Source organism: Pseudonocardia sp. Ae150A_Ps1 (assembly GCF_001932315.1).
Lineage (GTDB): Bacteria > Actinomycetota > Actinomycetes > Mycobacteriales > Pseudonocardiaceae > Pseudonocardia.
Genome location: NZ_MCIJ01000001.1, coordinates 3,064,867 through 3,176,003, shown reverse-complemented (window position 1 = coordinate 3,176,003; position 111,137 = coordinate 3,064,867). Strand labels below are relative to the sequence as shown.

The following is a 111,137-nucleotide window of genomic DNA, read 5'->3' as shown; positions in this document are numbered from 1 at the left end:
ACGGTGGACGGCTCCCCGTCCGATCGGTTGTGGCCGATTGATTTTTCGGGTCGAGATCGATCTCCTGCGCCTGATCGTAGGTAGGGTCCGCGAGGCAGAGACCCACGTCACACTGATCGAGGCGCTGTCATGCCGCAAGGAGGCCGCATCACATGAAGCTCGCTCTCTACCTGCCGAACTTCCGCGACAAGGTGACGATCAAGGAGCTGACCGACCTCACCGAGCTCGCCGAGGAGCTCGACTTCGACTCGGTCTGGACGCTGGACCGGATCGTCGTCCCGGAGGCGTCCGACCACGAGGGGCTCCAGTACTCGTTCGGCATGATGGACGGGCTGCCGAACGCCCTGCCCGTGAGCTCCCGCGGCCAGTGGTTCCAGGGCTACCCGCTGATCCCGTGGCTCGCCGCGAAGACCTCGAAGGTCCGCATCGGCATGAGCATCATCGACACGCCGTTCCGTTCGCCCGGTGTCCTCGCCGCGGAGCTGTCGACGATCGACCACCTCTCGAACGGCCGGCTCAACGTCGGTGTCGGGTCCGGCTGGATGCCCGAGGAGTTCGCCGCCGCGAGCGCCGCGCACATCTTCCCGAAGCGGCACAAGCACGTGCGCGAGTCGATCGAGATCATGCAGGGCATCTGGGCCGCCGAGAACGACCACTTCGAGTACCACGGCGAGTTCGCCGACTTCGACAAGTGCGGGTTCGGAGCGAAGCCGCTCCAGCAGCCGCGTCCGCCGATCTTCATGAGCGGCCTCAAGGACCCGCTGCGCTCGGCGCGGCGGATCACGAAGTACGACCTCGACGGGTGGATCGGCATCCAGGACTCCCCGGAGGGGCTCGGGAGGTGGCGGACCGCCATCGACGAGCAGTTCGAGGAGATCGGCAGCCCGAAGCGGTCGAAGGACCTCGAGATCTGCAGCATGATCTGGACGGTCATCACCGACGAGGACACCGACCAGACCGTGAACGGCATCGCGTCGAACCTGCTCGTGGGCTCCGAGCGGCAGGTCACCGACCGGCTGAAGGCCTACAAGGAGGCCGGGATGACGATGCCGCTGATCTGGCCGCCGTTCGCCGACGTCCCGGTGTCGAAGACGCTCGACGACCTCAAGCGGATCAAGAACGACATCATGCCGAAGGTCGAGGCGTCCTGACCGATGGCCGAGCTCGAGGGTAAGCGCGTCCTCGTCACCGGGTCCGGGGCCGGGATCGGCCGGGCGATCGCGGCCCTGTTCACGGAGCGCGGCGCCCGGGTCGTGATCAGCGACATCGACGCCGAGGCGGCCGGGGAGGTAGCGGCCGAGATCGGCGCCGCCGGCGTCGCCAACTGCGACGTCACCGACGAGGCGCAGGTACAGGCGGCCGTCGCCCGAGCCGTCGAGATCCTCGGCGGGCTGGACGTCCTGGTCAACAACGCCGGGATCGAGGTGGCCTCGCCGCTGCTGCAACAGTCCACGGAGAGCTTCGACCGGATCCACGCCGTCAACGTGCGGGGGCCCTTCGTCGCGATGAAGGCGGCGATCGGGCACCTGGTCGAGTCGAAGGGCAACGTCGTCAACATCGCCTCGATCGCGGGCATCGGCGGCAGCCCGCTGCTCGGGTCGTACTGCGCGAGCAAGGCGGCGGTGATCCAGATGACCCGGGTCGCGGCGGTGGAGATGCGGCCGACGGGCGTCCGGGTCAACGCGGTCTGCCCCGGCTTCGCCGACACGGCGATGGTCGAGCGCCTGGTCCCGGACTTCGAGGCGGCGACCCAGGTCCCGTTCGGGGACCTCGTCGCCATGAAGCAGGGGCGGCTCGGCACCCCGGAGGACATCGCCGAGGTGGCGGCGTTCCTCGCGTCCGACCGGGCGCCGTGGGTCACCGGAAGCCACTACGTCCTCGACGGCGGGCTGACGGCGTCGCTGGTCTGAGATCGCACGCGTCGGCGGGCCCGCTCGCGAGCGGGCCCGCCGGCTCACGCAGGGGGAGGCTGAACGGATGACCGACATCCTCTGGAGCCCGTCGCAGGACCGGATCGAGCGCTCCGCGCTGCGCGCGTACCTGACCTGGCTGGAGGAGCGCGAGGGACGGGCGTTCGCCGACCACGACGAGTTCTGGGCCTGGTCGGTCGCCGACGTCGACCGGTTCTGGCGCTCGATCGTCGACCACTACGAGGTCGCCTTCTCGGCGCCGTGGGACCGGGTGCGGACCGCCGACCCGATGCCGCACACCCGCTGGTTCACCGGTGCCCGGCTGAACTGGGCCGAGCACGCGCTGCGCCGCGGCGCCGAGGACGACCCCGCGCTGGTGTGCGTGCAGGAGGGCGGCGGCCGGGCCCGGGAGATCGCCTTCGGCGAGCTGCGCCGGTCCGTGGCGGCCGCCGCCGGCTGGCTCCGCCGGGCCGGTGTCCGCCCGGGCGACCGGGTCTGCGCCTACCTCCCGAACACCGAGCACGCGGTCGTCGGGCTGCTCGCCACCGCCGCGGTGGGCGCGGTGTGGTCGTGCTGCTCCCCGGACTTCGGCGCGGACGGGACCATCGGGCGGCTCGCGCAGCTGGAGCCCACCGTGCTCGTCGCGGCCGACGGCTACCACTGGAACGGCAAGGAGATCGACCGCACCGACGTCGTCGCGCAGCTGCGCGAGGAGCTCCCGACCCTGCGGCACGTCGTGCACGTCCCGTACGTGTCCGATCGCCCCGCGCCCGACGGCTGCACGCCGTGGGACGAGCTGCTGGCCACCGACGCGGCGCCCGAGTTCGAGCAGGTCGAGTTCTCGCACCCGTTGTGGGTGCTGTTCACCTCGGGCACCACCGGGCTGCCGAAGGGCCTGGTGCACGGCCACGGCGGGATCACGCTCGAGGGGCTCAAGTGGTCCGGGCTGTACTGCGGGCTGCGCGCCGGCGAGCGGATGTTCGCCTACACCTCGACCGGCTGGGCGTTGTGGAACATGCAGCTGGGCGCGCTCACGCAGGGCGCGGGCGTCGTGCTGTACGAGGGCAGCCCTGGGTACCCGGCCGGCGCCGTCTGGGAGGCCGCCGCCCGCACCGGGGCCGACGTGATGCTGCTCGGTGCCGCCGTCGTCACCGCGTCGGCGAACACCGGTGTCTCACCCCGGGCCGAGCACGACCTGGGCCGGCTGCGGCACGTGATGGTCAGCGGCTCGGCCCTGCCCCCGGCCGGCTACCACTGGATCGCCGAGCACGTCAGCCCGGACGTGCGGATCGACTCCACCAGCGGTGGCACCGACATCTCCGGCTCGTTCGTCGGCGCGAACGAGTACGCGCCCGTCCGGGCGGGCCGCATCGGCGGCCGGCTCGCCGGCGTCGACTGCGCGGCCTGGGACGACGACGGCGAACCGGTCGTCGGGTCGGTCGGCGACCTCGTCGTCACGCAGCCGATGCCGTCGATGCCGGTGTACCTGTGGAACGACCCGGACGCGGTGCGCTACACCGAGTCCTACTTCGACACCTGGCCCGGCGTGTGGCGGCACGGCGACTGGGTCACGCTGCACGACGACGGCAGCGTCTCCATCCACGGCCGCTCGGACTCGACGCTCAACCGGCAGGGCGTGCGGCTGGGCACCGGCGACTTCTACGACGTCCTCGAACCGATGCCGGAGATCACCGAGGCGCTGGTGGTCGGCGTCGACCTGCCGGACGACGAGTACTGGCTGGGCCTGTTCGTCGTCCCCGCACCCGGGCGCGCGCTCGACGACGACCTCAGGCAGCAGATCGTCAGCACCCTGCGGACCCGGCTGACGCCCCGCCACGTCCCGGACGAGATCGTCGAGGCCCCTGCCGTGCCGCACACCCTGAGCGGCAAGCGGCTGGAGGTGCCGATCAAGAAGCTGCTGTCCGGCAGGCCGCTGGAGAAGGCGGCGAACATCGCCTCGGTCGACGAGCCCGACGCGCTGCGCTGGTACGCCCGGTTCGCGGCGGACCGGTCGGCGTAGCCGTGCGCCTGGGCGCGACGCTCGCGCACCTGTCCGACGCGCCCCCGCACCCGGTGGCGGAGCGGGCGCGCCGGCTGGCGGGTGCGGGGTTCCGGAGCCTGTGGGCGCCCGAGATCATCGGCCGCGGCCGGCTGGTCCCGGACCCGTTCGTCGCCCTCGCCGCCGCGGCCGCCGCCACCGACGGCGTCGAGCTGGGGACGGGGACGGTGCAGGTCCCGCTGCACCACCCCGCCGAGCTCGCGCACCGGATGCTCTCGCTGCGCGCGGTGTGCGGGGACCGGCTGTCGCTCGGCGTGAGCCCCGGCTCGACCCGGGGCGACTACGCCGCCCTGGACCGGGACCACCGGACCCGTTTCCGCGTGTTCGACGAGAACGTGGTCCGGCTCCGTGCGCTGCTCACCGCCGGGGGCGACGACCACGCCCGGCTGTCCGACCCGCCGGCCGGCCGGCCGCCGCTGCTGCTCGGCTCGTGGGGCGCGAACGTCGAGAAGGCCGCCCGGCACTTCGAGGGCTGGCTGGGGTCGGGCTCCCGCGCCACACCCGACGAGATGGTCGCGGCCCTCGGCCGTTTCCGGGCCGCCGGTGGTGGGCGTGCCGTCGCGTACGCGGTCCCCGTGCCCGCGGGGGGCGACCTCGGGCGCATCGGCGAGCACCTGCGCCGCTACGCCGACGCGGGCTTCGACGACGCCGTCGTGGTGATCGGTCCGGGCGGGCCGGACCCGGAGCGGGTGCGGGCCCTGCTGCCCTGACCCGTCCCGCCGGCCGATGAGTTCCCGGTGCCGCGCCGGTCGGAACGGCATGCGCACCCACACCCTCCGCACCGACGGCGCCGAGATCACCTACGACGTCCACGGCCCCGACCCCGCTCCCGGCGGCCCGCCGCCGCTGGTCGCGATCGGCCAGCCGATGGACGCCACCGGCTTCCGCTCGCTGGCCGCGCACCTGCCCGAGCGCACGGTCGTCGCGTACGACCCGCGCGGCCTCGGCCGCAGCACCCGCCACGACGGCCGGACCGACCACGACCCGGACGTGCAGGCCACGGACGTGCACGCCCTGATCACGGCCCTCGGCGCCGGGCCGGTGGACGTGTTCGGCAGCAGCGGCGGCGCGGTGACGGCGCTGGCGCTGGTCACGGCGTACCCGTCGGACGTCCGCGTGCTGGTCGCCCACGAGCCGCCGGTGATCTCCGTCCTGCCCGACGCGGACGAGGCCCGGCGCGCCCGCGCCGCCTGGCGCGACGCCTACGAGGCGAAGGGCTGGGGTGCCGGGATGGCCGCGTTCATCGCGATGACCAGCTGGACCGGCCCGCTCACCGACGCCTACCTCGCCGGCCCGGCCCCCGACCCGGCAGCGTTCGGGCTGCCCACCGAGGACGACGGCTCCCGGGACGACCCGCTGCTGTCCGACCAGTCCTGGGCGGTCAGCGACTTCGTCCCGGACGTCGCGGCACTGACCGCGGCGCCGACCCGCATCGTGCTCGCCATCGGCGAGGAGACCGGGGACACCTTCACGGCGCGGACCGCCCGCGGCGTCGCGGCCGCGCTCGGCAGCGAGCCGGTCATGTTCCCGAGCCATCACGGGGGCTTCGCCGGCGGCGAGTTCGGCTACCCGGGCAAGCCCGCCGAGTCCGCCGCCGTGCTGCGCGGGGTGCTCGACGGCGGCTGACGGCCCTGCCGGGCGGTCAGTCCTCCCGCTCGGCGGTCGCCTTCAGCTTCTCGAGCGTGATCGTGAGCATGTCGCGGGTGAACGCCGCGCGGTCACGCACGCCGGTGACGACCCGCCCGATGGCGACGACGGGGGCGCGGCGCAGGTCCACCCAGGACTCGGTGACCTCGCAGCCGGTGCCGGTCGGCGTGATCTCGTAGATCCACTCCGCGGCGGTGACCGGGCCGAGGCGGGTCTCGAAGGCGAACCGGCGCCCGGGCGTGGCGTCGGTGACGACGGTGGTGGTGGGCCAGCGCCGCAGCCCGCGCCGGTTGGTGCCGGCGAACCGGGCTCCGACGACCGGCCCGGTGGGGGTGCCCACCCAGCGGCCGCCGGTGTTCTCCGGGCTCCACTCGCCCATCCGGGGCAGGTCGCTGACCAGGTGGTACACCGTCTCCGGCGAGGCGGCGACGGTGGTGGTGGTGGCGCTGGCGGTGGGGGTGCGCACGGGACCTCCGGGGTCGGGTCGGCGTCGGCGTCGATGTCGGCGGACATGCGGTACCGGAGTGCAAAGCTCCGGGTCGTTACACCGTACGGGTGATTGTGGCTTGCGGTCAGCCTTGCAGGTGGGCGGGCGTCGCCGCCTGCGCCCTTCCACTGTGGAATCCGCGGAGATCTCCCGACGAGGAGCGGTTCCACCTGCGTGGATTCTCTTCACACCCGTCCTCGATTTGCATCTGAGGTGACCTTCGTCGCATCATTAACCGTCAGCGGTGACTGTAACTTGGGTCGCCGGCGGCCGGGTGCGCGTCCGCACCCAAGTGGACGGCGTCGTCGTTGACCGGGAACGGCCGGGGCGAGCACTGCCCGACCGATGCCACCTCGAGGAGGAGGAGGGGGGTATGGGTGAAACCACGAGCCGCGTGGCCCACATGCGGCGCTGCGACTCCGGGGACCGGTGGCCCGGCCAGGGCCGGCAGATGCCCCGCCGGCAGGCCGGGAAGGTCATCGACCTGCTGCTCGCCGGGCGACGCCTGCTGGACCAGACCCGCCTCCCGCACCCGGAGCACGTCATCGACTTCGGCTCGGCCCGGTCGGTCCTGCGGGCACTGTGGTCCGAGGTCATGGCCGCGCTCGGCGCGAGCGAGGGGAGCCCGTCCCGCGACCTGGTGACCCTGCTGCAGGCGATCAAGGAGCTCGACGAGCAGCTCCTGCTCGACCACCTCGCACACCAGGACCAGGCGCTCCAGCGGGTCCGTGCCGCACTCGCCCACCTCGGGGAGGCGCGGACGAGCGCGGCGCTGCTGGACACCGCCGCCGCGACGGCGTGCGGTCTCGGTTTCGACCGCTCGATCGTCTCGCGCGTCGCCGACTCGCTGTGGATCCCCGAGCGGGTCCACGTCGCGAAGGACCCGGCCTGGGCGGGGGAGATCCTGGAGCTCGGCCGTACCCACCCCCAGACCCTCGACGGTCGCCTGGTCGAGAGCGAGATGGTGCGCCGGCGCACGTCGCTGCTCGTCGACCAGGTCCAGGAGCGGCCGGGGGTCAACAAGCCGATCGCCGACGCGTCCATGTCGCGCAGCTACTGCGCGGCGCCGATCGTCGTCCACGGCGTGGTCGCGGGTTTCGTCCACGCCGACTGCTACTACCAGCAGCGCAACGTGGACCCGCTCGACCGGCAGCTCGTCACCCTCTACGCCCAGGCACTCGGCCAGGCACTCACCCGCACCATGGTCCTGGACGAGATGGACCTCGTCCGGGCCGACGTCGAGCGGCTCTCGCAGCGGATCTCCGACGCCCGCGAGGGGAACCTCGGCGACGGCTGGTGGGGACACGGCGACGGCGAGGGGGTCACCGCCGGCACGCCCCCACGGGGCGTCGAGGGGTACCTGCGGAGCGTGCCGGACGATCCCTCGCTCACCCGCCGGGAGGTCGAGGTCCTGCGGCTGATGGCCGGAGGCGACACCAACGCCCGCATCGCGACCCGCCTGGTGATCTCCGAGGGCACGGTGAAGTCGCACGTCAAGCACATCCTGCGCAAGCTCGGTGCCGCGAACCGCGCGGAGGCCGTCTCGCACTGGCTGCGCAGCGGGTACGACCGGGCGGGCCACGGTCCGTCCCGTCCCACCGCGCCCCGATGACGGAGCGGCACCCGGGCCCGGCGGCGCGGCGGGGAGCCGTCCCCGTCGTGCTGCAGGACTACCTCCGGCGGCTCGACGCCGCCGCCAGGGCGCTGCCGTCCGGCGAGCGCCAGGACCTCCGGGCCCGGGTGTGGACCGACGTCGCGGCGGCCGCAGGCCCCGCGCCCACCGGCGACCGGCTGGCCCGGGTGCTCGGTGAGCTGGGGCCGCCCGAGGGGCTGGTCCCCGCCCGGGCGGGGGGGCGGGCCGGGTGGGCTGCGGGACCCGGCGGTGGTGCACCTCCTCGGCTGCTCCCTGCTCAGCGCCGGGATCACCGGGGTGATCGGCCTCGTCCGTGTGTGGCGCGCCCCCTCGTGGCCGCGCCGCGACGCGTTCGTGGCCACCCTCGTGGTCCTGGCCGGGGCGGTCGCGCTGCCGGTACTGGCCCCGGTGCATCCGGTGCCGGGGGCCGTCCTCGGCGGGCTCGGCGCCGGCGCCCCGCTCGCGGGAGTCCTCCTCGGGGTCGTCCTCCTGCGGGCCCGCCGGCGGTAGGGGGCCGGATACCCCCCCCGAGGGGGAGGGGGAACCGCCCCCCACGGGAGGTGTGACCCCGTTCGCCGCCCACGAGACTGCTGATCCGGTGGGTCCGACCTGCACCCGGCCCGCCGACACCACCGACGACTGGTCGACTCGAAGGAGAGTTCATGACCACGCCTGGGACCCTCACCCAGTCGCCCGACGACTCCGTCGAGGTACCGCGCAGAACGACGGGTGCCGGCGGAGCGGGCGTGCTGAAGAAGGCCGCCGAACCGTTCGTCGTCGCGGGCGAGATGTGGCAGCTGATGGTCAAGGTGTTCGTCCTGGCCGTCCGGAAGCCCGTCGGGTTCTGGGGCGACACCCGCGACCAGTGCTTCGACATCCTCAAGCTCACCTGGCTGCCGATGTCGCTCGCGGCGTTCGGTTTCGGTTTCGGTGCGCCGGGCCTGACCGGCGGCGCGATCTTCTACACCTTCGGCATCCCCTACCGGCTCGGTGCGTTCTTCGAGTTCGCGTCGGTGCGCGAGTTCGCCCCGTTCATCAACGGGATGGTCGTCGCGGGCGTCGTCGGTACGGCGATCACCGCCGACCTGGGCGCCCGGCGCATCCGGGACGAGATCGACGCGATGGAGGTCCTCGGCGTCGACCCGATCCGCACGCTGGTGCTCCCGCGGGTGCTCGCCTGCACGATCATGACCGCGGTCCTGGACATCCTGGCGCTGGTCGTCGGCCTGGTCAGCGGCTACGTCGCCGCCGGCCCGATCTTCGACGCCAGCTACGCGGGCTACTACGGCTCCCTGTTCGACCTGCTCAACACGGTCGACCTGTGGGGCAGCGTCGCGAAGTGCGCGCTGTACGGCCTGATCATCGGCGTCGTCTCCTGCTACGTCGGCCTGAACGCCAAGGGCGGCCCGATGGGCGTGGGCCGGGCCGTGAACCAGTCGGTCGTCATCTGCTTCGCCGGTGTCTGGGTCATCAACTTCGTGTTCACACTGACCATGCTCGGCCTGAACCCGCAGATGAGCGTCTACAAGTGAGGAGGTGTCGGGAGACATGACACAGCTCGACGACCGCGGCTCCGGCCGCGAGCCCGAGGAGTCCGAGCTCCGGGCACCCGAGAAGCAGGGCGTCGACGTCAGCCTGGGCTCGATCGCCGGCAAGATGCGGGGCGGCCTGAACGAGGCGGGCGACATCGGCCGGTTCACCGCCGACGTCGTCCGGGGCTTCCCGGACATGTTCCGGCGCTACGTGCCCGAGGTGTTCCGCCAGGCCGGGATCCTGATCTTCAGTTCCGCGCTGATCATCTGGTTCATGATGTTCATCATGGGCGGGCAGTGCGGCCTGGAGGCCAGCTACACGCTCAAGCAGATCGGCGCCCCGCTGTACTCCGCGGTGTTCGACGCCTACTGCGGACTGCGCGAGCTCTCGCCGTACATGTGGGGCTGGATCCTCGCGGCGAAGGTCGGCTGCGGCTACGTCGCCGAGATCGGCTCCATGCGGATCTCCGACGAGATCGACGCCATGGAGGTCATGGGCATCAAGTCCAAGTCCTTCCTGGTCGGCACCCGGATCGCGGCCACCGTGATCGCGGTGCCGTTCATGTACTTCGTCGGCCTGGCGATCCTCTACCTCGCGATGTACCTGGTCACCGTGGTCAACCTCGGTGGCGTGTCACCCGGCGGGTTCCTCTACCTGTTCTGGCTGTACCAGAGCCCCTACGATATGACGGCGGCGCTGACGAAGGTGATGGTCGAGTCGATCGTCATCGTCGGTGTGGGGCTGTACTACGGCTACAACGCCAGTGGAGGCCCGGTCGGCGTCGGCCGGGCGACCGCCAAGTCCATGATCATCAATCTGGTGCTGATCTCCGCGATCGGCGCGATCGGCACCCTCGCCTTCTGGGGGCTCGACACGAACTCGCCGATCGCCAACTGACCGGCCGGGGTCCCGGCCGCACCACTCCCCGCGGCCGGGCCCCGGCATCCGTCCCGATCACCAAGCCACCCCGACGCTCCCCCGAGCAGCTCCCCCGCACGCTCCCCGGCCGGTCTCCCCACCGGCCACCCGACCGGACGGTGCTCCCCGTCGCCCGGTCCGCGCACCACGGTCGCTCCCCGCTCCACGGTGCCGTCCGCACTCCCACCCCCGGGCGCGACCACCGCGCCCACGGTCCGGGACCCCGTCCCGACCGCCCCCGAAGCACGTGACCCGCGCCGGTAGCCCCGTCACCGGTCCGCGGCAGGCAGTCCAGGAGGATCAGTGACCTCGCCGAACCAGCCCGGATACACCCCTCCGGACTCCGAGTACCCCACCCAGCAGATCCCCACCGTGCCCGGTGGGGAGACGCACGCCACCACGGCACAGGCGTCGCGCGGCCCCGGGTGGTCGACGGAGACCCGTGACTTCCGGCAGGGCGACGACCCGATCGTCCAGGTGGAGGGGCTGGCGAAGTCCTTCGGCAGCGCCGAGATCCTGAAGAACATCAACTTCAACTTCCGGCACAACGCGATCACCACGGTGCTGGGACCCTCCGGCACCGGGAAGTCGGTGCTGATCAAGCACCTCGTCGGTCTGCTGGCCCCGGACCGTGGCTCGGTCTTCGTGGACGGCCGCGACATCTGGTCGATGAGCGAGAACGAGCGCTACGACATGCGGACCCGGTTCGGCGTCTGCTGGCAGGACGGCGCCCTGTTCGGCTCGATGAACCTCTACGACAACGTCGCCTTCCCGTTGCGCAAGCACACGCGCAAGACGGAGAAGGAGGTCGAGAAGACGGTCATGACCGCCCTCGACGAGGTCGGTCTCGCCAAGGCGGCGCACAAGGCGCCGAACGAGGTGTCCGGCGGCATGAAGAAGCGCGCCGGGTTCGCCAGGGCGCTGGTGATGAACCCCGACATCGTGCTGTTCGACGAGCCCGACTCCGGTCTGGACCCGGTCCGCACGTCGCTGCTGTGCGACATCATCATGGACGTCCACAACCAGCACGGCGGGACGTACCTGCTGGTCACGCACGACATCAAGACCGCCAGGAAGGTCAGCGACTACGTCGGCCTGATCTGGAAGGGCGAGGTCGTCCACTACGGACCCGCGCACGAGGCGTTCGAGCACCAGGACCCCTTCGTCAAGCAGTTCCTGGCCGGGCAGTCCGCCGGACCGCTGGGGATGGACTGACCGATGGCCGGAATCCTCAGCAAGCTGGCCGCCGGAATGGTGGCCCTGCTCGTGATCGGCGGCGTGTTCGTGGCCGCCGGTGGCACCGCGCCGTACACGGTCACCGTGGTCCTGCCCGCCGGCAACCCGAACCTGATCCCCGACGCGCCGATCTACGTCGACGGCTTCCAGGCCGGGAAGATCGAGTCCGTCCGGCCCGAGGAGGGGCACGCGGTCGTCGAGATCTCGGTCGACGACGACCTGGCCCCCTGCACGCCGGTGCCTTCCTGCACGTGCAGTGGAAGGCCGTCGTCGGTGAGCGCCTGCTCTTCGTCGAGGACGGGCCGGCGACCAACGCCGAGATCCCCAGCGGTGGCATGGTCGAGGGCGACTTCCCGAAGCCGACCGAGGTCGCCGACGTGCTCGCCGCCCTCGACGAGCCGACCCGGGAGCGGCTGACCAGCCTCGTCGGCACCCTGCAGAACACCGTGACCGGGCACGAGCAGGACCTCAACGCCACCGTGCAGACGGCCGGTCCGGCGCTCGCGGCGGTTGGCTCGGTGCTGCGCGGCATCGGCACCGACGGTCCGGCGATCAAGAACCTGGTCACCGACCTGAACGGCACCGTCGACACCCTGGCCCGGCGCCAGCAGGACGTCGGCGCCGTGATCGACGAGCTCTCCACCAGTGCGCGGGCGACCGCCGGGGAGCGCGAGCAGCTGCGGGCGGCGCTGGCCAAGCTGCCGCCGACGCTGCGGACCGCGCAGGGGACCCTGGACAAGGTCCCGGGGGTCACCGACGAGGCGCTGCCGCTGCTGGAGGACCTCCGCCCGGCCACCGAGAAGCTGCCCGGCGTCTCCGAACAACTCGCCCCGCTGCTGGCCGACCTGCGCCCGCTGGTCGCCGACCTCAAGCCGACGCTCGAGGCGGCGTCCACGCTGCTGGACCGGACCCCCGGCCTGCTGGACTCGTCGCACCGCTCCCTGCCGGGCCTGGCCGAGCTCGCCGGCGGCTACGCCCCGGTGCTCGAGACCCTGCGGCCCTACACCCCCGAGGTCACCGGATTCCTCACCACGTGGGGCTCGGCCGGCCAGAACTACGACGCGAACGGCCGCTACATGCGCATCTTCGCCCAGGCCGGCACCGCCCCGCCGACCGTCTACCCGCCGGGGGTGACCCCGCCGGGCATCGTCCCCGAGGTCGCCCCCGCCCCGGGCAGGCCGACGACACCTCCGGCAACGGGGACAGCGCGCAGACCCCGCTGCTCCCGCAGCTGGGCGACGCGAGCGGGGAGGGGCCGCGATGACCCTCGGATTCTCCCGCCTGCGGATCCTGGTGATCGCGACCGTCGCGATCGTGGCCGGCACCGGTGCGGCGGCCGGCATCGGGAACTCCGAGGACGGCCGCATCCTGATCACCGAGTTCGCCGACGTGAGCCCGATCCTGGCCGGACAGCAGGTCAAGATCAACGGGGTCACGGTCGGCGAGGTCGGGGAGCCGCAGTTCGACCCGGTGCGCAAGGTCGCCCAGGTCCCGCTGCGGGTGGACGCCCGGGCCATGCCGGTCCACACCGACGCCACCGTCCGGGGCGCCCCCGTGTCGCTGCTCGGTGAGCGGTTCCTCGACCTGAGGACCGGCGACCCGGCGGCCCCCGAGCTGCCGATGGACGGTGTGATCGGGGTCGACCGGACCGGTCAGGAGGAGGACCTCCAGAACATCCTCGACACCCTGGACGACCCGACGGCCGGTTCGCTCGCGGCACTGGTCACCACGCTCGGGCAGGGCACCGCGAACAACGGCGAGAACGTGCAGAAGACGCTCGCCGCGCTCGGCCCGGCGATGACCGACACCGACCAGCTGGTGTCGGTGCTGGCCGACCAGAACGAGCTGCTCGGCCGGGTCGTCGACCAGGTGGAGCCGGTCACCGGCGCGCTCGCCGTCGACGAGGGCAGGCGGCTCGACGGCCTGGTCGCCTCGACGACGTCGCTGCTGGGCACCACGGCCGCCCGCGACGCGCAGCTGCGCGGCACGCTGCAGGAGCTGCCCGGCACCCTCGCGGCCGCCCGGGCCACGCTCGGCGAGCTCGCCGGCACCGCGCAGTCGACCTCGGTGACGCTGGGGAACCCTGCGCCCGACCACCGACAACCTGGTGCAGATCAGCGAGGAGCTGCACCGCTTCGCCGACTCGGCGGACCCCGCGCTCGCCTCGGCGGACCCGGTCCTCGACCGGGCGAGCGAGCTGCTCGACCAGGCGCAGCCCGTCGCCGCGCAGCTGCGGGCCGCAGGCCCTGACCTGCAGCGCACGGTGGACGGTGCCGAACCGATCGTCCGGGACCTGAACGGGAACCTGGGCAACGTCCTCGGCTTCATCCGCAACTGGGCGCTCACCACGAACGAGAAGGACGGCCTCTCGCACTACTTCCGGGCCAGCTACGTGGCGAACCCGGACGCGGTGAGCGGGTTCGTCCCCGGCGGCCTGCCGGACCTGGCACCCGCGCCGGGCCCGGACCCGTCGCCGAACCCGCAGGTGAACGAGCCCGCGCCGAGCGGGCCGGGTCCGGGCACGGCGGCCCAGCCGGGCCAGGACTCGAACACCCTGCTGCAGAGCCAGCCCACCCCCGAGAGCAGCGCAACCGGGCTCTCGCCCGAGCAGGAGCAGGGCGCGCTCGGAACCCTCCTGGGAGGCCAGTGATGGCGAGTGCCAAGCCCGCGCGCGGAGCGCGCTTCCGCTCCGGGGTGATCGGCCTGCTGATCTTCGTGGCGGCCGGCTTCTCCCTCTACGTGGCGCTGACCGCGCAGAAGGGGCTGCCCTTCGCCCAGCACGAGTTCCGCACCGCGGCGATCACCGACACCGGTGACCTCGCGGTCGGCAACGACGTCCGGATCGGGCAGGTCCGGGTCGGGCGGGTCGACGCGATCGACCTGGCCGACGGTGTGCCGCAGGTCCGGATGCAGCTCGACGACGGCGAGACCTCGGTCTACCGGGACGGCTCGGCCGCCGTGACCGGCCGGTCCGGCCTTGGTCAGCAGTACCTGGACCTGGACTCGGGCACCCCGCAGGCCGGTGAGCTCGGCGAGGACGAGGTCCTCCCGGAGAGCCGTTCCCGCGGGGCGGTCCAGCTGCTGGACCTGGCCGAGGTCTTCGACCCGGCCACCCAGGACGCGACCCGGTCGTCGTTGCAGCAGCTCGGCAACGGTGCCGCCGGGCACGGCCAGGACCTCCAGGACGTCGCGAAGGCCGGGCCCGAGATCCTGCCCGACCTCGGCACGACCGCCCGGTCGCTGTCGCTGGACGGAGGCCGCGACCTGACGACGATGCTCCGGTCCCTGGAGAGCCTGAGCTCCCGGTTCTCCGGGCGCGAGCAGGAGATCTCGTCGCTGGTCGGGCAGCTCGACACCACGTTCGCCGCGATTGACGCCGACCGGGGCGAGGCACTCGGCGGTGCGCTCGACATCGCTCCGGAGGCGCTGCCCACCGCCCGCAAGGCGCTCGAGGACCTGCAGCAGCCGCTGGCGTCGACGAACTCGGCGATGACCCAGCTGCAGCCCGGCGCGCGGTCGCTCGGCGACGCCACCCCGGACCTGCGGGGCGTGCTCACCGAGGCCCCGCGGCCGCTGGACAAGCTGCCCGGTGTCTCAGAGTCCGCCGAGCCCGCACTCGGTTCGCTGACCCCTGCGGTGGAGGACGCCCGCCCGGTCGCCCCCAAGGTGACCCAGGCCGTCGGCTTCGCGAACACCCCGCTGCAGGTGCTGGCGCCCTACTCGCCGGAGATCTCGCAGTGGTTCACCAGCGCGAGCTTCGCCCTGTCCGACGGCGACGCCGCCGGCCACCACCTGCGGTTCACCCTGCTCCCGCGGACCGAGAGCCTGACCGGCGCCGCAGGCGTCGAGGACCCGCTGCGCAGCGGCGACCCGTACCCGGCTCCGGGCGAGACGCCCGGCCAGGCCTCGCAGGGGATCCTCCCCGCCCCCGGCGAGTCCAACGCACGTCCGGAGGAGCAGCCCGACGCCGGTGACAGCGCGTCCGAGGGCGGCGGCTTCGGCGGACTCCTCGGAGGCAACTGATGAGTGACCGGACTTCCACGCCGCGCGTGCGGCGCCGCCTCCCGCTCTGGGTGGCCGCGCTGGCCGTGATCGGGCTGATGGTCGTGTCCCTGGCGGGCGGCCTGCTCAAGCCGCAGATCAGCACGCTGCTGATGCGGCTCACTGGGGCGGAGACCCGGGAGATGCATTTCAGCGCCAACCAGTTCCTCTTCGACGACGTCAGCAAGGTCAAGGTCGCCGGGGTGGACTCCGGCGTCGTCGAGTCGGTCCGGCCCGCCGACGACGGCGGGGCGATCGTGACCGTCGTCGTCGACGACGAGGTCACCGGCACCGTGGGCGACCAGCCCTCGGCCCGGCTGCGACCCACGACCCTGCTGTCCGGCCTATTCTACATCGAGGTCGTCCCCGGCGGGGACCGCAGCACGGAGTGGACCGAGCAGATCCCGCTGGACCGCACGCGGCTGCCCACCGAGCTCGACGACGTCGCCGAGCGCCTCCAGCCGGACGCGCTGGCCGGCGCCCGCACCGCGATCACGCAGTTCGACGAGACGCTCGGCGCCGCGGGCGGCAACGACGCGCTGCACGAGCTCCTCGCGGCCGCCCCCGGGACCCTCGGCCCGGGAGCCGGGGTGATCGAGTCGCTGCGCGGCACCGATCCGGAGACCGACCTGAACCAGGTCGTCCGGGGCCTGCAGGCGACCACCGGAACGCTGAACCGGGAACCCGGCCAGCTGGACGGGATCGTCGCGGACCTGCAGGACACCACCCGGGTCCTGGCCGACACCTCACCGGCGATGGCGGACACGATCCGCAGGCTCCCCGGTGTCCTCGACACCACCGACGCCGGGCTGCAGCGACTGGACGTCAGCCTGGACAAGGTCGCCGGGACCGCCGGTCCGGCGCGGCCCGCCGTGCAGGAGCTCGACCGGCTGCTCGGCCGGGTCGAGCCGGTGCTCGCCGACGCCCGCCCCCTGGTCTCGGACCTGCGCGGCGCGCTGGCCGACACCCGGCCGCTGGTGGAGGGCCTGATCCCGGCCAGTGAGGGCGCCACCCGCGTGTTCGACGACCTCCCGGCACCGCTGGAGCGGCTGAACGGGCCGGTCCTCGACTCGCTGAACACCCCGTTCGTCGGCCAGGGGCCGTTCGACGCGGTCGACAACCGGGGCGTCCCGCTGAAGGACGAACTGGGCCACATGTTCAGCGGCCTGAACAAGGCCGGTGCCTATGTGGACCCGAACGGGCACGCCGTCGCCTTCCACCCCGGACCGGGCCTCGGCTCGGTCCCGGCGGTCGGCAACGTGAGCCTCGAGAACATGTACCAGCAGCTCTTCCACGGGACGGGTGGTCGGTGATGGCCGCGGAGCACTCGGCGGAGACGGAGTCGGCGGGCGGGTTCGGTGCCCGCGTCCGCAGCGGTCTCGACCGCGTCCGGAACGAGCCCGGGCTGGGCCGCAACGTCCTGGCGCTGCTCGTGGTCATGACCATGGGCCTGGTCTGCGGCGGCTACATCCTGTCGCAGCAGCGGTTCGTCCCCCCGTGGGCGAACGAGACGATGGCCTACGCGACCTTCTCCGAGGCACCCGCGCTCGCGCCGGGCCGCGGTCAGGAGGTCCGGATGTCCGGCGTCCCGGTCGGCGACATCCGCTCCGCGGAGCTGTCGCCGGAGGGCGACGCGCTCGTCCTGATGGCGATCGACCGGAACGACTACGACGGCCCGATCCACGACGACGCGACCGTCGTCCTGCGGCCGAAGAGCCCGCTCAACGAGATGTACATCGAGATGGACCCGGGCACGCCCGCCGGCGAGCCGGTCGAGCAGTACGGCGTCCTCCCGGTGGCGAACGCGAAGCCGCCGGTGCAGGTCGACGCAGCCCTGGCCCACCTGGACGACAACGCGCTGGGCGCGGTGCAGAGCCTGCTGGAGGCGTCCGACGTCGCACTGGCCACGGCGCCGCAGGACCTGCCTGCCGGCGCACGGGCCACCACCGACGTGGTGAACCGGCTCAAGCCGGTCGTCGACCAGCTCGACCGGCGGCGGGACAACCTGGCGCGGCTGGTGACGTCGATCGGACAGCTGTCCACCGCGGTGGGCGGCGACGAGAAGCGGCTCACCGACCTGGCGAACTCGCTGTCGACCACGCTGAAGACGGTGTCGGCACAGAGCGACGCGTTGCGCGACAGCCTGAACGAGCTCCCCGGGGTCGTGGACAACCTGGGAGCGGCGACCGGCAACGTCCAGCAGCTGTCCGACCAGCTGGACCCGACGCTGGACAACGTCCGGGCCGCGTCCGAGGAGCTGCCGTCGGCGCTGGACCGGCTGAACGGCACCGTCGACACGCTGGACACGACGATCGACAAGGCCCGGCCGGTGGCGCAGAAGCTGCAGCCGGTCGCGGCGGACCTGCGGCCGTTCGTGAACGACCTGAACGCGACGCTGCCGGACCTGCAGGCGGTCTCCGGCCGGCTCGACCCGGTGACGGCGGGCCTCGAGCAGTACCTGCCCGACCTGAACGCGTTCGTCTACCAGACGTCGTCGGTGACCAGCCTGCGCGACGCCAACGGCGGGATCCTGCGCGGCCTGCTGCAGGTCGGCCCGACCGTCATCCCCGCACCCGGAGCCGACGAGCTCACCCCGACCCCCCGATAGGAGGTGACTCCACGATGAAGATCCCCCACTCCGCGCTGCCGGCGATCCGGACGACGATCCTGCTCGCCTTCACCGCCGCGTCGGCGTTCGTGTTCCTGTTCTTCTGGACCTCCGTCGGTGGCTACGTCCCGGGCTACACGCAGGACGAGTACCGCACCACGTTCGACGTGGACCAGGTCAACAACCTGGTGCCCCAGTCGGACGTGACGCTCAACGGGGTCAAGGTGGGGAAGGTCCTGACCATCGAGGCGACCCCCGAGGGGCGCGCCGAGGTGGTCATGAACCTGACCGACGAGAACGCGGTGCCGCTGCACGAGGGCGTGACCGGCCGGATCAACGCCAAGACCCTCGTCGAGGAGACCTACGTGTCCCTCACCGACGGCGCCGGGGCCGAGCTCCCCGCGGACTCCCGGCTCCCGGACGGTGCCGTCGAGCCCCCAGTGCTCCTGGACGACCTGATCCGCACGTTGCCCGAGGACCGGCGGGTGGCGCTGTCGTCGACCCTGCAGTCGCTCGGGTCGGCCACCCGGGACACCCAGGCCGGCGTCTCCGGCGCGCTCGACGGCCTCGGGCAGCTGGGCCGGGAGGGCGGCACGGCGCTCGACGCGCTCGCCGCCCAGTCGAAGGACCTGGAGCAGCTGTCCACGAACACCGCCGCGGTGCTCGCCGCGCTGGACATCCAGCGCGGCCGGATCGCCGACCTGGTGACCGATGCGAACATGGTCACCGAGGTCACCGCGGGCAGCCGCACGGACCTGGAGAACACCATCCGGGAGCTCCCGCCGACGCTGGCCGCGGCGAACGACGCCGGCGACGACCTGTCCCGGCTCGCCGGCGGGCTCGCCCCGGTGGCGGAGAACCTGGACCGGGCGGCGCCGTCGCTGAACGCGGCCCTGAACGAGCTGCCGCAGACGACGGCCGACCTGCGCGGGCTGCTGCCGGCGCTGGACCGGACGCTGGACAAGGCGCCGCCGACGCTGGACCGGGTCCCCGTCCTGTCCGACGACCTGCAGCGGCTGCTGCCGGACGCCGACCGGGCCCTGACCCAGCTCAACCCGATGCTGGAGTACCTGAAGCCGTACGGCGGCGACCTCTACCAGTTCTTCACCAGCTTCGGCTGGACGGTCTCGCGCGGCGACGCGAACGGCACCCTGCTCCGGGTGATGCCGGTGTTCCACGCCCAGTCGTTCAAGGGCAACCCGGTCCCGTTGAACGAGGTCCCGCCGCTGGACGACAACAACCCGTACCCGCGGCCCGGCACCCAGGAGAACCCCGAGGACGACGCCCCGCCGCCGCAGGTGGCGGACCCGGGACCGGCCGACCGGCGGCCGGCGCCCGGACCGGCGCCGACCGCCGGGCCGCAGCCCGAGGGCGACGCGGCGCGCGGCGACGCACCGCCGGCCGACGCACCGGCCGACGACTCCGGCGGCGGTGGACTGCTGTCCGGGCTGGGAGGCCGATGAGCGTGTTCCGTCGTCTCCGTCCGACCCTCGAGGGGCGCAGGGCCGCGTTCGCGGCCGTGCGCCCCTCGGGGCGTTCCTGGTCCGCGCTGCTCCTCGCACTCGTCGTGGCCGCGCTGACGGTCGTCGGTGTGTCCAGGGTGGAGGTCGAGACCGGCGTCGAGTCGTTCCTGCCGTCGTCGGACCCGTCGGTGCAGCGCTACGAGGAGCTCGCCCGGTCCTTCGGCGGTGACCCGATCGTCGTGCTGCTCCGTGCTCCGGAGCGGGCCGGCCTGCTCGACCGCGAGGTCCTGCCGCAGGTGCTCGGGGCCGAGGGCGAGCTCTCCCGGCTGGGGGACGTGGCGTCGGTGTACGGGCCGGCGACCACGCTCAACCAGATGGCGTCGCAGTCGCAGAAGCTGCTCGCCGAGCTGACCGGCCGCCGGGACGGCCTGCAGCGCGCCGCCTCGATCACGGCCGAGCAGCGCGGTGAGGACCCGGCCGCGGCCGGCCGCGCCGCGACCGACGCCTTCGACGCCCGCTACGGCCCGCTGATCGTGCAGGGCCTGCCGGTGGGGCTGCCGACCCTGCGCAACCAGCGCTTCGTCGAGAACGCGGTCTTCAACGACGCCGGCGCGCCCCGCCCGCAGTGGCGGTACGTGGTGCCGGACGAGCGGTCGCTGGCGATCCTCGTCCGCCCGCGGGAGGGCCTGGACCAGGCCGGGACCGAGCGGCTGGTGGCCGAGGTCCGCGACACCGTCTCGGCGGCGGGGCTGCCCGCCGAGGCGACCGTGTCCGGCGTCCCCGCCATCACCGCCTCGCTCGGCTCGGCGGTCGACGCCGAGGCACCGGTGATCGGCGCGGTCGCGGTCGGCGCGATCGGGCTCTGCCTGTTCCTGGTGCCCTGGACCCGGCGGCGACGGCGGCGACGGCGGCTGGTCCCGCTGGCGGTGACCCTCACCGCGACCGCGGCGACCCTCGCCGTCCTCGGGTGGGCGGGACGACCGGTCTCGCTCGGCGTCGTCGCCTTCCTCCCGGTGCTGGTCGGGCTGGGCAGCTACTACCCGACCTACTTCGCCCGGGGCGCCCGGCCGCGGACGGTCGCGGTCGTCGCGGCCGGGACGGCAGCCGGGTTCGGGGCCCTGGGGCTCTCACCGCTGCCGTTCGTCCGGGACCTCGGGCTCACGCTCGCCCTCGGCGTCGCGTTCGCGGTGGCGGTCGGCTGGTTCGTCTACCGGCCCGGCGGGTGGGTCGGCCCGGACGTCGCGCCGGAGCCGGGCCCCGGCGCCGCGCCGGACCGTGTGCCCGGGCCGGACCCCGCCCCGGCCCGGCCGCCGCGCCGGGCGCGGACCGCGGTCGTCGCGGCCGTGCTGCTCGCCGTCGCCGGCTGGGCGACGCTGCCGCTGCTCCCGTTGCAGACCAGCGTGGACGCGCTGTCGGAGGGCCTGCCCGCGGTCTCCGACGCGAGTGAGGTCGAGCGGGTTCTCGGTTCCGGTGGCGAGCTCGCCGTCGTCCTGCGCACCGCGGACGGCCCGGCGGGCGAACAGGCCGACGTCCTCACCCCGGAGGCGTGGGAATGGATGACCCGGGCCCAGCAGGAGATCGTCCGCGGTCACGGCGACGAGGCACGGCCCGCGCTGTCGGCGCCGTCGCTGCTGTCGTTCCTCGGGCCGACCCCCACCCCGGAGCAGATCCGGGCCGGGGTGCGGCTGCTGCCGCCGTACCTCACCGGGGCGGTGCTCCGGTCCGACGGCGACATGGCGGTGCTGTCGTTCGGCGTCCGGCTCGACGACCTGGACCGGCTGCGCGACCTCACCGGCGCGATCACGGCCGGGCTGCCACCGGCACCGCCCGGGTTCGTCGCCGAGGTCTCCGGCCTGCCCGCCGTCGCCGTGCAGGGCTACGAGCTGGTCTCGGCGGACCGCTACCTCGCCGGTACCGCCGGGCTCGTGGCGGCGGGGCTCGTCCTGGCCGTCGGGCTCCGGCACCGGCGCGACGCCGGACGTGCGGTGCTCGCCGCCGTCCTCGCCACCGGGGCCAACCTGCTCCTGCTGTGGGTGACCGGCACCCCGCTGAACCCGCTGACCGTGGCGCTGGGCTCGCTGACCGCGGCCGTCGGCTGCGAGTTCACCGTCATGACCGCCGCCGCGGTCCGCACGCGCGACCCCCGGCTGCGGACCGCGGTGACCCTGGCCGCCCTCACCTCGGGTACCGGGTTCGCCGTGCTGGCGCTGTCCGATCTCGCCGTCATGCGCGAGTTCGGCCTGCTGCTGGCCCTGTCCGTCCTGCTGTCCTACCTGGCCGCACGGCTCGTGGTGCGGGCGTTCCCGCCCGCCGGGGCCCCGGCCGGACCCCCTCCCCGGAGTACCTCCTCCGGTGAGCAGCCCGTTGGAGTGATGTGATGCGTGTCAAGTCCACACTGGCGTGGACCGCCGGAGAAGCCCTGCACGCCGCGCGGTCGACGTGGCCGGGGCGGATCGTCGCCGCCGTGCTCGTCCTGGCGGTCGTCGCCGGCGTCGGCGGAGGTCTCTGGTGGCAGTCCCGGCAGGTGCCCGACGGCGCCGCCCTCGCCGTCGGCGAACGGGTCGTCACCGTCCCCGAGCTCGACGAGCGGGTGCAGACCCTGCGCGCCCTCTACGGCGTCGAGCTGCCCACCGACGATCCGGCGAGGATGGACGGCTTCCGGCGGGACGCGGCCAAGGCCGTCGCGGTGAGCATGGTGCTGGAGGACCGCGCCGCCGAGCTGGGCGTCGGGGTCGCCGACGCCAAGGTGCGCCAGACCCTCGACCAGTACGTCACCCAGCAGCTCGGGCCCGGGCCGTCCGCGCGGGACGAGTTCGTGACCGTGCTCGGCAACGTCGGCACCTCGGAGGACAAGGTCCTCGGCGAGATCCGCCAGCAGATGGCGGTCGGTGAGCTGTTCAACCGGGTCACCGAGGGCGTCACCACCTCCGACGACGACCTGCGGGCCGCCTTCCCGCAGTACGCGCAGCGGCTGGGGAAGCCGGAGTCCCGCGAGCTCGCCAACATCGTCGTGACCAACAAGGAGGCGGCCGACCGGGTCGCCGCCGAGCTGCGCGGCGGCGGCGACTTCGCGGCGGCCGCCCGGGCGAACAGCATCGACAACGCCACCCGTGACGCCGGTGGCGCGATGGGCACGGTGAGCGCGGAACAGCTCCAGCCGGAGTACGCGAAGGCCGCGTTCGGGGTCCCGTCCGGGCAGGTGTTCGGGCCGGTGCAGAACCAGTTCGGCTGGAACGTCGGCCGGGTCGGCGCGGTCACCCCGGGCGTCCCGGCGGAGTTCGACCAGGTGAAGGACAAGCTCCGCCAGCTCGTCGACTTCGACCGGAGGCTCGCGGCCTGGGGGGAGTGGATGACGGACTCGCTGTCCGGCGGGGACGTTCGCTACGCCGACGACTACCGGCCCGTGGACCCGGACTCGGCACCGACCGGCGGCACCCCCGGCCTGCCGCCGGGGGCCCCGAACACGGTTCCGCCCGCCCCGGGCGGTGGTGGGTGAGCGTCGTCCTGGCCTTCGCCGGGGTCGGCGTCCTGCTCGTCCTCATGGGGTGGGCGGGGCGCCGGAACTCGGTGCGCCTCGGCGCGGTGCCCGGGATGCCGCCCGCCCACGAGTCGCACCGGATCCGGGTGATCCACCGCGGCGCGACGACCTGCCTCGCGGTGGGGGTCGCCTTCGTCGTCGTCGGGATCATCGCCCCGCTGCTCTGAGCTACGGCGCCACGGCCGCGGCCCGCACCGGCTCGCCGTTCGGGTTCACCGGGAACCAGGTGCCGCCGAACGCTTCGACGCCCTGGCCGGCGATCGTGCCGGGCGCGGTGTCCCCGGCGAACCGGTGCAGCGCGTGCCCGGCGTACGCGACCTGCTCGGCGCCGTCCGGGGCGACGACGGTGCCGAGCCGGTCGACGCGCAGCGGGTTGAGCGTGCCGTCGGCGGGATGCGGGACGCCCTCGGCGACGTAGGCGGGCCACTGTGCGGCGCACTCGCCGGTGCAGGGCCCGCCGCCGGGCACCCGGGCGTAGAGCACCCGGCCCGCGCCGTCGGTGAGGACCGCACCCGCCTCGGTGGTGGCGACCGCGACGGTCGTGTCGGCGCCGGTGAGGGTGAAGGCCTGCTCGCCGGTGTGCGGGGCGGTCGAGGAGCATCCGGCGAGTGTCAGGACGGCGGCCGCGGCGAGCAGCGCGGCACGGGATCCGGTACGGCGGTGGCGGGGGACGGGCACGGGGGTCCTCTCGGGAGCGGTGGTGGGCTCAGCGGGTGAGCAGCAGGAACAGGCAGTACGAGGTGACGACCGCGATCAGCAGCAGTGCCGGCACCACCGTGCGGGGATCCAGCTCGATCGTCCGGGACCGCTTCCGGCCGCCGTCCAGTTCGGCCCGGGTGGCGTCCGGGTCGGGGGGCCCGAGCAGGTCGGACAGCCGGAACCGCCGGTCGAACTCGTCGGCGTCGTGCACCCCGCGCAGCAGCTCCGACGGCGGCCCGGCGGCCACGATCCGCCCGTGGCACAGGATCGCGACGGTGTCGGCCAGCGCGCGGGCCAGCTCGACGTCGTGCGTGGTGACCAGGACGGTGGCCCCGGACCGCTCGTGCTGCTCGCGGACCGCGGCGACGACGGTGGCGGCGTACGCGGCGTCCAGCCCGGTCTCCAGCTCGTCGAGCACCAGGACCGGCGCCCCGACGGCGAGGGTGCGGGCGATCGCGAGCCGCTTGCGGCCGTGCGCCGGCAGCTCGCCGGGCAGCGCGTCGGCCCGGTCGTGCAGCCCCATCTCGCGGAGCCGGTGCATCGCGATCCGTTCGACGCGGCCGGGGTCCAGGCCGCGGCCGTCGAGCGCGTACGTGACGTTCTCGTAGGCGCTCAGCGATCCGAACAGGCTCGACTCGAACACCGACGACCCGCCGAAGAGGACGCTCATGCCGCGGCGGATCCGGCGCAGCTCGGCCTCGCCCGCCGTCCAGACGTCGGCGCCCGCCACCGTCACGGTGCCGCGGCCCGGCGCGACCAGCCCGGCCAGGTGCCGGACCAGGGTCGTCTTCCCGGCCCCGGACGGTCCCATCACGACGGTCACCGTGCCGGGGTCGAGGCTCAGGCCGAGCCGGAACAGCACGGGGGTCTCGTCGAGCATCGTCGTGACGTCCCGGAACTCGACGGCGGGGCCGGCGGGATCCGGACGTCGGCCCGGCAACGGCGCGCCCGGCCGGTGCGCGTCCGGCATGGGAACAGTGGACCCGCCGCGGGCCGGGGGCGCACGTCTCCCGGGGGTGGTGGTTCCGCCCCCGTAGTGGGTGTCTCCGGGCCGGAGGGGTCGGCCCCGGCGCGCGGCCGTCCTACTCTGCGCGCCATGACCGAGACGCGGGAGCCCGTGCCGTCGACGATGCCGTGGGCGCTGGTGGTCTCGGCGTCGGCGTGGATGCTGACGGCGGTGCTGCTGCTGGTGGCGTGGGCCGGCCTCCGGCCGGACCCCACGGTCGACGAGGAGACCGCGAGCACCCTCGGCGGCGACCTCGGGACCGACGTCGCCGGGATCGGCTCCGCCGCGCCGTTCCCGACGTTCCTCCTGGTCGTCGTGGCCGCCCTGCTGGCGGTCGCCGGTGCCGCCCTGGCGCTGCGGTACCGCGCGGCCCGTCACCCGGCGGTGGTCCTCGCCGTTGTCTCGGTGGTGCTGCTCGCGGTCGCGGCCCGCTGGGAGACCGTCCCGGCGATGCTCCTGCTGGTGGTGGGGACGATCCCGCTGCTGCTGCCGTCGGCCGTGCGGCAGATGTGCTGAGGAGGCACGTCATGACGGTCCCGGGATTCGACTGGTTCTCCGACCGGGTGGACTGGGTCAGCCTCGTCCGCGGCTCCTCGCTGGCGTTCAGCGTGCTCGTGATCGGCGGCCTCGCCGCGCCGCTGGGCTCGCGGGTCCCGGTGATCGGTCCGGCGTGGCTGATCGTCACCGCGATCTGCGCGTTCGTGCTGGCCGGCTACCGGATCGGCGACGCGGTCGATCCCCGCGTGCACGGGGCCGGCGCCGCCGTCGTGGGGTACGTGCTGGTGCTGCCGCTGGTCGTGCTCGGCACCGGCGGCCTCGACCCGGCCCAGCTCGTCCTCACCCTGCTCACCGCCGTGATCATGGGTGGGCTCGCCGGGCACCTCGCCGGGCGCAACCGCGACCGCCGCGCGGCGTGAGCGCGCTTCCCCGGTAGGGGAGAGGGAACCACCCCGGAGGAGCGATTCGGCCCGCGTCCGGGGCGGACACGATCGGTGCTCCCGTCCGTTCTCGAGGGAGAGAGCAGCAGCCGTGTTCCCAGGCACCCATGCGCGCACCCGGCCCGACCACCCGGCCGTCGTCCAGCCCGAGTCGGGCCGCACCGTCACCTACGCCGAGCTGGACGACCGCTCCCGGCGGCTCGCGCACGTGCTGCGTGTGACCGGGCTGCGCCGCGGCGACCACGTCGCGTTCGTCTCGGACAACGCGCCCGAGGTCTTCGACGTCTACTGGGCGGCACTGCGGTCCGGCCTGTACGTCACCGGGATCAACCACCACCTGAGCGCGGACGAGGCCGCCTACATCGCGACCGACTGCGGGGCGCGGGTCCTGTTCACCTCCGCCGGCACCGGGGACCTCGCCGTGGCGATGGCCTCCCGGACCCCGGGCGTCGAGCGCCGGATCGCCTTCGGCGGCGCCGTCGAGGGTCACGAGGACCTGGACGACGCCCTGGCACAGGCACCGGACGGTCCGCTGCCCGACCAGCCGCGCGGCGCCGACATGCTCTACTCCTCGGGCACCACCGGCCGGCCGAAGGGGATCAAGCCCGCGCTGCCGGACATCCAGGTCGACGAGCCGGGCGACCTCTACACGGCCGTCTTCGGGCCGATGTACGGGTTCGGCGAGGACACCGTCTACTACTCCCCGGCGCCGGTCTACCACGCCGCGCCGCTGCGGTTCGGCGGCATCGTGCACGCACTCGGCGGCACCGTCGTCATGGCGCGGCGGTTCGGGGCCGAGACCGCGCTGGAGCACCTCCAGCGGTACCGGGTGACCCACGGGCAGTTCGTGCCGACGATGTTCGTCCGGATGCTCAAGCTCGACGACGAGGTCCGCGCGTCCTTCGACGTGACGTCCCTGCGGGTCGCGGTGCACGCGGCCGCGCCGTGCCCGGTCGACGTCAAGCAGAAGATGATCGACTGGTGGGGCCCGGTCCTGCACGAGTACTACTCGTCGACCGAGGGCAACGGCGTCACCTTCATCGACTCCGAGACCTGGCGGACCAGGCCCGGGTCGGTCGGGAGGGCGGGCCTGGGGATCATCCGGATCTGCGACGACGACGGCGCGGAGCTGCCCGCCGGTGAGGTCGGCACCGTCTACTTCGAACGGGAGACACCGGCGTTCGAGTACCACAACGCCCCGGAGAAGACCCGCGAGGGACGGCACCCGGCGCACGAGAACTGGTCCACCACCGGTGACGTCGGCTACCTGGACGCCGACGGCTATCTGTTCCTCACCGACCGCAAGGCATTCATGATCATCTCCGGCGGGGTGAACATCTACCCGCAGGAGGTCGAGGACGTCCTCACGCTGCACCCGAAGGTCTACGACGTCGCCGTCGTCGGGATCCCGGACCCGGAGATGGGCGAGCAGGTCAAGGCCGTCGTGCAGCTCCCGCAAGGGGTCGAGGGGTCACCGGCGCTCGAGGCCGAGCTGCTGGGGTTCGTGCGCGAACGGATCGCCCACTACAAGGCACCGCGCAGCGTCGACTTCACCGCCGAGCTGCCGCGCAGCGCCACCGGGAAGCTCGTCAAGGGCGAGCTGCGCCGCCGCTACACCGAGCCCGCACCCACCGCCGGCTGATCACCCTCCGTGCGCCCGATGGGAGCACGAACCCACCCCCCCGGGAGCGATGCCCCGCAGGTGGCGCCCCGGACAGCATCTGTGCCACCGAACCCTGCTCAACGAGGAGACCGACAATGGGCTATTTCGCCGACAGCGCCGAGGTCGACACCTACATCGGCGGAGTGTTCCGCGCAGCCGACGGGCACGCCGAGTCCGGCCCGAAGATGCGCGCCGCGGACCTCAACCTCCGCGTGCTCTACACCGACCCGGACACCGAGATGTGGGTCAAGATGCACGAGCCCGCGATGGAGGTGCACACCGGCGCCGACGAGGACAAGGCCGACATCACGCTGATGATGCGTGCCGACACCGGCGACAAGTTCTGGCGCGGTGAGTACAACCTCGCCGTCGGTCTGGCCAAGGGCGAGGTCAAGGCCAAGGGCCCGGTCAACAAGATCCTGAAGCTGGTCCCGCTGACCAAGCCACTGTTCCCGATGTACCGCGAGCTGGTCGCCGAGAAGGACGCCTCCGCGAACGCCTGACGGCCGACCCCGAGCAGAGGAAAGGACGCCCACACAGATGGCGACCATGAAGGCGGTCGTGCTCCGCGAGCCGCACAAGATCGAGGTCATGGAGGTCCCGAAGCCGGAGATCACCGACCCCGGTGACGTGCTGATGCGGGTCGACCTCACCGCGATCTGCGGGACCGACCTGCACCCGTACGAGGGCCGCATCGTGATCGAGGACGACGTCGTCCTCGGCCACGAGTTCCTCGGCACCGTCGAGGCCGTCGGCTCCGGCGTCGGCCTGATCTCCGAGGGCGACCGGGCCGTCGCGTCCTGCGTCGTGAGCTGCGGGAGCTGCTACAACTGTCGCCGCAACCGTCCCGGCCAGTGCTTCGGCACCATGATCTTCGGCCTCGGCGTGACCTTCGGCAGCCTGTCCGGCGGCCAGGCCGAGTACGTGATCGTGCCGAACGCCGACCGCACGCTGCGCACGCTCACCGACGAGGGCGAGGGCACCGACGAGGACAAGCTCTTCGTCGGCGACATCATGGCCACCGGCTACGAGGCCGTCCGCAGGTTCATCCAGCCCGGCGACACCGTCGCCGTGGTCGGTGCGGGCCCGGTCGGGCTGTGCGCCGCCATGGCGGCCGACGTCCTCGGCGCCGCGCAGACCGTCGTCGTCGACAAGGTCCCGGCGCGGCTCAAGGAGGCCGAGGCGATCGGGGCGATCCCGGTGAACGCGGACGAGACCGACCCCGCCGACGCCGTGCAGGACCTCACCGACTGGCGCGGGGCGGACGTCGTGATCGACGCCGTCGGCCACCCGTCGGCGCTGCTCTCGGCCTGCTCCCTGGTGCGCTCCGGCGGCGCCATCTCGATCCCCGGCGTCTACACCGAGGACTCGATCGAGCTGCCCTTCGGTGACCTCTACCTCAAGGGCGTCACCATCGCCCAGGGCGTCGCGAACATCACCAACCACATGGACGAGACGCTCGCGCTGATCGCGGCCGGCAAGCTCGACCCGAGCCGGTTCATCTCGCACCGGATGCCGATGTCGCAGGCGACCGAGGCGTACCGGATGTTCGAGGAGCGCGAGGCCACCAAGATCGTTCTGGATCCCACCTCGTGACCGCCGGGACGACCGTCCGCCACTTCCCGATGCGGATCGGTGGCAAGGACGTCGACAGCGACGACCGGCTCGAGATCCGCGACCCGCAGAACGACGAGCTGGTCGCCACCGCGGCCTCGGGCGGCGCGTCGGCGATCGACGCCGCCGTCGACGCCGGCCGGGCCGCCTTCGACGACGGCAGCTGGTCGCGGGCCACGGCCGCGCACCGCGCGTCGGTCCTGCGTGCGATCGCGGACAGGCTCGGTGAGCGGCTCGACGAGATCGTCGAGCTGGAGATCATGGCCAACGGCGCCACCGTGCGCCAGGCCACCGGCTTCCACGTCGGTTACTGCGCGCCGCACCTGGAGTACTTCGCGGGCCTGGCGGAGCGCTACGAGTTCGAGACGCCCATGCCGCGGGCGACGTTCCCGGTGCTCGGCCAGTCGACGCTCCGCAGGGAGCCGATCGGCGTGGTCGGAGCGATCGCACCGTGGAACTTCCCGCTGCTGCTCTCGCTCTGGAAGTTCGCCCCGGCCCTGGCCGTCGGCAACTCGGTGGTGCTCAAGCCGGACGAGAAGACGCCCCTGTCCGCGCTGGAGTTCGCGCGGATCGCGGAGGAGTGCGGACTGCCGCCGGGCGTGTTCAACGTCGTCCCGGGACCCGGCCCGGACGCCGGGGCGCGGCTGGCGTCGCACCCGGGCATCGGGAAGATCGGGTTCACCGGGTTCACCGGGTTCACCGGGTTCACCGGGTTCACCGGGTTCACCGGGTTCACCGGGTTCACCGGGTCCACCGGGTTCACCGGGTTCACCGGGTCCACCGACGTCGGCCGCGAGATCATGCGGCTGGCCTCGGGCACCGTGAAGCCGGTGACCCTGGAGCTCGGCGGCAAGTCGCCGGCCCTCGTCCTCGACGACGCCGACCTCGACGTCGCCGTCGACGGCGTGCTCTACGGCTGCATGCTCTACTCCGGCCAGGTCTGCGAGTCGATGACCCGGTTGCTGCTGCCGGACTCGCTGCACGACGAGTTCGTGGAGCGGATGGTCGCCCGCGCGTCGACGATCCGGCTCGGGGACACCCGGGACTGGGAGACCGACATGGGCCCCGTCGTCTCGGCGACGCAGAAGGACCGCATCCTCGAGCTCATCGCTTCCGGCAGGGACGAGGGCGCCACCGCCGTCCTGGGCGGTGGCGAGGCCCACGTCGAGGGCTACGAGGGCGGGTACTGGATCGAGCCGACGATCTTCACCGGGGTCCGCAACGACATGCGGATCGCCCGCGAGGAGATCTTCGGCCCGGTGCTGTCGGTGATCCGCTACGGCTCCGAGGCCGAGGGCGTCGCCCTGGCGAACGACACCCAGTACGGCCTCGCGTCGTCGGTGTGGAGCCGGGACAACTCCCGCGCGCTGGACGTGGCGGAGAAGATCCAGGCCGGCTCGGTGTGGATCAACGACGCGCACCAGATCAACTGCGAGGTGCCCTTCGGCGGGTACAAGCAGAGCGGCGTCGGGCGCGAGCTCGGCCCGCGTGCGCTGGACCCCTACGTCGAGGAGAAGAACGTCCACCTCGACCTGTCGGGCAGCCGGGACGCCCGGCCGTACGACGTGCTGCTCAGCCACGCCGACGACTGAGCAGCCGGCCCCGGGCGCGCGCTCTGCTCCGCGCACGGGGGCCCGGGATCCGGCCCGGCGGGCAGCCCCCACCGGGCCGGAGCCCCGTATCACCCGCGCACTCTCCCGTTGGGGGCACGACGTCGCCCACCGGGGGAGATGTCGCCGCCCGCCCTTTCTCGCACACTCGTTCGTGACCGTGCGTCACCAGTAGTCGGCCTCGCCGCAGGCGCACGACCGCCGCCGAGGCCCCCAGGAGGACCGATGACCGCCACCTTCGACGCCACCGACTTCGAGTCCGAGATGTACGACCCGGACGAGGTCGAGATGATCCCGGCGACCGGCGAGCGGAAGCCCGGCCACTACCCGGTCGACATCTCCACCAAGGCGTTCTGGAACCAGACCTCCGAGCAGCGCGAGGAGTCCTTCGCGGTCCTACGCCGCGAGCAGCCGGTCTCCTGGCAGCGCCCCGTCGACGACGCCGTCACCCCGGACCCGGACGACCCGGGCTACTGGGCGGTCGTGAAGCACGCCGACATCGTGAGGGTCAGCCGGGACAACGACACCTTCATCTCCGGCCAGGGCGTGCTGTTCGACCTGCTGCCGCCGATCTTCCTCGAGCTGACCCAGTCGTTCCTGGCGATGGACAACCCGAAGCACGACCAGCTGCGCAAGCTGGTGGCCTCGGCGTTCACGCCGAAGCAGATCAAGAGCATCGAGGACAAGATCACGCTGGCGGCGAAGGAGATCGTCGACGGCTTCGCGTCGGAGCCGTCCGGCGAGATCGACTTCGTGACCCGCTGCGCGAAGCTGCTCCCGACCCGGATCTTCTGCGACATCATGGGCATCCCGGAGCACCTGCGGGAGGCCACGGAGAAGAATGCCGCGGACATCGTCGCCTGGGCCGACGACGAGGTGCTGGCCGGCAGGCAGGCCGACGAGGTGCAGATCCAGGCGGCCACCAACCTGCACGACATCGCGACCGAGCTGATCGAGCTCAAGCGGGCCGAGCCGTCCGACGACCTCGTCACCTCGCTGATCGACGCCGAGGTCGACGGCCGCACGCTCGACGACTTCGAGATCGGGTCGTTCTTCGTGCTGATGGCCGTCGCGGGCACCGACACCACGCGGCACACCGCCAGCCTCACCGTCCGGGCGATGACCCACTTCCCGGAGCAGCGGCAGTGGCTCATGGAGGACTACGAGGGCCGGATCGGCAACTCCATCGAGGAGTTCATCCGCTACGCCTGCCCGGTGATGACCTTCCGCCGCACGGCGGTGAAGGAGACCGAGCTCGGCGGGCACACCGTCATCCCCGGCGACAAGGTCGTCCTGTTCTACCCGTCCGGCTGCATGGACGAGGACGTCTTCGACTCCCCGGGGACGTTCGACCTGTCGCGCGCGAACGCGAGGGACCACACCGGTTTCGGCGGCGGCGGGGTGCACTTCTGCCTCGGCAACCAGCTCGCCAAGTCGATGCTGCGGGCTCTGTTCCGCGAGCTGCTGACCCGGATCCCGGAGTTCGAGGCCGGCGAGCCGGAGCTGCTGGGCACCAACTTCATGCGCGGTGTGAAGCGCATGCCGTTCCGATTCACCCCGGAGAAGTGAGCGTCATGGGTCTGCGTATCGAGCTCGACGAGAGCAGGTGCAGCGGTCTCGGGCTGTGCGAGGCGGAAGCGCCCGAGCTGTTCGAGGTCAAGGACGACGGGTCGCTGGCGGTGCTCGACGCGACGCCGTCGGCGGAGCACCGCCAGGCCTGCGAGGCCGCCGTCGCATCCTGCCCGACCGAGGCCCTCCTCCTCGTCGAGGGCTGACCGTCCCGTAAGGAGATCCTGCGTGTCCGTGCACCATCTCGTCGTCGTGGGCGCCTCGCTGGCCGGGATCCGGGCCGTCGAGGCGGCACGCCGGTCCGGCCACGACGGGCCGGTCACGCTGGTCGGCGCGGAGCGGCACCTGCCCTACGACCGTCCGCCGCTGTCCAAGGCGTTCCTCGACGCCGGCGACGACGGCCCGGCCGATCCGCGGTTCCGCACCGAGGACCACCTGCGCGACGAGCTCGGGGTGGAGCTGCGGCTCGGGCACCCGGCCACGTCGCTGGACATCGGGGCGCGGCTGGTCGGCCTCGGTGGCGGGTCCGAGCTCGGCTACGACGCGCTGGTCGTCGCCACCGGGGGTGCCGCACGGACGCTCCCCGGCACCGGCGGTGTCGCGGGCGTCCACCCGCTGCGCACCTGGGACGACGCGCTGGCCGTGCGCGCGGCGCTCGACGACGGGGCGCGCACCGTCGTGATCGGCGCCGGGTTCATCGGCTCCGAGGTCGCCAGCTCGGCCCGCAAGCGCGGGCTGTCCGCGACGATCGTCGAGACCCTGCCGGTGCCGCTGGTCCGCTCGGTCGGCGAGGACATGGGCCGGGCCTGCGCGGAGCTGCACCGCGCGGGCGGTACCGACCTGCGCTGCGGCGAGACCGTGGACGGCCTGGAGACCGACGGCGGCCGGGTGACGGGCGTCCGGCTCGGTTCCGGCGAGGTGCTCCCGGCCGACCTGGTCGTCGTCGGTGTCGGCGTGGCGCCGTGCACCGGCTGGCTGGAGGGCTCCGGTGTCGCGCTGCACGAGCGGGACGGCGGCGTTGTCGCCGACGCGACCCTGCGCGCCGCCGACGGCGTCTGGGCGGCCGGCGACGTCGTCCACTTCCCGAACCACCTGTTCGACGGCGAGGTCATGCGGCTCGAACACTGGACCACCGCAGCCGAGCAGGGCGCACTCGCGGCGAAGAACGCCCTCGACCCGGCGAACGCGACGGAGCTCGGGACCGTCCCCTACTTCTGGTCCGACTGGTACTCCAGCCGGATCCAGTTCGTCGGGCGACCGGCCGCCGACGAGATCCGCGTCGTGTCGGCCGAGCTGGACGACGACCGCTTCCTGGCGCTGTACCGGCGCGGCGACCGGCTGGTCGGGACGATCACGATCGACCGGCCGGCCCAGATCATGAAGTACAAGCGGCTGATCTCGAAGCGGGCGAGCTGGACCGAGGCACTGGAGTTCGCCGGCGTGTCCTGACCCGGCCGGTCAGCCGTCGACGTCGAGCATCCGCCGGGCGAGCCGCTTCCAGCGCTCCACGTGCGGGTCGGTCTCCGGGTCGCGCGGGCTCACCGCATAGGTGAGCGCGACCCCGCGCATGCTGGTGAACAGCAGCTCCCGGAAGTCGTCGAACGCGGCGTGGCTGGAGAGCGCCGGCCCGAACATCGTCGCGATCACGTGGGTCAGGGCGACGCCGAGGCGGCGCTCCTCGGGCAGCAGCTCGGCGCGGACGTCCTCGTTGGTACGGGCCACGGTCCACAGCTCCATCGCGGCCCAGAAGTACGGCTGCCGGAAGGTCTCCCAGAGCAGCTCGACGGCCCGGTCGACACGGTCACCGCCCGTCGTGCGGCCGTACTCGGAGTCGCCCACCCACCGTTCCATCTCGGCGACCCGCTCGACCGCCAGGTACTGGGCTGCGGCGATGAGGAGCGTGTCCCGGTTCGGGAAGTGGTGGAGCAGGCGGCCGCGGGACACCCCGGCCCGCTGCTGGATCGTCACGGTCGTGACCCGGGAGTACCCGTTCTCGTGGAGCTCCCGCAGGGCGGCGTCGAGGATGAGGGTCCTGCTGTTCGCCGACCGCTCCCCCTGGGTCCGCCTGCCACGCGGCCGGGGCGCACCGGCCGGGCCGGTGCCGGGTACTGCCGCCATGGGGCCAGCGTAATCCTCGGGCCACGGGCTCAGCCGGTGACGTCGCGGCCGATCAGCCGTCGCGCGACGATCCACTGCTGGAGCTCGTTGGCCCCCTCGAAGATCTCGAGGATCTTCGCGTCGCGGTACATCTCCTCGAGCCGGTAGGACTCCCCGCTCTCCGAGACCTGACGGGCGAACCCGACGGCACCGTGGATCTGGACGGCGTCGCGCACCAGGTCGTTCGCCAGCCGCGTGCCGTAGGCCTTCGCCATCGCGGCCTCCGGCTCGGCGGAGCGGTCGCCGCGGTCCAGCAGCACCGCTGCCTTCTGGTAGAGGCTGCGGGCGCACTCGATCTCGGTGGCACGCCCGGCCATCTGGAACTGCCAGTGCTGCATCGCGCCGAGCGGGCCCCCGAAGACCTGCCGGGTGCGCAGCCGCTCGACCGACAGGTCGAGCGCGGCCTGGGCGAGGCCGACACCGGCGGCACCGATCCCGATCCGGCCGCGGACCAGCGCGGACAACGCGACGCCGAGCCCGTCGCCCGGGGTGCCGAGCAGGTTCTCCCGCGGCACGTGGACCTCGTCGAACACGATGTCCGCGGTGATCTGCCCGCGGTGCCCCATCTTCAGGTCGGGGGTGCCGATCCGGACCCCCGGCGAGGACAGGTCGACGAGCAGCATGTGCGCCCGCCCGGTGTCCGCCGCCCGGACCAGCACCGACACCCATCCGGCGACGACGCTGTTGGTGATCCACCGCTTCCGGCCCGACACGACGTAGCCGTCTGCCGACTCCTCGGCGACGGTCTGCATCCGCTCGGCCGTCAGGTCCGAGCTGGTCTCGGGCTCGGTGGTCGCGAAGGAGAACGCCGTACGCCCGGACACGAGCTCGGGGACCAGCCGTTCCCGCAGCTCGTCGGAGGCGTGGACGAGGGTCTGCGGGACGAGGATGCACTGGCCGTCGTACACCCCCGCCATCGACGACGAGTGGTACGCGATCTCCTCGGTGACCGTGCAGGTCCCGAGCATCGGGTACTCGAGGCCCCGCCCGAAGTCGGCGCCGAACGGGACCGCGAACATCCCCTCCTCCGCCAGGCCGCGGAACGCCTCCCAGGGGAAGGACTCCGCCGACTCCTCCCGGGTGCCGATCTCGCGGGCGAACGGGACGAGCCGCTTCTCGACCGCGGCCCGGGCCTCGTCACGGAGCTCGACCGTCTCCCGCGGGAGGAAGACGTCGTGGGTCATGCGGTCCTGCGTGCGGGGGACGGGCGCCGTCATCGGGATCCTTCACCGGTCGGGGACGAACGGACCGAGGGTGGACGATCGTGGGGCGCCGGGCCAGCATCCGATCCGTTGGGGGGAGGACTTCACCCCCTACGCCGGGTGGTCCATCGCCGCCAGCACCCCCGCCAGCTCCGCCACGTCGTGGACCGTGACGGCGGGCGCCGGCCCGTCGGGGTCGAGGGAGTGCCCGGGCCGGACCAGCCGGACGGTGCGGATCCCGGCCTCGACCGCCCCGCGGACGTCGCGGGCCGAGCTGGCGACGTGGACGAACCCGTCGCCGAGCAGGTCGCGTGCGCGCAGGTAGACGGCGGGCGCCGGCTTGTAGGCGCCCAGCCGCTCCGAGGTGAGGACGACGCCGGGGTCGACGAGCGGGTGCGCCCGGGTGGTGAGTGCGAGCGCGTCGTCGACGTTGGACAGGATCCCGATCCGCGCGTGCTCCGCGACGGCGGGCAGCCCGTCCGCCACGTCCGGCCACAGTGGCCAGCCGGCGACGCCGCGCTGCACCCGGTCGATGTCGGCGTCCGGGTCCGCCGTGAGGCCGAGCCCGGTGTAGGCCCCCGCCAGGGCGTCCCGGGACAGCGTCCGGAAGCTCGTCCAGCCCGCGCTCGTGTCGACCCGCTTCTGGCCGGCCTTGTTGTGCCGGTCCCACTCGTCGTAGAGCTCCTGGCCGGTGACGGTCCAGTCCCGCTCACCGGCGATCTCCGCGAAGGCACCGGACCCGCCGCGCCGCGAGTCGGTCAACGCACTGAACAGGTCGAACGTCACGATCATCGGAACTCCCGTCGCCGCGGCCGGCCCCCAGTGTGACCCGGGACGATCAGCCGTCGTCACCCGCCACGACGACGACGTGCAGGGTGCGCGGCCCGTGCACCCCCTCCACCCGGTCCAGCTCGATGTCGCTGGTGGCGCTCGGCCCGCTGATCCAGGTGTGCGGGCGGGCGGGGTCCAGCGCGGCGACGCCCTCCGGTACCCCCGGCACGACCTGGTCGGCCCGGACCACGCAGACGTGCAGGTCCGGGACCAGGGTGGCGGCGCGCCTGCCCTGGCCGGGGCCGTGGTCGAGGATGATCGTGCCGGTCTCGGCGATCCCGATCGCCGCCGTCGACAGCACGCCGTCGCAACGGTCCAGCTCGGACACCCCGACGTCCGGCCCGTCGGTGACGACCTCGACGTCGGCGGGGACCAGCCCGGCGGGGAAGCCGGGCGGGACGAGGATCCGCAACCGTCCGCCCCCGGCCAGCGGGGAGCGCCCGGCGAGCGCACCCGCCACGAGCCCGGCGGCGGTCGCGGGCGTCGCGCGCTCCACGACGGCCCGGTAGTCCGCGACCTGCTCGGCGAACAGGTCGACGACGTCGGCGTGGGACCGGTCCCGGGCCGGGGCCGGCCGGACGATCGGGACGTCGACGTCCGGCGCGGTGTCCGGCACGTCGGCCAGCGCCCGGCGGGCCTTCTGCAGGATCGCGTCGCGCGCACTCATCGCCGGTCCCCGTTCCCGCCGTCGTTCCCGTTCGCGTTGCCGGCGCCGCCGTCGTCGCGGTGCCCGCCGTCGGTCCGTTCCCACCACTGCCGGAACGACTCCGCGGCGGGGACGGGGACGTCGCGGGAGTCGGACCAGGCGCCCGCCGGCCCGCCGGGGATCGCGCTGAGCACGTTGCGTCCGCCCGGTGCCGTCCGCCCGATCCTGGCGGCGAGCCGGCCGCCCCAGCCGGCCGCCTTCTCCGCCGCACCGGTCCGGGCCGACGACGACAGCGTCCACGACGCGGCCTTCATCGCCATGTCCTGCACCGACGGGACCCGCGACGCCTGCTGGTGGGCCTCGACGACCTCGCTGCGGAGGTGCACCAGGACCTCCGGGATGTCGATCCGCACCGGGCAGACCTCGAAGCACGCCCCGCACAGGCTGGAGGCGTACGGCAGCGAGTTGGTCTGCGGGTCCGAGCCGACCCCGCGGAGCTGGGGCGTGAGGATCGCGCCGATCGGTCCGGGGTAGACCGAGCCGTACGCGTGCCCACCGGTGCGCTCGTAGACCGGGCAGACGTTCAGGCAGGCCGAGCACCGGATGCAGCGCAGCGCCTGGCGCCCGGTGGGATCGGCCAGGACGTCGGTGCGGCCGTTGTCGAGCAGGACCACGTGCACCTCCTGCGGACCGTCGCCGGGGGTGACCCCGGTCCACGTCGAGGTGTAGGGGTTCATCCGCTCCCCGGTCGACGAGCGCGGCAGCAGCTGCAGCATCACGTCGAGGTCGGCGAAGGTCGGCAGGACCTTCTCGATCCCGACCACCGAGACGAGCACCTCGGGCAGGGTCAGGCACATCCGCCCGTTGCCCTCGGACTCCACGACGGTCAGCGTCCCGGTCTCGGCGACGGCGAAGTTCGCCCCGGACACCGCCACCTTCGCCCGCAGGAACTTCTCCCGCAGGTGGGCGCGGGCCGCCGCGGCCAGCTGCTTCGGCTCGTCGGTGAGGTCGGCCGGTGCGGGACGGCCCGCCCGGCCCATCTCGCGCAGGAAGATCTCGCGGATCTCGGCGCGGTTGCGGTGGATGGCGGGCACCAGGATGTGGCTGGGCAGGTCGTCGCCGAGCTGGACGATCAGCTCGGCGAGGTCGGTCTCCCAGGCGTGGATCCCGGCAGCCTCCAGGGCGTCGTTGAGCTCGATCTCCTGGGTGGCCATCGACTTGACCTTGACGACCTCGTCGGTCTCGTGCCGCCGGGCGATGTCGACGACGATCGCGTTGGCCTCGGCGGCGTCGCGGGCCCAGTGCACGGTCGCCCTGGCCGCGGTCAGGGAGCGTTCGAGCTGCTCGAGGTAGCCGGGGAGGTGCCGCAGCACCCGGTTCTTGATCGCCTCACCGGCCAGCCGCAGCTGCTCCCACTCGTCGACCTCGCCCACGACGCCGCCGCGCTTGGTGCGGATGGTGGCCGTGGCGTGGGCGAGGTTGCGGCGCAGCTGGGAGTCCTTCAGCGCGGACCGCGCCGCGGTGGGGAACGCCGGTGTGCCGAGGAAGGTGCCGCTCATCGGACCGTCTCCTGTTCCCGCGGGGCCGTGCCCGCCTCGGGTGTGGCGCTGCCGACGCTCGTCGGATCGGCCGCCCGCTCGGCGCGGCCGGTGATCACCGGTTCGGTCGAGGCGAGGATCTCGGCCAGGTGCATCACCCGCACCCCCGAGCGCTGCCGGGACAGCAGCCCGCCGATGTGCATCAGGCACGAGTTGTCCCCGGCGACGAGCACCTCGGCGCCGGTCTCCCGCACGTGGCGGGCCTTGTCGTTGCCCATCGCGATCGAGGTCTCCGCGTTCTTCACCGCGAACGTCCCGCCGAACCCGCAGCACTCGGCGTCGCCCGGCAGGTCGAGCAGAGTGAGCCCGCGGACCGCACGGAGCAGCCGGGCCGGCCGGTCGCCGACGCCGAGCATGCGCAGCGAGTGGCAGGTCGGGTGGTAGGTGACCCGGTGCGGGAAGTAGGCACCGACGTCGGTCGTCCCGAGGACGTCGACGAGGTACTCGGTCAGCTCGTAGGTCGGCGGGGCGTTCTCGACCCCGCGGACCAGGCCAGGGTCGCCGGACCGCTCCGCGACCATGCCGTGCTGGTGGCGGACCGACCCGGCGCAGGACCCGGACGGGGCGATGATCGCGTCGCAGCCGGCGAAGGCGTCGAGGTGGTTGCGGACGAGCGGGACCGCGTCGGCGACGTAGCCGGTGTTGACCATCGGTTGTCCGCAGCAGGTCTGTGCGGCCGGGAACTCGACCTCGACGCCGAGCCTGCGGAGCAGGGTCACGACGGCCTTGCCGGTGTCCGGGAACAGGGCGTCGTTGAGGCAGGTGACCATCAGGCCGACGCGTGGCATGGGTGCCTCCGGCGATGTGGTGGTTGAGGCTGTGGTCCGACCAAGCTAGCGTCTTGGTCGGACCACAGGCAAGCGGTGCCCGCGCCACGGCCTCCCCGCCGGGGAGCCCGCGCGGCCCGTGGAGACGAAGGAGGCCCGGCCGTGCGGCAGAACGTGCTGGCGATCGGCGACCGTGCACCGTCCGTCGCGGAGGAGGTGTGGGTGGCCGACACCGCGACCGTCGTCGGATCGGTGACCGTGGGCGCCGGGACCGGCGTCTACTACGGGGCCGTACTGCGGGCCGACACCGAGACGGTGACGATCGGTGCGGGCAGCAACGTCCAGGACAGCGCCACCGTCCACGCCGACCCTGGGTCCCCGGCCCGGATCGGCGACGGGGTGTCGGTCGGCCACGGTGCGGTGCTGCACGGCTGCACCGTCGGGGACGACTGCCTGGTCGGCATGAACGCCACCGTGCTCAACGGTGCGGTCGTCGGCGCCGAGTCGCTGGTCGCGGCGAACGCGCTGGTCCCGGAGGGGATGGAGGTCCCGCCCCGCTCCCTGGTGGCCGGTGTGCCTGCGAAGGTCCGGCGCAGCCTGCGCGACGAGGAGCTGGAGCACATCCGGCGCAACGCGGAGGTCTACCGCGAGCTCACCGTGCGGCACCGCGACGCGCAGCTGCTCGCGACCGGGGCGGATCCGCGCTGACGGGCACGCCCGTGCGGGACAGGAACGCCGGAAGCATCGGAAGCGTCGGAAGGGGAGGTGCCGTGTCATCGGGAACCGGCGGGCGGACCGCCACCTACGAGATGGTGCTGACCCACATCGAGCAGGGACTGACGTCGGGTGCGCTGCGGCCTGGGGACCGGCTCCCCGCCGAGCGCGAGCTCGCGGGCACCCTGGGCGCCAGCCGCACGGCGGTGCGCGAGGCGCTCCGCGTGCTGCAGGCCCAGGGGGTGATCCGCTCCCAGGTCGGGACCGGCGACGGTTCCGGCACCGTGATCGTCCCGGCGCCGGCGCGGGCGCTCGGCCGGGTGCTCCAGCTCCATCTCGCCGTCGACTCGTTCCCGGTCGACGACGTCACCGAGGCCCGGGTGATGCTCGAACGGTTCTCGGCCGGGCTGGCCGCGTCCCGGCGGACCGCCAACGACCTGCTGGTGATGACGGCGGAGCTCGACGCGATGGACGCCGACCTCGATCCCGAGGCGTTCAGCGACGCCGACATCGCCTTCCACGTCCTCATCGCGGGATCGGCCGGGAACCGGCTGGTCAACGAGCTGACGGTGGCGATCCGGGAGTCCGTCCGCGGGGTGCTGCTGGACGCCATGCACGAGCGGGTGGACTGGCCGTCCCTGCGGGATCGGCTGCGCGGGGAGCACCGCGCGATCCACGCGGCGCTCCTGGCGGGCGACGGCGGCCGTGCCGCGGACCTGATGGAGGAGCACATCCGCGCGTTCCACGGCGTGCTCCCGCCGGCCGGGCCCCGGTAGCCAGGGCGCCCGGCCCGGCAGCCCGGTCAGGTCCCGGCGACGACGCGGTCCCGGTCGGCGAACAGCCGCGGCGCGACGGCCCCGGACCCGGCCGTGACCAGGGCGATGCCGACGAGCAGCAGGGCGGGCAGGGTCTACGTCCCGCTGCCGACGGCGAGCAGCGCCGTCGCACCGAGCGGCACGAACCTGGAGACGACGCCGGCGAGGTTCGACGACAGCGCCACCCCCGAGTACCGCAGGTGCGGCGGGAACAGCTCGGTGAGCAGCGCCCCGGACACTGCGTACGGGATCGAGAGCAGGGCCGTGGCCAGCGTGACCCCCGCGATCACCGCGGCGGGCGCCCCCGTGTCGATCAGCCAGAACGCCGGGAACGCGGTGAGCGCCGACGCGACACCGCCCGCGACCGTCACCCGCCAGGCACCGAACCGCTCCGCGAGCCGCCCGCCGAGGATCACGACGCCGATCTCCACCACGGCGGCGACCAGGGTCGCGCCGAGCATGAGCGAGCGCGGCAGTCCCAGCTGCGACGTCCCGTAGCTGATGATGAAGGTGGTGATCAGGTAGAAGCCGCCGACGCCGAGGAACGCGGTGCCCGCGCCGACCGCGAGCTGCGGCCAGGCCCGCACCAGCACCTCGCGGACCGGGGAGGATGCACGCTCGTCCTCGGCCAGCAGTTGCTCGAACAGCGGCGACTCCTCGACCCGGCGGCGCAGCCACAGCGCGATCGCGAGCAGCGGGAACGCCGCGAGGAACGGCAGCCGCCAGCCCCAGGAGTCGAAGCTGTCCGGCGGCAGCTGCGCCACGGCGAGGAACGCACCGGACGACAGCAGCGTCCCGACCGGCGCCCCGATCTGCGGCATCGCCGCGTACCGGCCACGCCGCTCCGGCGGGGCGTGCTCGACCGCCAGGGTGACCGCGCCGCCCCACTCCCCGCCGACCGCCACGCCCTGCAGCAGCCGGAACAGCGTGAGCAGCAGCGGTGCGGCGATGCCGATGGTCGCGAAGGACGGCAGCAGGCCGATCAGGCCGGTCACGGTCCCGATCATCGTGACGGTGATGATCAGGCAGCGCTTGCGGCCGATCCGGTCACCGAGATGCCCGAAGATCACCGCGCCGAGCGGGCGGGCCGCGAACCCGACGGCGAACGAGGCGAACGCGGCCAGGGTGGAGACGACGACGTCGTCGGTGGCGAAGTAGAGCCGGTTGAAGACCAGCGCGGCCGCGGTCCCGTAGAGGAAGAAGTCGTACCACTCCAGCGCGGTGCCGACGAACGCGACCTTGCGGGCGTCGGCGTCGGTCACCGTCGCGCGTCCCTGTCCCCGGTCCCCGGCCATGCTGCCTCCGCAGGTCGTCGTGTGGGTCGTGCCAGCATCGACGGCGTAGCGGCCGGGCGGAACTCCCGATCGTCGCGTCCTGACGGCGTCGGGCTGTGCAGGTGCACAACGAAACCGGGCCGTCATCTCCGCGGCCGGTGCCTGTGCGAGTGCACAGCCGCCGTCGTCGAACCGGGGGCGGCGGTCCGATGACCGGCCCCGTGGACGCGTGCTGCGATGGGCGCATGACCACCGGCGGCGGTTTCCTGGACGACTTCGCGACCCTGTCGGCCTTCGGCGCGACCGAGCGGGGCGGGGTGCACCGCGAGGCCGCGTCGGACGCCGACGAGGCGCAGCGCGCGTGGTTCGAGCGGTGGCTGACCGGGCACGGCCTGACCGTCCGGTACGACGAGGTGGGCAACCAGTTCGGGCTGCTGGAGCTCGTCCCGGGCGCCCCGTGGGTGCTGGCCGGGTCGCACCTGGACAGCCAGCCCCGGGGCGGGCGGTTCGACGGCGCGTACGGCGTGCTGGCCGCCGCGTACGCGGTGCTCGACCGGGCCGGCGCGGGCGGTGCCGTGCACAACCTCGCCGTCGTCAACTGGTTCAACGAGGAGGGGTCGCGGTTCACGCCGAGCATGTTCGGCAGCGCCGTGTTCACCGGCCTGCTCGATCCCGCCGCGGCGCTCGACACCCGGGACCCGGCCGGGGTCCGGGTCGGCGACCGGCTGGCCGAGATGGGCCACACCGGCACCGGTGCCCCGGTGCTCGCCGACGTCGCCGCCTACGCCGAGATCCACATCGAGCAGGGCCGGGAGCTGGACGGGACCGGCACGACGGTCGGCCTGGTCGCCGACACCTGGGCGGCCCGCAAGTACGACCTCCGCGTGGTCGGGGACCAGTCGCACACCGGGTCCACGCCCATGCCCGACCGGCGCGACGCCCTGCTCGGGGCCGCGCAGCTCGTGGTGCTCGCCCGCACCCTGTCCGACGAGCTGGGCACCGAGGGGGCGCCGCTGCACACGTCGGTGTCCCGGATGGCCGTCGAGCCGAACAGCCCGGTGACCGTGGCCCGCGAGGTCACGCTCAACCTCGACCTGCGCAGCCCCGACGAGGCCCTGCTCGCCCGCGCCGACGCGCTGCTGCACGAGCGGGTCCCGGGTATCGAGGAGTCCGCGCGGGTCGGGGTCGAGATCGCCGGCTCGCACGGCTGGGGTGTCCGGCCGTTCCCGGCCGACGGTGTCGAGCTGGCCCGCCGCGCGGCCGACGAGCTCGGGCTGTCGCACCGTCCGATGTCGACCGTGGCCGGGCACGACTCGGTCAACCTCAACGGTCACGTGCCGACGGTGATGCTGTTCGTGCCGAGCGTGGAGGGGATCAGCCACAACGAGCGCGAGCTGACCTGCGACGACGACCTCCTCGCCGGCGTCGCGCTGCTGACCGGGGTCGTGCGCCGGCTCGCCGCCGGGGAGATCACCGGACGCTGACCTGGCACGCTGGTGCGCGTGGACTCCGACGCGGCCTGGGCGCGGACCGTGGCGCGGCTGCGCAGGCGGGTGCCGGAGCTGGCGTCCGCGTTCCTGGCCCGGCTCGACGCCGAGGGGCGCTACGACGACCAGCCCGTCACCCGGGAGGACCTGCGGGAGACCGCCGAGGCATCGCTCGCGCTGCTGGTCGACCAGCTCGGCCGCGGCGACGGCCGGATCGATCTCGGGGACCTGCCCGACCGGCTGGGTCGCCGGCGCGCCCGCCAGGGAGTGGACCTCGACGACCTGGTCCGTGCCGTCCGGCTCGACTTCCCGGTGCTCTGGTCGGCCCTGCTGGAACAGGCCGAGGACGCGGCGGCACTCGCCCCGCGGGCCGACCTGCTCTGGGCGGTCGTCGACGCCTACGCGCGCGAGGTGCACTTCGCCTTCCTCGGCGAGCGGGCACTCCTGGCCGAGCAGCAGCGCGACGAGCAGCGGCACCTGCTCGACCTGCTGTTCGGCGCGGGGCCCGCCGACGAGTACCGCGACGCCCGGCTCGCCACCGGCCTCGGCGTGTCCGAGGACGGGGCGTTCGTGGTGTGCGCCGCGCTGGCCGACCACGCGGCGACCCTGCGCGGCCGGGCCGCCCGCGCGGCCGGTGTGCACCTGCGCGACGTCGAGTTCGGCGTCGTCGCGTTCTGGGCGAGCGGAGCGCCCGGGGCCGGGCGGCTGCGCGACCGGCTCACCGGGGGCATCGCCTGCGTCGTCGACGACGGTGTCGCGGGCCTCGCGGCGGTGCCCGGCGCGGCCGCGGCGCTGGTGCGGATGGCGCGGCTGCTCCCGCCGGACGTGGCCCGCCCGCGCGAGCCGCGCGACGTGTGGCCGCTGGTGGCCCGCCGCGCCCTCGACGAGCACGACGGGCTGGCCGGGCGGCTGCTGTCCGGGCTCGACGGCGCCCGCGAGGACGAGGCGGTGCTCCTGCGCGCGACCGCGCACGCCTACCTGGACTCGGGGAGCGTGTCCGAGGCCGCCGGGGTCCTCTACTGCCACCGCAACACGGTGCTGAACCGGCTCCGCCGGTTCGCGCAGCTCACCGGCCTGGACCTGACCCGGCCGCGGGACGCGGCGCTCGCCGTCGTCCTACTGGGGTGAGGGCGGGGGCCGGACCGCGCCGACCAGGCGGAGCGCGAACTCCACCTGCTGCCAGGCCACCTCGTTCTCGGTGGGCCCGGAGTCCTCCCGGAACCACACCGCGACCCCCATCCCGAGGTCGAGGATCGCGTACGACGCGAGCCGCGGGTCGGTCACCCGGAACGCGCCGCGGTCGGTGCCGTCGGCGACCAGGGACCGGAAGCGCCGCTCGTACTCCGTGCGCAGCCCGACGACCTCGGAGCGGCGGGGCTCGACGAGGCTGCGCAGCTCCCGGGTCCCGACGAACGCCTCGCGCCGGTGCCGGGCGTGGAAGCGGACGTGCGCGTCGACCGCCCGGCGCAGGCGCTCCACCGGATCGTCCACACCGGACACGGCCGTGTCGTGCTCGCGGAGCAGCGCGGTCATCGTCTCCTCGATCACCGACGCGAGCAGGTCCTGCTTGGAGCTGACGTGCTTGTAGAGGCTGGGGCCGCGCATGCCCACGGCCGCGCCGATGTCGGCCATCGTCGTCGCCTCGTAGCCACGGACGGCGAACTGCTCCAGCGCCGCCGCCCGGATCTCCGCCTCCCGCACGGCTCCCAGTGTATAGCCCGGATGTGACGTGGGTCGGCACCTACTTGCGCAGAGCTGCGACGATGGTGGCTAATAACCATTAGCCAATCATCATCAGGAGGAGACATGGCCGTCGACTTCACCCTCGACCCCCAGGTGGCCGAGCTCGCCGAGCGCACGTCCCGGTTCGTCCGGGAGACGGTGATCCCGGTCGAGGAGGCGCACGACGGCGTCGTCCCGTCCGAGGACGTCCGCCGCGAGCTGCAGGACGGGGCCCGCGCCGCCGGGGTCTTCGCGCCGCACGCGGCCGTCGAGTTCGGCGGGCACGGGCTGGACATGCGCGCCCGCGCCGCGGTGTTCGAGGAGGCCGGCTACTCGCTGCTCGGCCCGCTCGCGCTGAACATCGCCGCCCCCGACGAGGGCAACGTCCACATGCTCGAGCAGATCGCCACCGAGGACCAGAAGGTCCGCTACCTGGCCCCGCTGGCCGCCGGCGACGTCCGCTCCTGCTTCGCCATGACCGAGCCCGCGCCCGGCGCAGGCTCCGGCCCGGACGCGCTCGCCACCGTCGCCACCCGGGTCGACGGCGGCTGGCGGATCGACGGGCACAAGTGGTTCATCACCGGTGCCGACGGCGCGGCGTTCGCCATCGTCATGGCCCGCACCGCCGGCGTCCCCGGCGAGCGCGGCGGGGCGACGATGTTCCTGGTCGACGCGTCCAACCCGGGGATGAAGATCGGCAGGCACATCCCGACGCTGGACGAGTCGCTCTACGGCGGCCACCTCGAGGTCGAGTTCTCCGACTGCCGGGTCGGCGACGACGCCGTGCTCGGCGAGGTCGACCAGGGCTACCGCTACGCCCAGGTCCGGCTCGGCCCGGCCCGGATGACGCACTGCATGCGCTGGCTGGGTCTCGCCCGCCGGGCTCAGGACATCGCCGTCGCCCGGGCCGCGGACCGGAAGCTGTTCGGGTCCCGGCTGGCCGACCTGGGCATGGCGCAGGCGATGGTCGCGGACAACGAGATCGACCTGCACGCCTCGCGCGGCCTGATCCTGCGGGCCTGCTGGGAGCTGGACCAGGGGCGCAGTGCCGGGATGGAGGTGTCGATCGCGAAGACCTTCACCGCGGAGGCCGTGTGGCGGGTCGTCGACCGGTCGCTGCAGCTCTGCGGCTCGCTCGGGGTCTCGGGGGACATCCCGCTCGGGCGGTTCCTGCGCGAGGTGCGCCCGTTCCGGATCTACGACGGCCCGTCGGAGACCCACCGCTGGTCGATCGCCAAGCGCGTCGTGGGGCGGGCGACCCGATGAGCCCCGACGGTCTCGACCTCCACGCGCTCGACGGCTTCCTGAAGGAGCACGTCGACGGCTACCGCGGCGGCGTCACCGCGGAGCTGGTCTCCGGCGGCCGGTCCAACCTGACCTACCGGGTCACCGACGGCGAGTCGGTCTGGATGCTCCGCCGCCCGCCGCTGGGGAACCTCACCCCGTCGGCGCACGACATGGGCCGCGAGTACCGGTTCGTCGCCGCCCTCGCCGGGTCCGGGGTGCCGGTCGCCCCGGCCGTCGCACTGGCCGACGAGTCGGTGATCGGCGTGCCGTTCGCCCTCACCGGATTCGTCGACGGCGTCGTGGTCCGCAGCGAGGACGACCTCGACGCGTACACCGACGGGCAGGTCCGTGACACCGCGTTCGCGCTGGTCGACACGCTCGCGGCGCTGCACGCGGTGGACGCGACCACCGGGGCGGTGTCCGGGCTCGGGAAGCCGGCCGGGTACCTGCGCCGCCAGGTCGACCGCTGGTACTCGCAGTGGGAACGGGTGAAGACCCGCGAGCTCGGCGACGTCGAGGCCCTCTACGCCCGGCTGGACGCGATCTGCCCGGCCGAGAGCGACGCCGCCGTCGTGCACGGCGACTACCGCATCGACAACGCGATCCTCGATCCCGCCGACCCGACCCGGATCCGGGCGCTCGTCGACTGGGAGATGGCGACCCTCGGCGACCCGCTCGCCGACCTCGCGCTGCACACGGCCTACGGCGATCCGGTCTTCGCGCCGGTGCTGGCCGGGTCGGCGGCGTCGACGAGCGCCCGCATGCCGGGTGCCGACGAGCTGGTCGAGCGCTACGTCGCCACCTCCGGGCGGGAGCCTCGGGACTGGTCGTTCCACCGGGGCCTCGCCTACTTCAAGATCGCGGTGATCGCGGAGGGCATCCACGAGCGGCACGTCCGTGGGGACACCCGGGGCGACGGCTTCGCGACCGTCGGGGAGGCCACCGCGCCCCTCGCAGCCGCAGGCCTGACGGCCGCGACCACCTGACCGCCCCGCGCCCACCGCTCCCGCCGGCTCCCACCGGACCCGCCGAAGCAGGACCGGGCCCGGCTCTCACCGGACCCGCCGGCTCTCACCGGACCCGCCGGCGCTCACGTGTTCTGTGGTCGCTCGCGCGGTCGGGTGAGCGACGACCGAACAGGTGAGCATCGCCGGAACAGGTGAGCGCGGGGTCGGTCGGAGGCTGTGAGGCTGCCGGCGCTCACGGGATCCGGGCCGCGGCTCGCGGGCCTGCCGGTGCTCACCGGATCCGGTGGCCTCGGCGGGATCGGTCGGCGTCCACGGGCCTCCCGGCGCTCACTGTTTCCGGTGGCGCTCGCCTGTTGTGTCGTTGCTCGTGCGATCGGGTGAGCATTGCCGGAACAGGTGAGCGGGGGACTGGCCGGTGTCTGCGGGCGTGCTGGTGCTCACGGGATCCGGGGCGCGGCGCTCACGAGTCCTGCCGGCGCTCACTGTTTCCGGTGGCGCTCGCCTGTTCTGTCGTCGCTCGCGCGATTGGGTGAGCGATGCCGGAACAGGTGAGCGCGGGGATTCCTCGGAGTCCGCGGGCCTGCCCGGTGCTCACCGCTTCCGGTGGTGCTGCCCGGACCCGGTGGCGCTCGCCGGATCTGCCGGCGCTCACGAGTCCTGCCGATGCACACCAGATCCGGTGGCCTTGACGGGATCCGCCGGCGCCCACGGATCCTGCCGGCGCTCGCCGTTTCCGGTGGCGCTCGCCTGCTGTGTCGTCGCTCGCGCGATCGGGTGAGCACCGACAGAACAGGTGAGCGTCCTTGGCTCCGGGGAGGCGGGGTGGTTGAGGCGTGCGGTGACCGGGGTGCGGGGGCGGTGGGTCAGGCGGCCAGGCGGTCGACGCGGCCGGGGCGCGGGCCGATCCGGCCTGCGCCGCCGGGGACGTCCAGGGCGGCGACCGCGTCCATCTCGTCGCCGGTCAGGGCGAAGCCTGCCAGGTCCCGGTTCTCCGTGATCCGCTCCGGGGTGTCGGACTTCGGCACCGCGACGGTCCCCCGCTGCAGGTGCCAGCGCAGCACCACCCGGGCCGGGGTGACGCCGTGCCGGTCGGCGATCGCCCGCAGGGCGGGCCCGCCGAGGACCGCGCCGCGGCCGAGCGGGCTCCACGCGCCGGTGACGATGCCGAGCGCCGCGTGCACCGCGTGCAGGTCCCGCTGCTGGTGGTGCGGGTGCAGTTCGACCTGATTGACCGCCGGCGTCGTCCCGCCGAGGCCGCGCAGCCGGCGCAGGTGCGACGGCCGGAAGTTCGAGACCCCGATCGCGCGGGCCGCGCCGTCGGCGAGCAGCTGCTCCATCGCGTCCCAGGTGCGCAGGCACGGCTCCAGCTCGTCGTTCGGCCAGTGCACGAGCAGCAGGTCGACGTGGTCCAGGCCGAGCCGGTCGAGGCTCTCGTGCGCGGAGCGGATCGCGTCGGCCCGGTCGCGGCCGACGTTCCACACCGTGCCGGTCACGAACAGCTCGGACCGGGACAGGCCGGATCCGGCGAGCGCGGCCCCCACCGCCGTCTCGTTGCCGTAGACCGCGGCGGTGTCGATGCTGCGGTAGCCGCGCGCGAGCGCCTCGGTCACCGCGGCGCGGGCGTCCCGGGACTCGTACACGCCGAAGCCGAGGCGCGGCATCGTGGTGCCGTTGTTCAGGGTGATGGTGGCGTCCGGGTGCACCGGGGTCCTCTCGTCGTCGCACGGCGACGGCGGTGTCGCGGACTCGTCCTGGGTCAACGGGCCCGGCCGGCCCCCGCGTTCCCGGTCGTGGGCCGCCTCACCGGTGGTCCGGGTCTCCTCCACCGGCGGCGCGCTCGTCGATCCGGGCCCGGATGCCCTCGTCGGAGCAGAACCCGCGCCGGGTGCGCTTCAGGCACAGCAGGCCGACCAGCCGTCCGGCCTCGACGACGGCGAGCCGGCGCCGCCCGGTGGCGGTCATCGTGTCCCAGGCCGTCCGCAGGTCCGCCGACGGCGCGACGACGCGCCCGGCCAGCGTCCCGGACGGCGCGGCGGGTGCGGCGGGGTCGGCGTCGTCGAGATCGGCCCGCTCGACCACGGAGAGCAGCACGCCGTCGTCGACGACCAGCAGGGCGTGCACCTTGGGGTTGCCGAAGAAGGTGTGCGCGTCCGCGACGGTGGTCGCCGGGCCGCACGTCTTGGGGAAGGTGTGCATGGCAGCACCGACGGAGGCGTCGACCAGGGTGTCCATCGCGCTCCTTCCGTCCGTCGCCTCAGGTGTACCCGGGACGGGCCCGCACCGCACCCCCGCGTCGGTCACTCCGGGCGGAACACCGCGAGCGCATTCGCCAGCATCGCGTAGTAGCCGGTCAGCCACACCAGCGCGGCCAGGGTGTCGCGGCCCAGTACCTGCAGGGCCGTCGTGTACCGGTCGTCGTCGAGGTCGCGGGTGTCGAGCACCGTGCGGACGACGTCGAGGCCGGTCCGCTCGGCGTCGTCGAGCCCGTCCGGGACGACGCCGTCGAGCAACGCCTGCAGCTGGCCGCCCGACAGCCCGGTCTCCCGGCCCAGGCCCTCGTGCGACGCCCACTCGAAGGCGCTGCCGTGGTGCACGGCGACGGCGAGGACGGCGATCTCCCGCAGCCGCGGCGGGAGGTCGTCGTCGAAGCGGAGGGCCGCGCCGACCTGCTGGACGGCGTCACCGATCCGCGGCGAGAACAGCATCGGCCCGAACGGACCGAGCAGCCGCTCCCGGTCGTCGACCAGCGGGACCCGGGCCTGGGACCGGCGCGGGCCGGTCGCGATGCGGGCGTGCAGGGCGGCCCGCTCGTCGTCGAGGTCCGCGGGGTGCAGCGGCGCGGTCCGCGGCGGCCCGGACGGCCGGGGGCGGCCGCGCAGGTCGCCGGCGGGTCCCGCCGTGCGGGGGTCCGGGGTCACGGGATCGGTGCTCACACCGACGGACCCTACGATCGCGGGCGTGTCCCCGAGTCCCGATCCCGTGCCCGAGGGGTTCCTGCCCTTCACCGAGGTCGCGCTGGACCGGGCCGGGGAGCGGATGCCGGGCATCGACCGGTCCGCGATGGCGATGGTGCTGATGCTGCACCGGGTCGCCTCCGCGATCGTCTACGACCTGGAGTCGACCGTGCACCGCCCGGCGGGCTGGAGCTGGTCGGCGTTCCGCCTGCTGTTCGCGCTGTGGGTGGCCGGGGCACAGGAGGCGGGGCGCTGCGCGGAGCTGGCCGGGATGAGCCGGGCGGCGGTGTCCGCGCTGGCCAAGACGCTGGAGGCGGGCGGTCTGGTGGAACGCACCGGGGACCCGCGGGACCGCCGGACGGTGGTGCTCGGCCTGACCGCGGAGGGCACCGCGCGGCTGGAGGAGACGTTCGGCGCGCACAACCGGCGCGAGGCGGACTGGGCCGGGCTGCTCACCCCCGAGGAGCTCGCGACGCTGAACGGGCTGCTGGCCAAGCTGGCGGCCGCGGCGCAGGAGCAGGACTGGGTCCGGCGCCGCTGACCCTGGTGTTCACGGGTCCGGCGCCGTACCGTGGCCGATGCTCAAAGGTTTGATGATCTCCGTTCAGTGTCGTCCCGGAGGGTCCCCGCCATGGCCAAGCCGTTCGCCTCGTCCGCCGACACCGCGGCCAAGGAGCAGACCCTCGAGGTGCTCGCCGACGGCGTCTACGCCCTGACCGCCGAGGGCGACCCGAACATCGGCGCGATCGAGGGCGAGGACTTCCTGGTCTGCTTCGAGGCCCTCGCGACCCCGGTGGCCGCCCGGAAGTGGCTGGAGCGGCTGCGGGAGCACACCCGCAAACCGGTCCGCTACCTGGTGCTCTCACACTACCACGCGGTCCGCGTGCTGGGGGCGAGCGCGTTCGACGCGGAGACGATCGTCGCCCACGAGACCACCGCGGCACTCGTCGCGGAGCGGGGTCTGGAGGACTGGGAGTCGGAGTTCGCCCGGATGCCGCGGCTGGCCGAGTCCGCCGACTCGGTCCCCGGGCTGACCTGGCCGACGCTCACCTTCGCCGACCGCCTCACCATCGACCTGGGCGGCGACCGCGGCGAGCTCGTGCTCGCCCACCACGGGCGCGGGCACACCGAGGGCGACATCACCGCCTGGCTGCCCCGGCAGCGGATCCTGTTCGCCGGTGACCTCGTCGAGGCCCAGGCCGCGCTCTACACCGGCGACGCGTTCCACCGGGAGTGGGCGGCGGGCACGCTGGACGCGGTGGCGGCGCTCGGCGCCGAGCAGCTCGTCGGCGGGCGCGGCGCGGTGAGCCGCGGCCGGTCCGAGGTCGACGCCGCGATCGCCCAGACCCGGCACTTCCTGCAGGTCATGATCGACGAGGTCGGCGCGGTGCAGCGGCGCGGAGGCACGCTCCGGCAGGCGTTCGAGGCCACCCACGCCGCCCTCGTCGACGACTACGGGCACTGGCCGATCTTCGAGCACTGCCTGCCCTTCGACGTCTCCCGGCTCTGGGACGAGCTCGCCGGGATCGAGCGTCCGGTGATCTGGACGGCCGAACGCGACCGGGAGGTCTGGGCGCAGCTGCAGGAGTCCTGACCGTGTGGCGGCACGAGCCTGTCGTCGTGGTCGGTGCGGGTCCGGTCGGCCAGACGACGGCGCTGCTGCTCGCCCGCTGGGGTGTCCCGTCGGTCGTGCTGGACCGGCGGCCCGGGCGCGACGCCGTCGGCTCCCGGGCGATCTGCCAGCACCGCGACGTCCTCGACGTGTGGGAGTCGGTCGGGGCGGGCCGCCGGATCGCCGACGCCGGCGTCACCTGGACCACCGCACGGACCTACCACCGCGGGCGCGAGCTGTTCGCCCAGACCTTCAGCTCCCCCGGACGGTCGCCCTTCCCGCCGTTCGTCAACGTGTCGCAGTGCCGCACCGAGCAGGAGCTCGACCGCTGCATCGCCGCGGAACCCCTGGTCGACGTGCGGTGGGACGCGCCCGTCACCGCGGTCACGCAGACCGCGGACGGGGTCGCGGTCCGCGCGGGCGGTGCGGAGGTCCGCGGCTCGTACGCCGTCGTGTGCGCGGGGGCCCGCAGCGACGATCTGCGCCGGCAGCTCGGGGTGTCCTTCGACGGCCACAGCTTCGACGACCGCTTCCTGATCTGCGACGTGCGCGCCGACCTGCCGCACCGGGCCGACGAGCGGCACTTCCACTTCGACCCGGAGTGGAACCCCGGCCGCCAGGTGCTCGTGCACCCGTGCCCCGACTCGACGTTCCGCATCGACTGGCAGGTCCCGGCCGGGTACGACCTCGCCGCCGAGACCGCCTCCGGCGCGCTCGACGCCCGCATCCGGCAGGTCGTGGGCGACGTCCCGTACGAGCTGGTGTGGTCGTCGGTGTACCGCTTCCACTCGCGCGTCGCGGACCGGATGCGGTGCGGCCGGGTGCTGCTGGCCGGGGACGCCGCGCACCTGGTGTCGCCGTTCGGGGCGCGCGGGTTGAACTCCGGGGTCGCCGACGCCGAGAACGCCGCCTGGAAGATCGCCTGGGCGGGGTTCGGCCGGGCGCCCGCGGAGCTGCTGGAGAGCTACCACGACGAGCGGCACGCCGCGGCCGTCGAGAACGTCGCGGTGACGACGGCGACGATGGACTTCCTCGTCCCACCCGATCCCGGCCGGGCCCGGCACCGCGCCGACGTGCTGGCCCGGGCCGCGACCGATCCGGAGGCCCGCGCGCTCGTCGACTCCGGACGGCTGTCCGAGCCGTTCTGGTACGTCGGCTCGCCGCTGACCACCGCGGACCGCTCCCGCCCGTTCGCCGGACGCCCGCCGCGCGGGCAGGTGCCGCCCGCCGGCCCGGGGATCCTGGTCCCCGACGCCCCGGTGACCCTGCCCGACGGCACGACGACGCGGCTGCGCGCGCTGGCCCGGGACGGGTTCCTGCTGCTCACCGCGCCCGGCGCCGACACCGGAGCCGCCACGGCGGCAGCTGCCGCCGCACCCGGCCCGGCCACGACCCTGCCGATCACACCGGCGTCACCACCGTCGGGCAGCACACTGCGGCCCGCCGCAGGGCCGGAACGTGCATCCCGGCCGGGGGCCGCGGGGGAGCACGCCGACCTCACCGGTGTGCTCGGTGCCCGGCCCGGCGAGGTGTGGGTCGTCCGCCCGGACGCGCACGTCGCCGCCGTCCTCCACCGGCCGACCCGCGACGACCTCGCGGCCGCACTCGCCCGCGCCACCGCGCGGGCCGCCCCCTCAGGAGAGGAGCACTCCGATGGCGTACTACCGCAGCGTCGGTGACGTCCCGCCGAAGCGGCACACCCAGCACCGCCGGCCCGACGGGGGCCTGTATGCGGAGGAGTTGATGGGGGAGGAGGGGTTCTCCTCGGACTCGTCGTTGCTCTATCACCGCGGGGTGCCCTCGGCGATCGTGGACGCGTCGCCGTGGGAGCTGCCCGACCAGTCGTTGAGCGAGAACCGGCCCCTGGTCCCGCGGCACCTGCGGTTGCACTCGCTGGGCGCGCAGGACTGGAAGGCGGTGGACGCGGTGACGGGGCGGCGGCTGGTGCTGGGCAACGCCGACGTGCGGATCTGCTATGTCGTCGCCGGTGAGGCGAGTCCGCTGTATCGCAATGCGGTGGGCGACGAGTGCGTCTACGTCGAGTCGGGTGCGGCGGTGGTGGAGACGGTGTTCGGCACGCTGCGGGCCGGCGCGGGGGACTACGTGGTACTCCCGCGGGCGACGACGCACCGGTGGGTCCCGGAGGGATCCGAGCCGCTGCGGCTGTACGCGATCGAGGCGAGTTCGCACATCGCGCCGCCGAAGCGGTATCTGTCGCGGTTCGGGCAGTTGCTGGAGCATGCGCCGTACTGCGAGCGGGATCTGCACGGCCCGGTGGAGCCGTTGCTGGTCGAGGGCACCGATGTGGAGGTGCTGGTCAAGCACCGCGGGGGCGGGTCCGGGATCACCGGGACCCGGTACGTGGTGCCGGATCACCCGTTCGACGTGGTCGGGTGGGACGGGTGTCTGTATCCGTACACGTTCGACGTGGCCGATTTCGAGCCGGTGACGGGGCGGGTGCATCAGCCGCCGCCGGTGCATCAGGTGTTCGAGGGCGGGAACTTCGTGGTGTGCAATTTCGTGCCGCGTAAGGTCGACTATCACCCGTTGGCGGTGCCGGTGCTGTACTACCACTCCAATGTGGATTCCGATGAGGTGATGTTCTACTGCGGCGGGGACTACGAGGCGCGGAAGGGTTCGGGGATCGGGCTGGGGTCGGTCTCGTTGCATCCGGGTGGGCACAGCCACGGTCCGCAGCCGGGTGCGGTGGAGCGGGCGTTGGGGGCGGAGTTCTTCGACGAGTTGGCGGTCATGGTCGATACGTTCCGTCCGCTGGCGCTGGGTGAGGGTGGGATCGCGGCGGAGGACCCGGGTTACGCCTGGACCTGGGCCGGTCGCGGGCCGCCGTCGTGACGCCGGTCTCCTGGGCGATCCGGCCAGCAGTCGGCCGCCGCATCCTCGTGGATCTGGCCGGATCGACCAGCTCGTGATGGGCCGGTTGCGCAGGTAGGGCCGCCGGGAGTGTCCTCGTTGCACATCAGCGACGAGTGAGACGAGGCGTGGCATGGCTCTGCCGGAGTGGGACGGCGAACTGACCTCGGTGCGGCACGACCCGGAGACGGGGGGCGTGGTTCGTGATCGGGGTGCACTCCACGCGGCTCGGCCCGGCCTCCGGCGGCACCCGCGCGATGGTCTACGCCGATGTCGACGCCGCCGTCGCCGACGCCCGCCGGCTCGCCGGCGCGATGACGCTGAAGATGGCCGCCGCCGGGCTGCCGATGGGTGGCGGCAAGTCGGTGATCGCCCTGCCCGCCCCGCGCGCGTCGCTCGGGGACGCCGGCTGGCGCCGGATCCTGGAGCTCCACGCGGCCAACCTGAACCTGCTCGGCGGCAACTACACGACCGGCCCGGACGTCGGCACCGGCTCCGCCGACATGGACACCCTGCGGGCGCTGACCCCGCACGCCTTCGGCCGCTCCGTCGCCGCGGGCGGCCCCGGGTCCAGCGCCCCGACGACGGCGCTCGGCGTGTTCGCCGCCGTCACCGCCGCGGTCGACGAGGCGGGCCTGGACGGGCTCGACGGGCTGCGCGTGCTCGTCCAGGGCCTCGGCGCCGTCGGCGCGGACGTGGCCCGGCTCGCCGCCGACGCCGGCGCGAAGCTGATCGTCACCGACGTCGACCCGGACCGCTGCGCCGCCGCGGCGGACGCGTTCGGCGCCGAGGTGATCGGCACCGCCGACGTGCTGACCCGCGAGTGCGACGTGCTCGTCCCGTGCGCGACCGGCGGGCTCCTGTCCACCGCGACCGCGGCCACGGTGCCGCGCGCGGTCGTCGCCGGTGCGGCGAACAACCTGCTCGCCGACGACGGCGCCGCCGAGGTGCTGCGCCGCCGCGGCATCACCTACGCGCCCGACTTCGTCGCGAACGCGGGCGGCGCGATCCACCTGGTCGGCCGCGAGGTCCTCGGCTGGGGCGCCGAGCGGGTCGCCGAGCGCACCCGGGCGATCGGCGACACCCTCGCCGCCGTCTTCACCGACGCCCGCGAGCACGGCGTCACCACCGTCGCGGCGGCCGAGCGGGTCGCCGCACGCACCCTGTCGAACGGCATCGAGGGAGTACAGCGATGAACATCCTCACCGACTCCGAGAAGCTCGCCGAGCTCGACGCCGAGTCGCTGCACCGCCTCGTCGGCCTGGTCGAGCACGACGCGGCCCGCGACCCGTTCCCCGTCACCGGCTGGGACGCCGTCGTCTGGGCCGTCGGCAACGCCACCCAGGCCGCGCTGCTGTACCAGGCCGTCTACGGCATGGAGCTCGTCGCCTACTCGGGCCCGGAGACCGGCAACCGCGACCACCACGCCTACGTGCTGCGCTCCGGCGCCGTCCGCTTCGAGCTGCGCGGCGCCGTCGACCCGGACAGCCCCGTCGCCGACCACCACCGCGTCCACGGCGACGGGATCGTCGACATCGCGCTCGAGGTCCCCGACGTCGACCGCTGCATCGCCCACGCCCGCGCCCAGGGCGCGACCGTCCTGGCCGAGCCGCACGACGCGACCGACGAGCACGGCACCGTGCGGACCGCCGCGATCGCCACCTACGGCGACACCCGGCACACGCTGGTCGACCGCAGCCGCTACACCGGCCCGTACCTGCCTGGCTATGTCGCCCGCAGCTCCACGGCGGTCCGCCCCGACGGGGCACCGAAGCGGCTCTTCCAGGCCCTCGACCACGTCGTCGGGAACGTCGAGCTCGGCCGGATGGACGAGTGGGTGGAGTTCTACCGCCGGATCATGGGCTTCACGAACATGGCGGAGTTCGTCGGCGACGACATCGCCACCGAGTACTCCGCGCTGATGAGCAAGGTCGTCGCCAGCGGCAACCACCGGGTCAAGTTCCCGCTGAACGAGCCCTCGCCGGGCCGGCGGAGGTCGCAGATCGACGAGTACCTCGACTTCCACCGCGGCCCCGGCGCCCAGCACCTCGCGCTGGCGACCAACGACATCCTCACCACCGTCGACGTGCTGCGGGCCCGGGGCGTCGAGTTCCTCGCCACCCCCGCGGCCTACTACGAGGACCCGGAGCTGCGGGCCCGGATCGGGGAGGTCCGCGTCCCGATCTCCGAGCTCCAGTCGCGCGGGATCCTGGTCGACCGCGACGAGGACGGCTACCTGCTGCAGATCTTCACCAAGCCGGTCGGGGACCGGCCCACGGTGTTCTTCGAGCTCATCGAGCGGCACGGCTCGCTCGGCTTCGGCAAGGACAACTTCAAGGCACTCTTCGAGGCGATCGAGCGCGAGCAGGAGCGCCGCGGGAACGTCTGACGTCAGTCCTGGATCCGGCGCCACGGCCGGTCGGCCTCCAGCGCGAAGGCCAGCTCCAGCAGGGTGCGCTCGTCGCCGAGCGCCGTCGACAGGTGCACCCCGACCGGCAGCCCGTTGCCGGCGGCGCCGCCGGGCAGCGAGATCGCCGGGGCGCCGGCGACGTTGCACAGCGGGGTGAACGCGACGTAGTCGAGCAGCCGGGCCCGCAGGTCGTCGAACGGGACGCGCGGGCTGAGCCACCCGATCTCCGGAGGCGTGTGGGCGAGCACCGGAGACAGCAGCACGTCGTGCCGGGTGAACAGCTCGGCGTAGGTCCGCTCGACGCGGCGCAGCCGGTGCAGGAACACCGGGGTGCGGGCCATGACGTGCCGGTAGTGGTCGGCGAGGCCGTGGGTGAGGGCGTCGAGCCGGTCCGGGTCGAACGTGCGCCCGTGCAGCCAGCGCCCGCCGGTGACCACGGAGAACGCGAGCAGCCCCCAGTAGTCGAGGAAGTCGTCGACGAACCGCTGCCCGACCCCGGTCGTCGTCCCCGAGACCTCGTGGCCCTGCTTGCCGAGCAGCTCGGCGACCTCGGCGAGGCGGGTGCGGGTGTCCTCGTCGACGGTCGCGCCGGTCGGGGAGTCGAGCACCAGGCCGATCCGCAGCCGTCGCCGGGCGGGGCCCTCGACCAGCCCGACCGGGGGCAGCGAGGGGTTGCGACGGTGCCGGTCGGCCGCGGCGAGGAAGGTGGCGGTGTCACGCACCGAGCGGGAGACGACGCCGTCGGTGACCAGGTCGATCGGCATCCGCGCGCCGTTCGCGCTCTGGGCGATCCGCCCCCGCGACGGCTTGAGCCCGACCAGCCCGCAGGCCGCGGCCGGGATCCGGATGGACCCGCCGCCGTCGTTGGCGTGGGCGATCGGCACCACGCCCGCGGCGACCAGGGCGGCCGACCCGCCCGACGACGCCCCGGCCGAGTAGCGCGGGTCCCACGGGTTGCGGGTGGGCTCGGCGTCGGCGAACTCGGTGGAGGCGTTCAGCCCGTACTCGGGCATCCGGCTCACCCCGACGGCGTCCAGGCCGGTCGCCAGCAGCTGCCGGGTGACCTCGGAGTGCTCGCGGGAGGGCGTCGCCGTGTAGGCGGTCGTCCCGTTCGTCGACGGCCAGCCGCGGACCTCGGTGTTGTCCTTGACCAGCGTCGGGACGCCCGCGAGCGGCCCTCCCGCGGAGCCCGTCACCGGCTCGGCGGTCCGGTCCAGCGCCAGGCCGTGCAGCTCCGGTTCCACCCGCGCCACCCGTGCGGCGACGGCGGCGCGGAGCTCGGCCGGGGAGACCTCGCCGCGGCGGACGCGGTCGGCCAGGCCCACCGCGTCGTCGTCGCCCAGCGCGTCGTCGGAGAACGCGTGCACCCGTCGGCTCATGCCCTCAGATCATGCTCGCCGGGGTGGGGACGGTGGAGCGGACCCGCCGCGGGGCCCCGCGTCCGGGCGACCGGGGCGCGGGAGTCAGCCGTCCCAACCGCAGATCTCGCCGGTGGCGGCATTGCGGGTCGGCTCGCTGGGGTCGGACGGGATCTCGGTGCCGTGCGGGCAGGGCTTCAGTCCGTGCGCACCGACGGTGCCGTCGTACGTCACTCCGCGCCCGGTCGCCGGATCGGTGCACGGGTAGCCCTCGGACGGCTGGTCGATCGAGCCCCCGGTGCAGTCGGTCGGCGCAGCCCACGTCTCCTCGACAGCCGAGGTGGTCGGCGTGGAGGTCCCGGCCGCGGACGTCTCCCCGGTGTCCTCGATCCACGGGCCGGCGATCGACAACAGCCCGGCGCCCGTGCCGGCGCCGAGCGAGGACCAGCCGAACTCGACGTCGGTACCGTCCGCGGACCACGTGTACGTGGTTCCGTCGTGGACGGGGGTGGTCCGCAGCGCGGCGAGAACGTCGTTCCGGATCGCTGCGTTGGCCAGGTGTTGCTCAGTGGCGATCCAGTCGTCCGACCCGGCGGCGGAGTACGCGGCGTGGACAGGATCGAGGTCACCGGCGTCCATGGCCGTGTAGACGATTCGGACCGACTTCGCGATGTCGGCTGGGAGTGGCGTGCCGTCGCCGTCGACGAGAACCGGCCCGGGGACCGCTTGTGCCGGGGTCGCCACCGGATCGGCCGGCACGGACACCGGCGTCGCGATCGGTACGACGGAGCGGCGGCCCGTCTCGTAGGCCAGCACAGCGGTCGACCCCAATAGGGCGACGAGGACCGCCATCGCGGCCACGACTCGGAGCCCGAGATGCGGGACCGTGGGCCGGGCGTGCCGTGCCGCGGCAGGACGGGACCAGGCGGGGTGGTGTTGCGGAACGCTCACGACGGCTCCCGACGGGTGTGGACGACTGGTCCTTCCGTCGCATCGGGGCTCGCCCGTGTGAACGCACCCGAGGCGGGATCCCCAGGATTGTGGAGCGGGTCAGCGGACGCGGACCCGCTGCTTCGACGACGTCATCCGGGTGACCGCGACCCGCCCGAGCACCAGCGCGATCCCGACGGCGAGCCCGCCGACGAGCAGCAGCCAGGGGCGGGACTCCAGGTCGGCGGCCAGCCGGTCCCCGGCCGCGTACCCGATCCCGACCAGGACCGCGGTCCGCGCGGCCGCCAGCGGCACGATCCAGGTGAGGAACCGCCGGTACCCGACGTTCGCGAGGCCGGCGGCGAGGTAGGCGGGGATCGCGCCGATGTCGACGAGCTTCGCGCCGAGCACGATCCGCGGCAGGTGGGTGCGGACCTCGCGGGTGAGCGCCGCGCGGCGGGCGTCGGTCAGCCCGAGCCGGGTGAGCACGCGTGCGACGCGCGGCCGCTCGCCGTGCCGGCCGAGCGCGTAGAGCACCGTGTCGCCGAGGACGTCGGCGGCGAGGGCGGCCACCCACACGCCCCACCAGGGCAGCTGCCCGGCCCCGGCCAGTGCCGCCGCGGCGCCCGTGACGACCGGGCCCTCGAGGAAGGCGCCGATGGCGATCACGAGGAGTGACCGGACGGGTGCAGCCGGGACGGCGGCCAGCAGTGCGGCCACGGCGTCCGTCAGCCCGGTCACTCGAGACCTCCGATCAGGTGCGTTCCGATCATGGTGCCCTGTCCGGTCGGGCGCCCGGACGCCGCCCCGCTCCACGGGGCCCGCGTCCTGGCACGCCGTCGCCGTCACCAGGTGTGACGTCCGGGAGGCCGCCGGGGTTCCCGACAGGCCGACACGATCGGGTCACGTTCCCCGCGCAACGGTCCCGACGCGCCGCGCGGCGAGCGGGCATGCTGGGGACGTGGTCTGGATCCAGCTGCTCCTCGCAGCGCTCGTCCTCGCCGGTGGCGTCGCGCTGCTGACCGTCGGCGCGCTGGTCACCGGCGGGATCGTCGCCCTGCTCGGCGGGGTGTGGGTGGGCTCCTGCGTGCGCCGGCTCTGACCGGGCCGCTGCTCAGCGGGGCAGCGCGATCCCGTAGCGCTGGACGCGGCGGTACGCCGTCGCCCGGCTGATCCCGAGCGTCTCGGCGGCCCGGGTGACGCTCATGCCGTGCTCGGTCAGGCAGCGCACGAGCTCGTCGCGCTCCAGGGACTCGATCTTCGTGAGCGACCCGGAGCGGGTGGCCAGCAGCTCCGGCGGGAGGTGCCGCACGTCGACGACGGTGCTGCGCGCTGCCGCGTCGCGGACCGTCCGGCGGAGCTGCTCGACGTTCCCCGGCCAGGAGTAGGTGCGCAGCGCACGGGCGGCGGCGTCGGTGAAGGTCACGCCGTCGCGGACGAGGTGGCGGGCGAGCGGCATGACGTCCTCGCCGCGGTGGCGCAGCGCCGGGACCTCCACGACGACGTCGAGCAGCCGGGCCAGCGGATCGGGCACCCCGTCGACGGTGCCCGCGGTCAGGCTCAGCGCCGCGTGCGGCAGCGACCGGACCAGCGCCGCCAGCCGGGTCGCGACGGGGCCGGGCAGCTCGTGCACCCGGCCCGCGATCACCGCGGTGTCCGGTTTCCCCAGCTCCGGGGACCACAGCGACAGCCAGGACACGGCGTCCGCGGCGGCCGGCGGGCGGGCGTGCAGCACCCGGTGCCGTGGCCGCACCGAGCGCAGCGCCGTGGCGAGGAGAGCCGCCTTGCCCGCGCCGGGCTCACCGACGACACCGACCCGGGCGCCGTCACGCAGGGCGGTCGCGGCCTCGGCGACCGCGTGCTGCCAGTTCTCCGACAGCCCGGCGACGGCTCCGGCCGACGCCTGCGGGGCGACCCGGAACACCTCGCCGCGCGGTGCGGGCCGGGGGCTGGCGCCCCGGCCGCGGGCCAGCATCAGCGCCGAGGTCTGCCCGGCGGCGGTGCGGGCCAGGGCGAGGAGGAGCTGGTCCGAGCGCTGCGACCAGGTGGTGAGGTTGATCGAGCCGAGCAGGTCGCCGTCCACCGGGTCGAGGACGGGTGCGGCGGCGCACGTGTAGCCCCACAGGCCGGTGCAGTAGTGCTCGTCGCCGCGCACCAGCGACGGGACCCGGTCGGCCAGGGCGAGACCGAGCCCGTTGGTGCCCGCCTCCCGCTCGCCGAACGCGAAACCGGGTGCCAGATAGGTCTGGTCGAGCGCGCGGATCAGCGCCTGCTCGTCGCACAGCCGGGAGACGACGATGCCGTCGGCGTCGGTCAGCATCAGGCTGATCGGCTCCCCGGGGAGCCCCTCGTGGAGCCCGGCGAGCACCTCGCTGCCGCAGCGTGCGAACAGCGAGTCGTCGTCGACCCCGCCGGTGAAGGCCGGGCTGACGGCCTCGGTCGGCGCGCCGTAGGTCTCGCTGCGAGTCCAGGACGCCGAGATGCGTGCGGGGGCCAGGGCCTGCGCCATCACGTACCTCCTCGTACGGCCTGCTGTCGGTCACGCTGTCACAAGCTGTACTCCCGTGCGTCACCGTCTCGTCTCAGGTTGAGACGGCGATCACGCCAACCGGCTCTGTGCCGTTCCTACCGTCGGCCCACGACGCGGGACCCCACCGGCCCGCGCCAGTCGCGGGGTGCCCACCACCTCGCCGCGACCCGAGAGGACGACGATGTACTCGAAGAACGGTGAGTCCTACTTCATCGTGGACGCCCACGTGGCGCTGTGGGACGCGCGCCCGGAGAACCAGCGCAACATCCACGGCAAGCAGTTCATCGACTGCTTCTACGACTACCACCGCAACCTCAGCCCGGAGTCCGAGGTCTGGTCCTACGAGGACTACCTCTACCAGGGCGGCGACCGGCTGATGAAGGACCTGTTCGACGACGGCCACGTCGACCACGCGATCTTCCAGCCCGCCCACCTGGGCGAGTTCTACAACAACGGGTTCGGCCAGACCGAGGAGGCGTTCGCCCTCGCGCAGGCGCACCCGGACAAGCTGACCTACAACCACAACTGGGACCCGCGCAACGGCGAACAGGGCCTGCGGCAGCTCCGGGAGGACGCGAAGCGCTTCGGTCTGAAGGGCGCGAAGCTCTACACCGCGGAGTGGCACGGCGAGTCCCGCGGCTGGAAGCTCGACGACTACTGGTCGTACAAGTACCTGGAGACGGCCCAGGAACTGGGCGTCCGCAACATCCACATCCACAAGGGCCCGACGATCCGCCCGCTGGACCGCGACGCGTTCGACGTCGCCGACGTGGACAAGGTCGCCACCGACTTCACCGAGATGAACTTCGTCATCGAGCACTGCGGCCTGCCGCGGCTCGAGGACTTCTGCTGGATCGCCACCCAGGAGCCGAACGTGCACGCCGGCCTGGCCGTCGCGATCCCCTTCATGCACACCCGGCCGAAGTACTTCGCGCAGATCATCGGCGAGCTCCTGTACTGGCTCGACGAGAACCGCATCCAGTTCTCCAGCGACTACGCGATCTGGACCCCGCGCTGGCTGGTCGAGCGGTTCGTCGACTTCCAGATCCCCGAGGAGCTGAGCGAGTACGCGCCGCTGACCACCGACCAGAAGAAGAAGATCCTCGGGCTGAACGCGGCCGCGATGTACGACATCCCGGTCCCGGCCGAGCTGCAGCTCCCCATCGAGGAGCCGCAGGCCGTGGCGGTGGCCTGATGAGCGCCCCCGCCCTGACCCGGCCCGGGACGCGCCGTGACGAGGCGTGGCACGCGCTGGACGCCGTCGTCGACCCGGAGCTCGACGAGCCGATCACCGACCTGGAGTTCGTCCGATCCCTGGAGGTCGACGGCGACCGGGTCGTGGTGCACCTGCGGCTCCCGACGGCGTTCTGCGCCCCGAACTTCGCCTACCTGATGTGCTCGGACGCGAAGGACGTGCTCGCCGACCTGGACTGGACCGGCGAGGTCGTGGTGGAGCTCGACGACCACCACGACTCCGACTTGATCAACGCCGGGTTGGCCGCGGACGCCGGGTACCGCGGCACGTTCCGGCACGAGGCCGACTCCGACCTCGACGAGCTGCGGGCCACCTTCCAGCGGAAGGCACACGCCGCCGCGATGGAGCGGTCGCTGACCGGGCTGTTGCGCGCCGACCCGGACCGGACGCCCGAGTCGCTCTTCGGTGTGACCCTCGGCGACCTGCCGGACGGCCCCGTCACCGAGGCACTGCTGCGGCGGCGGGCGACCGTCGGGCTCGGGACGGACCCGGCGCTGCCGGTGCTCGTCGGGCACGACGGCGTCCCGTACCCGGCCGAGCAGGTCCCGCTGAAGCTGCGGATGGCCCGCTCGCAGCGCATCTCGATCGAGGGCAACGCGCACTTCTGCCGGGGCCTGCTGCGCACCCGGTACCCGGAGTCCACCGCACCGAAGGAGTACGAGACGTGAAGGCTGTCCAGGTCGTCGGGTACCACCGACCGCTGGAGATGACGGAGGTCCCGGTACCGGAGGTCGCCGGGCCGCACGACGTGATCGTCAAGATCGGCGGCGCCGGGGTCTGCCGGACCGACCTGCACGTCCTCGAAGGGCAGTGGGCGGAGAAGTCGCAGGTCACGCTGCCGTACACGATCGGCCACGAGAACGCGGGCTGGGTGTCGGCGGTCGGCTCGGCCGTGACGAACGTGGCCGAGGGCGACACCGTGATCGTGCACCCGCTCGCCACCTGCGGGCTGTGCCGGGCCTGCCGGTCCGGCGACGACGTCCACTGCACGGCCTCGGACTTCCCGGGCATCGACACCCACGGCGGCTACGCCGAGTACCTGCGCACCTCGGCTCGCTCGGTGGTGAAGCTGGACCCGTCGCTGCAGCCGGCCGACGTCGCCGCGCTCGCCGACGCCGGGCTGACGGCGTACCACGCGGCGGCCAAGGCGTCCCGGCGGCTGGGACCGCGCGACACCTGCGTGGTGATCGGCGCCGGCGGGCTCGGGCACATCGGGATCCAGGTGCTCAAGGCGCTGACGCCGGCCCGTCTCGTCGTGCTCGACCGGAACCCGGACGCGCTCAAGCTGGCCCAGTCGATCGGCGCGGACACCGGGATCGTCGCCGACGGGTCGCACGTCGACGAGGTGCTGTCGCTGACCGGCGGCGACGGCGCCGAGTCCGTGATCGACTTCGTGGGTGAGGGGGGCTCGACCTCCGAGGGCCTGCGGATGACGAAGCGGGCCGGGGACTACCACGTCGTCGGCTACGGCGAGAACGTCGACGTGCCGACGATCGACCTGGTCTCGGCCGAGGTGAACGTGATCGGCAACCTGGTCGGGTCGTACAACGACCTGCAGGACCTCATGGCGCTCGCCGCCCGCGGGCTGGTCACGCTGCACACCACGCAGTACGCCCTCGACGACTTCCAGGCGGCGATCGACGACCTCGACGCCGGCCGGGTCCGGGGCCGGGCGATCCTCGTCCCCTGACCACCGGGCCGTGACCCACGGTCGTCCGGCGTGCCGTCGGAGGACCGTGGGTCGGGGTGCTGCCGGTATCAGTGTGCGGCGGCGTACGGCACCGGGGCGGGCAGCTTCGCGTCCTCCCGGACGCGGGTCGCGAACCGGTCGATCGAGGCCAGCGCGGCCGCCACGTCGTCGGCGAGCACCTCGAACGGCATCGAGTGGATCGTCTCGCCCTCGGCCGACGCGGCCCGCGCCACGGCCCGGACGGACTCGGCGTCGTCGGACCGGATGCCGACCTCGGCCAGTGTGGTCGGCAGGCCCACCGAGGTCGTGAACTCGATGAATTCGCGCAGGTCGGCCGGGTCCGCCCCCTCCAGGACGAGCTGTGCCACCGACCCGAGGTTGACCTTCTGGCCGTGCGCGAGGCCGTGCGTCGCGGGCACCGCGGTCAGGCCGTTGTGGATCGCGTGGGCGGCGGCGAGCCCGCCGGACTCGAATCCGAGCCCGGACAGCAGGGTGTTCGCCTCGATCACCTTCTCGACCGCGGGCGTCACCTGGTGGTCGCGGACGGCGTCGACCGCGGGCAGCGCGTTCTCCCAGAGCACGTCCCAGCTGAGCTTCGCCAGCGCCGTGCCGGTCACCGTCGGCAGGCCGCCCGCCATCGTGTTCGAGCCCGAGCGCGACGTCGCGCGGGCCTCGAGCCAGGTCGCCAGCGCGTCCCCGACGCCCGCGATCAGGAACTCGGCGGGCGCGTTCGCCACCACCTGCGAGTCGACCAGGACGAGATCGGGGTTGCGCGGGAAGAAGCGGTACTCGTCGAACTCGCCGTCCTCGGTGTAGATCACCGAGAGGGCGCTGCACGGAGCGTCGGTCGAGGCCACGGTCGGCGCGTTCGCCCACCGGATGCCGGCCAGGTACCCGGCGGCCTTGACCGTGTCGATCGTGCTGCCACCGCCGACGGCGACGACGACGTCGGCGCCCGCGTCCTGGATCTCGCCGACCAGGCGGTCCACCGCGGCCGCGCTCGGCGCGCCGCTGAACGGGCGACGGTCGACCGGGAGCCCGGCCGCCTTGAGAGAGGTCTCGACGTCGTGACCGACGAACCCCCACACCATGTCGTCAGCCACCAGCAGCGGCTGCGACCCGAGCGGAGCGAGGTACTCGCCGAGGCGGTGGATGGCCCCGCTGCCCTGCACGTACCGGCCAGGGCTGATCATCGTGCGCATCGTCCGGTCCATGGTTCTCCTTCCACCGCGGGTGTCTCCCGTGGTGGCACCGCACGGTAGGCCTCGAGGTCCGGGTGGGCAGCCGCCGTTCATCTCAGCCTGAGACGCCCCGTTCGCCGAGGCGCCCCAGCACCGCGGCCGAGACGCGGGCGAGCGCGTCGACGTCGCCGGCGGGCAGGGCGTCGAACACCAGCTCCCGCACGGTCTCGACGTGCCCGGGGGCCGACCGCTCGATCGCGTCCCGCCCCTCGGCGGTGAGCACGACGATGTTGCCGCGGCCGTCGTCGTCGCACTCCTCGCGGGTGATGAGGCCGCGCTTCTGCATCCGGGACAGGTGGTGCGACAGCCTGCTCTTCTCCCACTCCAGCAGCGTCGCGAGCTCCAGGACCCGGCACCGCTCGTCCGGGCGGTCGGTCAGCGCGACGAGCACGTCGAAGTCGGAGAGGGAGAGCCCGGAGTCGGCCTGCAACCGCCGGTGGAGCTCGGCCTGCAGCCGGGACTGCATCCGGAGGTAGGTCCGCCAGGTCGTCTGTTCGTGCTCGTCCAGCCACCGTGTCACGGGGACCACGGTACCGGAATAGTTGACGCATCATCTATGTTGGCGCAGGATGTAGATGACGGATCAACCAACGGGCCGTCGACGAGCAGAGGGAGCAGTCGTGCAGTTCGGAGTCTTCACGGTCAGCGACGTCACGCCGGACCCGACGACGGGCCGCACGCCGACCGAGGCGCAGCGGATCAAGGACGTCGTCACCATCGCGCGGCACGCGGAGGAGGTCGGGCTCGACGTCTTCGCGCTCGGCGAGCACCACAACCCGCCGTTCTTCTCGTCGTCGCCGACGACCACGCTCGCGCACATCGCCGCCCTGACCGAGCGGTTGCAGCTGTCCACGTCCACGACGCTGATCACCACCAACGACCCGGTGAAGATCGCCGAGGACTACGCGATGCTGCAGCACCTGGCCGACGGCCGGGTCGACCTCATGCTCGGCCGCGGCAACACCGGCCCGGTCTACCCCTGGTTCGGGCAGGACATTCGGCAGGGACTGAACCTGGCCGTCGAGAACTACGCGCTGCTGCGGAAGCTCTGGGACACCGAGGTCGTCGACTGGGAGGGCCGGTTCCGCACCCCGCTCCAGGGCTTCACCTCGACCCCGCGCCCGCTCGACGGCGTCGCGCCGTTCGTGTGGCACGGGTCGATCCGCAGCCCCGAGATCGCGGAGCAGGCCGCCTACTACGGCGACGGCTTCTTCCACAACCACATCTTCTGGCCGGCCGAGCACACCCGGCGGATGGTCGAGTTCTACCGCAAGCGCTGGGAGCACCACGGCCACGGACCGGCCGAGAAGGCGGTCGTCGGGCTCGGCGGCCAGGTGTTCATGCGGAAGAACTCGCAGGACGCGGTGGACGAGTTCCGGCCGTACTTCGACAACGCCCCGGTCTACGGGCACGGGCCCTCGCTGGAGGACTTCACCCGGCAGACGCCGCTGACCGTCGGCAGCCCGCAGCAGGTGATCGAGCGGACCCTCGGGTTCCGTGACTACGTCGGCGACTACCAGCGCCAGCTGTTCCTGGTCGACCACGCGGGCCTGCCGCTGAAGACCGTGCTGGAGCAGCTCGACATCCTCGGCGAGGAGGTCGTCCCGGTGCTCCGGAAGGAGTTCGACGCGCTGCGCCCGGCCGGTGTGCCGGACGCGCCGACCCACGCGTCCCTGGTCGCCGCCCGGGACGCCGGCACGGAGCAGGAGGCCGCCTGACGGCCCCGCAGGACCGGCCGGGCGGACGGCCGACGCCGTCGCCACCCGCCCGGCGGTCGCGCGGACCGACGAGTTCGACGACGTTCCCGACCTCACCGCACTGCTGAAGGGATGACGACCATGAGCACCGACACCACCGCCCTCGACGCCGAGCGCGACCGGATCCGCGAGTCCCACCTGAAGCCGCAGGCCGAGCGACCGGCCTCGACCGCCCGCGGCCTGCACCACACCGCGCTCGTGTCGAGCGACGTCGAGCGGACCGTGCGCTTCTACCAGGACGTCCTCGGGTTCCCGCTCACCGAGCTGATCGAGAACCGGGACTACCCGGGCTCGTCGCACTTCTTCTTCGACATCGGCAACGGGAACCTGCTGGCGTTCTTCGACTTCCCGGGTCTCGACGTCGGGCCCTACGCCGAGGTGCTCGGCGGGCTGCACCACATTGCGATCAGCGTGGAGCCCTCCGTCTGGGGCTCGATCGTCGCCCGGCTCAGCGAGGCCGGCGTCGAGCACGAGGTGCACTCCGGCGTCTCGGTGTACTTCCGGGACCCCGACGGCGCCCGGGTCGAGCTGATCGCCGACCCGCTGGGGGAGATGTACGGCCACCACGTGCTGTGACCGGCGGGGCTACCGCCGGACGCTGACGTGCACGTGGTCGTAGTGCCCGCCGGTGGCGTCCTCGGGGTCGTAGACCCCGCCGCCGTTGTACGGCCGGCCCCAGTTCTCCCGGCCCTCGCCGGAGTCGCCGGTCCCGCGGTACCAGATCCGGCCCTGCCAGATCACGTACCGGACCCGCAGCTCGGAGGCGTTGTCGCGGAGCCAGTTCGCGACGGCCCAGCCGTCGTCGAGGTCCTGGCCCGCCGGGAAGTCGCCGTAGGCGGCGGGGAAGAAGTCGCAGGCCCGCCCACCCGGGTGGTCGCTCGACGGGTTCCACGCGTGCTCGGACCAGCAGGTCACCGCCCGCACCGGTGCGTCCGGACCGGGCTCGCCGAACCGCTGCACCGTCGCGTCGTGCAGGCGCAGCGCGGTCGGGGTGAGGCAGCCCGACGTCGTCGGGTCGTCCTCCGAGCACTGCTCGGGAGGCGGCGGGTCGAGCATCTCCCACACGTCGCCGGTGGTGATGCCGCGGCTCGCGGCGAACCACACGAGGCCGCTGCCGAGCAGGGCGAGCACGAGGAGCACGCCCAGCACGGGGGCGACGCGGGTCTTCACGGGGTGGATCGTCCGTTCCGTCGGAGTCGGTCCCAGCGTACGGCGATGAGTACCGTCCGCGCCGACGGTCACGACCGCGACACCGCCGCCGCACACCCCGGGAGCCACCATGACCATCGCCGTGACGACCGACCTGCTCGACCGGCCCGGCGCGCGCATCGCGTTCGACGTCCGCGGCTCCGGGCCGCTCCTCGCACTCGTCGGCTCGCCGATGGGCGCGGACGGGTTCGCCGCGCTCGCCGACCGGATGGCCGCCGACCACACCGTGCTGACCCTCGACCAGCGCGGCACCGGTCGCAGCACGGCCGAGGACCCGGGCGCCGACTCGCCGGTCCCGCTGCGTGCGGCGGACCTGGCCGCACTGGTCGAGCACGTCGGGCGGGGCCCGGCGACGCTGCTCGGATCCAGCGGCGGTGCCGTCGTGTCGCTCGCGCTGGCCCAGGAACGGCCGGACCTGGTCACCGCCGTGGTCGCGCACGAGCCGCCGCTGGAGGAGCTGCTGCCCGACGTCGAGGCCCGCCGCGCCTCCACCGAGCGGACGGTCCGTGCCTACACCGAGGAGGGCCCCGCCGCGGCCTGGGCCCTGTTCCTCGCCGCGGTGGGCCTCCCCGCCGGCCCGCCGGAGGACCGTCCCGGCGGCGGCACCGGACTGCCCACCGCCGACGCCGCCGCTCCCGACCCGGACCGGACGGCCGCCGACGAACGGCACTTCTTCCTGCACGAGATGCGCGAGACGGTGCGCTGGGCACCGGACCTCGACGTGCTGCGTGGGCGCCGGGTCGCGGTCGGCATCGGCCTGACCTCCGACGGGCAGCTCTGCGACCTCACCTCCCGCGCGCTGGCGGCCGGGCTGGGATCGGACCCCGAGCGGTTCCCGGGTGGGCACGTCGGGTTCATGGAGGACCCGGGCGGGTTCGAGACGAGGCTGCGGGAGGTCCTGGCCGCGCTCTGACGGGCCGTTCGGCCGCGGGTGGTCCCGCCCGCGGCCGGGATCACCCGCCGAGCGTCGACTCGGCCGTCTCCCGTCCGGTCCCCGACAGCCCCGCCAGGCCGACGGCGCGGCCGGTGACGGCGAGCAGGAGGTCCGCCGCCGGCCCGTGCAGCTCCAGCGGACCGTCCCCGGCCGTCCAGTCCAGGTCGGTCGCGGCGAAGCGGACCGTCCGCAGCCGCCGTCGCACCCCGTAGAGCGGGCTGGACCAGGCGAACGTCAGCGCCGGGGCCAGCAGGCGCCGCGGCACCGGGTGGGTGCGGCCGAGCGGGCGCAGCGCGTCCTGGCCGTGCACGAGGAGATCGACGTAGGGGTCCCAGCGGTTGCTCAGCGGCAGCCGGTAGGTCGACGTCGCGCTCTCCCGCAACAGCTCCACCAGCTCGGCCGGGCCGTGGCGGGCGGCGCGGGCCTGGGTGCGGACGTCCTCGCCGCCGTCCGGTCCGCCGTGCCGCACCGCCGAGGCGATCCAGGCCCAGGTGTGCGGGAAGCCCGACTGCGAGACGTGGGCGACGACCTCGTGCACGGACCAGCCCGCGCACAGCGAGGGGGCGCCCCACTCGTCGCCGGTCAGGGTGGACAGGTCGTCGGCGAGGGCGATGCGTTCCTCGGCGATCGCGGAACGCAGCTCGTCCTGCGGGACGGTGCGGGGGTCGGTGCTCATACCGCTGTCGACCGGTGCCCCGGCCCGGACTCATCGGCCGGACCCGCCGGTCCGGCCTGGGACCTCGGCGGATCAGCCGCCGAAGGGCGACCCGCCGAACAGGGGCGACGAGCCCAGCGCCTCGCGCAGCTCCAGCCAGCTCAGCACCCCGTAGACCACCCCGGCCAGGAAGACCAGGCAGGACAGCGACACCAGCACGTAGGTGACGACCCGGAGGACGGTGAGGGCGGCCGGGTCCTTGGCGACCGTCGCCGCCGGTGCGGCCCCGCCTCCCCGGTCCTCGGTCGCCGGCCGGACCTGGCCCGGCGCCTGCGCGGGTCCGGACCGGCCGCCCGCGGCCTCCGCGGCCCCGGTGGGGCCGAAGCGCACCGCGGCTGCCTCGGCGACGGTCGACGGCCGCCGCCCGCCCTCGGCCGGGGCGCGCTGCGCGGGGACGGCGGCCGCGACCGTCCGGCCCTCGTCGTCGCGGTCGGCGACGGCCGTGGTCCCCGGGGTGCCGTAGGGGTCCGTCGCCCCGCCGGCCCGGTACCCGGGGTGGGTGCTCCCGTACCCGGGGTCGGCGGGCTCCGCCGCCCCGGACGGCGCGTGGGTGGGGGCGGGGGCCCCGGTGGGCGTGTCGAGCGGGCCGGCGGCGGAGGCCGTGTAGGGCGGGCCGCCGTCGATGGCGGTGCCGCCGCGCGAGGCGGAGTCGCCGTACTCGCCGTAGCCGGGGCGCCCCCCGTACCCGTACCCCTGCCCGTCGTCCGTCGCGGACCCGTCGTACCCGGAACCGGCGGTGTACCCGGTGGGCATCCCGTACCCGGCGGTCTCGTCGTAGGCCGGTGCCCGGCCCGGGGCCGGGGTGCCCTGGACGGGGGCGCCGTAGCCGTCGTAGCGCGCCGGTGCGGCGTACCCGCCCTCGTCCCGGGCCGGGGCCGTGCCGTACCCCGCCGGGTCGTCGATCACCGGCTGCGGGCCGGTGCCGCCGTAGAGGTCCTGGACCTCACCGGCCGGTGGCGTGCGGTCCACCGGCCGCGACGCCCGCAGGTCCGGGTAGCCGCCACCGTCCTCGTACCCGCCCTGGTAGGAGTTCTCCGGGAAGTCCCCGTCACGGCCGTGCCGCGCGCGGGGGGACGGCCGGGGGCCGCCGGAGTCGCCCCCTCCGCGCGGGGCGGGGCTGGGCCGGGACTGCTGCGGGCCGGTCATGGCGGACCTCCGGGCTTCGGTACGGCGGTTCAGCGAGCGGTGGCTCCCGCATGCTGCCGTCACCCTTACCGCCGTACACACCCGATGCGTTAGCCCCAGCGGCCCACAGTCACCTGGTCCGGTGAGCGGAAATCATCGGGTGTACACGCCGGTCGGCTCTGCGTGGTATCCCTTCGCCCCGACGGCGTCGGCGAGCGGGCTGCGTGGCGCGTGACCGTCACGGACCCGGCCGGCGACGGCCGCGGCGTCCCACACGGGGGACCAGCCGAGCTCGGCGACCGCCCGCGCCGGCGAGTAGACCCGGTCGACGGCCGGGACCGCCCACCCGCGCTCGCGCAGCAGCGCGTCCACCTCCGGCGCACGGCGGGCCAGCACCGCGGCCGGATCGGTCCCCAGCCCGGCGAGGTCGTCCCGCGTGAAGGGCGACGGCGCGCTGACTACGAAGCGGGCGAACCCGAGCTCCGGTGCCCGCCGCGCCGCAGCCAGGTGCGCGGACACCACGTCGGCGACGTCCACCCGGCGGTGACAGAACTCGACCAGCTTGAGTGCCGTGTCGTCGAAGCCGGCCCGGACGTCGTCGCGGTCGTCGGCCTCCGGGAAGAACCGCGACGTCCGCAGCACCACGACCGGCAGCCCCGGGTCCAGCGCGGCCAGCTCGCACAGCTCCTCGGCGGCGGTCTTCGTCGCGCCGTAGACGTTGCGCACCCGCGGGACGACGGCCTCGTCGATCCAGGTCGCCGGCCCGCCGGGGGACGGTGCCAGGGCCCGCCCGAACGCGCTGGTGGAGGACGTGAACACCACCCCGCGCACTCCGGCGGCGGCCGACTCCTCGAGCACCGCGAGGGTGCCGGACACGTTGGTGTCCACGAAGTCCTGCCTGCTGTGCGAGCCGACGTGCGGCTTGTGCAGCGTCGCGGTGTGCAGGACGTGCGTGACGCCGGTCAGCGCCCCGCGGACCGCGTCGCGGTCGGTCAGTGACGCGACGACGTCGGTCCACGGCGAGGGCCGCAGGTCCAGCCCGGTGACGGCGATCCCGTCGCCGCGCAGGACGCGGACCAGCGCCTCGCCGAGGTGTCCGGAACTGCCGGTGACGAGGAAGCGCTCCACACCGGACATCCTCCGCGATCAGGCAAGCAGGTTCCGCAGCTCGCCGACCGCCACCCGCAGCTCGCGGGCGAACGCGTGCATCCCGTCGGCCTGGTCCGCCGGTGTGGACAGGTGCACGTGGAACCGGTCCGGGAGCAGCACGTACGCCACGCCGATGCACCGCGAGCTCGTGGAGCCGAAGCCGAAGAACCGCACGTTCTCCGACGGCGTCGAGCTGGTCGACAGCCAGTCGTCGCGCATGATCGTCCAGCCGGGGGACGCGAAGACCTCCATCGGGCCGGTCGCCCCGAGCTCCGCGCCGCGGCGTCGCTGGATCCACTCCAGCTCCCACAGGTGCTGCTCGGGGGCGTCGCCCTGCTGGCACTGCTTCGCGCGCGCCCCGTGCGCCTCCGCGGCGAGACGGAACGCGGCCCGCCGGTCGTCGCCGGAGGCCTGCGGGTCCTGCATCGCGTCGACGAAGGCGACCATCTCGGGGGTGATCACCCGCATCGCCTCGGTGCGCCCGCGGCGGAACTGCCGGGTGGCGATCGACTCGTAGGTGGCGCCGGTGACGCCCTTCGCCCGGCGGTGGGCGACCTGGTAGGCGGCCTGCACGAAGGCGTCCGGCGAGCACTTCAGCGCCTTCGCGTCTTGCGCGCCGAAGTCGTCGAAGGCGACGAGCGTGGTCGCGGTGGCACCGAGGAAGGCGGCGAAGTCGTCGTGCGCGCGGCGGACGGTGGCGCGCAGGTCGTCGTCGAGGACGAACGTCAGCTCGGAGTGGGCGGGCGGGCCCTGCTCCCGCGCACCGGCACGGGCGGCGTGGGTCTCGACCGGGTCGGCGAACATCGCGTTCACCAGGGTCAGGACCGTCGTGCCGTCCAGCTCGCAGTGCTCGATGTTCACCCCGGCGGTGCCGTCGGCGAGCACGACGACCGACAGCGCCTTGTCGAACCACCGGTTGCCGGAGTCCCCGGCCAGCAGGGTCCTGGCGGCCGCGGTGTCGTCCGCCGGGACGTCGTCGTCGAGGCAGATCGCGAACAGCGCCCGCTCCACGAGATCGACGGCCTCGGCGTTGGCCGGGTCGAGCCCGGCCAGCCGGTCCCGGACGCCCGCCCACTCGGGGCGGGCCAGCGTGGTCAGCGAGCCGACCGCCTCGTCGAGCCCGGCGCGGCCGGGGTACGAGTCCCGGATCGCGCGCAGCCCGTCCGCGATCTCGGGGACGGTGTGCAGGTCGCCGCCGGGGCCGAACACGTCGAGCCGGTGGATCCGCCCCCGGCTGAACACGACGACGTGCCGCTCGGCCGACGGGCCCGGCCACGCGTCGGTGTGGGGGCTGCGGACGGTGTCCTGCGGGTCCCCGGGGATCCGGGTCGTGGAGAAGACGTGCCGGCTCTGGTCCATCGACTGTGGCACGCCGCGCGCGGTCAGCGGCGGGAACGTCCCGGCGTCCAGGTCGGCCTTGTGCCCGATCGCGGCCGTCGCGAGCTCGGCGGCCCGCTCGCACGGGTCGGCCGAGCCCGGTCCGAACTGGAAGAAGAAGTTCGCGTTGAGCGCGATCCGGTCCCGGCGGCCCAGGTAACGCGACGGCCAGAACTCGTCGAGCCAACTGTGCGCGGACGCGTCGAACCGCTCCAGGTCGGCCTGCAGCACCTCGGCGGTACCGCCCGGGACGAGCAGCTCCCGCGCGGCGGCCTCGGTGCGGGCGTACTCGTCCGGGGTGAGCAGCGGCGCGCACCACTCCAGAAACCGGTCCACCGAGGCGGCGAGCGTGGGCAGCGGCACCTTCGGCAGGTCGTCGTCGGCGGCGAAGGTCGTGGGCTGGGTCACGGCCTTCAGTCCATCAGCCCGTCGACGCGCACGCTTCGCTGCCCCCCGTGTTCGGGCAGTGTCCGGCCGAACAGCTGCCGGGTCCGCACGGCGCTGCCGACCACCCCCGGCCGCGCGCTGTAGGAGAAGATCGCCGTGTGGCGTGCGGTGCCGCCCCGCACCTCGGTGACCCGGTGCAGCGAGTAGCGGCCCCGGAACAGCTGCAGGTCCCCGGCGCGCAGCTCCAGCCGGCGGACGCGGTCACCGCCGTCACCCGCGAGCACCGCGGCCACGTCGGCGGTGTTCTCCGCGCCGTCGGACCGGATGTCCGGGCAGTACTCGAACACCCCGCCGGCCTCCGGCGCCCGGGTGAGCAGGCTGATCGCGATCTCGTTGGTGTCGAAGTGCCAGGGGTGCGACCGGCCCTCGCCGACGACGTTGAGGCAGAGCCCGGCCAGCGGGTCGGCCAGCTCGTGCAGCTCCGGGACGCCCACGCAGGCGGCCAGGAAGGCCCGGAACGCCGGCACCGGGTAGAGCCGGTGGATCACCTGGTCGTCCGGGATCCGGTCCCGTGCGACGAAGGCGTTCCCGCGCTCCAGCGGGACCCGGGCCGGGTGCTCGGCGGGCAGGTCCGGATCGGGCTCGGTGTTGTAGACGTTCACGACCTGGGACTCGTGGTGCGCCCGCGGGGCGATCTCCTCGCCCTCGCGGCGCAGCCGGTCCCGCCAGGCCGCCCGGACGAACCCGGGCAGGACCGCGCAGCCGTCCGCGGCGAGGTGGTCCCGCGCGGTCCGCACGGCGGCGTCCCAGCCGTCGGATCCGGGTTCGTGCAGCGGGTACCGGTCGAGATCGACCGGTTCGAGGGCCTGCGGGACGGCGAGTACCGACGGCTGCACGGATCAGCTCCTTCGCGCCGGGCGGCACCGGCGCCGCCCTCGATGACCGTGTCGATTCCTGCCGATCCAAACCGGGACCGGGGGCCGGTGTCCACGGATGGTGACCGAACGGTCAGTCCCGGTCACCCGTTCCCGCCGCGGAACTCCGGGCCGTGTCGGTCGTTGACCATGACGGGTGTCCGGACGGGCGCCCGATCGCGAGCGAGGAGGCGGCGATGGGTGCACTCAGCCCCACCCACTGGTTGATCGTGCTGGCTGTGCTGGTGCTGCTGTTCGGTGCCAAGAAGCTCCCGGAGATGGCCCGGTCGGTGGGCCGGTCGTCCCGGATCCTGAAGAGCGAGATGCGCGAGCTGCGGGCCGACGAGCCGGCCGACGGCAGCGGCCGGGCGGCCGCCGACCTCGAGAGCGGGAGCGCGACGCCGACCGGCGAGACCCGCGGCTGAGCCCCCGATGACGGTGCTCGTCACCGGCGCCAGCCGTGGCGTCGGTGCCGCCACCGCCCGTCTGCTGGCCGGGCGCGGCCACGACGTGCTGGTCGGGCACCGGTCGTCCCCGGAGGACGCGGCGGCGGTGGTCGCCGACTGCCGCGCCGCGGGCGTGGAGGCGCGAGCCGTCGCCGCGGACGTCACCCGCACCGAGGGCGTCGAGCGGCTGTTCGACGAGGCAGCCGGCATGCCCACCCGGCTGACCGGGGTCGTCGTGAACGCCGGTGGTGCGCCGTCCCGGCAGCGCCTGGAGGACATGAGCGACGCGCGCATCGACGGCGTCCTCGCGCTCAACCTGCGTGCCCCGCTGCTCTGCTCGCGGGAGGCGGTGCACCGCATGTCCACCCGCTACGGCGGGCACGGCGGTGTGCTGGTGCACGTGACGTCCCGGGCGGCGGTGCTCGGCTCCCCGGACGAGTGGAACGACTACGCCGCGGCGAAGGCCGGCGTCGAGTCGCTGGTGGTGGGCCTGGCGAAGGAGGTCGCGGCGGACGGCGTCCGGGTCCCCGCGGTGCGGCCGGGCCTGCTCGACACCGACTTCCACGCCCGGGCCGGCGAGCCCGGCCGGGTGGACCGGATGGCGCCGCAGATCCCGATGGGGCGGGCCGGGCGGCCGGAGGAGGTCGCGACGGCGATCGCGTGGCTGCTCTCGGACGAGGCCGGCTACGTCACCGGTGCGGTGCTCGACGTCAGCGGCGGACGCTGAGGGGACCACGCCCGGGCGGGGGACCCGGGCGTGAGGTCAGGGAGCGGACCGTCAGGAGGTCCGGACCGTGCGCCCGGTCCAGGTGCGCCGCCGCTGCGGCCGCCGGCCGGCGTCGGTCGCCTCGGCGCAGAGCAGGCAACCCGACCCGGGCGGTGAGGCCAGCGAGGCTGGGAGCACGACGTGCCCGCAGACGGCCGTGCACTGCCCCGAGTCCGCGGTCAGGGAGTCGGTCAGCACCGCGTGCGGGACCACGTGACTGTGCCCGTCGCGGGCGCACGTGACGGTGACGCCCGGCTCGGCGGCCGGCGTCGACGACGGCACCGGTCGTGTACTGACGGGTGGTACCGGCACGGTGGCTCCTCCGGGCGTCGTTCGGCGGAGATCCCATCCTCGCCCCGCAGCCGTGCAGATGCAAGTGCATCCGCACGAACGGCCGAATGCGACGGGACTTCGTCGCGGAGCGTGGCGAGCGCCACGGGAGTGCCCGGATCGGCCGGTGACGGCCGTGTCCCGGACGCGGGCCGGGAGCCCCGGATCCGGCCTCCTCGCTGGGCGGACACCCGTTCCGGCGGCCGTACGGGACAGTGTGACGCCGGTCATGCGGCGGTGCGCCGGAGGCCGCCCGCGTACCCGTCAGAACCTGCATCCGGCCCGCCGGACCGTTAATCTCGTTCGACATGATCGCTCCCGAGCAGGCCGAGCCTCGGGCGTCCGCGTCGTCGTCCGGGAACGAGACGACCGCCGACGCCGAGGGTGACCATTCGTACGAGATCGTGGCACCGGTCGCGGCCGACGGGGTCGACATGGCGCGGCTCGCCGTCGAGTCGCAGACGCTGGACGCCAACTCCCGCTACGCCTACGTGCTCTGGTGCCACGACTTCGCGCGTACCTCGGTGATCGCCCGCCGGGACGACGGCCGCGCCGTCGGCTACGTCACCGGCTACCTGCGCCCGCAGGCCCCCACCACCCTGTTCATCTGGCAGGTGTGCGTGGACCCGGTCGCGCGCGGGGCCGGTCTCGCGGGCCGCATGCTCGGCGCGGTCTGGGACCAGGCGTTCGACGCCGCGGGGGTGGACCGGATGGACACGACCATCACCCCGGACAACGAGTCGTCCATCCGGCTGTTCAGCTCCTTCGCCAGACGACACGGAACGTCGATCGAGCGGGAGGACCTCTTCGGTCCGGACCTGCTCGGCGACGAGCACGAGCCGGAGCACCTCTACCGCATCGGCCCGATCGCAGCAGACAAAGGTGGCAAGTAAATGACCGTTTTCGAGGATCTCGAGTCCCAGGTCCGGAGCTACTGCCGTAACTGGCCGGTCGTCTTCGACACGGCCAAGGGCAGCCGGCTCACCGACGTCGACGGGAACTCCTACCTCGACTTCTTCGGCGGCGCCGGTGCGCTCAACTACGGGCACAACCCCGAGGCACTGAAGAAGCCGCTGCTCGACTACCTCGCGAGCGACGGCATCACCCACGGTCTGGACATGTACACCCGGGCCAAGGGCGAGTTCCTGAACACCTTCCAGGACGTCGTCCTCGCCCCGCGCGGGCTGGAGTACAAGGTCCAGTTCCCCGGGCCGACGGGCGCCAACGCCGTGGAGTCCGCGCTGAAGCTGGCGCGCAAGATCTCCGGCAGGGAAGCGCTCATCAACTTCACCAACGCGTTCCACGGCATGACGCTGGGCGCGCTGTCGGTGACGGGCAACTCGATGAAGCGCGGTGGCGCCGGCATCCCGCTGGTCCACTCGACGCCGATGCCGTTCGACAACTACTTCGACGGCAAGATGCCCGACTTCCTGTGGTTCGAGAAGGTCCTCGACGACACCGGGTCCAGCCTCAACGAGCCGGCCGCCGTGATCGTCGAGACCGTGCAGGGCGAGGGCGGGCTCAACCCGGCGCGCATCGAGTGGCTGCAGGGTCTGCGCGACCTGTGCACCCGCAAGGGCATCCTGATGATCGTCGACGACGTGCAGATGGGCTGTGGCCGGACCGGCCCGTTCTTCTCCTTCGAGATCGCGGGCATCCAGCCCGACATCGTCACCATCTCGAAGTCCATCTCCGGCTACGGCCTGCCGATGGCGCTCGTGCTGATCAAGCCCGAGTACGACCAGTGGGGCCCCGGCGAGCACAACGGCACCTTCCGCGGCAACAACCCCGCCTTCGTGACGGCCACCCACACCCTGCGGAACTGGTGGACCGACGACACGCTCGAGAAGGACACGATCCGCAAGGGCCAGAAGATCGAAGAGGGCTTCAACAAGATCATCGGCGACAACCGGGGCACTGAGATGTTCGCCAAGGGCCGCGGCCTGGCGCGCGGTATCCAGTTCGAGGAGGAGGGCCTGGCGGAGAAGATCGCCGGGAAGGCCTTCGAGCACCGGCTGCTGCTGGAGACCGCGGGCCCGAACGACGAGGTCCTCAAGCTGCTGCCGCCCCTGACCACCACCGACGACGAGATCGACGAGGGTCTTGGGATCATCGGCGAGTCCGTCCGAACCGTCATCGGGAGCTGATAGTCACATGATCGTCCGTACGTTGAACGAGATCACCGACACCGAGCGCGACGTCAAGTCCGAGAACGGGCAGTGGCGCAGCAAGCGCATCGTGCTGGCCAACGACAAGGTGGGGTTCTCGGTCCACGAGACCACCCTCGAGGCCGGGACGATCAACGACTTCTGGTACGCCAACCACATCGAGGCCGTCTTCATCACCCAGGGTGAGGGCGAGCTCTACGACAAGGACAACGACGTCACGTACCAGCTGGCGCCGGGCTCGATCTACGTGCTGAGCGGGAACGAGAAGCACCAGCTCCGCCCGAAGACCCAGATCAAGTGCGTCTGCGTCTTCAACCCGCCGGTCACCGGCCGGGAGGTCCACGACGAGAACGGCGTGTACCCGCTGGTCGTCGAGGACTGAGGCACCGCCGGGCGACCGGCGCAGGCCGATCCACCACGAGGGACGTTTCCGCTGTACGACAGCGGGAACGTCCCTCGTGGTCTAGATACAGGCCGCACCCGTGGAAAGGACGAGCAACACCGCAAGGAGGAACGCCCGTGACTGCTGTTGCCGGGAGTACCCACCTCGACCAGCTCACCGGGACCGGGGACCGCTACCCCACCCGGGTGTCGAACACCCCCGCGTTCATCGACCGTGCCGAGCCGACCGTGTGGGGCGACCACGCGGGTGCCGGGATGTTCGGGGCACAGGAGCTCGGCGCGCACGAGCGCGACGGCTTCACGCAGGTCCCGGGCCTGCTCACCGCCGACGAGATCGCCGAGTACCAGGCGGAGCTCGACCGGCTCGCGAACGACCCCTCGGTGCGCGCCGACGAGCGGTGCGTGATCGAGAAGTCGTCCGACGAGGTCCGTTCGATCTTCGAGGTGCACCGCATCTCCGAGGCGATCGGCCGGCTGGTCCGTGACGAGCGCGTGCTGTCCCGCGCGCGCCAGATCCTCGGCTCCGACGTGTACGTGCACCAGAGCCGGATCAACTACAAGCCCGGCCTCGGCGGCGGAGGCTTCTACTGGCGCTCCGACTTCGAGACCTGGCACGCCGAGGACGGCATGCCCGGCCCGCGCGCGGTCAGCTGCTCGATCTCGCTGACCGACAACCACGCGTTCAACGGCTGCCTGATGATCATGCCGGGATCGCACCGGACGTTCGTGTCCTGCGTCGGTGAGACGCCGGAGGACAACCACCTCTCGTCGCTCAAGGAGCAGGAGATCGGTACGCCGGCCGCCGGCTCGATCTCGAAGCTGTCCGACCGGCACGGCATCGCGATGATGACCGGTGACGCCGGAGGGGCGACCTTCTTCGACTCCAACTGCATGCACGGCTCCGGGGACAACATCACCCCGTACCCGCGCTCGAACATCTTCCTGGTGTTCAACAGCGTCGAGAACACCTGCGTGGAGCCCTTCTCCGCTCCGAACCCGCGGCCCGGGCACATCGGCGCGCGCGACTTCACCCCGGTGCGCTGACCCGGGTCACGCACCCGCGCTTACCACCACAAGCTTCTCGTTGACGGCGGCGCCCGTCCCGCGATCCGGGGCGGGCGCCGGCGCCGTTCCGGGCCGGCCTCAGACGCCGTGCGGGCTGCCGGTCCCGGGCAGCGGCCCGAGGGTCGGCCGCTTCGGCAGGTAGCCGTCGCCGATCCGCTCGCCGCGCAGGCGCCTGCGGACCCACGGCATCACGTGGTGGGTGAGCCAGTGCAGGTCCTCGGCCTGCCGGGCCCGCCACGGCACCGGTGCGCCCTCGGGCTCGGGCCACGGGGCACGCCAGTCGGCCCCGACCGGTTCGCCCAGCGCCTCCAGCATCCGCCAGGCCACCCGCTCGTGCGCGTGCGGCACCAGGTGCAGCCGGTCCGGGCCCCACGCCCGCGGGTCGGCCAGCACGTCCATCGCCCAGAGGTCGACGACCCGGCAGCCGTGCCGCTCGGCCGAGGCCCGCATCAGCTCGTTGTAGCAGGCGATCCGGCCGCGCAGCCTGCGGATGAAGGGGTGCATCCGGCGCAGGTCGAACCCGGTGAAGATCAGCACCTCGGCGCCGGTCGCGACCAGCCGGGCCAGCGCGGCGTCGAACCGGGCGGCGAGGTCGTCGGTGTCGCAGCTCCAGCCGATGATGTCGTTGCCGCCGGCGCAGAAGGTGATCAGATCGGGGCGCAGCTGCTCGGCGACGGGGATCTGCTCGGCGACGATCTCGTCGAGGACCTTCCCGCGGACGGCGAGATTGGCGTACCCGAAGCCCGGGTACCGGGCCGCGAGCGTCTCGGCGACCCGGTCGGCCCAGCCGCGTGGCGAGCCGTCCTCGGTGAGGTCGTCGAGCCCCTCGGTGAAGCTGTCGCCGATCGCGACGTAGCTCCGGTGCCGCATGTGCACCGCCCCCCTTCGGCCTGGTCCGTGCGTGCTCCCTGCCCGTTGTTCAGCGGACGGACGTCCCGCGTTACTCCGATGATCACCCTTTCCGGTGGTGCGCGCCAACCCGTTCCGTCGACCGCCGGGGCTTGGTAGGGCACCCTTACCGTTGTGACGCACGATCCCGCCCCTCGCTCCGCCTCCCGTCAGGACCCGGGGCTGGCCGAGCTGCTCGGCGGCCGGGCCGGCGCCGTCGACGCCTCGGTGCCGGTGGTCGCCTTCGTCCTGGCGTGGCTGGTGGCGGGCTGGGCCGGGTCGGCGTTCCCGATCAACTGGGGTGCCGGGGCCGCGGTCGTGGCGGGTGCCGGGACGGCGCTGTGGCGGCTGCGGCAGGGCCGCAAGCCGCGTGCGGTGCTGTTCGGGCTGGCCGGCGTCGTCCTCGCGGCCGGGATCGCGCTGGCGACCGGTCGGGCGTCGGACTTCTTCCTGGTCCAGATCGTGTCGAACGCGGGCAGCGCGCTGGCCTGGGCGATCTCGACCGTCGTGCGCTGGCCGCTGCTCGGGGTGATCGTCGGCGGGCTGCTGGGGCAGCGGACCCGCTGGCGGCGTGACCCGGACCTGCTCCGTGGCTACCAGCGGGCGTCGTGGGCGTGGGTGTTCCAGTACGTCGTGCGGCTGGCCGTGTTCCTGCCGCTGTGGGCGGCCGACCAGGTCCTGCTGCTGGGGCTCGCCCGGACGATCGTGAGCCCCGTCCTCGTCGGACTGAGCGTGCTCGTGTCGTGGCCGTTGCTGCGTACGGCGCTGCCACGCGATCACCCGGGCATCCGTCACCCCCGGGTGACGGGTGCTGACCCGGGGTCACGCTAGAATCGTGATCTTACCGTGACTTTCACGCCGTCGTGTGAAGGTCCGCACATCTGGTGATCGTCCGGTGCGTTCCGTCGTGCCCGGACGTTCTCACCCGTGGAGCTCGCCCCGCCGACGATCGTGCAAGGAGCCATGCCTCACCAGCGCCCCCCGGAGCCCGGCTCCGGTGACGCCCCCCGTGGCGCCGCCGGCCCGTCCCGCCCCGCACCCCAGTACCCGTCCGGACGTCCCGTCGCGGCACCCGACTCGCCCCGCGTCCCGCACCAGCAGCGGCGCACGGCGCCGTCCCGCCCGCCGCACGGCGGGCCGCCCGGTGCACCCCCGGCCGGCGGCCCGCGGCCGACCCGTGTGGTCCCCGGGCCCGGTGCCCCGGCCGGCACACCGCCCGGCGGGCACCCGCGTACCCGCGCGCTGCCCCCCGACGGCCCCGGTGACCTGCGGGCCGCGAGCGGGCCGGGCGGCCCGAACGGTCCGGTCGGCGGCGGTCCGGGCGGTGGCGGCCCGGGTGGCGGCTCCGGCGGTTCCGGCGACCGCGGTGGCTCCCCCGACCAGACGGCGACGCTGAAGGCGGACCTGAGCCCGACGAAGATCGCCGCCGGCGCGGGGGCCGCGATCGTCACGGCGATCCTCGGGTCGTTCCTCGGTGCGATCGGGACGGTCCTGGGTGCGGCGCTCGGCTCGATCATCTCGACGCTCGCGACGACCCTGTTCACCCGCTCGCTCGAGGTGAGCCGGGACAAGGCCATCGAGATCAAGAACAAGGCGGCCGCCAAGAAAGGCAAGGGCGTCGCCGAGGGCACGGTCGTGGCGGCGGGTCAGTCGTCCGGGCGCGGGGTCGCCGGCCCCACCGGCGAGGAGACCGTGCTGCTCGACCCGTCGCAGGCGCCGGCCCAGCCGTCGCGCTCCGCGGGGCACGGGCGCTGGCGCCGGGTCCGTCTCACCCGGCGGACGGTGATCGTCTCCGCGGTGCTCGGGGTCCTGACCTTCGCGGTGTCGATGTTCCTGATCACTGGGATCGAGGTCGTGAAGGGATCGTCGCTGGCGGGCAACAGCTCCAGCACCTCGGTCGGGAGCGTGGTGACCGGCCCCGCCCCGGCACCGGAGACCGACGACGGCAGTGGCTCCACCGACTCGTCGGACTCGGCGACGAGCACGTCGGAGTCCGCGACGAGCACCTCGGAGTCGTCGAGCAGCACCAGCAGCACCGAGTCGTCGCAGGACGAGCAGGGCGGCACGGAGCAGCAGGACGGCTCGGGCAGCAGCGGGAACCCGCTGCAGGACGGGCTCAGCCGGGTGCTGCCGACCCAGCAGCCCGACTCCGGGTCGGGCGGGTCCGACCGGTCCGGACAGTCCGGTCAGGGCAGCGGGGGCGCGGCTCCGTCCAACTGAGCCGCTCCGGCACCGCAGCGCACGGCCCCGGTGGGCGATCGGCCCATCGGGGCCGCCGTACGTCCGGGGCTCAGCGGGGCAGCCGGGCCCGCAGCCGGGCCGCGGCGGCGCGCGGGTCGTCGGCCTGCGTGATCGCCCGGACGACGACGATCCGGTCCGCCCCAGCGTCGAGCACCGCGTCGAGCCGCTCCTCGTCGATCCCGCCGATCGCGAACCAGGGCCGTGCCGGGGCACGGCCCGCGACCTCGCGGACCAGGTCGAGGCCGGGTGCCGGCCGTCCGGGCTTCGTGGGGGTCGGCCAGCACGGGCCCGCGCAGAAGTAGTCCACGCCGTCCTCACCGGCCGCGGCGAGCGTCTCGTCCGCGCTGTGCGAGGAGCGGCCGACGAGCACGTCGTCGCCGACGACGCGGCGGGCCCAGTGCACGGGCAGGTCGTCCTGCCCCAGGTGCAGCACGTCGGCGCCGGCGGCCAGCGCGACGTCGGCCCGGTCGTTCACGGCGAGCAGCGCGCCGTGCCGGCGGTAGGCGTCGGCGAGCACCTCCAGGGCGGCGAGCTCCGCCCGGGCCTCCAGCGGGCCGTCGTCGCCGCCCTTGTCCCGGAGCTGGACGACGTCGACCCCGCCGGCGAGGGCGGCGTCGGCGAACTCGGCCAGGTCGCCGCGCTCGGTGCGGGCGTCGGTGCACAGGTACAGCCGCGCGTCCTGCAGGCGGGCGAGCCGCCGGGCGCGGGGATCGGTGTCGGACACGGACCGCACGCTACGGCGTAGCCTGGGGACTCGTACGACCGAGAACCACGGGAGCCCGGCGATCGGGCTGAGAGGGGACCAGGCGCGGTCCCGACCGTCGAACCTGATCCGGGTCATGCCGGCGCAGGGAGCGAGGTGGCAGATCCATGACCGTCCGACTGGCCGTCGCGGGTGCCGGGGCGATCGGGCTCGCGGTGGCCCGCGAGGCCGCGCGCGCCGGTCACCGCGTCACCGTGTTCGACCCGGCCCCGGCCTCCGGGGCGTCCTGGGTGGCCGGGGGGATGCTGGCCCCCGTCACCGAGGCGTGGCCCGGCGAGGAGGACCTGCTGGAGCTGGGGCTGGACTCGGTCGCCCGCTGGCCCGGCTTCGCCGCCGAGCTGTCCGCCGACGCGGGCGCCGACGCCGGGCTGCACCCGGAGGGCACCGTCGTGGTGGCGACCGGCTCCGGTGACCGCGACGAGCTGCACGCCCTCGCCGGTCACCTCGACTCGCTCGGCAGGCCGGTGCAGCGGCTGACCGGGCGCGAGCTGCGCCGGCTCGAACCGGCGATCGGCCCGGACGTCCGGGGCGGCCTCTCGGTGCCGGGGGACCCCTCGGTGGACAACCGGCTGCTGCTGGCGGCGCTGCGCGCCGCGTGCGAGCGCGGCGGGGTGCGGATCGACGAGCGCGCGGTGGAGTCCGTGCGCGACGACGGCACCGCCGTGACCGGGGTCCGGCTCACCGACGGGACCGAGGTCGGGGCGGACGTCGTCGTGGTCGCGGCGGGCGCGCACTCGTCGTCGCTGCACCCGTCGCTGGCGGGCCTGGTCCGCCCGGTCAAGGGCGAGATCCTGCGGCTCACCCGCCGGTCCGGGGCGCTGCCGCCGCCGTCCCGGACGGTGCGGGCACTCGTCGACGGACGTCCGGTGTACGCCGTGCCGCGCGTGGTACCCGGTCACGGGGACCTGGTGATCGGCGCGACGACGTCGGAGAACGGGTTCGACACGGCCGTCACCGTCGGCGGGGTCCGAGACCTGCTCCGCGACGCGGAGCGGATCCTGCCCGGGATCGCCGAGTACGAGCTGACCGAGACGGCGGCCGGGCTGCGCCCGGGGAGCCGGGACAACCTGCCGCTGATCGGCCGCACCGGGCCGGACGGCCTGGTCGCGGCCACCGGCCACGGCCGGAACGGCATGCTGCTCGTCCCGGTCGCGGTGGCCGCGGTGGCCGCGGTGCTGCGGGGCGACGACGTGCCCGCCGCCGCCCGCGCGGCGGACCCGCGCCGGTTCGCACCGGCCGCGGCGGAGAGGAGCTGACGATGCGCATCGTGCTGAACGGCGAGGAGCGCGAGATCGACGACGGCGCGGACCTCGTCCGCCTGCTCGCCGACGCCGGCATGCCCGAGCGGGGCATCGCCGTCGCCGTCGACGGGGAGGTGGTGCCGCGCGCCGCGCGGGCCGGGTTCGTCCCGGCCGAGGGTGCGCGGATCGAGGTGCTGACCGCCGTGCAGGGAGGATGACGATGGACAAGCTCGCGTTCGGGGACCACCTGTTCGACTCCCGGTTGATCACCGGCACCGGCGGTGCCGCCAACCTGGAGATCCTGGAGCGGGCGCTGGTCGCGTCCGGCACCGAGCTGACGACGGTGGCGCTGCGCCGCGTCGACGTCGAGGGCGGGACCGGGCTGCTGGACCTGCTGCGCAGGCTCGGGATCCGGTTGCTGCCCAACACCGCGGGGTGCCGGACCGCGGCCGAGGCGGTCCTGACGGCGCGGATGGCCCGCGAGGCGCTGGAGACCGACCTGGTGAAGCTGGAGGTCGTCGCCGACGAGCGGACCCTGCTCCCGGACCCGGTCGAGCTCCTCGACGCCGCCGAGCAGCTCGTCGACGACGGCTTCACGGTGCTGCCCTACACCAACGACGACCCGGTGCTCGCCCGCAAGCTGGAGCAGGCCGGCTGCGCGGCCGTCATGCCGCTGGGCTCGCCGATCGGCACCGGACTGGGCATCCGGAACCCGCACAACATCGAGATGATCGTCGCGGAGGCCGGTGTGCCGGTGGTGCTCGACGCGGGCATCGGCACGGCGTCCGAGGCCGCGCAGGCGATGGAGCTGGGGTGCGACGCCGTCCTGCTCGCCACCGCCGTCACCCGCGCCGCGGATCCGGAGCGGATGGCGCGGGCCATGCGGCGGGGCGTCGAGGCCGGGTGGGACGCCCGGCACGCCGGGCGGATCCCGCGCCGGTACTGGGCGCAGGCAAGCAGCCCGTGAGTGGAAAAGTCGGTCCGGGCCGCACTAACCACTCACGAGCCGGAGGCCCAACGCCTCCAGCTCCAGCCCGGCCAGCCGCCGCACGACGTCCGGGTCCCCGGCCCGCCAGGCGGCCGCCGGGTCCGGGGCGATCCGGGTCAGCCGGGCCACCGGCACGCGGGTGAGGGCGCGGACCGCGAGCAGGTCCGGTGCCGTGTGCCGGGCGGCGACCGCGGCTCCGGCCCGGCGGGCGTAGCGCAGCCGCAGCGGCAGCCAGCCGAGCAGCACCGGGAGCAGCAGCACCAGCGGGACCACGACCAGCGACCCGGTGGCGAGCGTTCCGACGGTCTCGCCGTACTGCCGTCCGGCCGAGGCCAGGTCCGCGCCCGCGCCCGAGGCCGGCTCGAACGCACGGGCGAGATCGGGACCGACGAACGGGACCGCCGACACCGCGCCGGAGACCCCGGCGAACGCGTCGGAGACCCGGCCGCCCGCCGCGACCAGCGACTCGCCGGGCCCCTCCAGGGCCCGGAGCCCGTCGTGCACCGCGACACCCGCCACCAGCGCGAGCACCACCCACAGCACTGCGACGACGTCGGCGACGACCTGTCGCGCCAGCCGGTCGGGACGTTCCGCGTACCACCGCATCGGACCTGTGTACCGGTCCCGGAATCCGATCGCCGTGCGGGTGCGCACCTGCTGGGGTGGGGGCATGGACCGATCGCTGACCGTCAACCGCGCCTCCTGGGACGACCGTGCCCCGCTGCACGCCGAGAGCCCGGACTACCGGGTCGACCAGCTGGTCGGCGATCCGGAGGCGCTCTCCGGCGTCGTCCGGTTCGACCGGGACCGGCTGGGTGACCTCACCGGCCTGCGCGTTGTGCACCTGCAGTGCCATCTCGGGACGGACACGCTGTCGCTGCACCGCCTGGGTGCCCGGGTGACCGGGCTGGACTTCTCGCCTGCGTCGCTGGAGCACGCCCGGTCGATCGCCGCCCGGGCCGGCGCCGAGATCGACTACGTCGAGGCCGACGTGCAGCGGGCCGACGAGGTGCTGCCCCGGCACGCGTTCGACGTCGTCTACACCGGGATCGGCGCGCTGTGCTGGCTGCCGAGCATCGAGCGGTGGGCCGCTGTCGTCGCGGCGCTGCTGGCGCCGGGCGGGCGGCTGCTCGTCCGGGACATGCACCCGCTGCTCGGTGCGCTCGACGAGCACGACCTGTCCCTGCGGTACCCGTACTTCGAGACGGCCGAGCCGGTCGTGTCCGAGGAGGACACGAGCTACGTGCCGACGTCGCGCCCGCTGTCCGCCACCGTCACGCACTCCTGGAACCACGGCATCGGCGAGATCGTCACCGCACTGCTGGGGCAGGGGCTGACGGTCACCGCGCTCGCCGAGCACGCCAGCGTGCCGTGGGAGGCGCTGCCGGGCCGGATGGCCGAGGGCGACGACGGCGAGTGGCGCGTCACCGGGGACGGTCCGGCCCTGCCGCTGAGCGTCACCGTGCAGGCGGTCGCGCCCTGAGCGTCTGCCGCCCGCGGTTCAGAGCAGGCCGAGCTTCGTCGCGGCGTAGACGGCCTCGGCGCGGCGGGACACCATCAGCTTGCGCATGAGGTTCCCGACGTGGAACTTCACCGTGGTCTCGGAGATGAATAGCTCGGCGCCGATGGCCCGGTTGGACAGCCCGCGCGCCAGGAGCCGCAGCACGTCCAGCTCGCGGTCGGTTAGCCGCTCGCGGTCGGGCATCCCGCCGGACAGCGAGCGCACCATCGCCGAGGCGGAGCGGGCGTCGAACGCGCTCTCGCCGCGCGACACCGCCCGGATCGCCCGCACCAGCTCGGTGGTGTCGACGTCCTTCACGACGTAGCCGCGGGCCCCGGCCTGCACCGACTCGACGACGAGGCGGTCCTCGGCGAACGTGGTCAGCACGAGCACCCCGATCCCCGGGTGGTCCGCGCAGAGCTTGCGGCACACCTCCAGGCCGTCGGTCTGCGGGCCGGACGCCAGCTTCAGGTCCAGCAGCACGACCTGCGGGCGCCCCGCCGCGACGGCGGCGAACGCCTCCGGGGCACTGCCCGCCTCGCCGACGACGCGCAGGTCGTCCTCGCGCTCCAGGACGGCGCGGAGGCCCTGGCGCATGATCGAGTGGTCGTCGACCAGCACGATCCGGATCGGACGGGTCGAGGGCAGGTCGCGCCGGGGGGTCCCACCGGCGTGTGCGGGCGCCGGCGGGGTCCGCAGTGGTCCGCTCACGAGATCTCCTTCACCGGCGTCCCGAGCGGGACGTCCACCTGGACCTGCAGGCCGCCGATCCGGGACCGGCGGAAGCGCAGGGCCCCACCCATCTCCCGGGCCCGGGCGTCCATGTTGACCAGCCCGCGGTGCTCACCGGAGGGGCCGCGGACCGACGCCGCACGCAGCGTGCGGCGGATCTGGTCGGGGGAGGCGCCGCCGTCGTCGGACACCGACAGGCGGATCCGGTCCGCCTGGTACGCCAGCCGGACCACCGCCCGCGACGCCGACGCGTGCATCGCCGTGTTGAACAACGCCTCGCCGGCGATCCGGAACAGCGACTGCTCGTGCTCGTGCTGCAGCGGGACCGGGGTGCCGCCGATGGTCACCTCGACGCGCAGCTCGTCGGGCATGTGCACGGTGGACAGCTGCCGCAGCATCGACGGCAGATCCTTGTCGCCGTGGTCGTCGTCGTTCAGGGCGTAGATCGCCGAGCGCAGCTGCTCCACCGCGCGCCGGGTGAGGTCCTTCGCGGTGTCGAGGTGCTGCAGCAGGTTCGGGTCGGCGATCTCCGAGCGGCACAGCTCGATGTGCATCCCGGCCGACAGCGCGTACTGGGTGACGCTGTCGTGCAGCTCGCGGGCGATCCGGTGCCGCTCGTTGTCGAGCACCTCGCGCTGGCGGGCCGCGCCCAGTGCCTGCTGGGTGGCCATCAGCTCGTCGTTGCGGGTCCGCAGGTCCTCGGCCTGGGCGGCGGTGCGGGCGTGCAGGGCCTCGGACCGTTCGAGCAGCGCGCAGTTCTGCAGGGCCGACGCGGTCTGGCCGGCGAGGATCCGCAGCACCGAGTGGTCGGTGTCGTCGATGTCGTGGTCCGGCGGGGTCCAGGCGGCGAACCCGCCGACGGTGCGGCCGTTCAGCCGGATCGGGACGTGCAGGTGGGAGCGTTCGTCGTTGCCGCGGTGGGCGGCGGACTCGTGGGCGATCCCGTCCCCGGACCGGAGCAGCGCGACGTGCCGGCGCACCTTGTCCGGCACCAGCCGGAGGTCCGCCCACTCGACGCCGTCCGGGCCCAGCACGACGTGCCGGGGTGTCGCGTCGGGCAGCTCGCCGTCGACCAGCCCGAGGATCACCCAGTCCGCGGAGAGGTGGTCGGCGGCGGCGTCGGCGACCGCACGGACCAGCGCCTCGGAGCCCTCCATGGTCCGCACCAGGGCCGCGGAGATCCGGTCGAGCGCGAGGATGACCCGCTTGAGCCGCTCGGCGTTGACCCGGTACTCCGGGTAGAACGACGGCTTGCCGGTCCGCAGGCCGGTCAGCTGGTCGAGGTCCGGGCGGCTCCCGAAGCCGTTGGTCGACGGCGCGGGCGTGCGGCGGCTCGGGAACCGGGCGGCGGCCGTCACCGTCGGGGCCTCAGAGTGCTTCCCGGAACAGATCCTCGATCTGCTCCACCGTTGCGGTGCGCGGGTTGGTGGTCAGGCAGGCGTCGCCGAGGGTGAGCCGGGGGAGGCGGGGCACGTCCGAGTCGCGGACCCCGATCGCCGCGAGCCCGGTGGGGACGCCGACCTCGTCGGCGAGCTTGCGGACCTCGGTCGCGACCATGTCGACGGCCTCGTCGCCGGGCATGCCGGGCCGTGCGGGCAGCCCATCGCCTGGGCGATCGGGACGAACCGCGTCGGGTCGTCGGCGCCGTTGAAGCGGATGACGTGCGGCAGCAGCACCCCGTTGATCAGCCCGTGCGGCAGGTCGAGCATCCCGCCGACCTGGTGGCTCATCGCGTGCGTGGCACCGAGGATCGCGTTGGTGAAGGCCAGCCCGGCCTCCAGCGCGGCCTGGGCCATCGCGGTGCGCGGGCCGTCGTCGGTGCGGCGGATCATCGTCGTCGGCAGGTTGGTGTGGACGAGTGCGACCGCGTGCAGCGCGTGGGTGTCGGTCAGCGGGCCGTGCGCCAGCGACACGAAGGCCTCGATGCCGTGGGTGAGCGCGTCCAGGCCGGTGGCGGCGTTCAACCAGTCCGGCATGGTCACGAGCAGCCGCGGGTCGATCACCGAGACGTCCGGGACGAGGGCCCGCCCCATGATCGTGATCTTGGTGAGTCGCTCGGTGTCGGTGATGATGCAGAACTGCGAGACGTCGGCCCCGGTGCCCGAGGTCGACGGCACCATGACCAGCGGCGGGATCGGGTTGGAGATCCGGTCGATGCCCTCGTAGTCGAGGATCGTGCCGCCGTTCGCGGCGAGCAGCGCGACCCCCTTCGCGGCGTCGATCACCGACCCGCCGCCGACGCCGATCACCACGTCGCAGCCGGAGCTCTCGTAGCGCTCGAACCCGGCCTGGATCTCGTGGTCCTTCGGGTTCGGGGTGATCTCGTTCCACAGCTGCGGACGCAGACCCGCGGCCCGCAGGTGCCGCAGCAGCTCGGCGGGCCAGCCCGCCTCGGTCACCCCCGGGTCGGTGACGACGAACGGCCTGCGGGCGCCCAGGCGGACCGCGGCGTGCGCCGTCTCCCCGAGCGAGTCGGGACCGAAGACGATCTCCGGTGCGTGGAACTTGGACAGCCGCGGCCTGCTCTCCCGTGGGCAGTCGGCCGCGCGCACGGTGTAGCCGGTCCCGGAACCGTCGCCCGGGCGTGCCTGGTCGCCGTCGAGCACCAGGACCGCGTCCCGGTGCACGGATCCGGATGATCCGGTGAGGACCACGCTGCCCTCCTCCGCTCCGTCGTGGTCGGGCCGCCGCCCGGTTCGGGACACGGCTCCGTCACGAGCGTGTGGCCCACGGTACAGCCCGCGGGCCACCCACGATCGGCAGGCGGACGAAGATCCGCTGGTCGCGGGCGGGCAGGCGGCCTCCCCGAAAGCGGAGGGCTCAGGAGGCGTGGATGGGGCCCTCCCGCTCGGCGAGCGGGATCCCCTCGCCGCCCCAGTGCTGGGCGATCATCTCCGCCGCGATCGACACCGCGGTCTCCTCCGGGGTGCGGGCACCCAGGTCGAGACCGATCGGCGACGACATCCGTCCGATCTCGGCCTCGGTGAGGCCGCGCTCGCGGAGCCGGTCGATCCGGTCGTCGTGGGTGCGGCGGGAGCCCATCGCCCCGATGTAGCCGACCTCCGGCAGCCGCAGCGCGACCTCCAGCAGGGGCACGTCGAACTTCGGGTCGTGGGTGAGCACGCACAGCGCGGTCCGCTGGTCGATCCGCCCCGCGTCGGCCTCGGCCTGCAGGTAGCGGTGCGGCCACTCGACGACGACCTCGTTCGCCCCCGGGAACCGGCTGGCGGTCGCGAAGACCGGGCGCGCGTCGCACACGGTCACCCGGGAGCCGAGGAAGCCGCCCATCCGGGCCACCGCGGCCGCGAAGTCGATCGCGCCGAACACGATCATCCGGGGCGGCGGGGCGAAGGACTCGACGAACACCTGGAGGCCCTCGCCGCGCCGCTCGCCGTGCACCCCGTAGGTCAGGGTCGCGTTGCGGCCGGAGTCGAGCAGGCCGCGGACGTCGTCGCGGACGGCGTCGTCGATCCGGTCCGAGCCCGTGCCGCCCTCCGTCCGGTCCGGCCACACGACCAGGCGCGAGCCGAGCAGCTCGGACGGGCCCGCGACGACGGTCGCGACCGCCACCGGGTCCTCGGCGCGGATCGCGTCGGCGATCCGGCCGAGCTGGTCGTAGGTCTCGGGGGTCACCTTCTCGACGAAGACGTCCAGGATCCCGCCGCAGGTGAGGCCGACGGCGAACGCGTCGTCGTCGGACACCCCGTAGCGCTGCAGCACCGGGCGCTCGTCGGACAACACCTGCTGGCCGAGCTCGTAGACGGCGCCCTCGACGCAGCCGCCCGACACCGAGCCGACGGCCTCGCCACCCGGTCCGACCAGCATCGACGCGCCGGGCTGGCGCGGAGCGGACCGGAAGGTGCCGACCACCGTGGCCAGCGCGGCCGGCTGCCCGTTCTTCCACCAGCCCTCGAGCTGGTCGATCACGTCACGCATCTCGCACCACCTTCAGCAGCTTCTCCAGCGTGTCCAGGCTGTGCCCGGCCAGCAAGTCGTCCAAGTGCGGCAGGGCCGCGACTATTCCGCCCTGGACGGGGGCGTAGCCGTCCTTGCCGGCGTGCGGGTTCACCCAGATCAGCCGGTGGGCCAGCCGGGACAGCTGCTCCACCTGCTCGCCCAGCAGTTCCGTGCCGCCGCGTTCCCAGCCGTCGGAGAAGACCACGACGACGGCGCGGCGGGCGGCCCCACGGCGCCCCCACCGGTCGACGAACGCCTTCAGCACCTCGCCGAGACGCGTTCCCCCGGACCAGTCGGGAATCGCCTTCCCGGCCGCACCGAGTGCTCTTTCCGGATCACGCAGACGCAATTCCCGGGTGATTCTCGTCAAACGCGTGCCGAGGGTGAACGCCTCCACCGAACGCGGCGAGCGTCGCACGAAGACGTGCGCGAACCGCATCAGCGCGTCGGCGTACGGCTCCATCGAGCCGGAGACGTCGATCAGCAGGACGACCTTGCGCGGGCGCCGGGACGAGTCCCGCCGCCGGATCGTGGACAGCTCGCCCTGGTTGCGCAGCGCGGTGCGCAGCGTGCGCTGCGGGTCGGCCGTGCCGCGCCGGTGCGGCCGCCGTCGCCGCGACGCCCGGGTCGGGGGCTCCGGCCGCAGCAGCGTCATCAGCCTGCGGAGGTGCTCCCGCTCGGCCGGGCTGAGCTCGCCGAGGTCGCGGCTGCGCAGCACCTCGGTGCCGGTGGCGGCGGCCTTGATCTGCGGGCCGTCGTCGTCGGTGTCGTCCTCGCCGGCACCCTCCCGGCCGGGGACGAGCGCGGCGAGCCGCGGCGGGGCGGGCGGGCGCTCGTCGCGGTTCGTGGCCCGGCGGCCCTCCGACGGCTCGAACCAGGAGGGGAAGGCCAGGTCGTAGCGGACGACGTCGTCCGGGTCGCCACACAGCGTCAACCGGCCCGCCCAGTACGCCTGCTCCCGGTCGGTGACGTCGAGGGTGTCCAGGGCCTGCAGGAACGCGGTCACCCGGTCCTGGGTCACGGGTACGCCGGCGGCACGCAGCACCTCGGTGAAGCCGACGAGTCCCGTCAGCAGCTCGTCGGTGGGGGGCGGGGCGGTCACGGCGTCAGGAGGCGAGCAGGGAGTCGAGCTGCTTGTGCACCCGGTCGGCGTCCTCGCGGTACTTGAGGACCGCGCCGAGGGTGCGGGCGGCGGTCTCCGGGTCCAGGTGGCGGGCACCGACCAGCTGCAGCGCACGGGCCCAGTCCAGGGTCTCGGCCACGCCCGGCGGCTTGATCAGGTCGGAGTGCCGCAGCTTCTGCACCGCGCGCGCGACGGACGCGGCGAGCCGCTCCGGCACGTCGGGCAGCCTGCTGTGCAGGATCTCGATCTCCCGCTCGATCGTCGGGTGCTCGAGCCAGAGGTAGAGGCAGCGGCGCTTGAGGGCGTCGTGCACCTCGCGGGTCCGGTTGGAGGTGAGGACGACGATCGGCGGCGTCTGCGCGCGCACCTCCCCGACCTCGGGGATGGTGACGGCGTGCTCGGTGAGGACTTCCAGCAGGAAGGCCTCGAACTCGTCGTCGGCGCGGTCGATCTCGTCGATGAGCAGCACCGACGGGCTGGTGCGCAGCGCGCGCAGGATCGGCCGGTCCAGCAGGAAGCGCTCGTCGTAGAGGGAGGACTCGACCGCGTCGGCGTCGAGGTCCCCGCCGGTCGCCTCCAGGGTGCGCAGGTGCAGCAGCTGCCGGGGGAAGTCCCAGTCGTACAGGGCCTGACCGGCGTCGATGCCGTCGTGGCACTGGAGCCGGATCAGCGGTGCGCCGAGGGTCTCGGCGAGGGCCTGCGCCAGGGCGGTCTTGCCGGTGCCCGGCTCGCCCTCGCAGAACAGCGGGCGGTTCATCTGCATGGCCAGGTAGGCCGCCGTGGCGAGGCCGTCGTCGGCCAGGTACCCGGTGCCACGCAGCGCGGTGGCGAGGTCGGCCGGGCTCCCTGGCGCCGGACGGGCGGGGTGCCCCGGCGCGCCGGCGGGTGCGGAGTCGTTCACCGAACCAGCATGCCGGAAGGGACGCGGCAGCGGCCACAGCAGGCGGCCCCGGCCGCACCCTCCGGAGGGTGTGCGCCCATCCCCGTACAGACGAACGAGCGGCCCGGAAGGTTCGGTTTGCTTCCACACCTGAAATATTCACAGTCGCGAGATAGGTCCGTGATGTGACGTCCTTGACCAGTGCATTTAGGATTGATCTGATAATTACAACGGTGTCACCGTGATTCCGCTCACCGGCCCGATGTTTGACGGATTCTTTTCGCCCGTTCACTGTTCCGCCTCGGCCGGTCCGACCGGAGCGGCCAGCTGAACGAGCCAACATCCGGGCCCGCCGCGCCGAACCACCCCCGTCCTGCGGCAGTCCGGTCCGTCGAGGAATACAGAACGGGACGGGGACGAGAGAGAACACTTCCGCGGGCGTCATGGACGTCGCTCCCCGGTCCCGATCGACGCTCCGCGACGAACGGCGGGCACACCTGTGCCCGGGGACCCAGCGCGGACGTGCGACCGATCGGGCCGGCGCGGTGGGAGCGAAGCACAATGTCTCAGGGACCCAAGGGCCGAAGTCTCCTGCGCGTCGCCGCGGCGGGAATCGTCGCGGTCGGCGCGACGGCTGCGATCGCCGGCACCGCCAACGCCGCCCCGGACAACGTCTGGGACCAGCTCGCGCAGTGCGAGAGCGGTGGCGACTGGTCGATCAACACGGGTAACGGGTACCACGGCGGCCTGCAGTTCTCGCCCACCACCTGGAGCGCCTACGGCGGTCAGGGGTCGGCGGCGAACGCGAGCCGCTCCGAGCAGATCGCCGTCGCCGAGAAGGTGCTGGCGGCGCAGGGCTGGGGCGCCTGGCCCTCCTGCTCCAAGAAGCTGGGCATCACCGGCCACTCGGCCGACACGGGCAAGCGGGTCAAGGCCTCGGCCCCCGCCGCGCCGGCCGCCCCGAAGAAGGCCGCGAAGGCCGCGGGCGGTGGCTACACCGTCAAGTCCGGCGACACCCTCGGGAAGATCGCCGCGGCGCACGGCACCTCGGTCGCGAAGCTGGCCTCGCTGAACGGCATCTCGAACGTGAACGCCATCGGTGTCGGGCAGAGCCTGAACCTGGGCTGATCCCCGTCCGCCCGGACCGCCATCCGGACGGACGTGACGGGGCGCGCGGTGTCCCCAGCACCCGCCCCGGCGGACGACGGCCCGGACCCACCCCTCGGGGGTGCGGTCCGGGCCGTTCCCGTCTCTCAGGCCGAGTTGACCCACTCGTCGGTGCCGTCGGTGAACCGCTGGTGCTTCCACACCGGGAGCAGCCGCTTGACCTCGTCGACCAGCTCGGCGCACGCGCCGAACGCCTGCCCGCGGTGCTCCGCGGCCACCGCGCAGGCCAGCGCGACCTCGCCGATGTCCAGCGGACCGATCCGGTGGCTCACCGCCAGCGCGCGCACCCCGTCGCTGCGGGCGGCCACCTGCTCGGCCACCTCCGCGACGATCCGGCCCGCGGTCGGGTGGGCGCTGTACTCCAGGCCGTTCACCGACCGGCCGCCGTCGTGGTCGCGGACCACCCCGGCGAAGGTGACGACGGCGCCGGCCGCGGCGTGCTCGACGAGCCGGGCGTGCTCGTCCACGTCCAGTGGCTCCTCGCCGACCGCGGCCCGCAGGACCGTGGGGTGCTCGCTCATCGGTGGTCCCCTCCGTGCAGCTGGTCGACGGCGTGGTCGAGGACGCCCCCCAGGACGCCCAGGCCGTCCTTCACCCCGCCCGGCGACCCGGGCAGGTTCACGATCAGCGTCCGGCCCGCCACGCCGGCCACCCCACGGGACAGGACGGCCGTGGGCACCTGGGCCTCGCCGGCCCGGCGCACCGCGTCGGCCAGCCCGGGCACCTCGTGGTCCAGCACCGCGCGCGTCACCTCCGGGGTGGCGTCGGTGGGGGAGATCCCGGTCCCGCCGGTGGTGATCACGACGTCCACGCCGTCCGCGACGGCGGCACGCAGCGCCTCGCCGACCGGCTCGCCGTCCGGGACGACGACGGGGTCGGGCGTCGCGTAGCCGCGCTCGCGCAGCCAGCCGGTGATCAGCGGGCCGCCGCGGTCGGTGTAGACCCCTGCCGCGGCCCGGTTCGACGCCGTGACGACCCGGGCGGTGCGGGTGTCGCGGTCCGCTCCGGCGTCCGCGCTCACGACCGGTCCTCCGGGCGGGTCCACTGCCCGGTCTTCCCGCCGTCCTTGCGCTCGACCCGCACCGCGTCGAGCACCGCGGCCGGGTCGACCGCCTTGATCATGTCGTGCAGGGTCAGCCCCGCGACGGTGACGGCGGTGAGCGCCTCCATCTCCACCCCGGTGCGGTCGGTGGTCCGGACCTCGGCCCGGATCGCGATCCGCCCGGCGTCGCCCTCGGTGTCGGGCTCGAGATCGACGGTGACGCCGCTGATCGCGATCGGGTGACAGAGGGGGACGAGGTCCGGGGTCCGTTTGGCACCCATGATCCCGGCGATCCGGGCGGTCGCCAGCGCGTCACCCTTCGGCAGCCCGTCGGCGCGGAGCAGGCCCACGACCTCGGCGGTGGTGCGCACGACACCCGTCGCGACCGCGGCCCGGCGGCCCGGCTGCTTGTCCGAGACGTCCACCATGCGGGCGGCGCCTGCCTCGTCGACGTGGCTGAGCTCGCTACTCACGGCGCCGACCCTATACGCCGGGGGTGTGCACGCGGAGTGGCCGCAGACGTTGGTCCGGATGGTCGTAAATTGTGATCTGTATCACGTTTGTGGAACCGAACACAGAGTTTTCTCGAGCGTATCCGCTTCGTGATCGGCGGGAATGACCAGCGGAAACCGTTTATTCGATCTTGATGTGCCCGGAACGTCCGACGCCACGCCGTGTCGCCGTCGACTTTCCCGTCGCCCTGACGTGACCTACCTTCGATCCCGGCCCGACCGACTCCCCCAATGCGGACGGGCTCCGGTACCGCAGCGCTCCCTGTCCGGCGGTTACCGGCCCCCGAGGTACTTCGTGGGACAGGGCCGACCGCGATGCGGATCGGTGGCCACTCCCCGGCCACCGGACCGCGCGCCCACTCCCCGGGCGCACTGGTCGGACGGCGCCACGCGGGAGACCTGCCATGGCTCGATACCGCGGTAAGCATCGCAAACCCAGCACCGCCGGACGCACGATCGCCCGGACCGCCGTCGCCGGCGCCGTCCTCGGAGCCCCCATGCTCGCGATCGTCCCGGCGAACGCCGCCACCGACTCCACCTGGGACGAGCTCGCGCACTGCGAGAGCACCGGGAACTGGGCGGCCAACACCGGCAACGGCTTCTCCGGTGGTCTGCAGTTCACCCCGTCCACCTGGAAGGCCTTCGGCGGCGGCGAGTACGCGTCCGCGGCGCACCAGGCGACCCGTACCGAGCAGATCGCCGTCGCGGAGAAGGTGCTGGCGGAGCAGGGCTGGAACGCCTGGCCGTCGTGCTCCAAGAAGACCGGCGCCTCCGGCTCCTCGACCCCGCGCACGGTCGAGCGCGACTCCGGCTCGCAGGCCCCCACGCGCACCAAGCTGAGCGCCCCGGCGGCCGCGCCGTCCGGCAACACCTACACGGTGAAGTCCGGCGACACCCTCGGCAAGATCGCCGCGGCGCACGGTGTCGGGGACTGGAAGAACCTGCGCGCCAAGAACCCGGGCCTCGGCGCCGGGCAGATGATCCACCCGGGCCAGGTCGTCAACGTCTGATCAGGCCCACCCGGGCTCCCGCCACGTGTGCCCCGGTCCCTTCCCACGGGACCGGGGCACACGTCTGCGTCCGGGGCGCCGGTCGGCCCGGGCCGACCCGTCTCAGGTGGACCCGGCGAGCTTCCGGAGCTGGGCGGGGGTGTCGACGTCGTCCGGCTCGGCGACGTCACCGCACTCGACCAGCTCGAGATCGGTGCTGCCGGACAGGTAGTCCCGGGCCCCGGCGTCGCCCGCGGCGCTGCCCACGACGCCGGACCAGTGGTCGCGGCCGAGCAGCACCGGGTGCCCCGGCACGCCGTCGTACGCGGCGCGGCGCAGCGACGAGTGCGTCGCGCCCGCGCTGACCCGCGCGATGGCCTCCGGCCCGACCCCGGGCAGGTCCACCAGGTGCACGAGCGCGGCGCCCGTCCCGGGCAGGTGGGTCAGCGCGTCCAGCCCGCGGCGCAGCGACGCGCCCATGCCCTCGTCCCAGTCCTCCGCGACGACGACGCCCACGTCGCTGCCGCTGGTACCGAGCCCCGCGCTGCGCAGGACGTCGGTGACGTCGTCGGAGCGCGCACCGAGCACCACGGTGACGGGCCCGCAGCCACCCGCCTGCAGGGCCTTCACCGCACGCACCGCGAGAGGCTCACCGTGCAGGCGGACCAGCGCCTTCGGTGTGCCCATGCGACGGCCCGCGCCACCGGCGAGCAGCAGTCCCGCGACCACGGTCAGCGGTTGATCTCGGTGACCGGGTGCTCGTAGGGCACGCTGTCGACCGGGAACTCGACGTCACCGAACGGGGACATGTTCCCCTGCACCGGGCCCATGAGCTCGGTGAGCGGGTGCTCGCCGTCCGGCAGGTGCGGCCAGCTCGGGTCGATCCGGTCGGTGTCCAGGGGCTTCGCGGCCATCGGTTCCTCCAGCGTCGGGTGTCCGGCGGGGCCGGGGCGGTGTCACCCGTCAGTATCCCGGACGGCGCTCGTCCTGTCCGCCCCGGTGCGTCCCGGACCACCCGACTACCCTGGTGGTGGTGCAGACGTCGCTGGTCGAGTGGTTGCGCGCGCAGGACGACGGGTTCCTCGCCGCGCTCCTGCGTACGCGTCCGGACCTCGCCGTCCCCCCGCCGTCGGATCTGACGGTGCTGGCGACCCGGGCCTCCATCCGGGCCTCGGTGCAGCGCACCTGCGAGGAACTCGGCACGGTCCCGCTGACCGTGCTCGAGGCACTGGTCCTCGCCGGTGCCGGCCGGTCCCCGGTGGACGGTTCGACGGCCGCGCACGGCCCCCGCTGGTGGCTGGGCCCCGACGTCGACGAGGCGACCTTCCGGGAGGGCCTGGGGCCGCTGCGGGCCCGGGCACTGGTCTGGGGCCCGGACGACGCGCTGTCGGCCGTCCCGGCGGCCGCGGAGGCCGTCGGGCCCTGGCCGGGCGGGCTCGGCGGCGAGGCCGCGGGTCCCCCGGCGACGTCCGAACTGGACACGCTGCTGGCAGGCGTGACCGACGAGGAGCGCCGCGTGCTCGACGTCCTCGCGGCCGGACCGCCGATCGGCCGCTCGCGCGGCGCGACGGGGAGCTCCGGCCCGGTCGGCTCGCTGGTCACCAAGGGGCTCCTGGTGCGCCGGGACGCCGAGACCGTCGAGCTGCCGCGCCAGGTGGCCGTCGCGCTGCGCGGTGACCGCCCGATGGGCCGGCTCGAGGTCTCCCGGCCGGACGTCACGGTGCGCGAGCGTGATCCGGCCACGGTGGACGGCACCGGCGCCGGCGCGGCCATGGAGTTCCTGCGCCGGGTGGACCTGGTGCTGGAGTACCTGGGAGCTGAGGCCCCCGGTGTGCTGCGCTCCGGCGGGTTCGGGGTGCGGGAGCTTCGCCGCGCGGCGAAGGAGGCCGACACCGACGAGGGCACGGCCGCCCTGATCCTCGAGATCCTGCTCGGCGCCGACCTGATCGGCGACACCGAGTCGGTGAACCCCGAGTGGCTGCCCACCCCCGAGGCCGACGTGTGGGCCGCCGCCCCCGAGGAGTCGCGCTGGGCGGTCCTCGCCCGGACCTGGCTGGAGCTGCTGCGGCTGCCCGGCGTCGTCGGCCGCCGCGACGAGGCCGGCAAGCCGATCGGCGCGCTGTCCGACGGCCCGCGCCGCCCACCCGCCCCGAAGGACCGGCGCCGGATCCTCCAGACGCTCGCGGACCTGCCCGACGGGAGCGCCGTCGGCTCCGCCGACGACCTCGCGCGGGTGCTGGCGTGGGCGGCCCCGCGCCGCGGGGGCCGGCTGCGCGACGAGATGGTCACCTGGACGGTCGCCGAGGCGACGACCGTCGGTGTGGTCGCCCTCGATGCCGTCACCACCGCCGGGCGGGTCCTGCTCGACCCGGCGACCCGGGACGCACGGCACCCGACCGCGGTGGCCGCGGCGCTGCACGCGGCGCTGCCCGCACCGGTCGAGGAGATCCTCCTGCAGGCCGACCTCACCGCCGTCGCCCCGGGCCGGCTGTCGGCCGACCTGGCACACGAGCTGGCGACCCTCGCCGACGTCGAGTCCGCGGGCGGGGCGACCGTGTACCGGTTCACCGAGCGGAGCCTGCGCCGCGCGCTCGACACCGGGCGCACCGCCGAGGACGTGCGGGCCTTCCTCGAGGCCCGCTCGCGGACCCCGGTGCCGCAGACGCTGACCTACCTGGTCGACGACGTCGCCCGCCGGCACGGGCGGCTGCGTGGCGGCGCCGTGGCCGCCTTCCTGCGATCCGACGACGAGGTGCTGCTCTCCGAGGTGCTCGCGCACGAGGCGGCGGCCGAGCTGGGTCTGCGCCGGATCGCGCCGACGGTCGTGGTCAGCTCGCTGCCGCTGGCCGAGGTGCTCGACGGGCTCCGTGCCGCCGGGTTCAGCCCCGCCGCCGAGGACGCCGGCGGTGCGGTGCTCGATCTCGCGGGGAAGGGCAGGCGGGCCGAGTCGCGCCGCCGCGGGGGCAACGCCCGCACCGGCGGGGTCGTGCACGACGGCCCGTCGGACCGGGCGGACGAGATCGTGGAACGCCTGCGGGCCGGGGACGCACTGGCCGGGGTCCGGCGCAGCGTGGCGGGGCGGCGGGAGTCGACCGGGTCGACCGGCGACCTGGCGTCGCTGCAGTCGGCGGTCCGCGAGGGTCGGACGGTGTGGATCGGCTACGTCGACGCGCACGGCGTGGCCGGCGACCGGGTGCTGGCGCCGACCTCGGTGGGCGGTGGCGTCGTCGAGGGCCGCGATGCCCTCGACGGCGAGCTCCGCCGGATCCAGCTGCACCGGATCACGTCGATCGCCCCGGTGGAGGAGTCCGGCGTGGCCGGGGCCCGGTCCTAGCGGGCCCCGGCGGCCATCCGCTGGTGCATGGCGTGCTGCACCAGCGCGATGAGCGTCTCCTTGGTCGACTGCCGGTGGCGGGCGTCGCACACCACCATCGGGACGGCCGGGTCGATCGACATGGCCTCGCGGACGTCCTCGAGGCCGTGCTGCAGGTGACCGTCGAAGGCGTTCACACCCACCACGTAGGGCAGGTTGCGGTCCTCGAAGAAGTCGATCGCGGCGAACGAGTCGGCCAGCCGGCGGGTGTCGACCAGGACGACGGCGCCGATCGCGCCGCGGACCAGGTCGTCCCACATGAACCAGAAGCGTTGCTGGCCGGGCGTGCCGAACAGGTAGAGCACCAGGTCGGAGTCCAGCGAGACGCGGCCGAAGTCCATCGCGACCGTCGTCGAGCGCTTGTTGGGGGTGGCGGAGAGGTCGTCGTGCGACGAGCTCGCCTCGGTCATCACGGCCTCGGTGGTCAGCGGCATGATCTCCGAGACCGACCCGACGAACGTGGTCTTGCCGACGCCGAATCCGCCGGCCACGACGATCTTGGCCGACATCGTGGCCGTGCGGGCCGGGCCGGCAGCGGGTTGGGGCGGCTGTGGCCTAGAGCCGACGGAGTCCACTCAACACCCTTTCCATCAGCGCGAGGTCCGGCATGTCGCCGGGGGTGCTCGCGGTCTGGTGAACGGTCACCGTGCCGCTCGAGGCCATGTCCCCGAGCAGCACCCGGGCCACGCCCAGGGGGAGCGACAGCAGCGCCGCGACCTCCGCGACCGAGCGGGTCTGCTCGAGCAGGAGGTCGGCGACGGAGCGGTGCTCCATCGGCAGTCGTTCCAGCTGGCTGCGGGCCCGGTTGCTGACCGAGACCAGGGTCTCGACGGCCAGCTCGTAGCCCGACTTCGTCCGGCCGCGCGTCCACGCGTAGGGCCGCACGAAGGCGGCCCCGCCCGCGGCCGGAGGGGGCGGCGCCGCTGCCGCGGGAGTCGTCGGGGGTTGTGGGGGCTGCTGGTGTGCGGCCTCCGCCTCGGCCCGGGTCGGAGGGAGCCCGTAGGCGGCCGAACCGGCGATCGGACCCGTCATCTCGGCCGGAGCCGGTGGCGGGACCTGCTGCCGGTCGTCCGTGGCGGGTGCGCCCTGGTCGTCGTCGGACCGGTTGCGACCCCACCGCCGCTTCTTCGGCTTGCGCCTCGAGTCCAGGCTGAACCCGTTCATCACGTCCGCGAACGTGGGCTCGGGGCCCGAGTCGCCCGGGTTCTGGGTCATCGGATCTCACCCGCTCTGGTCGATCCTCGGATGGGGTGCATGACGGTATCGTCTCCGGCTGCCTGCTCGGTGGAGCTGGTCGCTCAGGGCCCGAAGGATCCCTGGAGCTCCGCGCGGAGCTCCGGCGTGAGCAGCTGGCCGACCCGGTCGACCAGCAGCGTCATCTCGTACCCGACGAGGCCGATGTCGCAGCTCGGCGACGCGAGCACGGCCAGGCACGAGCCGTCGCTGATGGACATGAGCAGGACGATCCCGCGGTCCATCTCGACGACGGTCTGCACGACGCCCCCGGCGTCGAAGCAGCGTGCCGCGCCCTGGGTCAGGCTGACGAGGCCGGACGCGACCGCGGCCAGCTGGTCGGCGCGGTCCCGGGGGAGCCGGTCCGACGCGGTCAGCAGCAGCCCGTCGGCCGACACCACGATCGCGTGTGCGACGCCAGGGACGCGCTCGGCGAAGTTGGTGACCAGCCAGCCGAAACGGCTCTGACTGGGCTGTGCCTGCGGTGCCCTCACTGGTTCTCCTCGGGGTCGGACGGGTTCGGTCGGTCACCGGACGGCTCGGGGGTGCCGTCGGTGCTGGTCGTGCGCCGGGCGCCGGAGGCGCTCTCCCGGCCCTGGCGCACACCCTGCTGGTAGCTGGCCAGTCGGCCGCGGACGCTCTCGGCGTCGCGCGGCTCCCCGGCCGGCGGGGGGCTGAGCACGGTGGATCCTGCCGCACTGCCCGGGAGCAGGCGCGCGCGCGGGCGCCGCTTGGGCAGACCGGCCGTGGTCAGATCGTCCGGACGGTCACCCTCGTCCCCGTCGCCGACCTCGCGGGCCTGCCGCCACGCGTCGTCGGCGGGAGAGGCGAACCCCTGGTCGGGCCCCGCCTCCGCGGGGTCCGCGGTGAGTTGCTCGGCCGGTGCGGCGGTGGCCCGCCCGGACTGTGCGGCGGGGCCGCCCGCCTGGGCGGGCGTGCCGTCCTGCCAGCGGACCGGCACCGAGCGGTTGGACCGGAACCAGGCCGACGCGATGTCGTCGAAGATCGGCGTGGTCTGGCCCATGTCGAACTCGTCGCCGTGCCCTCGGGCCGACTCGACGGCACCGGGACGGCGGAGCTGCCCGCGGTCGCCCTCGACGGGCACCTTCGGTGCGAAGAGCTCCTCCTGGCCGCCGCCGGTCGCACCGGGCTGTGCCGGTCCGGCCGTGGCGTCACGGGCGGGCACCTGCCGCTTCGGGAGCGCGGGCGCGGCGCCCGGCTGCGCGGCCCCGTTCGCGCCGCCCGGAGCGGTGGCCGGAGCGCCCGTGGCGGGTGTGCCGGCGGCGCCCTGGCCCTGTGCACGCTGCGGCAGTGCGGGGCCCTGCGGACCGGGGGCGGGCCGCCGGGTCGGCAGCGGCGACGGGGCGCCGCCCGGTCCGCGGCCACCCGGCATCACCGGACGCCCGCCGGCACCGGGTCCGGCGCCGTTGGTCCGGGAGGCGGGCGGGCCGCCCATCGGCTCGCGCCCGGCGGGCCGCACGGTCGGGATGGCGGCCGTCGAGGTGTCCTCCTCGGCCGTGTCGCCGCCGTCGGGACCGTCCTCGGCGCCGTCCTCGGTGGCGCCGGCGCCGGTCGTGCGGTCGCCGGTCGCCGGGCTCCCGGTCGCGGCGTCGTCGGACGCGCGGTCGTCGGCCGTGGCGTCGTCGTCGCCCGTGTCGTCGGTCGCGGTGTCCGGGGCCGAGAGGGCCTCGGCCGCGCCGCTCCCGCGGGCGGGGTCCTCGGCGTCGTCGGTGGTGTCCGGCCCGTCGGGGTCGGCCGTACCGGCGCCGGAGACGGCGGCGCCGGTCGCCGCGGCACCCGCGACGGCGGCCGCCCCGGTGACACCGGTGGCGGTCCCGCCGTCGGAGTCCGCGGGGTCCGTGTCGGTACCGCTCGGGTCGGCCCCGGTGGCCCCTGCCGGTCCGGTCCCGGAGGGGAGGGGACCGGTGGTGCCGGTGGCGGCGTCCGCGGCACCGGCGGCCAGGGCCGCGTCGGCTCCGAGCGGTGCGTCGTCGTCGGCCTCGGGCTCGGTGGCGTCCGTGGCGTCCGCCTCCGGGGCCGAGGTCCCGGGTCCCTCCGTCCCGTCGTCGCCGGGATCGTCGTCGGCCGTGCCGGTCCGGTCGGCCGCGGGCGGCGGGCCGTCCCCGGTCGCCGCGTCCATCACGACGGTGTCGTCGAGGTCCCGCTCGGCGGGCGGGCCCTGGCGCCCGTCCCCGGTGCCGGAGCGTGCGGCCGCACCGGCCGCGGCCGCCCCGGCGATCCCGAGCGCGGCGGCCGTACCGGCACCCGGGTGGGCCCGGTCGTCGTCGCCGGCGTCGCCGTCGCCGTCGCCGGAGAGCTCACCGGTGGTGTCGTCGCCGGGCTCACGTCCGGCGGGCCCGCGGCCGCCCCGGAAGGCGTCCGGGCCGCGCGGCGGACCGCCGGCACCCGGCGCCGGGCCGGGCTCCGGCGTCGTGCCGGCGCCGGTCTCGGTGGCGGGGGTGAAGACGTCGGAGGGCGAGCGCTCCTCGCGGCCGGCGCCGTCGTGGGACGGGGCGAACGCCTGCAGTCCGCCCGGGGCCGACCCGTTCGCCGCCGTTCCCTGACCGTCGGGCGCCTCCTCGGACGGCGCGTTGCGACGCAGGGACGACCCGGGCTTGCGGGTCGGCAGCGCGGACGACGAGCCGTTGCGGGCGCCACCGCTCACGGCGGCGCCGGTCTCGAAGGTGGGCGTCAGCGGACCGTCGGAGCCGGCCACCATCGAGGGCAGCGAGCCACCCCGGCCGGATCCGTTGATCGCGACCGCGGGTGCCGGGGCGTCACCGGACGGACCGGCGGGGGGCTCCGGCGGCGCGGGGGCCTGCGGCTCCGGGGGCAGCGGGGGTGCGCCCCGCTCCGGGCCGGCCGGACCGCCGTCGCGGCGCTGCTCGGGCAGCTGGGCGGAGGGCACCAGGTGCGGCGGGACCGTCACCGAGGCGCTCAGGCCGCCGGAGCCGCCGCCCGCGGTACCGGACAGGCGGATCCCGACCCGGTGCCGCGCGGCCAGGCGGCCGACCACGAACAGGCCCATCCGGCGGGAGGCCGAGACATCGACCTCGGCCGGGCCGGACAGCCGCTGGTTCGCGTCGACGAGCTCGGAGTCCGTCATGCCGACACCGCGGTCGGAGATCTCGACCAGCAGCGACTCGTCCGCCGTGCGGGTCGTGGACATGACGACCTGCGAGTCCGGCGGGGAGAAGTTGGTCGCGTTGTCCAGCAGCTCGGCCAGCAGGTGGACGAGGTCGTTCGCGGCGCGGCCGGCGATCGTCGCGTTCGGCGGGGTCTGCACGACGACCCGCTGGTACTGCTCGACCTCGGACACCGCGGCCCGCAGCACGTCGACCACCTGGACGGGTGCGACGTTCCGCTTGGCGAGGTCGGTGCCCGCGAGCACCAGCAGGTTCTCGCTGTTGCGTCGCATACGGGTCGCGAGGTGGTCGAGCTGGAACAGGTTGGACAGCTGGTCCGGGTCCTGCTCGTTGCTCTCCAGCTGCTCGATCAGCTGCAGCTGACGCTCGACCAGCGCCTGCGAGCGCCGGGACAGGTTGACGAACATGCTGTTGACGTTCTGCTGCAGCGCGGCCTGGTCGGCGGCGAGACGGATCGCCTGGCCGTGCACCGCGTCGAACGCGCGCGCCACCTCGCCGATCTCGTCCCGGCTGTCCAGCGGCACCGGCTCGACCAGTGCGTTCGGGGCCTGGCCAGCCTGCATCGACTGGACCGCCGCGGGCAGCCTGCGCTCCGCGACCTCCAGCGCCGAGCTGCGCAGCAGGCGCAGCGAGCGGACCATCTGCCTGCCGAGCAGCAGGATGATGCCACCAGTCAGCAGCAGGGTCAGCATCAGCAGCACCGAGTTCAGGCCCGCGGTGTTGCCGGCCTCCTCGGCGGCGGCGGCCCGGCCGTCCACGAACGCCTGCTCGGCGGCCTGCGTCGACCGATCGACCGCCTGCGCCGAGCGGTCGACCGCCGCGTTCCAGGCGGCCGGGTCGATCGGCAGCGCCGCACCGGGGGGCGCGGCGAGGGCCTGGTCGCGCAGGGCGTTGCGCTCCGCGTTGGCCGGGTCCGCGGCGAAGTCGCCGAAGGTCTCCGTCTGCTCGGGGGTCAGCGACGAAGCGAAGTCGCCCGCGGCGGACTGGAACGCCGCCTCGGCGCCGGTCACCTGGGCCCGCTGGGCCTCGTCGAGCTGGCCGCCCGCGATCGCGCCGTTGATCACGGTGCGCTCGAGCTCGACCGCCTCCCGGGCGTCGGCGCCGGAGCCGAGTGCGGTGGTCAGACCGGCGGTCTCCGCGGTCTGCAGCCGCCCGACGAGTGCCCGGTCCAGGCCGAGCGTCCGCTGGACGACCGAGGTGTAGCGGGTGCTGACGTCGGTGGCCGGCGTCGGCCCGTCCGCGACCTGGGACCGGATGACGGGCAGCTGCCCCAGCGTCGTCTCGGCCTGCCGGCGGGCGGTGGCCAGCTGCGGGGCCTGCTCCTCGGCGGCGTCGAGCTGGTCGGTCGTGGTGCGCAGCGCGTCGTCGGTCGCGGCCTGCGCGGAGTCGACGGCGGCCCGGTCACCCAGCCGGTTCCCGGCGAGGAAGGTGACAGCGGTGTCGCGCTCGGCCTGCAGCGCCCCCGTCAGCGTCTCGATCTGACGGTGCACGTCGACCAGGCCGCTGCCGCGGCCCAGTTCCTCGGCCACGTTGGCCTGGTCGACGACCCGGATGGCGCCGATGCTCAGGGCGAGCACGGTCGGGACCAGGCCCACGACCGCCAGCTTGGCGACGAGGCTCCAGTTCCGCGGGTCGAGTCGCTCCGAGAGGGTGCTCGGGCGTTCCGCGCTGGTCACGGTGGTCACGGCGAGGTCTCCCTGTCGGTCTCCGGTCCGGGCACGGGTGACGCTCCCGGGTGTTCCCGGCGGTCGGCGGGCGGGAGACCCGGCCGTGTGGCGTCGAGGAGGGGGAGCATCAGGTGGTCCGGTGCGCCTTTCGGGTCACGACGGGACCCGCTCGACCACTACCGGTCCGACACGGGGCGGCGGTTGCCGCGTCCCGGGGGAGTCGGGCGGATATGATCGCGCTGGGTCTCGTCTGTGCGTGACGGACGGCTCAGGAGTCTAGCCCCCGGAGCGCCCCTGTCCCGAGTGGCGTAGCGACGGTTGCTCCCCGGTCACGTGATGTGACACACGTCGACCGCTCGTCTCCGTTCGTCGCCCGGCGGACCCGTGAAGCTCGGCAATCCGGCGTCGAAAGGATTCGCTCCGTGACCGACGGTCCACTGATCGTGCAATCCGACAAGACACTCCTGTTGGAGGTCGACCACTCCGACGCAGAGCAGGCGCGGGCCTCGATCGCGCCCTTCGCGGAGCTCGAGCGCGCCCCCGAGCACGTCCACACCTACCGGGTCACCCCGCTCGCCCTGTGGAACGCGCGCGCGGCCGGGCACGACGCCGAGCAGGTCGTCGACGCGCTGGTCCGGTGGTCCCGGTACCCGGTGCCGCAGCCGCTGCTCGTGGACGTGGTCGACACGATGGGCCGCTACGGGCGGCTGCAGCTGTCGAACCACCCGGCCCACGGTCTGGTGCTGACCGCGTTCGACCGCGCGGTGCTGGAGGAGATCCTCCGGCAGAAGAAGATCTCCCCGATGCTCGGCGCGCGGATCGACGACGACACCGTCGTCGTCCACCCGTCGGAGCGCGGGCGGCTGAAGCAGGCACTGCTCAAGGTCGGCTGGCCCGCCGAGGACCTCGCGGGCTACGTCGACGGCGAGGCTCACCCGATCGAGCTGGAGCAGGACGGCTGGTCGCTGCGCGACTACCAGCAGCAGGCCGTCGACGGCTTCTGGGACGGCGGCTCCGGCGTCGTCGTGCTCCCCTGCGGTGCCGGCAAGACGCTGGTCGGCGCGGCCGCGATGGCCAAGGCCGGCGCCACCACGCTGATCCTGGTGACCAACACCGTCTCCGGCAGGCAGTGGAAGCGCGAGCTGATCGCGCGGACGTCGCTGACCGAGGAGGAGATCGGCGAGTACTCGGGCGAGCGCAAGGAGATCCGCCCGGTCACCATCGCCACGTACCAGGTCGTCACCCGCCGGACCAAGGGCGAGTACAAGCACCTGGAGCTGTTCGACTCCCGGGACTGGGGCCTGGTCGTCTACGACGAGGTGCACCTGCTCCCCGCCCCCGTGTTCCGGATGACGGCCGACCTCCAGTCCTGGCGCCGGCTCGGCCTGACCGCCACCCTGGTCCGCGAGGACGGCCGGGAGGGCGACGTCTTCTCGCTGATCGGGCCCAAGCGCTTCGACGCCCCCTGGCGGGACATCGAGGCCCAGGGCTGGATCGCCCCGGCCGAGTGCGTCGAGGTGCGGGTGACCCTCACCGACGCCGAACGCATGGCGTACGCCACGGCCGACGCCGAGGAGCGCTACCGGACGGCGTCGACCGCGCACACGAAGCTGAACGTCGTGCAGGCGGTCCTCGACCGGCACAAGGGCGAGCAGACCCTGGTCATCGGGGCCTACCTGGAGCAGCTGGAGGCGCTCGGGGAGAAGCTCGACGCCCCGGTCATCCAGGGCTCCACCCGGAACAAGGAGCGGGAGCGGCTGTTCGACCTGTTCCGCCGGGGCGAGCTCGACCGTCTCGTCGTCTCGAAGGTCGCGAACTTCTCGATCGACCTGCCCGAGGCGACGATCGCGGTGCAGGTCAGCGGGACCTTCGGGTCCCGCCAGGAGGAGGCACAGCGGCTCGGTCGGCTGCTGCGCCCCAAGGCCGACGGCCGTCAGGCGCACTTCTACTCGGTGGTCTCGCGCGACACCGTGGACACCGACTACGCCGCGCACCGGCAGCGGTTCCTCGCCGAGCAGGGCTACGCCTACCGGATCGTCGACGCCGACGACCTCCTCGGGCCCGCGCTGCCCGACGCCGGGTAGCCCCGGGGCGACCGGGCCGTCCGCCGTCACCTGATCCAGCGATGATCCCCCTCGGGGGGTGCGCGGCGGGCAGACTGGTGCGCGCCCCGACGGCCCGGGACGGGAGGGGACGCATGACGACCGCCCTGTGGATCCTCGCCGGCCTGGTGCTGTGGGCGCTCGTCGGGCTGGGCGTCGCGTTCCTGCTGGGCCGCGTCGTCCGCATGCGGGACCGGCAGGTGCCGGACCCGCCGGACCGTCCCGGTGCCCCGCCCGCGCCGCCGCCGGGCCCGCCGCGGCAGCGTGGCCCCGCGGAGCGGCCCCGGGGCGAGGACGGCTGACCCCGAACCACCCCCGGTGCGGTTCGGGGTGGTTCTCCGGGGCGATCCCGAGTCC

Annotated in this window: 110 protein-coding genes, 1 pseudogene and 1 riboswitch; of the genes and pseudogenes, 64 read left to right on the top strand and 47 right to left on the bottom strand. The window is 74.0% G+C overall.

The features are described 5' to 3' along the window. Positions 1–152 precede the first annotated feature (152 nt). The 5 genes from Ae150APs1_RS14665 to Ae150APs1_RS14645 all read left to right on the top strand — a co-directional run bounded on the left by Ae150APs1_RS14665 (position 153) and on the right by Ae150APs1_RS14645 (position 5,595). The gene (locus Ae150APs1_RS14665; RefSeq protein ID WP_075298179.1) at positions 153–1,151 is read left to right on the top strand and encodes an LLM class flavin-dependent oxidoreductase; all 999 of its coding nucleotides are present in this window, start codon (positions 153–155) and stop codon (positions 1,149–1,151) included. 3 nt (positions 1,152–1,154) lie between these two features. Continuing rightward, positions 1,155–1,910 carry a glucose 1-dehydrogenase gene (locus Ae150APs1_RS14660; protein ID WP_075298177.1) on the top strand — a complete coding sequence of 252 codons (756 nt, stop codon included), beginning with the start codon at positions 1,155–1,157 and terminating at the stop codon, positions 1,908–1,910. 67 nt (positions 1,911–1,977) lie between these two features. Then, positions 1,978–3,930 (top strand): acetoacetate--CoA ligase, encoded by a 1,953-nt coding sequence (locus Ae150APs1_RS14655; RefSeq protein ID WP_075298175.1) that lies wholly within the window; start codon positions 1,978–1,980, stop codon positions 3,928–3,930. 2 nt (positions 3,931–3,932) lie between these two features. Next, positions 3,933–4,679, top strand: coding sequence for an LLM class flavin-dependent oxidoreductase (locus tag Ae150APs1_RS14650; protein WP_075298173.1), 747 nt, complete (start codon positions 3,933–3,935; stop codon positions 4,677–4,679). 49 nt (positions 4,680–4,728) lie between these two features. Next, a complete protein-coding gene (locus tag Ae150APs1_RS14645) occupies positions 4,729–5,595 on the top strand; it encodes an alpha/beta hydrolase (RefSeq protein ID WP_075298171.1) in 867 nt (288 codons plus the stop codon). Between the two features lie 16 nt (positions 5,596–5,611). On the opposite strand, the gene Ae150APs1_RS14640 is transcribed toward Ae150APs1_RS14645, so the two are convergent. After that, complete coding sequence (locus tag Ae150APs1_RS14640) at positions 5,612–6,082, bottom strand: SRPBCC family protein (RefSeq protein WP_075298169.1); 471 nt, start codon at positions 6,080–6,082, stop codon at positions 5,612–5,614. A gap of 394 nt (positions 6,083–6,476) precedes the next feature. Between Ae150APs1_RS14640 and Ae150APs1_RS33605 the strand changes: the two genes are divergently transcribed. From Ae150APs1_RS33605 to Ae150APs1_RS14615, 5 genes are all read left to right on the top strand, one after another. Next, the gene (locus Ae150APs1_RS33605; protein ID WP_139316918.1) at positions 6,477–7,715 is read left to right on the top strand and encodes a LuxR C-terminal-related transcriptional regulator; all 1,239 of its coding nucleotides are present in this window, start codon (positions 6,477–6,479) and stop codon (positions 7,713–7,715) included. A gap of 270 nt (positions 7,716–7,985) precedes the next feature. Next, the gene (locus Ae150APs1_RS14630) at positions 7,986–8,246 is read left to right on the top strand and encodes a hypothetical protein (RefSeq protein WP_075298166.1); all 261 of its coding nucleotides are present in this window, start codon (positions 7,986–7,988) and stop codon (positions 8,244–8,246) included. Positions 8,247–8,398: 152 nt separating this feature from the next. Then, positions 8,399–9,268 carry an ABC transporter permease gene (locus Ae150APs1_RS14625; RefSeq protein ID WP_238591915.1) on the top strand — a complete coding sequence of 290 codons (870 nt, stop codon included), beginning with the start codon at positions 8,399–8,401 and terminating at the stop codon, positions 9,266–9,268. A gap of 16 nt (positions 9,269–9,284) precedes the next feature. Beyond that, positions 9,285–10,166 carry an ABC transporter permease gene (locus tag Ae150APs1_RS14620; RefSeq protein WP_075298164.1) on the top strand — a complete coding sequence of 294 codons (882 nt, stop codon included), beginning with the start codon at positions 9,285–9,287 and terminating at the stop codon, positions 10,164–10,166. 489 nt (positions 10,167–10,655) lie between these two features. Next, positions 10,656–11,402: an ATP-binding cassette domain-containing protein gene (locus Ae150APs1_RS14615; protein ID WP_227012848.1), complete on the top strand. Its 747-nt coding sequence runs from the start codon at positions 10,656–10,658 to the stop codon at positions 11,400–11,402. A 152-nt stretch (positions 11,403–11,554) separates the two neighbouring features. Here the strand turns inward: Ae150APs1_RS14615 and Ae150APs1_RS32070 are convergent, their stop codons facing one another. Next, positions 11,555–12,358, bottom strand: a complete 804-nt coding sequence (locus Ae150APs1_RS32070; RefSeq protein ID WP_075298162.1) for a hypothetical protein — start codon at positions 12,356–12,358, stop codon at positions 11,555–11,557. Between the two features lie 325 nt (positions 12,359–12,683). Here Ae150APs1_RS32070 and Ae150APs1_RS14605 point away from each other — a divergent pair, with 325 nt between their 5' ends. Genes Ae150APs1_RS14605 through Ae150APs1_RS14570 form a run of 9 tightly spaced genes read left to right on the top strand, consistent with a single transcriptional unit; the run spans position 12,684 to position 23,240 of the window. Next, positions 12,684–13,673: an MlaD family protein gene (locus Ae150APs1_RS14605; protein ID WP_083703819.1), complete on the top strand. Its 990-nt coding sequence runs from the start codon at positions 12,684–12,686 to the stop codon at positions 13,671–13,673. Positions 13,674–13,686: 13 nt separating this feature from the next. Beyond that, positions 13,687–14,073, top strand: coding sequence for a hypothetical protein (locus Ae150APs1_RS32065; protein ID WP_139320365.1), 387 nt, complete (start codon positions 13,687–13,689; stop codon positions 14,071–14,073). Next, the gene (locus Ae150APs1_RS14600; protein WP_139316917.1) at positions 14,073–15,446 is read left to right on the top strand and encodes an MlaD family protein; all 1,374 of its coding nucleotides are present in this window, start codon (positions 14,073–14,075) and stop codon (positions 15,444–15,446) included. Before Ae150APs1_RS32065 ends, Ae150APs1_RS14600 begins: the two co-directional genes overlap by 1 nt. Then, positions 15,446–16,777 (top strand): MlaD family protein, encoded by a 1,332-nt coding sequence (locus Ae150APs1_RS14595; RefSeq protein ID WP_075298160.1) that lies wholly within the window; start codon positions 15,446–15,448, stop codon positions 16,775–16,777. The genes Ae150APs1_RS14600 and Ae150APs1_RS14595 overlap by 1 nt, the downstream gene beginning before the upstream one ends. Next, positions 16,777–18,072, top strand: a complete 1,296-nt coding sequence (locus Ae150APs1_RS14590; protein WP_075298158.1) for an MlaD family protein — start codon at positions 16,777–16,779, stop codon at positions 18,070–18,072. The genes Ae150APs1_RS14595 and Ae150APs1_RS14590 overlap by 1 nt, the downstream gene beginning before the upstream one ends. 14 nt (positions 18,073–18,086) lie before the next feature. Beyond that, positions 18,087–19,535 (top strand): MlaD family protein, encoded by a 1,449-nt coding sequence (locus Ae150APs1_RS14585; protein ID WP_075298156.1) that lies wholly within the window; start codon positions 18,087–18,089, stop codon positions 19,533–19,535. Further along, entirely contained in the window at positions 19,532–21,913 is a 2,382-nt protein-coding gene (locus tag Ae150APs1_RS14580) for an RND transporter (RefSeq protein WP_139316916.1), read from the top strand. Before Ae150APs1_RS14585 ends, Ae150APs1_RS14580 begins: the two co-directional genes overlap by 4 nt. Next, positions 21,913–23,031 (top strand): peptidyl-prolyl cis-trans isomerase, encoded by a 1,119-nt coding sequence (locus Ae150APs1_RS14575; protein ID WP_139316915.1) that lies wholly within the window; start codon positions 21,913–21,915, stop codon positions 23,029–23,031. Before Ae150APs1_RS14580 ends, Ae150APs1_RS14575 begins: the two co-directional genes overlap by 1 nt. Then, positions 23,028–23,240: a hypothetical protein gene (locus tag Ae150APs1_RS14570; RefSeq protein ID WP_075298154.1), complete on the top strand. Its 213-nt coding sequence runs from the start codon at positions 23,028–23,030 to the stop codon at positions 23,238–23,240. The genes Ae150APs1_RS14575 and Ae150APs1_RS14570 overlap by 4 nt, the downstream gene beginning before the upstream one ends. A 1-nt stretch (position 23,241) precedes the next feature. On the opposite strand, the gene Ae150APs1_RS14565 is transcribed toward Ae150APs1_RS14570, so the two are convergent. Together Ae150APs1_RS14565 and Ae150APs1_RS14560 are read right to left on the bottom strand one after the other, a co-directional pair. Beyond that, a complete protein-coding gene (locus Ae150APs1_RS14565) occupies positions 23,242–23,751 on the bottom strand; it encodes a hypothetical protein (RefSeq protein ID WP_075298152.1) in 510 nt (169 codons plus the stop codon). A 28-nt stretch (positions 23,752–23,779) separates the two neighbouring features. Further along, entirely contained in the window at positions 23,780–24,742 is a 963-nt protein-coding gene (locus Ae150APs1_RS14560) for an ATP-binding cassette domain-containing protein (protein ID WP_075298150.1), read from the bottom strand. Between the two features lie 126 nt (positions 24,743–24,868). On the opposite strand from Ae150APs1_RS14560, the gene Ae150APs1_RS14555 reads away from it, so the two are divergent. The 9 genes from Ae150APs1_RS14555 (at position 24,869) to Ae150APs1_RS14515 (ending at position 33,621) form a co-directional block, all read left to right on the top strand. Next, positions 24,869–25,294 (top strand): hypothetical protein, encoded by a 426-nt coding sequence (locus Ae150APs1_RS14555; protein ID WP_075298148.1) that lies wholly within the window; start codon positions 24,869–24,871, stop codon positions 25,292–25,294. 11 nt (positions 25,295–25,305) lie between these two features. After that, positions 25,306–25,695 (top strand): hypothetical protein, encoded by a 390-nt coding sequence (locus tag Ae150APs1_RS14550; protein WP_060574629.1) that lies wholly within the window; start codon positions 25,306–25,308, stop codon positions 25,693–25,695. Between the two features lie 112 nt (positions 25,696–25,807). Next, positions 25,808–27,358, top strand: coding sequence for an acyl-CoA synthetase (locus Ae150APs1_RS14545; RefSeq protein WP_075298146.1), 1,551 nt, complete (start codon positions 25,808–25,810; stop codon positions 27,356–27,358). A 116-nt stretch (positions 27,359–27,474) separates the two neighbouring features. Then, a complete protein-coding gene (locus Ae150APs1_RS14540; RefSeq protein WP_060574631.1) occupies positions 27,475–27,882 on the top strand; it encodes an SCP2 sterol-binding domain-containing protein in 408 nt (135 codons plus the stop codon). Positions 27,883–27,919: 37 nt separating this feature from the next. Next, positions 27,920–28,975: an alcohol dehydrogenase catalytic domain-containing protein gene (locus Ae150APs1_RS14535; RefSeq protein ID WP_083680134.1), complete on the top strand. Its 1,056-nt coding sequence runs from the start codon at positions 27,920–27,922 to the stop codon at positions 28,973–28,975. After that, positions 28,972–30,585 (top strand): aldehyde dehydrogenase family protein, encoded by a 1,614-nt coding sequence (locus Ae150APs1_RS14530; RefSeq protein WP_249266343.1) that lies wholly within the window; start codon positions 28,972–28,974, stop codon positions 30,583–30,585. The genes Ae150APs1_RS14535 and Ae150APs1_RS14530 overlap by 4 nt, the downstream gene beginning before the upstream one ends. A 243-nt stretch (positions 30,586–30,828) precedes the next feature. Next, positions 30,829–32,172, top strand: a complete 1,344-nt coding sequence (locus Ae150APs1_RS14525; protein ID WP_139317623.1) for a cytochrome P450 — start codon at positions 30,829–30,831, stop codon at positions 32,170–32,172. 11 nt (positions 32,173–32,183) lie between these two features. Beyond that, entirely contained in the window at positions 32,184–32,378 is a 195-nt protein-coding gene (locus tag Ae150APs1_RS14520) for a ferredoxin (RefSeq protein ID WP_075302104.1), read from the top strand. A gap of 22 nt (positions 32,379–32,400) precedes the next feature. After that, a complete protein-coding gene (locus Ae150APs1_RS14515) occupies positions 32,401–33,621 on the top strand; it encodes an FAD-dependent oxidoreductase (RefSeq protein ID WP_075298144.1) in 1,221 nt (406 codons plus the stop codon). A 9-nt stretch (positions 33,622–33,630) separates the two neighbouring features. Here the strand turns inward: Ae150APs1_RS14515 and Ae150APs1_RS14510 are convergent, their stop codons facing one another. From Ae150APs1_RS14510 to Ae150APs1_RS14485, 6 genes are all read right to left on the bottom strand, one after another. Then, on the bottom strand, positions 33,631–34,290 hold the full coding sequence (locus Ae150APs1_RS14510; protein WP_060574634.1) for a TetR/AcrR family transcriptional regulator: 660 nt from the start codon (positions 34,288–34,290) through the stop codon (positions 33,631–33,633). Positions 34,291–34,319: 29 nt separating this feature from the next. After that, positions 34,320–35,546: an acyl-CoA dehydrogenase family protein gene (locus Ae150APs1_RS14505; protein ID WP_075298142.1), complete on the bottom strand. Its 1,227-nt coding sequence runs from the start codon at positions 35,544–35,546 to the stop codon at positions 34,320–34,322. 96 nt (positions 35,547–35,642) lie between these two features. After that, positions 35,643–36,323 carry an HAD family hydrolase gene (locus Ae150APs1_RS14500; RefSeq protein WP_075298140.1) on the bottom strand — a complete coding sequence of 227 codons (681 nt, stop codon included), beginning with the start codon at positions 36,321–36,323 and terminating at the stop codon, positions 35,643–35,645. A 46-nt stretch (positions 36,324–36,369) separates the two neighbouring features. Continuing rightward, positions 36,370–37,029, bottom strand: coding sequence for an LUD domain-containing protein (locus Ae150APs1_RS14495; RefSeq protein ID WP_075298138.1), 660 nt, complete (start codon positions 37,027–37,029; stop codon positions 36,370–36,372). Continuing rightward, on the bottom strand, positions 37,026–38,567 hold the full coding sequence (locus Ae150APs1_RS14490; RefSeq protein WP_075298136.1) for a lactate utilization protein B: 1,542 nt from the start codon (positions 38,565–38,567) through the stop codon (positions 37,026–37,028). Before Ae150APs1_RS14490 ends, Ae150APs1_RS14495 begins: the two co-directional genes overlap by 4 nt. After that, complete coding sequence (locus Ae150APs1_RS14485; protein ID WP_010240890.1) at positions 38,564–39,394, bottom strand: (Fe-S)-binding protein; 831 nt, start codon at positions 39,392–39,394, stop codon at positions 38,564–38,566. The genes Ae150APs1_RS14490 and Ae150APs1_RS14485 overlap by 4 nt, the downstream gene beginning before the upstream one ends. A 141-nt stretch (positions 39,395–39,535) precedes the next feature. Here Ae150APs1_RS14485 and Ae150APs1_RS14480 point away from each other — a divergent pair, with 141 nt between their 5' ends. Together Ae150APs1_RS14480 and Ae150APs1_RS14475 are read left to right on the top strand one after the other, a co-directional pair. After that, positions 39,536–40,081: a gamma carbonic anhydrase family protein gene (locus tag Ae150APs1_RS14480; protein WP_010240892.1), complete on the top strand. Its 546-nt coding sequence runs from the start codon at positions 39,536–39,538 to the stop codon at positions 40,079–40,081. Positions 40,082–40,143: 62 nt separating this feature from the next. Next, entirely contained in the window at positions 40,144–40,863 is a 720-nt protein-coding gene (locus Ae150APs1_RS14475; RefSeq protein WP_075298134.1) for a FadR/GntR family transcriptional regulator, read from the top strand. 134 nt (positions 40,864–40,997) lie between these two features. On the opposite strand, the gene Ae150APs1_RS14470 is transcribed toward Ae150APs1_RS14475, so the two are convergent. Further along, positions 40,998–42,197 carry an MFS transporter gene (locus Ae150APs1_RS14470; RefSeq protein ID WP_139316913.1) on the bottom strand — a complete coding sequence of 400 codons (1,200 nt, stop codon included), beginning with the start codon at positions 42,195–42,197 and terminating at the stop codon, positions 40,998–41,000. Positions 42,198–42,421: 224 nt separating this feature from the next. Here Ae150APs1_RS14470 and Ae150APs1_RS14465 point away from each other — a divergent pair, with 224 nt between their 5' ends. Together Ae150APs1_RS14465 and Ae150APs1_RS14460 are read left to right on the top strand one after the other, a co-directional pair. Next, complete coding sequence (locus tag Ae150APs1_RS14465) at positions 42,422–43,660, top strand: M20 family metallo-hydrolase (protein ID WP_083680133.1); 1,239 nt, start codon at positions 42,422–42,424, stop codon at positions 43,658–43,660. 18 nt (positions 43,661–43,678) lie between these two features. Beyond that, positions 43,679–44,791, top strand: a complete 1,113-nt coding sequence (locus tag Ae150APs1_RS14460; RefSeq protein WP_075298130.1) for a helix-turn-helix domain-containing protein — start codon at positions 43,679–43,681, stop codon at positions 44,789–44,791. Here Ae150APs1_RS14460 and Ae150APs1_RS14455 read toward each other — a convergent pair. Continuing rightward, complete coding sequence (locus tag Ae150APs1_RS14455) at positions 44,780–45,364, bottom strand: TetR/AcrR family transcriptional regulator (RefSeq protein ID WP_060574640.1); 585 nt, start codon at positions 45,362–45,364, stop codon at positions 44,780–44,782. The two genes, Ae150APs1_RS14460 and Ae150APs1_RS14455, sit on opposite strands and share 12 nt — an antisense overlap. A gap of 105 nt (positions 45,365–45,469) precedes the next feature. Here Ae150APs1_RS14455 and Ae150APs1_RS14450 point away from each other — a divergent pair, with 105 nt between their 5' ends. Together Ae150APs1_RS14450 and Ae150APs1_RS14445 are read left to right on the top strand one after the other, a co-directional pair. Then, positions 45,470–46,651, top strand: a complete 1,182-nt coding sequence (locus Ae150APs1_RS14450; protein WP_075298128.1) for an acyl-CoA dehydrogenase family protein — start codon at positions 45,470–45,472, stop codon at positions 46,649–46,651. After that, positions 46,648–47,658 (top strand): phosphotransferase family protein, encoded by a 1,011-nt coding sequence (locus tag Ae150APs1_RS14445; RefSeq protein WP_075298126.1) that lies wholly within the window; start codon positions 46,648–46,650, stop codon positions 47,656–47,658. Before Ae150APs1_RS14450 ends, Ae150APs1_RS14445 begins: the two co-directional genes overlap by 4 nt. A gap of 845 nt (positions 47,659–48,503) precedes the next feature. Here the strand turns inward: Ae150APs1_RS14445 and Ae150APs1_RS14440 are convergent. The 3 genes from Ae150APs1_RS14440 to Ae150APs1_RS14430 form a co-directional block, all read right to left on the bottom strand. Continuing rightward, positions 48,504–49,301: an aldo/keto reductase gene (locus Ae150APs1_RS14440; protein WP_075302103.1), complete on the bottom strand. Its 798-nt coding sequence runs from the start codon at positions 49,299–49,301 to the stop codon at positions 48,504–48,506. A 139-nt stretch (positions 49,302–49,440) separates the two neighbouring features. Beyond that, positions 49,441–49,872: a CBS domain-containing protein gene (locus Ae150APs1_RS14435; RefSeq protein ID WP_060574643.1), complete on the bottom strand. Its 432-nt coding sequence runs from the start codon at positions 49,870–49,872 to the stop codon at positions 49,441–49,443. Positions 49,873–49,937: 65 nt separating this feature from the next. Beyond that, positions 49,938–50,573 (bottom strand): carboxymuconolactone decarboxylase family protein, encoded by a 636-nt coding sequence (locus Ae150APs1_RS14430; protein WP_139323985.1) that lies wholly within the window; start codon positions 50,571–50,573, stop codon positions 49,938–49,940. A 25-nt stretch (positions 50,574–50,598) separates the two neighbouring features. Between Ae150APs1_RS14430 and Ae150APs1_RS14425 the strand changes: the two genes are divergently transcribed. The 6 genes from Ae150APs1_RS14425 (at position 50,599) to hppD (ending at position 57,466) form a co-directional block, all read left to right on the top strand. Next, entirely contained in the window at positions 50,599–51,135 is a 537-nt protein-coding gene (locus Ae150APs1_RS14425) for a MarR family transcriptional regulator (protein WP_029239147.1), read from the top strand. A gap of 90 nt (positions 51,136–51,225) precedes the next feature. Next, on the top strand, positions 51,226–52,188 hold the full coding sequence (locus Ae150APs1_RS14420) for an MBL fold metallo-hydrolase (protein WP_075298124.1): 963 nt from the start codon (positions 51,226–51,228) through the stop codon (positions 52,186–52,188). Positions 52,189–52,190: 2 nt separating this feature from the next. Beyond that, positions 52,191–53,885 (top strand): FAD-dependent monooxygenase, encoded by a 1,695-nt coding sequence (locus tag Ae150APs1_RS14415; RefSeq protein ID WP_075298122.1) that lies wholly within the window; start codon positions 52,191–52,193, stop codon positions 53,883–53,885. Continuing rightward, positions 53,860–55,059 carry a cupin domain-containing protein gene (locus Ae150APs1_RS14410; RefSeq protein WP_075298120.1) on the top strand — a complete coding sequence of 400 codons (1,200 nt, stop codon included), beginning with the start codon at positions 53,860–53,862 and terminating at the stop codon, positions 55,057–55,059. The genes Ae150APs1_RS14415 and Ae150APs1_RS14410 overlap by 26 nt, the downstream gene beginning before the upstream one ends. A gap of 221 nt (positions 55,060–55,280) precedes the next feature. Further along, positions 55,281–56,273, top strand: coding sequence for a Glu/Leu/Phe/Val dehydrogenase dimerization domain-containing protein (locus Ae150APs1_RS14405; protein WP_212567210.1), 993 nt, complete (start codon positions 55,281–55,283; stop codon positions 56,271–56,273). Beyond that, positions 56,270–57,466 (top strand): 4-hydroxyphenylpyruvate dioxygenase, encoded by a 1,197-nt coding sequence (gene hppD, locus Ae150APs1_RS14400; RefSeq protein WP_075298118.1) that lies wholly within the window; start codon positions 56,270–56,272, stop codon positions 57,464–57,466. The genes Ae150APs1_RS14405 and hppD overlap by 4 nt, the downstream gene beginning before the upstream one ends. Before the next feature lie 2 nt (positions 57,467–57,468). Here the strand turns inward: hppD and Ae150APs1_RS14395 are convergent, their stop codons facing one another. The 3 genes from Ae150APs1_RS14395 to Ae150APs1_RS14385 form a co-directional block, all read right to left on the bottom strand. After that, positions 57,469–58,866 (bottom strand): amidase, encoded by a 1,398-nt coding sequence (locus tag Ae150APs1_RS14395; protein ID WP_075298116.1) that lies wholly within the window; start codon positions 58,864–58,866, stop codon positions 57,469–57,471. Positions 58,867–58,950: 84 nt separating this feature from the next. Continuing rightward, complete coding sequence (locus Ae150APs1_RS14390; protein WP_139316912.1) at positions 58,951–59,796, bottom strand: hypothetical protein; 846 nt, start codon at positions 59,794–59,796, stop codon at positions 58,951–58,953. A gap of 99 nt (positions 59,797–59,895) precedes the next feature. After that, on the bottom strand, positions 59,896–60,516 hold the full coding sequence (locus Ae150APs1_RS14385; protein ID WP_075298112.1) for a VTT domain-containing protein: 621 nt from the start codon (positions 60,514–60,516) through the stop codon (positions 59,896–59,898). A 220-nt stretch (positions 60,517–60,736) separates the two neighbouring features. Between Ae150APs1_RS14385 and Ae150APs1_RS32060 the strand changes: the two genes are divergently transcribed. Then, positions 60,737–60,877 carry a hypothetical protein gene (locus Ae150APs1_RS32060; protein WP_010239639.1) on the top strand — a complete coding sequence of 47 codons (141 nt, stop codon included), beginning with the start codon at positions 60,737–60,739 and terminating at the stop codon, positions 60,875–60,877. A gap of 12 nt (positions 60,878–60,889) precedes the next feature. Here Ae150APs1_RS32060 and Ae150APs1_RS14380 read toward each other — a convergent pair whose 3' ends face one another. After that, positions 60,890–62,284, bottom strand: a complete 1,395-nt coding sequence (locus tag Ae150APs1_RS14380; RefSeq protein WP_075298110.1) for a helix-turn-helix domain-containing protein — start codon at positions 62,282–62,284, stop codon at positions 60,890–60,892. A gap of 202 nt (positions 62,285–62,486) precedes the next feature. Between Ae150APs1_RS14380 and Ae150APs1_RS14375 the strand changes: the two genes are divergently transcribed. The 3 genes from Ae150APs1_RS14375 to Ae150APs1_RS14365 are packed head-to-tail and all read left to right on the top strand — an operon-like array spanning position 62,487 to position 65,250. Further along, positions 62,487–63,500 carry an amidohydrolase family protein gene (locus Ae150APs1_RS14375; RefSeq protein ID WP_060574649.1) on the top strand — a complete coding sequence of 338 codons (1,014 nt, stop codon included), beginning with the start codon at positions 62,487–62,489 and terminating at the stop codon, positions 63,498–63,500. After that, the gene (locus Ae150APs1_RS14370) at positions 63,500–64,228 is read left to right on the top strand and encodes an iron-sulfur cluster assembly protein (protein WP_075298108.1); all 729 of its coding nucleotides are present in this window, start codon (positions 63,500–63,502) and stop codon (positions 64,226–64,228) included. The genes Ae150APs1_RS14375 and Ae150APs1_RS14370 overlap by 1 nt, the downstream gene beginning before the upstream one ends. Beyond that, the gene (locus Ae150APs1_RS14365) at positions 64,225–65,250 is read left to right on the top strand and encodes an NAD(P)-dependent alcohol dehydrogenase (protein WP_075298106.1); all 1,026 of its coding nucleotides are present in this window, start codon (positions 64,225–64,227) and stop codon (positions 65,248–65,250) included. Before Ae150APs1_RS14370 ends, Ae150APs1_RS14365 begins: the two co-directional genes overlap by 4 nt. A 68-nt stretch (positions 65,251–65,318) precedes the next feature. Here the strand turns inward: Ae150APs1_RS14365 and Ae150APs1_RS14360 are convergent, their stop codons facing one another. Continuing rightward, positions 65,319–66,464 carry a glycerol dehydrogenase gene (locus Ae150APs1_RS14360; protein ID WP_010234358.1) on the bottom strand — a complete coding sequence of 382 codons (1,146 nt, stop codon included), beginning with the start codon at positions 66,462–66,464 and terminating at the stop codon, positions 65,319–65,321. A gap of 82 nt (positions 66,465–66,546) precedes the next feature. Then, positions 66,547–67,011, bottom strand: a complete 465-nt coding sequence (locus Ae150APs1_RS14355) for a MarR family winged helix-turn-helix transcriptional regulator (protein WP_075298104.1) — start codon at positions 67,009–67,011, stop codon at positions 66,547–66,549. 100 nt (positions 67,012–67,111) lie between these two features. Between Ae150APs1_RS14355 and Ae150APs1_RS14350 the strand changes: the two genes are divergently transcribed. Together Ae150APs1_RS14350 and Ae150APs1_RS14345 are read left to right on the top strand one after the other, a co-directional pair. After that, complete coding sequence (locus Ae150APs1_RS14350) at positions 67,112–68,209, top strand: LLM class flavin-dependent oxidoreductase (RefSeq protein WP_010234363.1); 1,098 nt, start codon at positions 67,112–67,114, stop codon at positions 68,207–68,209. A gap of 120 nt (positions 68,210–68,329) precedes the next feature. After that, positions 68,330–68,824 (top strand): VOC family protein, encoded by a 495-nt coding sequence (locus Ae150APs1_RS14345; RefSeq protein ID WP_139316911.1) that lies wholly within the window; start codon positions 68,330–68,332, stop codon positions 68,822–68,824. 9 nt (positions 68,825–68,833) lie between these two features. Here the strand turns inward: Ae150APs1_RS14345 and Ae150APs1_RS14340 are convergent, their stop codons facing one another. Then, positions 68,834–69,418 carry a hypothetical protein gene (locus Ae150APs1_RS14340; protein ID WP_060722391.1) on the bottom strand — a complete coding sequence of 195 codons (585 nt, stop codon included), beginning with the start codon at positions 69,416–69,418 and terminating at the stop codon, positions 68,834–68,836. A gap of 109 nt (positions 69,419–69,527) precedes the next feature. Here Ae150APs1_RS14340 and Ae150APs1_RS14335 point away from each other — a divergent pair, with 109 nt between their 5' ends. Beyond that, entirely contained in the window at positions 69,528–70,370 is an 843-nt protein-coding gene (locus Ae150APs1_RS14335) for an alpha/beta hydrolase (protein WP_075298100.1), read from the top strand. A 40-nt stretch (positions 70,371–70,410) separates the two neighbouring features. Here the strand turns inward: Ae150APs1_RS14335 and Ae150APs1_RS14330 are convergent, their stop codons facing one another. The 5 genes from Ae150APs1_RS14330 to Ae150APs1_RS14310 form a co-directional block, all read right to left on the bottom strand. After that, a complete protein-coding gene (locus Ae150APs1_RS14330; RefSeq protein WP_075298098.1) occupies positions 70,411–71,067 on the bottom strand; it encodes a maleylpyruvate isomerase family mycothiol-dependent enzyme in 657 nt (218 codons plus the stop codon). Positions 71,068–71,139: 72 nt separating this feature from the next. Beyond that, the gene (locus Ae150APs1_RS14325; RefSeq protein WP_075298096.1) at positions 71,140–72,252 is read right to left on the bottom strand and encodes a hypothetical protein; all 1,113 of its coding nucleotides are present in this window, start codon (positions 72,250–72,252) and stop codon (positions 71,140–71,142) included. Positions 72,253–72,384: 132 nt separating this feature from the next. Continuing rightward, on the bottom strand, positions 72,385–73,368 hold the full coding sequence (locus Ae150APs1_RS14320; RefSeq protein ID WP_075298094.1) for an NAD(P)-dependent oxidoreductase: 984 nt from the start codon (positions 73,366–73,368) through the stop codon (positions 72,385–72,387). A 9-nt stretch (positions 73,369–73,377) separates the two neighbouring features. Further along, on the bottom strand, positions 73,378–75,165 hold the full coding sequence (locus Ae150APs1_RS14315; protein WP_075298092.1) for a choline/carnitine O-acyltransferase: 1,788 nt from the start codon (positions 75,163–75,165) through the stop codon (positions 73,378–73,380). Positions 75,166–75,170: 5 nt separating this feature from the next. Continuing rightward, positions 75,171–76,040, bottom strand: a complete 870-nt coding sequence (locus Ae150APs1_RS14310; RefSeq protein WP_010241147.1) for a hypothetical protein — start codon at positions 76,038–76,040, stop codon at positions 75,171–75,173. Positions 76,041–76,255: 215 nt separating this feature from the next. Between Ae150APs1_RS14310 and tatA the strand changes: the two genes are divergently transcribed. Both tatA and Ae150APs1_RS14300 read left to right on the top strand, forming a co-directional pair. Beyond that, positions 76,256–76,483, top strand: a complete 228-nt coding sequence (gene tatA, locus Ae150APs1_RS14305; RefSeq protein ID WP_010241145.1) for a Sec-independent protein translocase subunit TatA — start codon at positions 76,256–76,258, stop codon at positions 76,481–76,483. Positions 76,484–76,490: 7 nt separating this feature from the next. Next, positions 76,491–77,231 carry an SDR family oxidoreductase gene (locus Ae150APs1_RS14300; protein ID WP_075298090.1) on the top strand — a complete coding sequence of 247 codons (741 nt, stop codon included), beginning with the start codon at positions 76,491–76,493 and terminating at the stop codon, positions 77,229–77,231. Positions 77,232–77,282: 51 nt separating this feature from the next. Here the strand turns inward: Ae150APs1_RS14300 and Ae150APs1_RS14295 are convergent, their stop codons facing one another. Then, a complete protein-coding gene (locus Ae150APs1_RS14295; RefSeq protein WP_139316910.1) occupies positions 77,283–77,582 on the bottom strand; it encodes a hypothetical protein in 300 nt (99 codons plus the stop codon). Between the two features lie 326 nt (positions 77,583–77,908). On the opposite strand from Ae150APs1_RS14295, the gene ectA reads away from it, so the two are divergent. The 4 genes from ectA (at position 77,909) to thpD (ending at position 81,214) form a co-directional block, all read left to right on the top strand. After that, positions 77,909–78,493: a diaminobutyrate acetyltransferase gene (gene ectA / locus Ae150APs1_RS14290; protein WP_083680129.1), complete on the top strand. Its 585-nt coding sequence runs from the start codon at positions 77,909–77,911 to the stop codon at positions 78,491–78,493. Next, positions 78,494–79,747 (top strand): diaminobutyrate--2-oxoglutarate transaminase, encoded by a 1,254-nt coding sequence (gene ectB, locus Ae150APs1_RS14285; protein WP_010241128.1) that lies wholly within the window; start codon positions 78,494–78,496, stop codon positions 79,745–79,747. Positions 79,748–79,754: 7 nt separating this feature from the next. Next, the gene (locus tag Ae150APs1_RS14280) at positions 79,755–80,150 is read left to right on the top strand and encodes an ectoine synthase (RefSeq protein ID WP_010241127.1); all 396 of its coding nucleotides are present in this window, start codon (positions 79,755–79,757) and stop codon (positions 80,148–80,150) included. 137 nt (positions 80,151–80,287) lie between these two features. Beyond that, positions 80,288–81,214 (top strand): ectoine hydroxylase, encoded by a 927-nt coding sequence (gene thpD / locus Ae150APs1_RS14275; RefSeq protein ID WP_075298086.1) that lies wholly within the window; start codon positions 80,288–80,290, stop codon positions 81,212–81,214. Between the two features lie 99 nt (positions 81,215–81,313). Here thpD and Ae150APs1_RS14270 read toward each other — a convergent pair whose 3' ends face one another. After that, on the bottom strand, positions 81,314–82,105 hold the full coding sequence (locus Ae150APs1_RS14270; RefSeq protein WP_029239950.1) for an SGNH/GDSL hydrolase family protein: 792 nt from the start codon (positions 82,103–82,105) through the stop codon (positions 81,314–81,316). Between the two features lie 153 nt (positions 82,106–82,258). Between Ae150APs1_RS14270 and Ae150APs1_RS14265 the strand changes: the two genes are divergently transcribed. Then, positions 82,259–82,954, top strand: coding sequence for a DUF3159 domain-containing protein (locus tag Ae150APs1_RS14265; RefSeq protein WP_075298084.1), 696 nt, complete (start codon positions 82,259–82,261; stop codon positions 82,952–82,954). Between the two features lie 132 nt (positions 82,955–83,086). Further along, positions 83,087–84,343: a hypothetical protein gene (locus Ae150APs1_RS14260; protein WP_075298082.1), complete on the top strand. Its 1,257-nt coding sequence runs from the start codon at positions 83,087–83,089 to the stop codon at positions 84,341–84,343. Positions 84,344–84,413: 70 nt separating this feature from the next. On the opposite strand, the gene thiE is transcribed toward Ae150APs1_RS14260, so the two are convergent. Next, on the bottom strand, positions 84,414–85,097 hold the full coding sequence (gene thiE, locus Ae150APs1_RS14255) for a thiamine phosphate synthase (protein ID WP_075298080.1): 684 nt from the start codon (positions 85,095–85,097) through the stop codon (positions 84,414–84,416). Positions 85,098–85,128: 31 nt separating this feature from the next. Continuing rightward, a riboswitch (TPP riboswitch) is annotated at positions 85,129–85,236 on the top strand. Between thiE and thiO the strand changes: the two genes are divergently transcribed. The 3 genes from thiO to Ae150APs1_RS14240 all read left to right on the top strand — a co-directional run bounded on the left by thiO (position 85,235) and on the right by Ae150APs1_RS14240 (position 87,335). Next, positions 85,235–86,383 (top strand): glycine oxidase ThiO, encoded by a 1,149-nt coding sequence (gene thiO, locus Ae150APs1_RS14250; protein WP_075298078.1) that lies wholly within the window; start codon positions 85,235–85,237, stop codon positions 86,381–86,383. (Overlaps the previous riboswitch by 2 nt.) 2 nt (positions 86,384–86,385) lie before the next feature. Continuing rightward, on the top strand, positions 86,386–86,586 hold the full coding sequence (gene thiS, locus Ae150APs1_RS14245) for a sulfur carrier protein ThiS (protein ID WP_010226766.1): 201 nt from the start codon (positions 86,386–86,388) through the stop codon (positions 86,584–86,586). A gap of 2 nt (positions 86,587–86,588) precedes the next feature. Continuing rightward, positions 86,589–87,335 carry a thiazole synthase gene (locus tag Ae150APs1_RS14240; RefSeq protein ID WP_010226767.1) on the top strand — a complete coding sequence of 249 codons (747 nt, stop codon included), beginning with the start codon at positions 86,589–86,591 and terminating at the stop codon, positions 87,333–87,335. A gap of 24 nt (positions 87,336–87,359) precedes the next feature. On the opposite strand, the gene Ae150APs1_RS14235 is transcribed toward Ae150APs1_RS14240, so the two are convergent. Then, positions 87,360–87,962: a hypothetical protein gene (locus tag Ae150APs1_RS14235; protein ID WP_075298076.1), complete on the bottom strand. Its 603-nt coding sequence runs from the start codon at positions 87,960–87,962 to the stop codon at positions 87,360–87,362. A gap of 64 nt (positions 87,963–88,026) precedes the next feature. Here Ae150APs1_RS14235 and Ae150APs1_RS14230 point away from each other — a divergent pair, with 64 nt between their 5' ends. After that, on the top strand, positions 88,027–88,839 hold the full coding sequence (locus tag Ae150APs1_RS14230) for a class I SAM-dependent methyltransferase (RefSeq protein WP_029240038.1): 813 nt from the start codon (positions 88,027–88,029) through the stop codon (positions 88,837–88,839). An 18-nt stretch (positions 88,840–88,857) separates the two neighbouring features. Here the strand turns inward: Ae150APs1_RS14230 and Ae150APs1_RS14225 are convergent, their stop codons facing one another. The 7 genes and pseudogenes from Ae150APs1_RS14225 to Ae150APs1_RS14200 form a co-directional block, all read right to left on the bottom strand. Continuing rightward, positions 88,858–89,568, bottom strand: coding sequence for a response regulator transcription factor (locus Ae150APs1_RS14225; RefSeq protein WP_010242367.1), 711 nt, complete (start codon positions 89,566–89,568; stop codon positions 88,858–88,860). Continuing rightward, positions 89,565–90,947 carry a histidine kinase gene (locus Ae150APs1_RS14220; protein WP_083680128.1) on the bottom strand — a complete coding sequence of 461 codons (1,383 nt, stop codon included), beginning with the start codon at positions 90,945–90,947 and terminating at the stop codon, positions 89,565–89,567. The genes Ae150APs1_RS14225 and Ae150APs1_RS14220 overlap by 4 nt, the downstream gene beginning before the upstream one ends. A 10-nt stretch (positions 90,948–90,957) precedes the next feature. Further along, entirely contained in the window at positions 90,958–91,146 is a 189-nt protein-coding gene (locus tag Ae150APs1_RS34645; RefSeq protein ID WP_349289883.1) for an iron-containing alcohol dehydrogenase, read from the bottom strand. A gap of 98 nt (positions 91,147–91,244) precedes the next feature. Then, positions 91,245–92,141: pseudogene (locus Ae150APs1_RS14215) on the bottom strand (iron-containing alcohol dehydrogenase); the annotation flags it as partial. 268 nt (positions 92,142–92,409) lie between these two features. Continuing rightward, positions 92,410–93,525 (bottom strand): XdhC family protein, encoded by a 1,116-nt coding sequence (locus tag Ae150APs1_RS14210; RefSeq protein WP_075298074.1) that lies wholly within the window; start codon positions 93,523–93,525, stop codon positions 92,410–92,412. Further along, positions 93,518–94,648 (bottom strand): VWA domain-containing protein, encoded by a 1,131-nt coding sequence (locus tag Ae150APs1_RS14205; protein WP_010242375.1) that lies wholly within the window; start codon positions 94,646–94,648, stop codon positions 93,518–93,520. The genes Ae150APs1_RS14210 and Ae150APs1_RS14205 overlap by 8 nt, the downstream gene beginning before the upstream one ends. Positions 94,649–94,652: 4 nt before the next feature. After that, positions 94,653–95,570 (bottom strand): MoxR family ATPase, encoded by a 918-nt coding sequence (locus Ae150APs1_RS14200; protein WP_010242377.1) that lies wholly within the window; start codon positions 95,568–95,570, stop codon positions 94,653–94,655. Between the two features lie 540 nt (positions 95,571–96,110). Here Ae150APs1_RS14200 and Ae150APs1_RS14195 point away from each other — a divergent pair. Next, positions 96,111–96,677: a transglycosylase family protein gene (locus Ae150APs1_RS14195; RefSeq protein ID WP_075298072.1), complete on the top strand. Its 567-nt coding sequence runs from the start codon at positions 96,111–96,113 to the stop codon at positions 96,675–96,677. Between the two features lie 125 nt (positions 96,678–96,802). On the opposite strand, the gene Ae150APs1_RS34640 is transcribed toward Ae150APs1_RS14195, so the two are convergent. The 3 genes from Ae150APs1_RS34640 to moaC are packed head-to-tail and all read right to left on the bottom strand — an operon-like array spanning position 96,803 to position 98,231. Next, entirely contained in the window at positions 96,803–97,237 is a 435-nt protein-coding gene (locus Ae150APs1_RS34640) for a molybdenum cofactor biosynthesis protein MoaE (protein WP_075298070.1), read from the bottom strand. Then, the gene (locus tag Ae150APs1_RS34635) at positions 97,234–97,737 is read right to left on the bottom strand and encodes a MogA/MoaB family molybdenum cofactor biosynthesis protein (protein ID WP_060576423.1); all 504 of its coding nucleotides are present in this window, start codon (positions 97,735–97,737) and stop codon (positions 97,234–97,236) included. Before Ae150APs1_RS34635 ends, Ae150APs1_RS34640 begins: the two co-directional genes overlap by 4 nt. After that, positions 97,734–98,231: a cyclic pyranopterin monophosphate synthase MoaC gene (gene moaC / locus Ae150APs1_RS14180; RefSeq protein WP_029240042.1), complete on the bottom strand. Its 498-nt coding sequence runs from the start codon at positions 98,229–98,231 to the stop codon at positions 97,734–97,736. The genes Ae150APs1_RS34635 and moaC overlap by 4 nt, the downstream gene beginning before the upstream one ends. Positions 98,232–98,767: 536 nt before the next feature. Here moaC and Ae150APs1_RS14175 point away from each other — a divergent pair. After that, a complete protein-coding gene (locus Ae150APs1_RS14175; RefSeq protein ID WP_249266341.1) occupies positions 98,768–99,280 on the top strand; it encodes a transglycosylase family protein in 513 nt (170 codons plus the stop codon). A 102-nt stretch (positions 99,281–99,382) separates the two neighbouring features. On the opposite strand, the gene Ae150APs1_RS14170 is transcribed toward Ae150APs1_RS14175, so the two are convergent. Together Ae150APs1_RS14170 and Ae150APs1_RS14165 are read right to left on the bottom strand one after the other, a co-directional pair. Next, positions 99,383–99,988 (bottom strand): nucleotidyltransferase family protein, encoded by a 606-nt coding sequence (locus tag Ae150APs1_RS14170; RefSeq protein ID WP_075298066.1) that lies wholly within the window; start codon positions 99,986–99,988, stop codon positions 99,383–99,385. A gap of 2 nt (positions 99,989–99,990) precedes the next feature. Beyond that, positions 99,991–100,173: a hypothetical protein gene (locus Ae150APs1_RS14165; RefSeq protein WP_010242391.1), complete on the bottom strand. Its 183-nt coding sequence runs from the start codon at positions 100,171–100,173 to the stop codon at positions 99,991–99,993. A gap of 116 nt (positions 100,174–100,289) precedes the next feature. Here Ae150APs1_RS14165 and Ae150APs1_RS14160 point away from each other — a divergent pair, with 116 nt between their 5' ends. After that, on the top strand, positions 100,290–102,593 hold the full coding sequence (locus tag Ae150APs1_RS14160) for a helicase-associated domain-containing protein (protein WP_075302100.1): 2,304 nt from the start codon (positions 100,290–100,292) through the stop codon (positions 102,591–102,593). Here the strand turns inward: Ae150APs1_RS14160 and Ae150APs1_RS14155 are convergent. From Ae150APs1_RS14155 to Ae150APs1_RS14140, 4 genes are all read right to left on the bottom strand, one after another. Next, entirely contained in the window at positions 102,590–103,141 is a 552-nt protein-coding gene (locus Ae150APs1_RS14155; protein WP_010235349.1) for an ATP/GTP-binding protein, read from the bottom strand. The genes Ae150APs1_RS14160 and Ae150APs1_RS14155 overlap by 4 nt on opposite strands. Before the next feature lie 46 nt (positions 103,142–103,187). Beyond that, a complete protein-coding gene (locus tag Ae150APs1_RS14150; protein ID WP_010235346.1) occupies positions 103,188–103,847 on the bottom strand; it encodes a DUF742 domain-containing protein in 660 nt (219 codons plus the stop codon). Between the two features lie 83 nt (positions 103,848–103,930). Next, on the bottom strand, positions 103,931–104,359 hold the full coding sequence (locus tag Ae150APs1_RS14145) for a roadblock/LC7 domain-containing protein (protein ID WP_010235343.1): 429 nt from the start codon (positions 104,357–104,359) through the stop codon (positions 103,931–103,933). Beyond that, a complete protein-coding gene (locus Ae150APs1_RS14140) occupies positions 104,356–108,696 on the bottom strand; it encodes a nitrate- and nitrite sensing domain-containing protein (RefSeq protein ID WP_075298064.1) in 4,341 nt (1,446 codons plus the stop codon). Before Ae150APs1_RS14140 ends, Ae150APs1_RS14145 begins: the two co-directional genes overlap by 4 nt. Before the next feature lie 404 nt (positions 108,697–109,100). Between Ae150APs1_RS14140 and Ae150APs1_RS14135 the strand changes: the two genes are divergently transcribed. Then, positions 109,101–110,762: a DNA repair helicase XPB gene (locus Ae150APs1_RS14135; protein WP_075298062.1), complete on the top strand. Its 1,662-nt coding sequence runs from the start codon at positions 109,101–109,103 to the stop codon at positions 110,760–110,762. A gap of 113 nt (positions 110,763–110,875) precedes the next feature. Next, a complete protein-coding gene (locus Ae150APs1_RS14130; RefSeq protein ID WP_075298060.1) occupies positions 110,876–111,082 on the top strand; it encodes a hypothetical protein in 207 nt (68 codons plus the stop codon). Positions 111,083–111,137 lie beyond the last annotated feature (55 nt).

What these genes read in the sequence shown, in the direction of transcription:
- ectA (WP_083680129.1), top strand. Translation starts at nt 77,909, where the DNA reads ATGATCGCTCCCGAGCAGGCCGAGCCTCGGGCGTCCGCGTCGTCGTCC.
- Ae150APs1_RS14500 (WP_075298140.1), bottom strand. Translation starts at nt 36,323, where the DNA reads ATGATCGTGACGTTCGACCTGTTCAGTGCGTTGACCGACTCGCGGCGC.
- Ae150APs1_RS14335 (WP_075298100.1), top strand. Translation starts at nt 69,528, where the DNA reads ATGACCATCGCCGTGACGACCGACCTGCTCGACCGGCCCGGCGCGCGC.
- Ae150APs1_RS14300 (WP_075298090.1), top strand. Translation starts at nt 76,491, where the DNA reads ATGACGGTGCTCGTCACCGGCGCCAGCCGTGGCGTCGGTGCCGCCACC.
- Ae150APs1_RS14490 (WP_075298136.1), bottom strand. Translation starts at nt 38,567, where the DNA reads ATGAGCGGCACCTTCCTCGGCACACCGGCGTTCCCCACCGCGGCGCGG.
- Ae150APs1_RS14165 (WP_010242391.1), bottom strand. Translation starts at nt 100,173, where the DNA reads ATGGCCGCGAAGCCCCTGGACACCGACCGGATCGACCCGAGCTGGCCG.
- Ae150APs1_RS14620 (WP_075298164.1), top strand. Translation starts at nt 9,285, where the DNA reads ATGACACAGCTCGACGACCGCGGCTCCGGCCGCGAGCCCGAGGAGTCC.
- Ae150APs1_RS14505 (WP_075298142.1), bottom strand. Translation starts at nt 35,546, where the DNA reads ATGACGGCGCCCGTCCCCCGCACGCAGGACCGCATGACCCACGACGTC.
- Ae150APs1_RS14575 (WP_139316915.1), top strand. Translation starts at nt 21,913, where the DNA reads ATGCGTGTCAAGTCCACACTGGCGTGGACCGCCGGAGAAGCCCTGCAC.
- Ae150APs1_RS14230 (WP_029240038.1), top strand. Translation starts at nt 88,027, where the DNA reads ATGGACCGATCGCTGACCGTCAACCGCGCCTCCTGGGACGACCGTGCC.
- Ae150APs1_RS14440 (WP_075302103.1), bottom strand. Translation starts at nt 49,301, where the DNA reads ATGCCGCGCCTCGGCTTCGGCGTGTACGAGTCCCGGGACGCCCGCGCC.
- Ae150APs1_RS14210 (WP_075298074.1), bottom strand. Translation starts at nt 93,525, where the DNA reads ATGCGTGACGTGATCGACCAGCTCGAGGGCTGGTGGAAGAACGGGCAG.
- Ae150APs1_RS14445 (WP_075298126.1), top strand. Translation starts at nt 46,648, where the DNA reads ATGAGCCCCGACGGTCTCGACCTCCACGCGCTCGACGGCTTCCTGAAG.
- Ae150APs1_RS14540 (WP_060574631.1), top strand. Translation starts at nt 27,475, where the DNA reads ATGGGCTATTTCGCCGACAGCGCCGAGGTCGACACCTACATCGGCGGA.
- Ae150APs1_RS14655 (WP_075298175.1), top strand. Translation starts at nt 1,978, where the DNA reads ATGACCGACATCCTCTGGAGCCCGTCGCAGGACCGGATCGAGCGCTCC.
- Ae150APs1_RS14435 (WP_060574643.1), bottom strand. Translation starts at nt 49,872, where the DNA reads ATGGACACCCTGGTCGACGCCTCCGTCGGTGCTGCCATGCACACCTTC.
- Ae150APs1_RS14410 (WP_075298120.1), top strand. Translation starts at nt 53,860, where the DNA reads ATGGCGTACTACCGCAGCGTCGGTGACGTCCCGCCGAAGCGGCACACC.
- Ae150APs1_RS14590 (WP_075298158.1), top strand. Translation starts at nt 16,777, where the DNA reads ATGGCCGCGGAGCACTCGGCGGAGACGGAGTCGGCGGGCGGGTTCGGT.
- Ae150APs1_RS14470 (WP_139316913.1), bottom strand. Translation starts at nt 42,197, where the DNA reads ATGGCCGGGGACCGGGGACAGGGACGCGCGACGGTGACCGACGCCGAC.
- Ae150APs1_RS14555 (WP_075298148.1), top strand. Translation starts at nt 24,869, where the DNA reads ATGACCGAGACGCGGGAGCCCGTGCCGTCGACGATGCCGTGGGCGCTG.
- Ae150APs1_RS14525 (WP_139317623.1), top strand. Translation starts at nt 30,829, where the DNA reads ATGACCGCCACCTTCGACGCCACCGACTTCGAGTCCGAGATGTACGAC.
- Ae150APs1_RS14155 (WP_010235349.1), bottom strand. Translation starts at nt 103,141, where the DNA reads ATGTCGGCCAAGATCGTCGTGGCCGGCGGATTCGGCGTCGGCAAGACC.
- Ae150APs1_RS14380 (WP_075298110.1), bottom strand. Translation starts at nt 62,284, where the DNA reads ATGGCGCAGGCCCTGGCCCCCGCACGCATCTCGGCGTCCTGGACTCGC.
- Ae150APs1_RS14320 (WP_075298094.1), bottom strand. Translation starts at nt 73,368, where the DNA reads ATGTCCGGTGTGGAGCGCTTCCTCGTCACCGGCAGTTCCGGACACCTC.
- Ae150APs1_RS14535 (WP_083680134.1), top strand. Translation starts at nt 27,920, where the DNA reads ATGGCGACCATGAAGGCGGTCGTGCTCCGCGAGCCGCACAAGATCGAG.
- Ae150APs1_RS14585 (WP_075298156.1), top strand. Translation starts at nt 18,087, where the DNA reads ATGAAGATCCCCCACTCCGCGCTGCCGGCGATCCGGACGACGATCCTG.
- Ae150APs1_RS34645 (WP_349289883.1), bottom strand. Translation starts at nt 91,146, where the DNA reads ATGGTCGCGACCGAGGTCCGCAAGCTCGCCGACGAGGTCGGCGTCCCC.
- Ae150APs1_RS14240 (WP_010226767.1), top strand. Translation starts at nt 86,589, where the DNA reads ATGGACAAGCTCGCGTTCGGGGACCACCTGTTCGACTCCCGGTTGATC.
- Ae150APs1_RS14485 (WP_010240890.1), bottom strand. Translation starts at nt 39,394, where the DNA reads ATGCCACGCGTCGGCCTGATGGTCACCTGCCTCAACGACGCCCTGTTC.
- Ae150APs1_RS14465 (WP_083680133.1), top strand. Translation starts at nt 42,422, where the DNA reads ATGACCACCGGCGGCGGTTTCCTGGACGACTTCGCGACCCTGTCGGCC.
- Ae150APs1_RS14375 (WP_060574649.1), top strand. Translation starts at nt 62,487, where the DNA reads ATGTACTCGAAGAACGGTGAGTCCTACTTCATCGTGGACGCCCACGTG.
- Ae150APs1_RS14260 (WP_075298082.1), top strand. Translation starts at nt 83,087, where the DNA reads ATGCCTCACCAGCGCCCCCCGGAGCCCGGCTCCGGTGACGCCCCCCGT.
- ectB (WP_010241128.1), top strand. Translation starts at nt 78,494, where the DNA reads ATGACCGTTTTCGAGGATCTCGAGTCCCAGGTCCGGAGCTACTGCCGT.
- Ae150APs1_RS14330 (WP_075298098.1), bottom strand. Translation starts at nt 71,067, where the DNA reads ATGAGCACCGACCCCCGCACCGTCCCGCAGGACGAGCTGCGTTCCGCG.
- Ae150APs1_RS14580 (WP_139316916.1), top strand. Translation starts at nt 19,532, where the DNA reads ATGAGCGTGTTCCGTCGTCTCCGTCCGACCCTCGAGGGGCGCAGGGCC.
- tatA (WP_010241145.1), top strand. Translation starts at nt 76,256, where the DNA reads ATGGGTGCACTCAGCCCCACCCACTGGTTGATCGTGCTGGCTGTGCTG.
- Ae150APs1_RS14345 (WP_139316911.1), top strand. Translation starts at nt 68,330, where the DNA reads ATGAGCACCGACACCACCGCCCTCGACGCCGAGCGCGACCGGATCCGC.
- thiS (WP_010226766.1), top strand. Translation starts at nt 86,386, where the DNA reads ATGCGCATCGTGCTGAACGGCGAGGAGCGCGAGATCGACGACGGCGCG.
- Ae150APs1_RS14595 (WP_075298160.1), top strand. Translation starts at nt 15,446, where the DNA reads ATGAGTGACCGGACTTCCACGCCGCGCGTGCGGCGCCGCCTCCCGCTC.
- Ae150APs1_RS34640 (WP_075298070.1), bottom strand. Translation starts at nt 97,237, where the DNA reads ATGAGCGAGCACCCCACGGTCCTGCGGGCCGCGGTCGGCGAGGAGCCA.
- thiO (WP_075298078.1), top strand. Translation starts at nt 85,235, where the DNA reads ATGACCGTCCGACTGGCCGTCGCGGGTGCCGGGGCGATCGGGCTCGCG.
- Ae150APs1_RS14550 (WP_060574629.1), top strand. Translation starts at nt 25,306, where the DNA reads ATGACGGTCCCGGGATTCGACTGGTTCTCCGACCGGGTGGACTGGGTC.
- Ae150APs1_RS14270 (WP_029239950.1), bottom strand. Translation starts at nt 82,105, where the DNA reads ATGCGGCACCGGAGCTACGTCGCGATCGGCGACAGCTTCACCGAGGGG.
- Ae150APs1_RS14370 (WP_075298108.1), top strand. Translation starts at nt 63,500, where the DNA reads ATGAGCGCCCCCGCCCTGACCCGGCCCGGGACGCGCCGTGACGAGGCG.
- Ae150APs1_RS14420 (WP_075298124.1), top strand. Translation starts at nt 51,226, where the DNA reads ATGGCCAAGCCGTTCGCCTCGTCCGCCGACACCGCGGCCAAGGAGCAG.
- Ae150APs1_RS14665 (WP_075298179.1), top strand. Translation starts at nt 153, where the DNA reads ATGAAGCTCGCTCTCTACCTGCCGAACTTCCGCGACAAGGTGACGATC.
- Ae150APs1_RS14280 (WP_010241127.1), top strand. Translation starts at nt 79,755, where the DNA reads ATGATCGTCCGTACGTTGAACGAGATCACCGACACCGAGCGCGACGTC.
- Ae150APs1_RS14175 (WP_249266341.1), top strand. Translation starts at nt 98,768, where the DNA reads ATGCTCGCGATCGTCCCGGCGAACGCCGCCACCGACTCCACCTGGGAC.
- Ae150APs1_RS14605 (WP_083703819.1), top strand. Translation starts at nt 12,684, where the DNA reads ATGACCCTCGGATTCTCCCGCCTGCGGATCCTGGTGATCGCGACCGTC.
- Ae150APs1_RS14235 (WP_075298076.1), bottom strand. Translation starts at nt 87,962, where the DNA reads ATGCGGTGGTACGCGGAACGTCCCGACCGGCTGGCGCGACAGGTCGTC.
- Ae150APs1_RS14150 (WP_010235346.1), bottom strand. Translation starts at nt 103,847, where the DNA reads ATGACCCAGAACCCGGGCGACTCGGGCCCCGAGCCCACGTTCGCGGAC.
- Ae150APs1_RS14660 (WP_075298177.1), top strand. Translation starts at nt 1,155, where the DNA reads ATGGCCGAGCTCGAGGGTAAGCGCGTCCTCGTCACCGGGTCCGGGGCC.
- Ae150APs1_RS14395 (WP_075298116.1), bottom strand. Translation starts at nt 58,866, where the DNA reads ATGAGCCGACGGGTGCACGCGTTCTCCGACGACGCGCTGGGCGACGAC.
- hppD (WP_075298118.1), top strand. Translation starts at nt 56,270, where the DNA reads ATGAACATCCTCACCGACTCCGAGAAGCTCGCCGAGCTCGACGCCGAG.
- Ae150APs1_RS33605 (WP_139316918.1), top strand. Translation starts at nt 6,477, where the DNA reads ATGGGTGAAACCACGAGCCGCGTGGCCCACATGCGGCGCTGCGACTCC.
- Ae150APs1_RS14450 (WP_075298128.1), top strand. Translation starts at nt 45,470, where the DNA reads ATGGCCGTCGACTTCACCCTCGACCCCCAGGTGGCCGAGCTCGCCGAG.
- Ae150APs1_RS14495 (WP_075298138.1), bottom strand. Translation starts at nt 37,029, where the DNA reads ATGAGTGCGCGCGACGCGATCCTGCAGAAGGCCCGCCGGGCGCTGGCC.
- Ae150APs1_RS14645 (WP_075298171.1), top strand. Translation starts at nt 4,729, where the DNA reads ATGCGCACCCACACCCTCCGCACCGACGGCGCCGAGATCACCTACGAC.
- Ae150APs1_RS14195 (WP_075298072.1), top strand. Translation starts at nt 96,111, where the DNA reads ATGTCTCAGGGACCCAAGGGCCGAAGTCTCCTGCGCGTCGCCGCGGCG.
- Ae150APs1_RS14625 (WP_238591915.1), top strand. Translation starts at nt 8,399, where the DNA reads ATGACCACGCCTGGGACCCTCACCCAGTCGCCCGACGACTCCGTCGAG.
- Ae150APs1_RS14130 (WP_075298060.1), top strand. Translation starts at nt 110,876, where the DNA reads ATGACGACCGCCCTGTGGATCCTCGCCGGCCTGGTGCTGTGGGCGCTC.
- Ae150APs1_RS14510 (WP_060574634.1), bottom strand. Translation starts at nt 34,290, where the DNA reads ATGGCGGCAGTACCCGGCACCGGCCCGGCCGGTGCGCCCCGGCCGCGT.
- Ae150APs1_RS14600 (WP_139316917.1), top strand. Translation starts at nt 14,073, where the DNA reads ATGGCGAGTGCCAAGCCCGCGCGCGGAGCGCGCTTCCGCTCCGGGGTG.
- Ae150APs1_RS14360 (WP_010234358.1), bottom strand. Translation starts at nt 66,464, where the DNA reads ATGGACCGGACGATGCGCACGATGATCAGCCCTGGCCGGTACGTGCAG.
- Ae150APs1_RS14560 (WP_075298150.1), bottom strand. Translation starts at nt 24,742, where the DNA reads ATGCCGGACGCGCACCGGCCGGGCGCGCCGTTGCCGGGCCGACGTCCG.
- Ae150APs1_RS14325 (WP_075298096.1), bottom strand. Translation starts at nt 72,252, where the DNA reads ATGACCGGCCCGCAGCAGTCCCGGCCCAGCCCCGCCCCGCGCGGAGGG.